Source organism: Bradyrhizobium sp. CCBAU 45389 (assembly GCF_028128625.1).
In the GTDB taxonomy this organism is placed as follows: domain Bacteria; phylum Pseudomonadota; class Alphaproteobacteria; order Rhizobiales; family Xanthobacteraceae; genus Bradyrhizobium; species Bradyrhizobium liaoningense_B.
Genome location: NZ_LBIY01000089.1, coordinates 1 through 113592, shown reverse-complemented (window position 1 = coordinate 113592; position 113592 = coordinate 1). Strand labels below are relative to the sequence as shown.

The 113592-nt window shown below is 64.8% G+C and carries 106 protein-coding genes and 1 pseudogene (1 of these 107 only partly in view); 52 read left to right on the top strand and 55 right to left on the bottom strand.

Annotated elements, in window-relative coordinates; translation table 11 throughout:
- From XH79_RS19455 to XH79_RS19430, 6 genes are all read left to right on the top strand, one after another.
- Positions 1–44: the end of a P27 family phage terminase small subunit gene (locus tag XH79_RS19455; protein WP_271582664.1), read on the top strand. The gene continues 340 nt to the left of window position 1, outside the view; only the last 44 of its 384 coding nucleotides appear in the window; the start codon falls outside the window, past its left edge; its stop codon occupies positions 42–44.
- Entirely contained in the window at positions 41–352 is a 312-nt protein-coding gene (locus XH79_RS19450; RefSeq protein ID WP_271582663.1) for a hypothetical protein, read from the top strand. The genes XH79_RS19455 and XH79_RS19450 overlap by 4 nt, the downstream gene beginning before the upstream one ends.
- Positions 353–535: 183 nt before the next feature.
- The gene (locus XH79_RS19445) at positions 536–784 is read left to right on the top strand and encodes a hypothetical protein (protein ID WP_271582662.1); all 249 of its coding nucleotides are present in this window, start codon (positions 536–538) and stop codon (positions 782–784) included.
- A gap of 9 nt (positions 785–793) precedes the next feature.
- Positions 794–2596 (top strand): ATP-binding protein, encoded by a 1803-nt coding sequence (locus XH79_RS19440; RefSeq protein WP_271582661.1) that lies wholly within the window; start codon positions 794–796, stop codon positions 2594–2596.
- A gap of 111 nt (positions 2597–2707) precedes the next feature.
- Entirely contained in the window at positions 2708–3598 is an 891-nt protein-coding gene (locus XH79_RS19435) for an HAD family hydrolase (RefSeq protein ID WP_271582660.1), read from the top strand.
- Positions 3579–4184 (top strand): hypothetical protein, encoded by a 606-nt coding sequence (locus XH79_RS19430; RefSeq protein ID WP_271582659.1) that lies wholly within the window; start codon positions 3579–3581, stop codon positions 4182–4184. Before XH79_RS19435 ends, XH79_RS19430 begins: the two co-directional genes overlap by 20 nt.
- 153 nt (positions 4185–4337) lie before the next feature.
- Here the strand turns inward: XH79_RS19430 and XH79_RS19425 are convergent, their stop codons facing one another.
- From XH79_RS19425 to XH79_RS19415, 3 genes are all read right to left on the bottom strand, one after another.
- Positions 4338–4574, bottom strand: coding sequence for a helix-turn-helix domain-containing protein (locus XH79_RS19425; RefSeq protein WP_271582658.1), 237 nt, complete (start codon positions 4572–4574; stop codon positions 4338–4340).
- Between the two features lie 88 nt (positions 4575–4662).
- Positions 4663–5391, bottom strand: a complete 729-nt coding sequence (locus XH79_RS19420; RefSeq protein ID WP_271582657.1) for a sulfite exporter TauE/SafE family protein — start codon at positions 5389–5391, stop codon at positions 4663–4665.
- Between the two features lie 88 nt (positions 5392–5479).
- Complete coding sequence (locus XH79_RS19415; RefSeq protein WP_271582656.1) at positions 5480–5668, bottom strand: hypothetical protein; 189 nt, start codon at positions 5666–5668, stop codon at positions 5480–5482.
- Positions 5669–6117: 449 nt separating this feature from the next.
- Here XH79_RS19415 and XH79_RS19410 point away from each other — a divergent pair, with 449 nt between their 5' ends.
- Complete coding sequence (locus XH79_RS19410) at positions 6118–9210, top strand: ATP-binding protein (protein WP_271582655.1); 3093 nt, start codon at positions 6118–6120, stop codon at positions 9208–9210.
- A gap of 1032 nt (positions 9211–10242) precedes the next feature.
- Here XH79_RS19410 and XH79_RS19405 read toward each other — a convergent pair.
- From XH79_RS19405 to nagA, 4 genes are all read right to left on the bottom strand, one after another.
- Complete coding sequence (locus tag XH79_RS19405) at positions 10243–10446, bottom strand: hypothetical protein (RefSeq protein ID WP_271582654.1); 204 nt, start codon at positions 10444–10446, stop codon at positions 10243–10245.
- 122 nt (positions 10447–10568) lie between these two features.
- A complete protein-coding gene (locus tag XH79_RS19400) occupies positions 10569–13016 on the bottom strand; it encodes an arylsulfatase (RefSeq protein ID WP_271582653.1) in 2448 nt (815 codons plus the stop codon).
- A 300-nt stretch (positions 13017–13316) separates the two neighbouring features.
- Positions 13317–14519 carry an aspartate kinase gene (locus XH79_RS19395; protein WP_271582652.1) on the bottom strand — a complete coding sequence of 401 codons (1203 nt, stop codon included), beginning with the start codon at positions 14517–14519 and terminating at the stop codon, positions 13317–13319.
- The gene (gene nagA / locus XH79_RS19390) at positions 14520–15698 is read right to left on the bottom strand and encodes an N-acetylglucosamine-6-phosphate deacetylase (protein WP_442869962.1); all 1179 of its coding nucleotides are present in this window, start codon (positions 15696–15698) and stop codon (positions 14520–14522) included.
- A 118-nt stretch (positions 15699–15816) separates the two neighbouring features.
- On the opposite strand from nagA, the gene XH79_RS19385 reads away from it, so the two are divergent.
- Genes XH79_RS19385 through XH79_RS19375 form a run of 3 tightly spaced genes read left to right on the top strand, consistent with a single transcriptional unit; the run spans position 15817 to position 18726 of the window.
- Complete coding sequence (locus XH79_RS19385; RefSeq protein WP_271582650.1) at positions 15817–16740, top strand: BadF/BadG/BcrA/BcrD ATPase family protein; 924 nt, start codon at positions 15817–15819, stop codon at positions 16738–16740.
- Between the two features lie 19 nt (positions 16741–16759).
- On the top strand, positions 16760–17716 hold the full coding sequence (locus XH79_RS19380; RefSeq protein WP_271582649.1) for an N-acetylmuramic acid 6-phosphate etherase: 957 nt from the start codon (positions 16760–16762) through the stop codon (positions 17714–17716).
- Positions 17716–18726: an SIS domain-containing protein gene (locus tag XH79_RS19375; RefSeq protein WP_271582648.1), complete on the top strand. Its 1011-nt coding sequence runs from the start codon at positions 17716–17718 to the stop codon at positions 18724–18726. The genes XH79_RS19380 and XH79_RS19375 overlap by 1 nt, the downstream gene beginning before the upstream one ends.
- Before the next feature lie 46 nt (positions 18727–18772).
- Here the strand turns inward: XH79_RS19375 and XH79_RS19370 are convergent, their stop codons facing one another.
- Together XH79_RS19370 and XH79_RS19365 are read right to left on the bottom strand one after the other, a co-directional pair.
- On the bottom strand, positions 18773–19570 hold the full coding sequence (locus XH79_RS19370; RefSeq protein WP_271582647.1) for an adenylate/guanylate cyclase domain-containing protein: 798 nt from the start codon (positions 19568–19570) through the stop codon (positions 18773–18775).
- A gap of 110 nt (positions 19571–19680) precedes the next feature.
- Complete coding sequence (locus XH79_RS19365) at positions 19681–20364, bottom strand: TetR/AcrR family transcriptional regulator (RefSeq protein ID WP_271582646.1); 684 nt, start codon at positions 20362–20364, stop codon at positions 19681–19683.
- Positions 20365–20567: 203 nt separating this feature from the next.
- Here XH79_RS19365 and XH79_RS19360 point away from each other — a divergent pair, with 203 nt between their 5' ends.
- Both XH79_RS19360 and XH79_RS19355 read left to right on the top strand, forming a co-directional pair.
- Entirely contained in the window at positions 20568–21401 is an 834-nt protein-coding gene (locus XH79_RS19360) for a sugar phosphate isomerase/epimerase family protein (protein ID WP_271582645.1), read from the top strand.
- 17 nt (positions 21402–21418) lie between these two features.
- Complete coding sequence (locus tag XH79_RS19355; RefSeq protein WP_271582644.1) at positions 21419–22498, top strand: Gfo/Idh/MocA family protein; 1080 nt, start codon at positions 21419–21421, stop codon at positions 22496–22498.
- Here the strand turns inward: XH79_RS19355 and XH79_RS19350 are convergent.
- The 4 genes from XH79_RS19350 to XH79_RS19335 all read right to left on the bottom strand — a co-directional run bounded on the left by XH79_RS19350 (position 22495) and on the right by XH79_RS19335 (position 26656).
- Positions 22495–23679 carry an adenylate/guanylate cyclase domain-containing protein gene (locus tag XH79_RS19350; RefSeq protein ID WP_271582643.1) on the bottom strand — a complete coding sequence of 395 codons (1185 nt, stop codon included), beginning with the start codon at positions 23677–23679 and terminating at the stop codon, positions 22495–22497. The genes XH79_RS19355 and XH79_RS19350 overlap by 4 nt on opposite strands.
- 110 nt (positions 23680–23789) lie before the next feature.
- Entirely contained in the window at positions 23790–24374 is a 585-nt protein-coding gene (locus XH79_RS19345) for a HutD/Ves family protein (RefSeq protein ID WP_271582642.1), read from the bottom strand.
- A gap of 100 nt (positions 24375–24474) precedes the next feature.
- A complete protein-coding gene (locus XH79_RS19340; protein ID WP_271582641.1) occupies positions 24475–25683 on the bottom strand; it encodes an ABC transporter substrate-binding protein in 1209 nt (402 codons plus the stop codon).
- Between the two features lie 25 nt (positions 25684–25708).
- A complete protein-coding gene (locus tag XH79_RS19335; protein ID WP_271582640.1) occupies positions 25709–26656 on the bottom strand; it encodes an alpha/beta fold hydrolase in 948 nt (315 codons plus the stop codon).
- A 94-nt stretch (positions 26657–26750) separates the two neighbouring features.
- Here XH79_RS19335 and XH79_RS19330 point away from each other — a divergent pair, with 94 nt between their 5' ends.
- Entirely contained in the window at positions 26751–27275 is a 525-nt protein-coding gene (locus tag XH79_RS19330; RefSeq protein WP_212346909.1) for a MarR family winged helix-turn-helix transcriptional regulator, read from the top strand.
- Between the two features lie 20 nt (positions 27276–27295).
- On the opposite strand, the gene XH79_RS19325 is transcribed toward XH79_RS19330, so the two are convergent.
- The 4 genes from XH79_RS19325 to XH79_RS19310 all read right to left on the bottom strand — a co-directional run bounded on the left by XH79_RS19325 (position 27296) and on the right by XH79_RS19310 (position 32510).
- Positions 27296–28450 (bottom strand): ABC transporter substrate-binding protein, encoded by a 1155-nt coding sequence (locus XH79_RS19325; RefSeq protein ID WP_271582639.1) that lies wholly within the window; start codon positions 28448–28450, stop codon positions 27296–27298.
- A 28-nt stretch (positions 28451–28478) separates the two neighbouring features.
- Complete coding sequence (locus XH79_RS19320; protein WP_271582638.1) at positions 28479–29327, bottom strand: amidohydrolase family protein; 849 nt, start codon at positions 29325–29327, stop codon at positions 28479–28481.
- Positions 29328–29348: 21 nt separating this feature from the next.
- The gene (locus XH79_RS19315) at positions 29349–30191 is read right to left on the bottom strand and encodes a shikimate dehydrogenase (RefSeq protein WP_271582637.1); all 843 of its coding nucleotides are present in this window, start codon (positions 30189–30191) and stop codon (positions 29349–29351) included.
- A 231-nt stretch (positions 30192–30422) separates the two neighbouring features.
- The gene (locus XH79_RS19310; protein ID WP_271582636.1) at positions 30423–32510 is read right to left on the bottom strand and encodes an adenylate/guanylate cyclase domain-containing protein; all 2088 of its coding nucleotides are present in this window, start codon (positions 32508–32510) and stop codon (positions 30423–30425) included.
- 310 nt (positions 32511–32820) lie between these two features.
- On the opposite strand from XH79_RS19310, the gene XH79_RS19305 reads away from it, so the two are divergent.
- Genes XH79_RS19305 through XH79_RS19290 form a run of 4 tightly spaced genes read left to right on the top strand, consistent with a single transcriptional unit; the run spans position 32821 to position 35363 of the window.
- Positions 32821–33126: a BufA1 family periplasmic bufferin-type metallophore gene (locus tag XH79_RS19305; protein WP_212346918.1), complete on the top strand. Its 306-nt coding sequence runs from the start codon at positions 32821–32823 to the stop codon at positions 33124–33126.
- 50 nt (positions 33127–33176) lie between these two features.
- Entirely contained in the window at positions 33177–34085 is a 909-nt protein-coding gene (gene bufB, locus XH79_RS19300; protein WP_212346920.1) for an MNIO family bufferin maturase, read from the top strand.
- Entirely contained in the window at positions 34075–34857 is a 783-nt protein-coding gene (locus XH79_RS19295; RefSeq protein WP_271582635.1) for an HvfC/BufC N-terminal domain-containing protein, read from the top strand. Before bufB ends, XH79_RS19295 begins: the two co-directional genes overlap by 11 nt.
- The gene (locus XH79_RS19290; RefSeq protein ID WP_271582634.1) at positions 34854–35363 is read left to right on the top strand and encodes a DoxX family protein; all 510 of its coding nucleotides are present in this window, start codon (positions 34854–34856) and stop codon (positions 35361–35363) included. Before XH79_RS19295 ends, XH79_RS19290 begins: the two co-directional genes overlap by 4 nt.
- A gap of 14 nt (positions 35364–35377) precedes the next feature.
- Here the strand turns inward: XH79_RS19290 and XH79_RS19285 are convergent, their stop codons facing one another.
- From XH79_RS19285 to XH79_RS19275, 3 genes are read right to left on the bottom strand one after another with little or no spacing between them, the layout of a single operon-like run.
- Positions 35378–36223 carry an SDR family NAD(P)-dependent oxidoreductase gene (locus XH79_RS19285; protein ID WP_271582633.1) on the bottom strand — a complete coding sequence of 282 codons (846 nt, stop codon included), beginning with the start codon at positions 36221–36223 and terminating at the stop codon, positions 35378–35380.
- 1 nt (position 36224) lies between these two features.
- The gene (locus XH79_RS19280; RefSeq protein WP_271582632.1) at positions 36225–36785 is read right to left on the bottom strand and encodes a carboxymuconolactone decarboxylase family protein; all 561 of its coding nucleotides are present in this window, start codon (positions 36783–36785) and stop codon (positions 36225–36227) included.
- Positions 36763–37461: a TetR/AcrR family transcriptional regulator gene (locus XH79_RS19275; protein WP_271582631.1), complete on the bottom strand. Its 699-nt coding sequence runs from the start codon at positions 37459–37461 to the stop codon at positions 36763–36765. The genes XH79_RS19280 and XH79_RS19275 overlap by 23 nt, the downstream gene beginning before the upstream one ends.
- A 168-nt stretch (positions 37462–37629) precedes the next feature.
- Here XH79_RS19275 and XH79_RS19270 point away from each other — a divergent pair, with 168 nt between their 5' ends.
- From XH79_RS19270 to XH79_RS19250, 5 genes are all read left to right on the top strand, one after another.
- Positions 37630–38841 carry an ABC transporter substrate-binding protein gene (locus XH79_RS19270; protein ID WP_271582630.1) on the top strand — a complete coding sequence of 404 codons (1212 nt, stop codon included), beginning with the start codon at positions 37630–37632 and terminating at the stop codon, positions 38839–38841.
- A 2-nt stretch (positions 38842–38843) separates the two neighbouring features.
- Positions 38844–39737, top strand: coding sequence for an MBL fold metallo-hydrolase (locus XH79_RS19265; RefSeq protein ID WP_271582629.1), 894 nt, complete (start codon positions 38844–38846; stop codon positions 39735–39737).
- Positions 39738–39748: 11 nt separating this feature from the next.
- Positions 39749–40717 (top strand): Bug family tripartite tricarboxylate transporter substrate binding protein, encoded by a 969-nt coding sequence (locus tag XH79_RS19260; RefSeq protein ID WP_271582628.1) that lies wholly within the window; start codon positions 39749–39751, stop codon positions 40715–40717.
- 25 nt (positions 40718–40742) lie between these two features.
- On the top strand, positions 40743–41279 hold the full coding sequence (locus tag XH79_RS19255) for a VOC family protein (protein ID WP_212346942.1): 537 nt from the start codon (positions 40743–40745) through the stop codon (positions 41277–41279).
- A 94-nt stretch (positions 41280–41373) separates the two neighbouring features.
- Positions 41374–42186: a class I SAM-dependent methyltransferase gene (locus XH79_RS19250; RefSeq protein WP_212346945.1), complete on the top strand. Its 813-nt coding sequence runs from the start codon at positions 41374–41376 to the stop codon at positions 42184–42186.
- Between the two features lie 29 nt (positions 42187–42215).
- On the opposite strand, the gene XH79_RS19245 is transcribed toward XH79_RS19250, so the two are convergent.
- Both XH79_RS19245 and XH79_RS19240 read right to left on the bottom strand, forming a co-directional pair.
- Positions 42216–43778: a L,D-transpeptidase gene (locus tag XH79_RS19245; protein ID WP_271582627.1), complete on the bottom strand. Its 1563-nt coding sequence runs from the start codon at positions 43776–43778 to the stop codon at positions 42216–42218.
- A 288-nt stretch (positions 43779–44066) separates the two neighbouring features.
- Positions 44067–45503 (bottom strand): lipopolysaccharide biosynthesis protein, encoded by a 1437-nt coding sequence (locus tag XH79_RS19240; protein ID WP_271582626.1) that lies wholly within the window; start codon positions 45501–45503, stop codon positions 44067–44069.
- A 262-nt stretch (positions 45504–45765) separates the two neighbouring features.
- On the opposite strand from XH79_RS19240, the gene XH79_RS19235 reads away from it, so the two are divergent.
- Together XH79_RS19235 and XH79_RS19230 are read left to right on the top strand one after the other, a co-directional pair.
- A complete protein-coding gene (locus tag XH79_RS19235) occupies positions 45766–46854 on the top strand; it encodes a glycosyltransferase family 1 protein (RefSeq protein ID WP_271582625.1) in 1089 nt (362 codons plus the stop codon).
- Positions 46851–47918, top strand: coding sequence for an endo-1,4-beta-xylanase (locus tag XH79_RS19230; protein ID WP_271582624.1), 1068 nt, complete (start codon positions 46851–46853; stop codon positions 47916–47918). The genes XH79_RS19235 and XH79_RS19230 overlap by 4 nt, the downstream gene beginning before the upstream one ends.
- A 21-nt stretch (positions 47919–47939) precedes the next feature.
- Here the strand turns inward: XH79_RS19230 and XH79_RS19225 are convergent, their stop codons facing one another.
- The 3 genes from XH79_RS19225 to XH79_RS19215 all read right to left on the bottom strand — a co-directional run bounded on the left by XH79_RS19225 (position 47940) and on the right by XH79_RS19215 (position 53243).
- A complete protein-coding gene (locus XH79_RS19225) occupies positions 47940–48890 on the bottom strand; it encodes a DUF6492 family protein (RefSeq protein ID WP_271582623.1) in 951 nt (316 codons plus the stop codon).
- Positions 48891–48984: 94 nt separating this feature from the next.
- Positions 48985–49779, bottom strand: coding sequence for a protein-L-isoaspartate O-methyltransferase family protein (locus XH79_RS19220; RefSeq protein ID WP_271582622.1), 795 nt, complete (start codon positions 49777–49779; stop codon positions 48985–48987).
- Positions 49776–53243: an ATP-binding protein gene (locus XH79_RS19215; protein ID WP_271582621.1), complete on the bottom strand. Its 3468-nt coding sequence runs from the start codon at positions 53241–53243 to the stop codon at positions 49776–49778. Before XH79_RS19215 ends, XH79_RS19220 begins: the two co-directional genes overlap by 4 nt.
- A gap of 136 nt (positions 53244–53379) precedes the next feature.
- On the opposite strand from XH79_RS19215, the gene XH79_RS19210 reads away from it, so the two are divergent.
- The 4 genes from XH79_RS19210 (at position 53380) to XH79_RS19195 (ending at position 62082) form a co-directional block, all read left to right on the top strand.
- Complete coding sequence (locus XH79_RS19210; protein ID WP_271582620.1) at positions 53380–59820, top strand: non-ribosomal peptide synthetase; 6441 nt, start codon at positions 53380–53382, stop codon at positions 59818–59820.
- Between the two features lie 47 nt (positions 59821–59867).
- Positions 59868–60128, top strand: a complete 261-nt coding sequence (locus tag XH79_RS19205) for a hypothetical protein (RefSeq protein ID WP_271582619.1) — start codon at positions 59868–59870, stop codon at positions 60126–60128.
- A gap of 245 nt (positions 60129–60373) precedes the next feature.
- Positions 60374–61105 (top strand): 4'-phosphopantetheinyl transferase family protein, encoded by a 732-nt coding sequence (locus tag XH79_RS19200; RefSeq protein WP_271582618.1) that lies wholly within the window; start codon positions 60374–60376, stop codon positions 61103–61105.
- Positions 61102–62082, top strand: a complete 981-nt coding sequence (locus XH79_RS19195) for an LLM class flavin-dependent oxidoreductase (protein WP_271582617.1) — start codon at positions 61102–61104, stop codon at positions 62080–62082. The genes XH79_RS19200 and XH79_RS19195 overlap by 4 nt, the downstream gene beginning before the upstream one ends.
- Here the strand turns inward: XH79_RS19195 and XH79_RS19190 are convergent.
- Genes XH79_RS19190 through XH79_RS19180 form a run of 3 tightly spaced genes read right to left on the bottom strand, consistent with a single transcriptional unit; the run spans position 62079 to position 65096 of the window.
- Positions 62079–62918 carry an ABC transporter ATP-binding protein gene (locus XH79_RS19190; protein WP_271582616.1) on the bottom strand — a complete coding sequence of 280 codons (840 nt, stop codon included), beginning with the start codon at positions 62916–62918 and terminating at the stop codon, positions 62079–62081. The genes XH79_RS19195 and XH79_RS19190 overlap by 4 nt on opposite strands.
- On the bottom strand, positions 62915–63715 hold the full coding sequence (locus XH79_RS19185; RefSeq protein WP_271582615.1) for an ABC transporter permease: 801 nt from the start codon (positions 63713–63715) through the stop codon (positions 62915–62917). Before XH79_RS19185 ends, XH79_RS19190 begins: the two co-directional genes overlap by 4 nt.
- Before the next feature lie 4 nt (positions 63716–63719).
- On the bottom strand, positions 63720–65096 hold the full coding sequence (locus XH79_RS19180; RefSeq protein ID WP_271582758.1) for an ABC transporter substrate-binding protein: 1377 nt from the start codon (positions 65094–65096) through the stop codon (positions 63720–63722).
- Between the two features lie 351 nt (positions 65097–65447).
- Between XH79_RS19180 and XH79_RS19175 the strand changes: the two genes are divergently transcribed.
- Positions 65448–66287, top strand: a complete 840-nt coding sequence (locus XH79_RS19175; protein WP_442869959.1) for a Crp/Fnr family transcriptional regulator — start codon at positions 65448–65450, stop codon at positions 66285–66287.
- 7 nt (positions 66288–66294) lie between these two features.
- On the opposite strand, the gene XH79_RS19170 is transcribed toward XH79_RS19175, so the two are convergent.
- The 3 genes from XH79_RS19170 to XH79_RS19160 form a co-directional block, all read right to left on the bottom strand.
- Complete coding sequence (locus XH79_RS19170) at positions 66295–67320, bottom strand: histone deacetylase family protein (protein ID WP_271582614.1); 1026 nt, start codon at positions 67318–67320, stop codon at positions 66295–66297.
- 129 nt (positions 67321–67449) lie between these two features.
- The gene (locus XH79_RS19165) at positions 67450–68388 is read right to left on the bottom strand and encodes an SMP-30/gluconolactonase/LRE family protein (RefSeq protein WP_212346976.1); all 939 of its coding nucleotides are present in this window, start codon (positions 68386–68388) and stop codon (positions 67450–67452) included.
- The gene (locus XH79_RS19160; protein ID WP_442869958.1) at positions 68345–70417 is read right to left on the bottom strand and encodes a PQQ-dependent sugar dehydrogenase; all 2073 of its coding nucleotides are present in this window, start codon (positions 70415–70417) and stop codon (positions 68345–68347) included. Before XH79_RS19160 ends, XH79_RS19165 begins: the two co-directional genes overlap by 44 nt.
- A gap of 196 nt (positions 70418–70613) precedes the next feature.
- Between XH79_RS19160 and XH79_RS19155 the strand changes: the two genes are divergently transcribed.
- On the top strand, positions 70614–70847 hold the full coding sequence (locus XH79_RS19155) for a DUF6894 family protein (RefSeq protein WP_211406604.1): 234 nt from the start codon (positions 70614–70616) through the stop codon (positions 70845–70847).
- A gap of 10 nt (positions 70848–70857) precedes the next feature.
- Positions 70858–71034, top strand: coding sequence for a hypothetical protein (locus tag XH79_RS19150; protein WP_212346980.1), 177 nt, complete (start codon positions 70858–70860; stop codon positions 71032–71034).
- A gap of 134 nt (positions 71035–71168) precedes the next feature.
- Here the strand turns inward: XH79_RS19150 and XH79_RS19145 are convergent, their stop codons facing one another.
- Entirely contained in the window at positions 71169–71942 is a 774-nt protein-coding gene (locus XH79_RS19145) for an enoyl-CoA hydratase-related protein (protein ID WP_271582612.1), read from the bottom strand.
- Between the two features lie 131 nt (positions 71943–72073).
- Between XH79_RS19145 and XH79_RS19140 the strand changes: the two genes are divergently transcribed.
- Entirely contained in the window at positions 72074–73663 is a 1590-nt protein-coding gene (locus XH79_RS19140; protein ID WP_271582611.1) for a gamma-glutamyltransferase family protein, read from the top strand.
- Between the two features lie 193 nt (positions 73664–73856).
- A complete protein-coding gene (locus tag XH79_RS19135) occupies positions 73857–74075 on the top strand; it encodes a hypothetical protein (protein WP_271582610.1) in 219 nt (72 codons plus the stop codon).
- A gap of 51 nt (positions 74076–74126) precedes the next feature.
- On the opposite strand, the gene XH79_RS19130 is transcribed toward XH79_RS19135, so the two are convergent.
- The 4 genes from XH79_RS19130 to XH79_RS19115 are packed head-to-tail and all read right to left on the bottom strand — an operon-like array spanning position 74127 to position 77591.
- Positions 74127–75410 (bottom strand): NAD(P)/FAD-dependent oxidoreductase, encoded by a 1284-nt coding sequence (locus tag XH79_RS19130; RefSeq protein ID WP_271582609.1) that lies wholly within the window; start codon positions 75408–75410, stop codon positions 74127–74129.
- 12 nt (positions 75411–75422) lie between these two features.
- Positions 75423–76154 carry an amino acid ABC transporter ATP-binding protein gene (locus XH79_RS19125; protein WP_212346991.1) on the bottom strand — a complete coding sequence of 244 codons (732 nt, stop codon included), beginning with the start codon at positions 76152–76154 and terminating at the stop codon, positions 75423–75425.
- Entirely contained in the window at positions 76151–76804 is a 654-nt protein-coding gene (locus XH79_RS19120) for an amino acid ABC transporter permease (protein ID WP_271582608.1), read from the bottom strand. Before XH79_RS19120 ends, XH79_RS19125 begins: the two co-directional genes overlap by 4 nt.
- Positions 76805–76832: 28 nt before the next feature.
- Complete coding sequence (locus XH79_RS19115; protein WP_271582607.1) at positions 76833–77591, bottom strand: ABC transporter substrate-binding protein; 759 nt, start codon at positions 77589–77591, stop codon at positions 76833–76835.
- 24 nt (positions 77592–77615) lie between these two features.
- Here XH79_RS19115 and XH79_RS19110 point away from each other — a divergent pair, with 24 nt between their 5' ends.
- On the top strand, positions 77616–77753 hold the full coding sequence (locus XH79_RS19110) for a hypothetical protein (RefSeq protein ID WP_271582606.1): 138 nt from the start codon (positions 77616–77618) through the stop codon (positions 77751–77753).
- A gap of 19 nt (positions 77754–77772) precedes the next feature.
- Positions 77773–78417 carry a helix-turn-helix domain-containing protein gene (locus XH79_RS19105; protein ID WP_271582605.1) on the top strand — a complete coding sequence of 215 codons (645 nt, stop codon included), beginning with the start codon at positions 77773–77775 and terminating at the stop codon, positions 78415–78417.
- Positions 78418–78611: 194 nt separating this feature from the next.
- On the opposite strand, the gene XH79_RS19100 is transcribed toward XH79_RS19105, so the two are convergent.
- On the bottom strand, positions 78612–79877 hold the full coding sequence (locus XH79_RS19100) for a D-amino acid dehydrogenase (protein WP_271582604.1): 1266 nt from the start codon (positions 79875–79877) through the stop codon (positions 78612–78614).
- Between the two features lie 70 nt (positions 79878–79947).
- Positions 79948–81276, bottom strand: coding sequence for an aspartate aminotransferase family protein (locus tag XH79_RS19095; protein WP_212347002.1), 1329 nt, complete (start codon positions 81274–81276; stop codon positions 79948–79950).
- 149 nt (positions 81277–81425) lie between these two features.
- Here XH79_RS19095 and XH79_RS19090 point away from each other — a divergent pair, with 149 nt between their 5' ends.
- Both XH79_RS19090 and XH79_RS19085 read left to right on the top strand, forming a co-directional pair.
- Complete coding sequence (locus XH79_RS19090; protein WP_018646206.1) at positions 81426–81974, top strand: cupin domain-containing protein; 549 nt, start codon at positions 81426–81428, stop codon at positions 81972–81974.
- Positions 81975–82161: 187 nt separating this feature from the next.
- On the top strand, positions 82162–82314 hold the full coding sequence (locus XH79_RS19085) for a hypothetical protein (protein ID WP_212347005.1): 153 nt from the start codon (positions 82162–82164) through the stop codon (positions 82312–82314).
- Between the two features lie 44 nt (positions 82315–82358).
- Here the strand turns inward: XH79_RS19085 and XH79_RS19080 are convergent, their stop codons facing one another.
- From XH79_RS19080 to XH79_RS19070, 3 genes are read right to left on the bottom strand one after another with little or no spacing between them, the layout of a single operon-like run.
- Positions 82359–84620 (bottom strand): xanthine dehydrogenase family protein molybdopterin-binding subunit, encoded by a 2262-nt coding sequence (locus XH79_RS19080; protein ID WP_271582603.1) that lies wholly within the window; start codon positions 84618–84620, stop codon positions 82359–82361.
- Positions 84613–85668 (bottom strand): FAD binding domain-containing protein, encoded by a 1056-nt coding sequence (locus XH79_RS19075; RefSeq protein WP_271582602.1) that lies wholly within the window; start codon positions 85666–85668, stop codon positions 84613–84615. The genes XH79_RS19080 and XH79_RS19075 overlap by 8 nt, the downstream gene beginning before the upstream one ends.
- Entirely contained in the window at positions 85665–86162 is a 498-nt protein-coding gene (locus tag XH79_RS19070; protein WP_027562563.1) for a (2Fe-2S)-binding protein, read from the bottom strand. The genes XH79_RS19075 and XH79_RS19070 overlap by 4 nt, the downstream gene beginning before the upstream one ends.
- Before the next feature lie 239 nt (positions 86163–86401).
- Here XH79_RS19070 and XH79_RS19065 point away from each other — a divergent pair, with 239 nt between their 5' ends.
- Entirely contained in the window at positions 86402–87043 is a 642-nt protein-coding gene (locus tag XH79_RS19065; RefSeq protein ID WP_212347102.1) for a TetR/AcrR family transcriptional regulator, read from the top strand.
- A 65-nt stretch (positions 87044–87108) separates the two neighbouring features.
- Positions 87109–87516, top strand: a complete 408-nt coding sequence (locus XH79_RS19060; RefSeq protein WP_212347014.1) for a DUF4864 domain-containing protein — start codon at positions 87109–87111, stop codon at positions 87514–87516.
- On the opposite strand, the gene XH79_RS19055 is transcribed toward XH79_RS19060, so the two are convergent.
- Positions 87513–88778: an MFS transporter gene (locus XH79_RS19055; RefSeq protein ID WP_212347018.1), complete on the bottom strand. Its 1266-nt coding sequence runs from the start codon at positions 88776–88778 to the stop codon at positions 87513–87515. The genes XH79_RS19060 and XH79_RS19055 overlap by 4 nt on opposite strands.
- Positions 88779–88854: 76 nt before the next feature.
- On the opposite strand from XH79_RS19055, the gene XH79_RS19050 reads away from it, so the two are divergent.
- From XH79_RS19050 to XH79_RS19015, 8 genes are all read left to right on the top strand, one after another.
- Positions 88855–89370, top strand: coding sequence for a hypothetical protein (locus XH79_RS19050; protein ID WP_271582601.1), 516 nt, complete (start codon positions 88855–88857; stop codon positions 89368–89370).
- A gap of 73 nt (positions 89371–89443) precedes the next feature.
- Positions 89444–89728 carry a hypothetical protein gene (locus tag XH79_RS19045; RefSeq protein WP_271582600.1) on the top strand — a complete coding sequence of 95 codons (285 nt, stop codon included), beginning with the start codon at positions 89444–89446 and terminating at the stop codon, positions 89726–89728.
- A gap of 9 nt (positions 89729–89737) precedes the next feature.
- Positions 89738–91165, top strand: a complete 1428-nt coding sequence (locus XH79_RS19040; RefSeq protein WP_271582599.1) for a TolC family protein — start codon at positions 89738–89740, stop codon at positions 91163–91165.
- 13 nt (positions 91166–91178) lie between these two features.
- A complete protein-coding gene (locus XH79_RS19035; RefSeq protein ID WP_271582598.1) occupies positions 91179–92516 on the top strand; it encodes a copper oxidase in 1338 nt (445 codons plus the stop codon).
- 32 nt (positions 92517–92548) lie between these two features.
- Entirely contained in the window at positions 92549–93004 is a 456-nt protein-coding gene (locus tag XH79_RS19030) for a cupredoxin domain-containing protein (RefSeq protein WP_212347030.1), read from the top strand.
- Between the two features lie 15 nt (positions 93005–93019).
- Complete coding sequence (locus tag XH79_RS19025) at positions 93020–93322, top strand: copper-binding protein (RefSeq protein WP_271582597.1); 303 nt, start codon at positions 93020–93022, stop codon at positions 93320–93322.
- A 353-nt stretch (positions 93323–93675) separates the two neighbouring features.
- The gene (flhA, locus tag XH79_RS19020; protein WP_212347036.1) at positions 93676–95817 is read left to right on the top strand and encodes a flagellar biosynthesis protein FlhA; all 2142 of its coding nucleotides are present in this window, start codon (positions 93676–93678) and stop codon (positions 95815–95817) included.
- Between the two features lie 295 nt (positions 95818–96112).
- Positions 96113–96313, top strand: coding sequence for a hypothetical protein (locus XH79_RS19015; protein ID WP_212347038.1), 201 nt, complete (start codon positions 96113–96115; stop codon positions 96311–96313).
- A gap of 1073 nt (positions 96314–97386) precedes the next feature.
- Here XH79_RS19015 and XH79_RS19010 read toward each other — a convergent pair.
- The gene (locus tag XH79_RS19010) at positions 97387–98205 is read right to left on the bottom strand and encodes an alpha/beta fold hydrolase (RefSeq protein WP_271582596.1); all 819 of its coding nucleotides are present in this window, start codon (positions 98203–98205) and stop codon (positions 97387–97389) included.
- Positions 98206–98293: 88 nt separating this feature from the next.
- Positions 98294–98383, bottom strand: a pseudogene (locus XH79_RS19005) (alpha/beta hydrolase); the annotation flags it as partial.
- 109 nt (positions 98384–98492) lie between these two features.
- Here XH79_RS19005 and XH79_RS19000 point away from each other — a divergent pair.
- The gene (locus XH79_RS19000; RefSeq protein WP_212347108.1) at positions 98493–99416 is read left to right on the top strand and encodes a LysR substrate-binding domain-containing protein; all 924 of its coding nucleotides are present in this window, start codon (positions 98493–98495) and stop codon (positions 99414–99416) included.
- Positions 99417–99482: 66 nt separating this feature from the next.
- Here XH79_RS19000 and XH79_RS18995 read toward each other — a convergent pair whose 3' ends face one another.
- The 6 genes from XH79_RS18995 to fliI form a co-directional block, all read right to left on the bottom strand.
- Positions 99483–100709, bottom strand: a complete 1227-nt coding sequence (locus XH79_RS18995; protein WP_271582595.1) for an NAD(P)/FAD-dependent oxidoreductase — start codon at positions 100707–100709, stop codon at positions 99483–99485.
- A gap of 119 nt (positions 100710–100828) precedes the next feature.
- A complete protein-coding gene (locus XH79_RS18990) occupies positions 100829–101788 on the bottom strand; it encodes a helix-turn-helix transcriptional regulator (RefSeq protein ID WP_271582594.1) in 960 nt (319 codons plus the stop codon).
- A gap of 247 nt (positions 101789–102035) precedes the next feature.
- Positions 102036–103094: an anti-sigma factor gene (locus XH79_RS18985; RefSeq protein WP_271582593.1), complete on the bottom strand. Its 1059-nt coding sequence runs from the start codon at positions 103092–103094 to the stop codon at positions 102036–102038.
- 37 nt (positions 103095–103131) lie between these two features.
- Positions 103132–103677 (bottom strand): sigma-70 family RNA polymerase sigma factor, encoded by a 546-nt coding sequence (locus XH79_RS18980; protein WP_271582592.1) that lies wholly within the window; start codon positions 103675–103677, stop codon positions 103132–103134.
- Between the two features lie 177 nt (positions 103678–103854).
- Positions 103855–104274 (bottom strand): flagellar export protein FliJ, encoded by a 420-nt coding sequence (gene fliJ / locus XH79_RS18975; RefSeq protein WP_011084990.1) that lies wholly within the window; start codon positions 104272–104274, stop codon positions 103855–103857.
- A gap of 133 nt (positions 104275–104407) precedes the next feature.
- Positions 104408–105733 (bottom strand): flagellar protein export ATPase FliI, encoded by a 1326-nt coding sequence (gene fliI / locus XH79_RS18970; RefSeq protein WP_271582591.1) that lies wholly within the window; start codon positions 105731–105733, stop codon positions 104408–104410.
- Between the two features lie 447 nt (positions 105734–106180).
- On the opposite strand from fliI, the gene ctrA reads away from it, so the two are divergent.
- From ctrA to XH79_RS18950, 4 genes are all read left to right on the top strand, one after another.
- On the top strand, positions 106181–106882 hold the full coding sequence (ctrA, locus tag XH79_RS18965) for a response regulator transcription factor CtrA (RefSeq protein WP_008138878.1): 702 nt from the start codon (positions 106181–106183) through the stop codon (positions 106880–106882).
- Positions 106883–107051: 169 nt separating this feature from the next.
- A complete protein-coding gene (locus XH79_RS18960; RefSeq protein ID WP_130371096.1) occupies positions 107052–107456 on the top strand; it encodes a DUF350 domain-containing protein in 405 nt (134 codons plus the stop codon).
- Between the two features lies 1 nt (position 107457).
- Positions 107458–107853, top strand: a complete 396-nt coding sequence (locus XH79_RS18955; protein ID WP_271582590.1) for a hypothetical protein — start codon at positions 107458–107460, stop codon at positions 107851–107853.
- A 2-nt stretch (positions 107854–107855) separates the two neighbouring features.
- Entirely contained in the window at positions 107856–109016 is a 1161-nt protein-coding gene (locus XH79_RS18950; protein ID WP_271582589.1) for a glutathionylspermidine synthase family protein, read from the top strand.
- Between the two features lie 60 nt (positions 109017–109076).
- On the opposite strand, the gene XH79_RS18945 is transcribed toward XH79_RS18950, so the two are convergent.
- From XH79_RS18945 to XH79_RS18925, 5 genes are all read right to left on the bottom strand, one after another.
- Complete coding sequence (locus tag XH79_RS18945) at positions 109077–109949, bottom strand: CheR family methyltransferase (RefSeq protein WP_212347063.1); 873 nt, start codon at positions 109947–109949, stop codon at positions 109077–109079.
- Positions 109946–111145, bottom strand: coding sequence for a protein-glutamate methylesterase/protein-glutamine glutaminase (locus XH79_RS18940; protein ID WP_271582588.1), 1200 nt, complete (start codon positions 111143–111145; stop codon positions 109946–109948). Before XH79_RS18940 ends, XH79_RS18945 begins: the two co-directional genes overlap by 4 nt.
- Positions 111146–111220: 75 nt before the next feature.
- On the bottom strand, positions 111221–111586 hold the full coding sequence (locus XH79_RS18935) for a response regulator (protein ID WP_007600538.1): 366 nt from the start codon (positions 111584–111586) through the stop codon (positions 111221–111223).
- 72 nt (positions 111587–111658) lie between these two features.
- A complete protein-coding gene (locus tag XH79_RS18930) occupies positions 111659–112129 on the bottom strand; it encodes a chemotaxis protein CheW (protein ID WP_271582587.1) in 471 nt (156 codons plus the stop codon).
- Between the two features lie 27 nt (positions 112130–112156).
- The coding region (locus XH79_RS18925; protein WP_271582586.1) for an ATP-binding response regulator at positions 112157–113592 on the bottom strand (1436 nt) is incomplete at its 5' end.

Below are 113592 nucleotides of genomic sequence, written 5' to 3'. Positions count from 1 at the left end.
ACGAGATTGGGCGCCCGGCAGGAGCCTATCGAGGTGAAGAATGAGCACCATCATCCGCCGTAAGCGCGCCTCGCGCAGTTCACTAGGTCCCTACCGCAGACACGAACTGCTGACGGGTCGCATCCAGTACCCAGTGCAAGGCTACACCGGCTACGGCGACGGCGTCGGCACGGACCTGACGGACTTCATCAGCGACGGGATGCGCGCCGACTGGGAAGCCAACCGCGACGTGCTGATGGCGTTCTGGCGGTCGGGAAAGGCGGAGGCCGACGTCTTCCCGGACGAACTTCCGTGGCTGTACGCGGCACGCAGCGCCGATGGGTTGCCATGGGCGGCACGGCATTTGGCCTAGAGACAATACCTATTAACCTACTGAAATTACGTAATATTATTCCCAGACCTTAATAAAGATCGACTGCGATTTACCCACATATGCGACGAATATTTGTGAAATAATCGGGCCTAGCGTTGACTTGGCACCAACTTTGTCCAATTCTATGGCTCGGTATTTCTACAAATATTCGGAGGATTTTCCATGGATGCGGCTGTGGAGCGCGGCGCTTCGTCCAGTAAGCGCGCAAAATTTCGGGACTTGGCTGAGGCACGAACAAATAAGGCCATCGAAGCCATCCTGCGGATCGGAAACTTGTCGAACCGACAAATCTACGACTTTGAGGACGCTGAGGTGCGCAAGGTCATTCGCGCATTAAAGGAGGCCATCGCAAGCGTCGAAGCCCGATTTGAATCCCCGCGCGGTAAGACCGGCGGCGGCTTCAAGCTCTGAGGAGATGACATGACCACGAGCGCCGTTGCCGCACTTCAAGTTGCTGATGAAGATTTTCTGATCGCCAGCCTGATCGAGCGCTGTCCCAAATCGATGATGATTCGCGAATTGATGATGAACGCGCTCGAAGCTGCGCAGCATGCGGCGGAGGGACAGCGGTTGGTAGAGATCAGCGCCATGGCAATGGACGGCGTTGAAAAGCTCGCGATCTGGAATACGGGCCGTGGAATGGACGACCACGAGCTGCTCAAGATTTGCAACATCGCGTCGTCCCTTGGCAAAGAGAAAAGTCTGACTGGAAATTTCGGCATGGGCGCAAAGGTAGCGTCGCTACCTTCCAATCAGCGTGGGATGCGTTACCGCTCCTGTAAGGATGGTCGCGTGCACGAAGTGATTCTCTGCAAGCGCGAGGGTGTTTATGGTCGCTTGCGCCGCCACGACCCCGAGACAGATACATACGTCGAGGTTGTAGACGTCACCGACATTGCGGAACAGGACGGTCGCACGCTCAGCGAGGATTGGACCGAAGTCGTGCTGTTCGGCAACGGGCCCGAGCAAGACACAGTGCGAGACCCCTATAACGGCGATCCGGAACAGGACGCGCAGTGGTTGGCCACGTACCTCTATCATCGCTTTTACGGGCTGCCGGAGGGGGTCAAGGTCACCCTCTTAAAGGGTACGAATAAGTTGGACGGCAACCGCCAGTTTGAGCCGATTCCGGCGCGGCTAAGACACTTCGAACGATATGAAACAGTGCCACTCCCCAGCGGCATCAAGATTCACTACCTCTATGACGCGCAATACAACGGCACCGGCCACAACAAGTCGATCAGCGGTGCAATCGCATCGGCGGTCAGTACCTGCGCCGTCGTTTACAAGAATGAACTGTACGACCTTTCTAAGGGACGGCAGTGGACGTTTGAAGCGCCAGTGTTCGGCGTTCCCTTCGGGGCGAAGCACATCTCGATTCACATTGAGCTGCCTGATAACTACCCGGTCGTGCCGGAAGCATATCGCCAATTCCTGCAATACACAGGCGGAGAGCAGCTTCGACTTCAGGCCAAGGATTTTGAAGAGTTGGTGCGGGAGAACAGGCCCAAATGGCTCATCGAGCTGATCCATTCATTTGCACCGGATAGCCGAACCAGCGACGAGATACGGGACGAACTGCAGCGGCTGCTGAATCAACTGCGCGTCCGTCGCGTTAGTCCCAAAGTAACGGCACAAGGCGAAACGCGAGTGACACCGGGCGCTGGTCCAGCGAGCGAGCGTGCGCCGGGGGTTGGAAGCGGAGGCGGTGGCGCAGAGTCCGGGCTACGGTCCAAGCCCACCGATCTCTCGGTCATACCCACCGGGGCAAAACGGGCCGAGATGTTTAAGAATCTGGAACGTGCCCCGGAAATCATCCCGCTGCAGACGGATGAAGAGATCGAGGAAAAGGGTCTCAAGGGGCGCGCGGCACGGTATGTCATGGAAGCAGGGCAGTTGTTCGTGAATATGAAATACCCAGCCATAAGCGAAATGGGTGCTCAGTTGGAAGCCGAATACGCAGGTGCGAACGACCCTGAACTCATGCGCTCACTGGTCCAACAGCATGCACAAGACTCAATGATTCTGCGTATCGGGCGCACCGTGGTTTATGCATTGTCGAAGCAGCTCAACAAGGAATGGGACCAGAAAGCACTTGAGGCTGCTTCATCTCCGGAAAGTCTCAGCATGGCGGCAGACAACTTTGGCGACGCGATGCAGAATATTCGCCGCGCCATAGGAAAGGCGCTCCGCACCTCACGGGTTGACGTTGACGCAGCGTAGGTGGGTTACAGCGCCGACTCCACGTCTTTCTGATAAATATAAAAGTCGAATCGCGCCCGCCCTTGGAGACGATCTCCTAGGGGGCCATGGATTGGAAAACGGAACAGTCCTGTGAATGAAGACATCAAACGTGTCGTTATTACCGACCTCGATAACACGCTATTCGACTGGGTTGACCTATGGCACGCGTGTTTTACCGCGATGATGGCGAAGGTCGTCGAAATTAGCGGCGTCAGTCTCGATGACCTGAAACCGGAAATTCGGAAGGTTCACCAGCGGCACGGCACATCCGAGTACTCGTTTCTTCTGGAAGAACTTCCATCGCTTTCCGCCAAGTTGTCCGGCAGGAATGCGGCTGAGGTATTCGAGGCCGCTATCGAAGCGTATCGCCGTCAGAGACGGCAGAAGCTGGTGCTGTATCCGAAAGTCGCCGAGACGCTGCTCAAGATCAAAGGCTCGGGTACAGCAATCGTTGGCTATACCGAATCGATGGGCTTCTATTCGAACTACAGGGTGCGGCGTCTCGGGCTCGATGGCGTTTTCGATTTCATGTTCTCACCAGCGGATCACGATATCCCGGAGTCGATCTCGCGAGAGGAACTGCGAAAGTACCCTGCGGCCCACTATGAATTTCGTTACACCCAAGCAAGGCACACACCGAAGAAATCATTCAAACCAGACGGCCGCGTGTTGAGCCAGATTGTCGAAACGTTGAAGGTAGACAAGTCTGAATGTGTGTACGTAGGAGACAGCCCGACTAAGGACGTGGCCATGGCACAAGACGTCGGCATCTCAGATGTCTACGCCAAGTACGGCAGGGCGCAACACACAGAGGCCTACGATCTCTTGCGTCAAGTTACGCACTGGAGCGATGCCGACGTAGAAAGAGAAAAAAAGATCGGTGAACGGGAGGTGCAACCGAGCACAGTTCTTGATACCGATTTTGGACAAATGCTCGACCATTTTCGTTACGGGGATTGGAATGGACAACGACGAGCGTAAAAACATCATCGAGGTTTGGAAAGCCGTCGTTGGAGTGCAGCAGCACTTCAACGAGATCGAAATGAAGGTTCGCGGCTTATTCATCACGATAGTCGTCGCGATAGCAGCAGCTCAGGGCTTCCTGATCGAGAAAAAGCTGTCTGTTTCGATAGGGCGCATCACTATTCTGTATGCGAATGTCATGCCGTGGCTGGGAATATTGGCCACGTATCTATTCTATTTCGTTGATCGACATTGGTATCACCGCCTTCTTATGGGCTCTATTTTGCACGGCGGCTCTATCGAACAGAAGTACGCTGACGAGATTCCAGAATTGGGCTTGGGTGCTAAGATAAGCGAACAGAGCCCCGTAGAGCTGAAGAACTGGCTGGCCCGGAAGGTCGCTGACTTGGTCGTGTCGGACGAACGATGGGTTAAAAACAGAAGATTGCACTCCGATGCGAAGATTGAGTTCTTTTATAAATCAATCGTGCTCTTGTTTTTCGTTTGGTTCATTGCCACCGTTCTGTTTGCCGGTGTGCTCGTGGACCAACATTCCTTGTTCGAAAAGCTATTGAGATTGCACCCCCAGACAGTTCAGCCGTGATGTCTGCTACGCCTTATCCGGTGGTAATCGCACTTTAAAAAGCGCAATGGCTTCAATGGAGCTTATTGCTTACCACCTAACCGCCAAACGATTGTAAGTGCAGCCAAATTTGTGATCTGCCGGGCCCACCAGCAAATCAACTGTGTAAGTTCGTTATCGCAGCTTGCCAAGCCGCAGCGCGGTGAGCGCCGGGCGATTGCGCACGCCGAACTTGGCGTAGATCGACTTGACGTGGAAGTGCGTGGTGTTCGGACTTTGGTCAATCCTCTGCGCGATCTGCTTTTTCGCGCGCCCGTCGAGCAGTGCGAGCAACACCATGCGTTCAGCAGGTGTCAGGGGTGCATTGGCGATGAGCAGGCCGTGGCTGAGCAGTTGCTGACGGGAAACCATCTCAACCCGCGCATCACGAAGCCCAGACGCTGGCCGTCCTGCGGCGAGAAGCGCGGGGCCTGCGCATCGCGAAATACGAACAGACGCTCTACAACACCAGAAACAGTCCCGAAACCAGCAGGATGCTGAGAATAATTCGCCGGAACAACGCATCATCGACGCACCGAAAAACAAAAATGCCGAGCGCCGTTCCTGCGAGGAGTGCCGGAATGCTGACTGCGAAGTCAACCAGGACCTTTGTCGACAGATCTCCTCGGACCAGCATGAGACCAAGTGCGAATATCTGCATGGCGGCGATGAAGGGTTGAACCATTCCGCGCTGCTCGGTTTTTGGCACGCCGTGGATGTCACACCATATGGTCGGTATTGCACCCGGCATCGCCGTCAACCCGCCGACAAAGCCTCCGCCGAAGCCGATCAATGCATTACGTGCCGCATTCATCTGCAAGCGATGAGAAAGCACCGGCCTGAACAGCGTATAGGCCGCGTAGCAGGCGACGGCGAGACCAAAGCTCTCTCTGAAGATCCGCGCGTCCGCAGCTTGCAGCAGCCACACGGCGATCGGAACGCCAAGCAATCCGCCGACGACCAGTCCCGAGCTCTGTTTCCAGGGGATGCTTTTTCTCAGGGCCCAAAGACCCGCGGCTTGCACGGTGATGCTGCAGGCCATCATCAGCGGGACCGCCTCCACTGGTGGGAGAACGTGAAGGAGAATCGCGCCGGCTACCGCCGAAAAGGCAAAGCCCGCGAGGCCCGAGACGAAAGCCCCGCAAAACACAGCGACACTGAGCAGGCAGAACGACGCAACGTCGCCCATGAGCTAATCCTTTTTTGGTCGGTCGCATCCTGGAATGGCGACTTGGAATGGCGACTTGGAATGATGACTTAGAATGACGACTTGGCGATTAGTCCCCGGACGACAGTCCGGGCGGCTCGGGCGCTGCCACGGCATCGTTCTGGCGGGTCGAAGTCAACATCGCGGCTGCAAGGATGTGCAGAACGAGAAAGCAGATGGCGATCGTTGCCAGCAGCGTAGTCTCGCTCGGTGCCGGAATCCGAAGTTTGCGCTCGGACGACTGTTCACTGAGCGACATTGTCGTGTCCTCCAACATCTGGCGGAGAGGCAAACTGGACCAGCTGACAATACTGTCGAAGAGTGCGCTCTGCCTGTAGCCGTCGCGAATGGTGGAGCGCCTGAAGGAGGCGCCCAGACCAGCCTTCTTTTCGAGAAGACCTCGTGGAGGCGACAAACGAATGCGCTAAAAATGACGCATCGCCTCTGGCTGACACTCTGCGGTTGAATAATGGCGCGGTGGATGCAGCGATCGACTGAAACATCTTGTGAAACAACAACCCATAGAACACGCGAGTGCGACGCCGCGCCTTGTCTTCCAAGCGCATGACACGAACACCTTGTGTGAGTGACTGGATACGGCCGGAAGTATCGAACGGGACGCCGCGCCGCGCTTTAATGCGGGCTTAATTTGTCCTTATCGTTTCCTTCATTTTGAACGCTGTGCTTGATTTCGGGCCGGTGTCCCGGTTGAATATCCGTCTCGCGCGCTCCCCCGAAGGCATTGTTTTGCTGTATCTATTTGACGATTTCGTCCTCGACACCGACCAGCGGGAATTGCGCCGTGACGGACGTACGATTCCGTTGCAGCCTCAGGTTTTCGACCTCCTCGAATATCTGATCCGCCACCGCGCCCGGGTGGTGACCAAGGACGATCTGATCAGCGCGATTTGGGGCGGGCGCATCATCTCGGAGTCGGCGCTCACCACCCGCATCAACGCAGCCCGTACGGGAATAGGCGATTCCGGCGGCGCGCAACGGCTGATCAAGACCTTACCGCGCAAAGGCGTCCGCTTCATCGGCACGGTGCGGGAAGCACAAAGGGAGGTCGAGAACGCGGTCGCACCTCTGACGACTGAAGTCTCCACCCTGGTGGTCGGCCGGACAGCCCCCTTCGCGACGATCGACCAGATGACGCAGCAGGTATTGTCCGGCAAACGGCAGATGGCCTTTGTCACCGGGGAAGCCGGGATCGGCAAGACGGCCTTCATCGCCAGGGCGGTCGAACAGCTGACGGAACAGGGCTTCGATCAGCTCTATGGGCGCTGCACCGAACGATTCGGAACGGACGAAGTCTTTCTGCCACTGATCGATGCACTAGTGAGCCGTTGTCGCGCAAACGGTCCGGAATTGATTTCGGCCATTCGCGCGCACGCACCCACCTGGATACTGCAATTACCAGGCGTCATCGACGCATCGGAGCGCGCGGCTTTCCAGGATGAAGTGTTCGGCGCAACGCGCGAGCGGATGCTGCGCGAATTCTGCGATCTTCTGGAAGCGCTGAGCACCGGCCGCCCCTGGGTCCTTGTTCTCGAAGATCTGCACTGGAGCGACTTCGCGACACTCGACGTGCTGTCTCGCCTCGCGCGCGGGAACGGCAAGGCGCGCGTGCTGGTCCTCTGCTCCTATCGTCCGGCCGACGGTTCCGTCGGCGGGCATCCCATCCCTCGCCTGCACCGGGATCTCGAGATTCATGGATACTGCAGCGAATTGCGCCTCAATCGATTGTCGCCTGCGGAGGTCGAGCGTTACCTGGCCTTGCGCTTCGACGACGAGGGACTTGCCTCCAGCCTGTCAAAGCCCGTATTCGAACGAACGCTGGGGAATCCCTTGTTCGTTGCCTCGCTGCTCAAACACTTGATCGACCAGGGGTCGATCGTCGAAATGGACGGCAGATGGCGCCTGTCCTCGCAGCCGGCATTTACGCAAGATCGCATTCCAGACAGCCTCCTGAACATGATCGGCCACGAGCTCGATCGCCTCACCGATAGCGAGCGGCATCTGCTCGATGTCGCCAGCGTTGCCGGCGAGGACTTTTCTGCGGCCCTCGTTGCGGCCGGCCTATCCGACGATGCGATCGACGTCGAAAGGGACATCGAAGCGTCGATCCGGAAGGATCAAATCCTCGTTCGTTCGGGGGTCTCCGAGTGGCCCGATGGAACATATTCGGGCTCTTACGCCTTCCGTCACATTCTCTATCAGAATATCATTTACCAGACTCTGCCGCCCGGCCACCGCGCACAAACGCACAAGCGCCTGGGCAAGAGGCTGGAGGAAGCCTATGCCGGCCGCACCCATGAAATAGCGCCCGCGCTCGCACTTCACTTTGAGCAGGGTCGCGACTTTCCGAGCGCGTTGCGCTACCTGCGGGAAGCGGCAAACAGCTCGACCAAACGCCTCGGCCATGCGGAGGCCGCCAGCTACCTCACCCGCGCGCTTGGCATACTTGATCGTTTCGATGCCGCCGACAAACTCTCAACCCGCATCGCTCTTCTGCGAGAGCGAAGCTGGGCGCTTCGCTCGTGCGGCGACCTCGCAGGCTCCATTCGTGATCTGCGCGACATGATTGCCTGCGCCGAACAAGCGGGCGAGATCAAGCAGCAGCTCAACGGCCTCACGGCCGTGAGCAGCCTCTGCTTGCGCGTGGATCGCCACGCCTGCCTCGAGGCTGCTGACGATGTACTGTCGCGAAGCCAGGCGCTTGCGGACGACACATTCAAGGCCCTGGTCCAGGGCAGCAGCGCGAGCGTCAACCTGTTCCTCAACGGCTGGCGCATACAGTATGCCACGCTCTGCGACAGGGCGATCGAGCTGAGCGCGAATGCCACGAATTATGGCATCTTGATCAGGCGCAACGGAATATCCGGCATCGTAGATTGCTGGAGGTCGCGGTACCAGGAGTGCCGCCGCGCCGGCACGGAAGGAAAGCGGTTGGCGCGTTTGGCCGGCGACGTCTACACGTTCGTTCTGTTCAACGTGCTCGAATCAATCGCGCTCATTCATCTGGGCGAATGGCGCGAATTACGACGTGAGATCACGGCCGGCCTCGAACTGGCCGTCAGAAACGCGAACGGCCCCAGCAGCGCCCTGTGCCGGTTGACGCTTGCGTGGTTGCACGTCGAAGCGATGGACTTTGATGGAGCCCGGGAGCTCTGCGAGAACGTCGACGATAGTCTGCTGGTCGGAGATCAGTCGACATACTTCCACAAGCGGGCGGTCCTTGCGAAAGCCTATGTCGGCCTGAACGATCCGGCGGGAGCTCGCAGGCAATTTGACGATATTGAGCGCCGCCGGCATGAAGAAGGCATCGACATCGAATTTACCGCCGCGACGCAGGTGTATCATTGCCTCGGCGAATATTACTTGCAGATTGACGACTTTACGCAGGCTCAGAGCTGTGCACGCCAGCTCCACGACTATGTGGCTACGGCGCCAGATCTCAATCACCTGGCCCAGGCCCACGCACTGCTCGCACGTACTGCGCTTGCCCTCGGCGATTCAGCGGAGGCTCAGTTGCACCTGTCCCGCGCGCTGGAGATCGTCGACGGTGCCGACTTCCCGATTGCTTCCTGGCGGGTGTACCGCACGGCCGCCGAGATCTTTGCGAGGTGCGGAGACGTCGACAGGGCAGCGACACATCGCATGCGATTTGCCGAGACCGTCCGAAGGCTCGCGCAAAATTTCGAACCCGAGGATCGGCTGCACAAGAGCTTGCTCGCTGTGTTAGCAACGCGGACAGCGCAACTGGAAGCGATGACCTCGCTGCCTTCGCACCCCGCTTAGCCGACGGGCCCGCCGAAGCCACAATCGATAGGCTGCCAAGCAGAGTGAGACGCACTCTCGAAGCGCGTGGCGGATCACTGTGAATTTCGAGTCCTGCTTGCTCCCCTCAACCGCGTCGCGGTTGAGGGTGACTTCGCCCACCCTGCCATCTGGATACAGGTGAGAAGATCGACATAACTCTGGCTTCCTGCGGCTGTGGCTTCCCCTTCGCAGCTGTCGCGGGCAGGACCGGAAGCGTCGCCCCAAACCGCGGAGAGCTGTTGCCGCGCGGCGGACTCGTCGCGCATGCAGTCCGCAAAGCTCTGAGGAAGGGCAAGCCCCATTGCCTTGTCAACAGCTGTGGTCGCCTTGCACGTCGCCTCTACCTTCAATTCGGGGACGCGATCGGAGACGGGGATTACGAACAATTGCGCTCCGAGAAGTGCCGCAGATAGTGCTGCCATCGACATCTTGACCTCCTTCGCGCTCTATCAAACCAACCACCTTGCAATGCCATTACAGAAATTCGGATCAGAACTGGCCAGGCTGAGCCGGAGGAGCAGGCCAATCGGATCTCAAATTGTTCCTGTTGCCGCGATCAAATAAGTCTTGTCTGCACACAAAGCCGCTTCCGCAGCTCGTTGCTCGAGGCGGAGCCTGGCGAACATCGACGACCGTCACGACTTTTGCGCGCGGCGTCCGGGCAAAAGCGGCTGTCGTCAACACCGCTTCCAGGGCGAAAAGGACTGCAAGCAAGCATATCGTCCTCATGGGATGGCGCCCCTTCGGCTGACGCAGCCCGGGGGGCGGGCTGTCTCGGCAAATGCCGTACGCGCAATCGCCACGGCAGCAAAAGGAGAGGATGAGGACGCGTGATGCAGCAAGAGACATGTCAATCTCCGGCACTCGGAAAACGTCAGGTCTAACGAGACATCACCTTGCGGAACCGGCCTTGATCCAGATCAAGCTGGCTGGCTCCGGCGTTCCTCCACCGCGTGCATCTCGCATCGCAACGGTGCGAAGGTATCCCAGACCGTCACGCGCCGGGTGATGCTACTTCGAGAGCGAATGGCCGCTTGGTGGAGCAGGAAGCTCAAACGAGGGATCGATCCTGTTCGACGCCCGGATTTCTCTGATCAGAAGCCTTGCGAAATAGGCCCTCAACAGGCGGTCGAAAGTCGACTGTGCTTCGCTGACGTCGTCGCAGCCCTGAATGCTTAGGTCTTCGGCAACACCACCCAATACCTGTTGCACCATGACCTGCCTCCTCGAAGCAGATGCCCCCTTTTCCCTTTGTCGCCAGTAGGGAGGAAGCCGAGCCGGATCGGCTTGATCCATCGCAACCGACTTGCGATTTTTTTTGAAACGCGAAGGGATCGTCAGTTCTTGCCTACGGTTTGGCCCTCCGGCTCGAGCTTGAACGTCAGCCTGTTGAGCTTGCCCGTGAACTTGAACGGAGGCTCGTAGCGATATTCCAGCAAGGCGACCCCCGTGCGGGTGTCCTGGCCGACGTCGAAAGTCTCGTCCTCGGGAAAAGTGACAGGCGTGGTGTGCTCCAGCGTGTTGCGTGCCACCTCCTTGCCATCCACCGACAAGATGCCCGTGCCGCCCTTGCCGAGGCCCGTCGCCTCCGGTTTGAACTCGAAGGCGATGGTGTGCTTGCCGGCCTCCAGCTCGGGCCCCTCCCATGTCGTGCGCTTGAGGTCGAGCAGGTTGTAGAGGAACACGACCCTGCCGCGCCCGACGCCAAACTCGCCCTTGCTCAGGAACAGGCCGTAGCCGCCGAAGCGCCCGCCGTGGGTAACGATCATGCCCTCCGCTCCACCTTGGGGAATCACCACCTCGGCGGTGATGGTGTAGCCCTTGTTCAGGATGCTCGGCGCGGCACTTGCCGGCGTGCCGATCAATTCGCCGGAGTACGTGAACTCCCCGCGCCCCGCGGTAAGGCTCGGACGCGGCGTGTTCCAGCGTGCCAATGTCGAGTTGTCGAGCGGCAGCACGTTGTACTTCTTCGCCTCGGCGTAGAAGAGATCCTGCATCTGCTTGAGCTTGTCCGGCATTTTGGCAGCGAGGTCGTCAAACTGGGTCGGATCCTCCTGCACGTTGTAGAGCTCCCAGTTGTAACCGGTGATCACGTCCGGCGGCGTCTTGGTGCTCAACTCCCATGGCAGTGTTGCCGGCGCCGTCGCTGCCACCCAGCCATCCTGATAGATGGCGCGGTTGCCCAGCATCTCGAAATATTGCGTCGTGTGGGTTGAAGGCGCATTCGCAGCCACCGTTTCCCACGTGTACGCCATGCTCACACCCTCGATGGGATCCTGCTCGATGCCATTGACCATGTCGGGCTGCGCGATACCGGCCGCCTCCAGAATCGTCGGCACGATGTCGATGACGTGATGGAATTGACGGCGGATGCCGCCGGGATCTTTGATGTGACCGGGCCATGACATCACCACGCCCTGGGCCGTCCCGCCGAAATGCGACGGCACCTGCTTGACCCATTTGAACGGCGTGTCCATCGCCCATGCCCAGCCCGCGGCGAAATGCGGGAACGTCCGTTCCGATCCCCAGAACGGATACCAGAGAAGCTGGTCCTTCACCGGCACGGGCACGCCGTTGAAGGTCGTAAATTCATTGGGCGTGCCGTTGACCATTCCCTCGGCGCTCGCGCCGTTGTCTCCACCGATGTAGATGATGAGCGTGTTGTCGAGCTGGCCAAGGTCGTCCACGGCCTGGATCACCCGCCCGATCTCGTGATCGGCGTAGGCGAGATACGCGCCGTAGATGTCTGCCTGCTTGATGAAGAGCTTCCTCTCTTCCAGGCCGAGCGAATCCCACTCCGGCAATCCTTTCGGCCACGGCGTCAGCTTGGCATGTTCGGGCATGATGCCGAGCCGCTTCTGGTTGGCGAAGATGGTCTGGCGCACCTTGTTCCAGCCCTCGTCGAAGAGGTGCATGTCGCTGACCTTCTTGATCCACTCAGGCGTGGGATGATGCGGCGCGTGAGTTGCACCAGGCACGTAGTAGATGAGCCAGGGCTTGCCCGGCGCGACCTCCTTGAGCTGCTTCATGTACTGAATGGCTTCATCCGCCATCGCGGTTTCCAGGTTCCAGCCGGGATTGTCGAGGAATGGATAGATCGCCGTTGTGTTGCGGAAGAGGTTCGGTTGCCATTGGCTGGCGTCGCCTCCGACGAAGCCGTAGAAGTATTCGAAGCCCATGCCATTCGGCCATTGATGGAACGGCCCGGCCTGGCTCGATTGATAGGACGGCGTGTTGTGGTCCTTGCCGAACCACGACGTTGCGTAGCCGTTCTCCTTGAGAATTGTGCCGATGGTGCCCTTTTCGATCGGGATGATGGAGTCGTAGCCGGGAAAGCCTGTCGCGATCTCGCCCACGACGCCGTAACCGACCGAGTGATGGTTACGGCCCGTGATCAGCGCCGCCCTTGTCGGTGAGCACAGCGATGTCGAATGGAAATTGGTGTATCGCAACCCGGCCTTGGCAATGCGATCCATTGACGGCGTAGGAATGACGCCGCCGAAAGTGCTGGGTGCACCAAAGCCCTGGTCGTCCGTCATGATGAGCAGCACGTTGGGCGCGCCCTTCGGTGGCACGACGCGTGGCGCCCACCACGGCGTCGACTCCGAGGCCTTCTCCTTGACCACGCCGCCGAATTTCGACGGGGGTGATGGAAGTTGCTTGCCGGTGATGGTGGTGGTGGCGCCCGGCGAGCCTGGAGTGCCTGTCACCTGTTGGGCCGGCAGCGGAGTCGAACCGAAGGTCAAAATGGCTGCGACTGCAAGTGCGCCGCGAGGGATTCCCATGACGAGCACTCCCTTGTGACCGCAAGACACGACAAGTGCTGCCATGGCGGGACAATCAGCTTGATTCAAATCAAAGCCGATGCAACGCAGGATACCGTGGCGAATCCCATTCGGCGGGCAACGCCCCGGAGCAAAACGACAAGTCTTCAAGGAAGGGTTGCGGCCCGGCGCAAATCCTCAATCAACCTCGACAAGTCCGGGTCGTTCGGCGTCAGCTTCGCGAGCCGGCAACAGGACTCCCAATCGACGATCTTGCAAACGGCTCTCGCATCAGTTCACGTTCGCGATGCGTCCCAGATCCTAGGCTTGCTGGACAAGCGTGTGCAACGCTCTGACCGCGGCCTCCCGGTCCTCCACAGGGACAAACAGGCTGACCGAATGCGGTGACAAAACGTACCTGTCGGGGACAATCCCGTGACCCCTGAGGACCTGCAAAGCCCTGAACGGCAATTCCGACGAGATGCCACCGAAGCAGGTGAGACTCACCGAGCTTGAAGCTTGGCGCTGCTTGCGCAGATCCTTGGCGTGCTCCAACGTGCGCAGCAAGGCATCGAGCCACTCCGTATCGCACGCCACGGTCATGCTGGTTTTTCCTGCGGCGAAGTGTGATGCAAGGAGCTGCGGCCACGACAGGCTGTTTTGCTTGAGATGCTGCGCGAGTTTCTCGAAACCGTGATTGAGATCCGTGGAATCGATTTCCACGTGCTCAATGCGGGCGATCGAGTTGACGGCGAGAACCTTCCCGTTTTCCATGCCTGAAACCTCTTTCATCACTTGCGTGCTGTGCCCGGCGCCACCCCACTGCTTGAGGACCAGAGGCACATCCTGACTTTGCGCCAGCTCCACGCTGCGAAAATGCAGGATCTTCGCACCCCAGAAGCACATCTCCGACAGGGATGCGAAGTCCACCTGCCGCAGGGGCCTTGCATCCGGCACGATGCGCGGATCGGCCGAACAAATTCCGTCGACCTCCTTGATGATTTCACAGCGTTCGGCCTTCAGCGCAGCGGCCATCGCGACGGCCGTGGTGTCGCTGCCGCCCCGGCCGAGCGTGGTGATTTCCCTGGTCGCCGGGTTCACGCCCTGGAATCCTGCCAGCACCACAACGCGTCCGCGGTCGAGTTCCTCGAGCACGCGAATGGGACGCACATCCAGAATGCGTGCGGAGGAATGGGAGTCGTCGGTCATCACGCCGGCCTGGCTGCCGGTGAAGCTGATCGCAGGCACGCCGAGATCGGAAAGCGCCATGCTCATCAGGGACATGCTGATGCGCTCGCCGGTCGTCAGCAGCATATCCAGCTCGCGGCGGTTCGGAGTCGGGCTGACCTGATGGGCCATCTCAATCAACTGGTCGGTGGTCGTGCCCATGGCGGAGACGATCGCCACGACACGATGACCGCGGCCGTGCAGGTCGGCGAGACTGCGCGCAACCGCGCGAATCTTCGCCGGTGTTTCCAGGCAGACACCGCCATATTTCTGCACGATGATGGGATGGTTGCGCATCTAACCTCGCCCGGAAGCCTCGCTCGCCTCGCCCATCGAACCGGCACCGCCTATCCATGTGCCGACGACCTCAAAATTCGGATCAAAGGCGACAAGATCCGCGCGGTACCCCGGCGCGATCCGTCCAAGCTCGGACCCAAGGCCCAGAAATGAAGCGGGCGTCCGGGACGCCATGACAAGGGCATCGATCAGGGAGATTCCGATGAGCGCAACGGCGTTGCGTACCGCCTCGATCATGGTGAGGTGAGCGCCCGCGAGTGTGCCATCCGGGCCAGTCAGGCGACCGTCGTGCAACGTGATCTCCCGTCCCTGGAGCGTGAATTGCCGGTCGTTCGTGCCCGCCAATGGCATGGCATCGGTAACCAGCATCAATCGATCACGACCCTTGCAGCGGAAGGCAACACGCAAACCGGCGCGGTCGACATGGATGCCGTCGCAGATGATCCCTGCAAACAACCGGTCATCCCCCAGCGCTGCGCCCACCAGGCCCGGCTCCCGGGCGGTCAACTGCGACATGGCATTGAACAGATGGGTCACCCCCGAGACACCACGATCGACCGCCTGCCCGATTTCGGCTGCGCTGGCGTCGCTGTGGCCGGCCGCGATACGCAATCCGGCGCCGATCAATTCATCGATCATGGACGCCGGCACGCATTCCGGGGCCAAGGTCACAATGGAGCGACCGCGGCGCCCGAAACTCTTGATGGCGGCGAGGTCGCGCCGATCGGGCACGCGGATCTCGGCCTCCGGATGAATGCCCTTGCGGGACCTGTTGAGGGCCGGACCTTCCAGATGAAAGCCGAGCACGCCGGGAATTTCGAGGCACGCCTCGGCCGTTGCAGCCAATCGTTCGATGACCTCGCTTCGATCGGAGATCAGGGTCGGCAAACAGCCCGTGGTCCCGGCCTTGCGGTGCGCCGCGACGATGCGGCGAACGCCGGCCTCGGTTGGCTGGTCGTTGAGAAGCACGCCCCCGCCTCCGTTCACCTGGATGTCGATGAATCCGGGTGCAAGGATCGCATCTCGGGGAAGGCGGATGGACGCCCCCGCGGCCTCCTCGAAGCCGATGCTTTCGATCCGTCCCTGCGAGATCCTGACCGACCCGGGTCCGCGCATGTCGGTCCCATCGAAGATGTGCTGCGCAGCAATCGTGAGAGAGGCAGAACCAGCGTGGCCCATCAGGATCGATCCGGGAATTGCCGTCACGGACTCGTGAGGCGAGTCTCGCACAAGAGTTCATATGTACGCCACGGGGACCTTGTGCGGACCCCAAGCGAAACCTTCGCGTTAACTTTCCATGGGAACAAAAGGTACCACGTATCTCGGCATTGATGGCGGCGGAACCCGCTGCCGCGCCCGGATCGAAGACGAAAACGGCACGGCGCTCGGCGAAGCGAGCTCGGGACCGGCCACGACGCGGATCGGCGTCGACAAGGCCTGGCGGTCCATCATGGAGGCCACCGAAGCGGCGGCCACACAGGCCGGGCTGAGCCGCGAGGATTTCGCCCAAATGCACGCCGGAATTGGCCTTGCCGGTATTGGGCGCCGGGGCGCGAAAGCGGCGCTCGGCGAGATCGCGCATCCCTTTGCGTCCGTCAACTTCATCAGCGACGGCCTCGCCGCCTGTCTTGGCGCCCATAGCGGCGCGGACGGGGCCATCGTCGTGGCCGGCACAGGGTCGGTCGGTGTCGGCCTGGTCGACGGCCGCGAGATCCGTCTCGCCGGGTACGGTTTTCCCGTGTCGGACGAAGGCAGCGGCGCCGACATCGGCCTGCAGGTTGTCCGACTGGCGCTGCGGGCCGCGGATCGCCGCGCCGAGCTGACGCCATTGCTTTCGGAGGTGCTGGGCGCATTCGATCACGATCCCTATCAGGCGGTGGCCTGGTCCGAAGAAGCCAAAGCCACGGACTACGCCGCATTCGCGCCGATCGTGGTGCGACACGCCAATCAAGGCGATCCGGTCGGCCGTCGTATTGTTGAACGCGCAGCCGATGCCATTGGCGATCTGCTCGATCTATTCCTGGCGAGAGGAACCGACCGGCTCTCGCTGGTGGGGGGGCTTGCGGATGCCATTACGTCCTGGCTGACGCCCGACCTGCGCGTCCGCCTGAAGCGTCCTGACGGCGACGCGGCGGCCGGCGCGTTACTGGTGGCGCGAGGGCGGCTTCAGCTACCCAGAATGGAAATCGAGCATGAGCCGGCTTCAAAGTTCCGCGTTTGATGGCGCATGGATCAACGATATGGCCACCGAAGAAGTCGATCCCCGCTTTGCCGATCTTGATGCATGGTCGCTGGCCGTGGCGATGGAAGCGATGTGGGAGGGCCAGCTTGCGGCAGTCGCTGCGATCGGCCGTGCTCTCCCCGCGATCACCGCGGCGACCGAAGCGGCCAAAGTGGCGCTGGGCGATCACGGTCGCCTTGTCTATGTCGGTGCCGGCACCTCGGGGCGCGTGGCGGTCCAGGACGGCGCCGAGCTGACGCCGACCTTCGCCTGGCCCAAAGAGCGCGTCCGCTTCGTCGTCGCCGGCGGAGACAGTGCTTTCGTCACCAGCATCGAGGGCGCGGAGGATGACATTGATGATGCGGTCGCGCAGATCAATGCCGTGCGGCTCACAGCGCATGATGTGGTGATTGCGGTAGCCGCCAGCGGGACAACGCCGTTCACGGTCGCGGCGCTGCAGCAGGCAGGCTCCTGCGGTGCAGTGACGGTCGGTGTCGCCAACAATCCCGGCACCGCACTGCTGGCATCGGCCAAGTTTCCTATCCTGATCGAGACTGGCCGCGAGCTGATCGCCGGCTCCACGCGGATGAAGGCCGGCACTGCGCAGAAGGTCGTGCTCAACCTGATCTCCTCGGGGATCATGCTGCGTCTTGGCCGGGTGTATCGCGGCATGATGGTGAACATGCAGCCAACCAATGCCAAGCTGAAGCGGCGCGCCGAGGCCATGGTGGCGCAAATCGCCGACTGCGATCCGTCGCACGCGGCGCGCTCGCTCGAGCAGGCGGAAGGAGACGTCAAGACGGCGGTCCTTCTGGCGCTGGGCGTTGACAGGGCTGATGCCGAGACCATTCTGAGGGACGGCGGCGGCAATCTCCGGCGCGTGTTTGCCGAGCTCGCCGGGGATCGGGACTCGCATAGTGACCGGCATCGCAAGGCACCGGCCGTACGCAAGCAGGGCGGAGCGGTCGAGCCGTGATGACATCCGCGATGGCGAGTGAAATCCTGGAAAGCGCCGATACCGTCGCGAAAATCGTTCGCAGCCGCCCCGCCACGCGCGACATCGCGCAGCGAATTGAGATGGGCTCGGCCCCCCTGTGCGTCGTGTGTGGTCGGGGAAGCTCCGGGCATGCCGGGGTTTTCCTGAGATATCTTGTCGAGACGCGGCTTCGCCTTCCCGTTTCAGCGAGTGCTCCCTCGGTGATCACGGCATTTCGCACACCCTTGATGCTGCGCGATGCGCTGTTCATCGTGATCTCGCAATCAGGACGCAGTCCGGATCTCGTCGCAGCGACACGGTCGGCGCGGGCTTCGGGCGCCCGCACCATTGCCATCGTCAATACGACCTCGTCGCCGGTGGCCGACGAAGCGGAGTTCGTCGTTCCGATCGAAGCCGGCCAGGAGCACTCCGTAGCGGCGACAAAGACCGTCATTGGCTCGATGGCCGCCAGTGCCGGACTGGTTGCCGAGCTGGCGCAAGATCGTGCGCTGCGCTCAGCTCTCGACCGGCTGCCCGAGCGCCTGCACCGTGCGCTGGCGCTCGACTGGTCCGAGATTGCCGATGATCTCGTCAAGGCGTCGGCTGTGTTCGTGGCAGCTCGAGGCCTGGCCCTGGGTTCGGCGAGGGAGATCGCGCTCAAGCTTTCGGAAATCCTGCGCCTGCCCTCCATCGGCCTGAGCGCCGCCGAGCTGCAGCATGGGCCACGTGCCGCGCTGTCGTCGCGCACGCCCGTCGTCATGATGCGCCTGATGGATGAAACTGCGGCCAGTGTGGACGCACTTGCAGAGGAGTTGCGTGAGCAAAAGGTCGCGCTGCATCTCTGCGGCGGACCGCATGGCTCGCTGCCCTGGCTGGCCGAGGATGACCCTGCCACCGACCCGATCACCATGCTCGTTCCGGCCTATCGGATGATCGAGCAGGCGGCATGCGCCCGCGGATTTGACCCGGATCGCCCCCCTCGCCTGAGCAAGATTACCGAGACGTTTTAACGGCTGACCGATCGCGGGCTGGCGGCCAAAGCCGGAGCGTCGCGTCTCACCCCTCTACCCGATACAGCCGCCAGCGCTCCGGCACGCCCTTGAGCCGGTGCATGCCGTGATCCCTCAGGCTGACCGCGGACTGCGCCTTCAACAGTTCCCTCACCGCGCTGGACACCAGCACTTCGCCGCCGCGCGCCTTGGCGGCGACGCGCGTGCAAATGTGGAAGGCGAGGCCGACCATCTCGCCGCCGCTGATCGTGTACTCGCCGGCGTGCAGGCCCACCCTGATCTCGAGCCCCAGCGTGCGCACGGCCTTCAGGATCGCGGTCGCGCAGGTGATGCCGGCGGCGGGCGCCTTGAATGTCGCCAGCACGCCGTCGCCGGTGGTCACGACCTCCCTGCCGCGCGAGCTCTTCAGCTCCTTGCGCACGGCGGCGTAATAGTGGCCCATCACCTTGGTCCAGCGCGCATCGCCGAGCTTGGCGGCCTTCGCGGTCGAGCCGACGATGTCGACGATCAGGATGGTGGCGAGCGCCTTCTTGAGCTCGGCACTGCGCGCGGCCGATGGACGCCGGTTCGCGATGGCCCCGGTCAGCGGTTCATAGCGGTGGTTGCGTCGCCGCGCGATCGCGGCCTTGGCATAGTCCTCGGCGCGCTGTGCCGTGCGGCAGCGGATCGTCTTCTCCTGCGGCACGCGCGTCCAATAGACGGTTCGCACGGCACCAGCGCCGCTGACCTCCACCGCGCCCCATTTCAGGAAGATCGTCGAGCCGGCACGCCTGATGCACCACGCCTTCGACGTGTACCCGGAGACGTTCGACTGATGGACACCGATGCGAAGAAATTTGGGCATGAACGGGCGGCTGATCGCGGGTCCGTCTGGGCTACCTGAGGCGAAGCGTAGTCGGACATTCCCGCGCTGGCAACAACATCCATCGATGCCTCCACGGCGCTCGCCGCAGCTCAATCCTCGCGCACGCAGCGCCAAAGCAGATCGGCGATCTCGGCGCGGCGCTGGGCTCTCGCCCTGGGCGAGGACATGTCGAAGGCAAATTGCGCCTCGAAGGTGTGACGGTTGGAGACCGCGAAGAAGCTCAGCGCATTCAGCGTCATATGCAGCTCGACCGGATCGATGCCGGGCCGGATCGCGCCGCCGGCCGCGCCGCGATCCAGCACCTTGGCAATCTGGCTGATGCTTGGCTGCGTCATCTCCTTGAGCCTGCGGCTGCTGGCCATGTGCCGTCCGCGATGAATGTTCTCGATGCTGACGAGGCGGACGAATTGCGGATGGGCCTGGTGGAAATCGAAGGTGAATTCGGCAAGCCGGCGGATCGCAGCCTCCGGCTCCAGCGCCTCGAGATGAAGATCCTCCTCGGCCGCGCGCATCTCGGCATAGGCCATCTCCAGCACCGCCGTGAACAGCTCTTCCTTGGAGTTGAAATAGTAGAAGATCAGCCGCTTGGTGACGTTGGCGCGGGCGGCGATGGCATCGGTGTTGCCGCCGGACAGGCCGTTCTCGGCGAATTCCTCGAAAGCGATGTCGAGGATCTCCTGCCGCGTCCGCTCGCGGTCGCGCCGCTTGACCGGCGCAGACTTGACCGGCGCAGACTTGGCGGCACGCGCGGGCTGCTTCTTCACACTTGCCATCTCGCAGTTCAGTCCTTCGCTCCGGCCGCCGGATCGCCTCACCTCCCTCCATAGCGCAATCGAGGCGGCTTGACATCAATTATCCCGTGGATTAATTAGCAATTAACCTGTTGATTAATTAACGGGAGGAGACAGATGCAATCGACCGGCGCCCGCCGCGCCATCTCCTGTTCGCGGGCTTGTCCGCACCGGAGCGTTGAAGCGTGACAAAGCTCGGTCTTGCCCATCTCACCGCATTGGAGCTTGCGCCGGCGCGGCTCGTTACCGAGGCCGCGCGGGCTGGATTTGCCACGGTCGCATTGCGCTTCATCCCCGCGACCGCCGACGGGCCGGCCTATCCGACCCAAACAGGCACCGAGGCCCACCGCGCACTCAAGCGCGTGCTGACGGACGAGGGCGTGCGGGTCAGCGATATCGAGCTGGTCCAGCTCAAGCCGGGCATCGAGATTGCTTCGCTCGCAGGCTGTCTCGAAGCCGCCGCCGATCTCGGCGCGACGGCGCTCATCGCTTCCGGCGACGATCCGGACGGGCCGCGGCTCACCGCCCATTTCGCCGAGCTCTGCCTGCTCGCCGCATCCTTCGGCCTGCGCGTCGATCTCGAATTCATGCTCTGGCGCGCGGTCGGCAACCTCGCCCAGGCCGCGGCGGTCGTGCGCGATGCAGGCCAGAGGAACGGCGCCATCCTGGTCGACGCGCTGCACCTGACGCGTTCGGGCGGCCGGGCCGCCGACCTGATCACCCTTCCCGACCATTGGCTGCGCGCCGCGCAGCTCTGCGATGCCACAGCCGACGCGCCGGCAACGGAAACGGCCATCATCGCCGAGGCGCGCGAGGGACGGCTGCCGCCCGGAGACGGTGCCTTGCCGCTCGGCCCGCTGCTGGAGGCGCTGCCCGGGGATGCTGCGCTCAGCGTCGAGATGCCGATGCCGGCGCTGGACGCAAGCGAGCGGATCGCCACGGCGTTCAATGCAGCCAGGCACGTGATCGAAGGCCGCGACCGCGGCGCCGGTCGACGCGACTGTCACGGCTGGGCTTAACCAACGGAACGCATGACATGACGAAAATCAGGATTGCCGTGATCGGCGCGGGGTTGATCGGACGCAAGCACCTGCGCAAGCTCGCCGAGCATGGCGACTACGAGCTCGTCGGCATTGCCGACGTCAATGCCGCGCAGGTCGCAGCCGAACAGCCCGGCGCGCGCGTCTTCGGGGATTATCGCAAGCTGCTCGACGAGGCGCGGCCCGAGGCGGTGATCATCGCCTCGCCCAACCAGTTGCATGCCGAGAACGGCATCGCCTGCGCGCGAGCCGGAATCCATATCCTGATCGAAAAGCCGGTCACCGATACGCTCGAGACCGCCGCGGGTCTGATCCCCGAGGTCCGCAGAGCCGGCGTCCGCTCGCTGGTCGGTCACCACCGCCGTCACCACAGGCAGGTGAAGGCGCTCAAGACGCTGCTTGGCGAGAACCGCATCGGCGATGTCGTCGGCGTCTCCGCGATCTGGGCCGTCCACAAGCCGGCGGACTATTTCAAGGCCGCGCCCTGGCGGTCGCAGGCCGGCGGCGGCCCGATCCTGATCAATCTGATCCACGAGATCGACTTCCTGCGCTTTACGCTGGGCGAAATCGTCGCCGTGGAGGCCATCGCCGCGAACCGCCAGCGCGGCTTCGCCGTAGAGGATACCGCGGTCGCGCTACTGGCGTTCGAGAGCGGCGCACTCGGCACGTTCTTTCTCAGCGACTGCGCCGTGTCCCCCTGGACCATGGAGCAGGGCCTTGGCGAGGCGCCGGAGTTTCCGTTCAGCGGGCAGAGCAGCTACCGCCTGATGGGCCGCCGTGGCGCGATCGAGTTTCCGAGCCTCGATCAATGGACGCAGGAAGGCGGCGCGCAGGACTGGAACAAGCCGATCCAGGTTCAGGCCAACCATGCGGTCTCGATCGATCCTTACGTCGCCCAGCTCGATCATTTCCGCGATGTGGTCCGGGGCGTGACGCCGTCGCTGCAGCCGGTCGAGGACGGCGCGCGCAGCCTGCTGGTGACGCTCGCCATCGCCGAGGCCGCGACATCCGGACGGCGCATCGACCTGCGCGAGCGCTATGCGGCGCTCGCGGGCGGGCAAGGCTCTTCACTCTAGAACGCAAACAGCTCGATCGGATCGCTGAAGCCGCGCACCTCGTATTCGCCGACGCGCTCCAGCTCGAATTTCGGCTGGACCTGCTCGGCGAAATCGCGCGACAGCAGCACGTTGCGCCCGAGCTGCTTGGTGAGCGCTTCGAGGCGCGAGGCCATGTTGACGGCGGGGCCGATCACGGTGAAGTCGAGCCGGCTCGATGATCCGATATTGCCGTACATGACGTCGCCGACATGGACGCCGATGCCGTAGTTCAGCGGCGCCCGGGCGCTGCTCTTGTTGCGCTCGTTCAGCGCGGCCATGGCCTGGCGGGCTTCGCTCACGGCATGCAGCAGGTTGGCGCAGGCATCGGGCTGGCTCAGGGGGAAGATGGCGAGCAGGCCGTCGCCGATGAATTTCAGGATCTCGCCGCCGTGCCGCGCGATCGGCTCCGACATCGCGTCGAAATAGTCGTTGAGCAGATCGATGACGTCGTCGCGCGGCCAGTTGTCGGAGATTTTCGTGAAATCGCGCAAGTCGCAGATCATGATCGCGGCGCGCACCGTGGTGCCGGTGCCGCGCCTTGTGGCGCCGGCCAGGATCAGCTCGCCGGCATGCGAGCCGACATAGGTCTCCAGCAGCGTACGGGCCAGGCGGTTCTTGATGCGGATCTCGCTGACCAGCGCCAGCACCGGCAGCACGTTCTTCAGGGCCGCGATATGCGCATCTTCGAAACCGCCGGGCCGGTCGGTCGCGAAGGTGACGAAGTGGCGCTTGCCGAGCGTGTGATGGAGCGGCCAGACAACGTAGTCGGTCAGGCCTTTCGCGCGCATCTCGTCATAGAGCGCGTGCTTGCGGCCAAGCGACGGATCGCCTTCGAGCTTCTCGCGGAGCTCGGTCGAGCCGTCCATCATTTCGTTGATAGGACTGCCGATGAACTCGGATCGCTCGATCACGTCGAAGTCGACCCGCGATATCTTCGCCTCGCGCATGCCGTCCGACCACATGAAACCGGCGCCGAGCCATTGCGGATGCTGGATGCGGACGTGCATCGTCGACCGCTTCAGCGGAATGCCCGCCTGCTGGAGACGGATGCACATCTGCGCGAAGATATTGTCGATGAAGCGCTCGTCGCGCGTGCCGTTGGTGAGCCAGTCGACGACGCCGTCGGACAGCGTGGGGGGATTCTGGTGTGGCGCGTTCATATCCGGCCCCTTCGCGGCGGTCTGCATCGACAGCAGATATAGTGCGCCGGCGGGGTCGCGCCAACCTAGCCAGTTGCACGGATCGTGCGCATCGGAAAGGCCGCTGCGGTCTAGCCGACGAGCCGGATCGATCCCAGCACCGCCAGCCCCGCGACCAGTGCCACCCTGGCCGCCCCGGCCAGCTCGACCTTCAGCGTGCTACCGTCGGGAATGACAAGATCCTCACTATTGAGACGAATGCTGCAATCGCCGGAAACCGCGTAGATGAGATGCGTGCCGGCGGACAATACCCGCCCGCCCGGTTCCCGCAGCGCGACGAGCTCGATCTCCGCAGCTCCGCGCCGCGCCATCAGGTTCACGACCTCGACGGGACCGTCCTCGAGCGCGGTGACGATCTCGAGCTCGCCCGTGAAGCGCACCGTCGTAAAAGGTTCACGCTCGTCGAATTCCCGCTCCGGCGATTTCAGCACCAGCCCGCGCCCCTTGACGACCATCTGCAGGCGGTCGATGCCGGGCATGTAGGAGAACGGACCAGGCGCCACGATCGGCGTGGAGGCGAAGCGCCAGAGCAGGCTGTTCCAGTCCTTCACCGGGCTGTCTGCACGATGGGCACCCGCGATATCGGTGAAGATGCCGCCGCCGTTCTTCCAGGGCGAGCGGGTGTAGTCTTCGGATCTGAGCAGCGTGGTTTTCATGTGTTGGGGTCGTCCGGGATCGCAAGAGGGCGAGATATCACACCCGCATCATGCCCGTGGCGAGCTCGCTTTGCCACTCCGTTCGACGGCCGTCCCCGATTCAGCGGCTGGAGGCCTTGACCAGCGGACATTTGCTCTCCGCGAGCGGCCAGACCGTCTCTTCTGGCGGAATCTTGCGTACGATCTCGAAATAGTCCCAGGGGTATTTCGAGTCCGACGGCTTCTTGACGCGGACCAGATACATGGTGCGCGTCACCCGGCCATCCTCGCGAATGCGCGCATCCTCCGAGAAGACGTCCTCGACGGGGAGCGCCTTCATGGCTGCTGCGACCTTGTCGGCGTCGTCGGTGCCGGCGCTGGCGACGGCCTTCAGATAATGGCGCACAGCGCCATAGACGCCGGCATGCAGCATCGACGGCATCATCCCGGTTTTCGCAAAGAACGTCTTCGACCAGGCGCGCGTCGCCTCGTTCATGTCCCAGTAGGACGCCGTGGTCAGGTAAGTGCCCTGCGCGCCCTTGAGACCGAGGGCATGCACGTCCTGAAGGAACAGGATCAGCGCGGCGAGACTCTGGCCACCTTGAGTCAAGCCGAATTCGCCGGCCTGCCGCATCGCGTTGACAGTGTCGTTGCCTGCATTGGCGAGGCCGATCACCTTGGCGCCGGAGGACTGCGCGCTCAGCAGGAATGAAGAGAAGTCCGGCGTGTTGAGCGGATGGCGGGCCACACCCAGCACCTTGCCGCCCGAGGCGGTGATCACGCTGGTCGCGTCCTGCTGAAGCTGATGACCGAAAGCATAGTCGGAGGCCAGAATGAACCAGCTGCTGCCGCCGGCCTTGACCACGGCAGACGCGGTGCCGTGGGAGACGGCATAGGTGTCGTAGGTCCAGTGGAAGCCATAGGGCGAGCATTGCTCATTGGTAAGCGCGGTCGTGCCGGGACCGGAATAGAGGACGATCCGCTTCTTTTCCCGGGCCAGGCCCTGGACCGCGAGCGCAACGCCCGAATTCGGCACATCGACGATCGCATCGACATCCTCGACGTCGAACCAGCGGCGGGCGATCGCCGAGCCGACATCGGCCTTGTGCTGGTGGTCGGCGGAAATGATCTGGATCGGCTTGCCCAGAACCTTGCCGCCGATTTCATCGGCCGCCATTTCTGCAGCGACCAGCGAGCCCTTGCCGGTGATGTCCGCGGTGACGCCGGCCATGTCGGTGAGCACACCGAGCTTGACGACGTCGCCACTGACTTGCGCCTGTGCGGCGACGGGAAGCGCAAACAGCAGCAGAGCGCGCGCAATCCAATTCATCTGTCGTCCCCCTCGATGCGATATCTCAGCATTTGACGGCGTCGAGCCAGGCCAGGATCATGGCGGCCAGATCGTCGCTGTTGTCCTCGATCATCATCATGTGACCGTTGCCCTCGATGCCGCGATCCGGAAGCCAGACAAATTCTGCGCCGAGATAGCCGGCCGTCGCCGCATCAACCTCGCGCGGATGGCGCGGATCGCGGTCCCCGGTCACGATCATAATCGGCGTTGATCGCAGGCGCATGGGATCGCCGATCCTGAGCCCGCGGCCGGCGATGTTGAAGCGCTCGTTCAGGATGCGCGCGCTCTCCGGCGCGAATGAGCGACAGTAGTTTTCGAACGCGCCCTGCGGAAAGCGCGGCGTATTGGCCCAATAGGCCGCAGCAAACTCCGCCGTCAGCCGCACCGGCATGGTTTCATCCGAATAGACCGGGTGACCGGCGCTGGCATCGTCACGCAAGGCGAGGATCGATGCGGGATCGTCGGGCAGATCGCGCAGCAGATTGGCCGGCGGCCCCGGCGCGATGCCGATCACGGCGCGGACGAGATCGGGACGCCGCTCCGCCATCCACCATGCCATCGGTCCGCTCGCCGAATGTACCAGCAGCACGGCAGGGCCGATCTGCTCGACCAGCGCCAGCAGCGAGGTGGCGACGTCGGCGGTGCCCAGCCGTGGAAAATCCGCCGGTTGCGGCGAGCGGCCGTGGCCGGGCCAGTCCGGCACCAACACATCCCGGCCAGCCGCGGCGAACCGCACCGCCCAACCCGGCCGTCCATCCGGCGTCGCCAGATAGCACGTCCCGGTGTGACCGGCGCCGTGAACCATGACGACGGGCGCCCTGCCCGTGGCCGCGCGCGGCGATGCCACATGATCGACATAGACCGGATGCGCCGGCGTTCCCGCATAGAAACACCGAACCTCGCGCTCGCACGACGGGTCTTTAGCGCTCCGCCTGGCCGGCGTCGCCTCCATCCGTTCCTCCACAACTATCGACGACGGCCGTTCTTGCGGACCGCGCGGCGATGTTAAAATCATGCCGGATCGAAAAGCAACCAGAAAGTCTCATATGAGACCATCTCGAAAATCATCGAACGGCACGACCAAGGGCCTCCAGGCGGAGCGGGAGCCGCTCGCGGCGGTGATCGGGGGGACCGAGCTCCAGATCGCGTACCGGATGGGTTACGTGCTGAACTTCTACCGCGAGCCGTCGTTCCGGCGGATCGAGATGGAGCTCGGTCTGACGCGACCGGAGATCGTCACCCTGATCTTCCTGAACTTCCGCGAAGGCGTGACGGCTAGCGAGATCTGCGAATTCTCCGGCCATCTCAAGGCCAATATCAGTCGCGGCATCATCGCGCTGGAGAAGAAGAAGCTGATACGGCGCGCCGCCGACAAGACCGACAGCCGCCGTCAGCAATTGTTCATGACGGCAGCCGGCCGCGCGCTCTATGCGCGATACATCCCTGCCCTGCGCGAGCGGGAGCGCGCCATGCTCGCGTGCCTCACGCGGGCCGAGCGCAACGAATTCGAGCGCCTGCTCGACAAGCTCGCCGCGCACGTGCCGCAATGGGCCGCGCTCGACGAGCTCTGAGTCTGGCGCGGGCGGGGCCGCTACTCGCCCTTGCCGCCCTTCAGCTTTGGCAGCGTCTCGACGATCTTCTGCTTGCCGTCGATGATCTCGGCAAGGAAGCTGGCGCGGTCGATGTCGCCGTTCTGATCCCAGCTGGCTTCCATCAGCATGCCAGGGGCCTTGTCGGGCGTCAGGGTCAGGCCTTTCATCGCCGCGCCAAAGGCCTTGCTGTCGAACTTGCCGATCTTCTCGGTGACGTATTTGACGAGATAGACGGCGGTATAGCCCTTGATGCCGTTGTGATCGGGCCGGTACTTGTAGCGCCCGCTGAACTTCTTCGTGAAGTCCTCGATCGCCGGCACCGGCGCGTCGGCGGACAGGCCGACATGGCCGCGCACGCCGTTGGCGGCGGGACCGGCGAGCTCGACCACCTTCTGGCTGAGCAGCGTGGTCTCGCCGAACAGCGGCGTTGCCACGCCCTGCCGCTTCGCTTCGATGAGGAAGCGGGCACTCTCCTCCTCGTTGGTGTAGACGAAGATCGCATCGGCCTTGGCGCCCTTGAGCTTGATGACGTCGGAGCCGAAATCGACCTGGCCCTGCTCGGTCGAGATATCGGCCGCGATCTCGATATTGCGCGCCTTCATCTCCTTGACGAAATTGTCGCGGCCGCCCTTGCCGAAATCATTGTTGACCCAGACCACCGCGACCGCCTTCACCTTGAGCTTGTCGTGCAGGTAGTTGGCGATCTTCGGCATCGAGAATTGCTGGCCGAAGGCGGTGCGGAAGACCCAGGGATTGCCTTGCGTGGTGATGTCGGCGGCCTCGGCGCCGACGATCTGCGGGATCTCCGCGGCCTGCGTCAGTGCCATGTTCACCTTGACCGAACCCGAATAGATCGGCCCGAGCACGACATAGGGGTCCTTGTCGAGGACCTTCTGCACCTGGGCGCGCGAGATGCCGGGGTTGCTCTGGGTGTCCAGGTGCTCGGTCTGGATCTTGCGACCCAGAATGCCGCCGGCATTGTTGATCTCGTCGACAGCGAGCGCAACGCCGTCGCGCCAATTGGTGCCGGAGACGGCGCCGGGCCCGGACAGCTCGATGACGTCGGGGATGTACACGGTGCTTTGCGCGCAAGCCGCGCTTGCCCACAGCGATGCCGCAATCGCGATTCCAATCGGCCCTGCAAAGTGCCTCATGACGTCCTCCCTCCCATTTGCTCTGTTGTTATCTCGTTTGATCCGTCCCTCCGTCGAAGCCGAGCAGCCTTGCCGGCGTTCGCCACAACAGGCGATGCTGATCGCCCGGATCCGGAAACAATTGTGTCAGCACTGCGAGCAGCGGCCCGTAGTCGAGCCGTTCGGCTGCGCGCAGGAACGGATAGTCCGAGCCCCAGACACAGCGGTCGAGGGTGAAGGCCTCGACCAGCGCGGCGATGAACGGCCAGGTGTCCTCATACGGATGGGACAGCTCGGAGAACTTGTAATAGCCGGATAGCTTGATGTGCGCGTCGCGTTCGCGGCCGATTGCGAGCAGCGCCTGGAACGCCTTGCCTTGCAGGCCCTGCGCGACCGAGGGCCGGCCGCAATGGTCGAACACCAGGCGCACATCGGATTTTTCGATCAGCGGCAGTAGGTCGAGCAACTGGTCCTGCTCGACCTGGATCTGCAGGAAAAGTTCGAGGCTCTTCAGCTTCTCCAGCAGCGGCGCGGCCTTAAGATAATAGGCGGCGCCATGGAACGGCACGTTGAAGGCGACGCCGATCACGCCGGCGGCTTTCAGCCGCTCGAGCTCCCTGATGTCGACATCATTCTCGACGACGGCGACGCCCCGAAAGCGGCCGCCGCCCTGCTTCAACGTGTCGAGCAGGATACGGCTGTCGCTGCCATAGCCGGTGTTGGTGGCGACGACGAGCGCGTGCCTGACATCGAAGGCATCGAACACGCGCAGCAACTGGGCCGCGGGCGCGATCTCCTGCCCGCTTGGCCGGTATGGCGTGTCGTCAGCGTAGGGAAAGCGGACGGGATCGATGGCGTGGATATGGCAATCGATCCTGGGAGACACCGGCAGCGTCATGGCGCAAAGCTCCCCGGCGGTTCAGAACGTCGCCTCGATGGCCTTGATCAGCTCGGGCGTGACGTCAGGCATGACACCGAACCAGGCTTTGAAGGCGAGCCGGGCCTGGTTCAGCAGCAGGCCGAGCCCGTTGACGGTGACGCAGCCGCGTGCGCGGGCTTCTGCGAGGAACGGCGTCTCGAGCGGCGTGTAGATCAGATCGGCGGTGAGCGTTTCCGGCCGCAGGCGCGACAGGTCGATCTCCAGCGCAGCCTTGCCGACCATGCCGCGATCGGTGCAATTGACGAGCAGGGCGACGTCGCCAAGCGCCGCGCCGCGGTCCTCCCACGCAACCGTGCTGACCGCGGAGCCGAATTCCCTGGCGATCGCCTGGGCCTTCTCGGCCGTGCGGTTGGTGATGCGGATCTCGCGTGCGCCGTTCTCGAGCAATGCGACCACCACCGCCCGCGAGGCGCCGCCGGCGCCGAGCAGCAGGATCGGCCCGGCATCGCCACGCCAATCAGCCCTGGCGTCGCGCAGGCTCTGCACAAAGCCGTTGCCGTCATTGTTGAAGCCGGAGAGCGTGCCGTCCTGTTCGACGACGATGGTGTTGACGGCGCCGATGCGCTTGGCGGTTTCATTGACGCGGTCGAGCAGCGGCATCGCCGTCTGCTTGTGCGGCATTGTGACGTTACAGCCGCGGAAGCCGAGCGCGACGAGTCCGCGGAGCGCATCCTCAAGCCGCTCCGGCTTGACCGCGAGCGGCACATAGCTGCCGCGGATGCCGTGCGCCTTCAGCCAATAATTATGAATGACCGGCGAGCGCGAATGCGCCACGGGCATGCCGATGACACCCGCCAAACCAAAACCATCCGCCTGCGACATGCTGCGCTTCCCGTTCCCCTGAGGCCGCCGGCGCATGTCGCGCGGGGCAGCTGTTCCTCCATGGCCGCGGCTTTCGGCCGCCCGACCATGCTATTTGGTCATTTGTCCAATTCTATTAGGAGGAATGGTCAGCTCGCGCAATCTGAATCTCGCGGGGCGCGCGGCATGCCGGGGACCGGTGCCGGAATCGACCAATATCGATCCCGGCGCGACAATGCCGGCATCAGCGCGTCATTTCGACGTCAGTGCCGCTATCGGACGCCAAGCGTCATCAGGCGCGGCCGCGATGAATTGCCGGCATCGGTCACGCATCAGCGCGGCGGGACGGTCGTGGGCGCGTTGCTCCAGCACGGCCTCGAAATCGGCGAGCGCGACGGCAAACCGGCGCGCCCGATAGTTGGCGAGGCCGCGCTCGTAATCCGCGATCCAGTCGGCTTCGGTCACACCTTCACCCACGATTCCGATCAGTTCGTGAACGGAGAGCCCCTCCTCCCGCCCGTAAACCGCGATGCTCTCGATCTCACGCGTGACGATGGCGCCGCGCGCCAGGCGTTCGGTCGCCTCGCCGATCAGGATGCGCGTTCCATAGGATTTGTTGGCGCCTTCGAGCCGGCTGGCGACGTTCACGGCATCGCCGATCACGGTGTAATTCAGTCGCAGCTCCGAGCCGATATTGCCGACCAGCATGCGGCCCGAATTGATGCCGATGCGGATCTGAAGCGGCTGGTCGAGATCGTCGACAAGGCCGGACTCGTCCATCGCCCTGCGGCAGGCCAGCGCCGCGCGACAGCAGCGCAGGGCATGATCTCCTTGCGGCTGCGGCGCGCCCCAGAATGCCATCACGGCATCGCCGATGAATTTGTCGATGGTGCCGGCATTGGCGACGATGATTTCCGAAGTGAGGTCGAGATAGCGCGACAGCAGCGGCACCACGCGATCGCCCATTCGCTCGGACAGGCCGGTGAAGCCGGCGATATCGATGAACATCACACTGAGCTCCTGGATGCTGCCGCCGGGCCTTGCCTCGACGCCCTGACGCAGCAGGGCACGGACGAGATCGGCGGGGATGAACTTGCGGAAAGCGGAAAGGCCGGCGGCCATCTCGGCGATGGCACCCGACAGGCTCGCAATTTCATTGAGCCGCGACGGATGCCGGCGGACCTGCTCCAGCGCGAACGCTTCGACATGGCGAAGCTCGCCGACGACGCGCGACAGCGGCGCCGCAATGACGGAACGCGCCAGCACCGCCGAAGCCAGCGCCGCGAGCACGGCGCCGACGGCAAGGCCGAGGATCAGACGGCGAAGCGTCGTCTCGACGGGTCCAAGAAATTCGGCCTCCGGGATCACGGTTGCGAGCGACCAGCCGGGAAACGGCAGCGGCGTCAGCGCGACCTCGTAGGCCGCGCCACGTGATGTCAGCCGGCTCCGCCGGGCCTCCTTGCGGCCGGCTTCGCCCGCCTTTTCGAGCGCTGCGCGCGCCAGCGGCAGCAGCGTGATGTCGCCGCGCGCAGGGTGCAGCTCGTCGGCCTCCTTGTCCGGGGCTGCGACGAGCTCACCGCTATCATCGACGATGAAGGCGGTTCCCGTACGCCCGACCTCGAGCTGCGACAGGAAGCGCGCGAGCCTCGTATATTCGATCACGACAGCCAGAACGCCTTGCCGCTCCTGGTAGACGTCGATCGGTCCCGCAAAGGCAATCGACGGCCGCTCGCCGGTCGGATGGTCCATCACCCTGAACCATTGCGGATCGTCCGCGGTGAGCCCGGCCTTGAACCAGGCCTGATCGGCCACACGGAACTCGGACGGCTCGAAACGGCGGCTCGCGAATTCGATATCGCCGGGCACAACGTCATATTCATCGACGCGGCGCTGACCCGGATGATCGGTCAGCGAGATCTCCATCATTTCCAGCCGGCGATCGCCGAGCTTGTGCGCAGCAAAGAACGAGCCGTCGGGCCAGCCGAAGGCGACCCAGGAGATTGTCGCCTGCGACTGCAACTGCGACAGGAAAACGAACTCGCGCTTGTCGGCCTCGCGGGTGTCGAGCACGTTCTGGAGGAACAGCGTGCGGATCGCGGTATGCGCGGCGCGCGCCTCGTCGACGATGGCCGAGACCTCCTTGCGCACCGCCGCCACGATCTGCTCGTTGATGGTGGAAGCGAGCTGGCGGCTAGTTGCCTCCGCGGTGCGCCACCACAGCAGGCTGGAAAGCGCGGCCGTGAGCAGGATCGCGGCCAGGACCAGGGCGGACACTGCGAGGCGAATGCTGACCGTCAGCTTTGCAACCGCCTGAAGCCTCCGTCCGGGATCAACATTCATCGCCGTTTTCGCCTTCGCGGATCCGCCCACCCTCTGACATCGCTCTACGGCGCCGACCGCCCTTCGTTACGTCTGGCAGGTGCGGGCCATCCGCACCAATGCCCCGCGGCTAACGTCTCGATAGAGCCAAGGCATTGGATTTACGCCGGCGCTTGCCCGTTAATCCCGGCCCAAGCGCACCAACCGGGCGCCCCGACCAATCGGTCTCACGGACTCGTGAGCATCCCGGCAGTAACGCCGGCTGCGCGCGAAACGAAGAAGACCATGCGCCTTCGCCTGCCAGGCGATGCATCTGAAAAGGAGAACTTCGATGTCTGCCAAACACGTCGTCACCACGCTTGCTCTCGCCGGCGCCATGTCGACCGCGCTCGCGACCCTCGCCGCCGCCGGTCCGCTGACCAAGGCCGAGGCCGATGCCGCCATCGCCGCCAAGAAGGAAAAGTGCTTCGGCGTCGCGCTGAAGGGCCAGAATGATTGCGCCGCCGGACCGGGCACGACCTGCCAGGGCACCTCGACCGTCGACTTCCAGGGCAACGCCTGGAAATTCGTCCAGGGCGGCACCTGCACCAGCATCGAGCTGCCCGGCGGCAAGAAGGGCTCGCTGAAGCCGGTCTGACGCGGCCCGGCCAATCCATCACGCCAACACGAAGGAAGCGGAGACGCACCATGATCACGGCCACCAAGCCCGCCACCGTGCCGCTCCGCTTTTCACTTCCGCTCGGCGGCGTCGCCGGAACCAGCTTCAAGCCCGAGCACCTTCCGGCGATTCTCGAAGCCGGCCCGCAAGCCGGCTTCTTCGAGGTGCATGCCGAGAACTACATGGGCGCGGGCGGAGCGCCGCATCGCGCGCTGGAAGCCATCCGCCGCGACCATCCGCTGTCCCTGCACGGCGTCTGCATGTCGATCGGCGGGCCGCAGCCGCTCGACAAGACCCATCTGGCGCGCTTTCGCAGCCTCGTCGCGCGCTATCAGCCGGCGCTGGTCTCCGAGCATCTGGCCTGGTCGACGCATGAAACCAGCTTCTTCAACGACCTCCTGCCGCTGCCCTATACCGAGGCGACATTAGCCAGCGTCTGCGATCACATCGACGAGGTGCAGGAAGCGATCCACCGTCCGCTGCTGCTGGAGAACCCGTCGACTTACGTCACCTTCCGCCAGTCCACGATGAGCGAGACCGATTTCATTCGCGCCATCACCGCGCGCACCGGCTGCGGCCTGCTGCTCGACATCAACAACGTGTTCGTGTCCGCGACCAATCACGGATACTCAGCGCTCGACTATCTCGCCGATTTTCCGCTTGCTCGCGTCGGGGAGATTCATCTCGCCGGCCACGCGGAGCAGACCGACGATGACGGCAACCTCCTCCTCATCGACAGCCATGACGGCCCGGTCGCGGATGCCGTGTGGAAGCTGTACGAGATCATCATCGCGCGGCGCGGCCCCGTGCCGACGCTGATCGAATGGGACAGCAAGATCCCGGAATGGCCGATCCTGCGCGCCGAGGCCGCCGCGGCGCAGGCGATCCTCGATCGCTGCCAGACGGCCGCAGAGACGGAGGATCGCCGTGCGGCCTGAAGCTGACCTCGGATTTGCCGCGGCCTTCGCGCCGCCGCTGCTCGACCCCGCGCGTGACGAGCCGACGACCGTGGTCGGCCGAAACGGCAAGCCGGCAGGCCGACGCTATGACGTCTACCGCAACAACGTCACGGTCAGCCTGATCGATGCGCTGGCTGCGATCTATCCGGCGGTGCAGCGCATCACCGGCACGGATTTCTTCCGCGCCATGGCGCGCTTCCACGTCCGCAATAGCCCGCCGACCTCGCCGCTGCTGTTCGACTATGGCCGCGACTTCCCGGACTTCGTCGCGAATTACGCCCATGCGCAGGATATGCCCTGGCTGGCCGATGTCGCGCGCATCGAGCGCGCCTGGCTCGATGCCTATCACGCCGCCGACGCATCACCGCTGTCGCCTGCGCTTCTGTCCGCCATCGCGCCGGAACGGCTTGGCGATCTCGTCTTCACGCCGCATCCGGCCACACGGATCGTACGCTCACATTATGCGGCCGTGACGATCTTTGCCGCCAACCGCGACAGCGCGCCTGTGGTGCGCATCGATGCGTCGACGCCGGAAGACGCCCTGATCACCCGGCCCGAATGCGACGTCGCGGTGCGCCACCTTCCGCCCGGCGGCGCCGTCTTTGCCGCCAGCCTGATGTCCGGCGAGCCGCTCGGCGCGGCCGCAATGGCGGCATTCGACGCATCAGCCGACTTCGACATCGCCGCGAACGTCGCCGGCCTGATCGAAGCCGGCGCGCTCATCTCATTTGCCTTTGGAGATCCAGCATGATTACGGACCAGCGCATGCCCGCAAGCGGCAGCCTTCCACCCCTCGGGCTGCTCATCGACAAGGCCAATCAACTGGTGCAGACGCTTGCCGCCCCGTCGCTGGTCCAACTCGTGCTGCGCGTCGCGCTCGCCGTGCCGTTCTGGCGCTCGGGCATGCTCAAATGGGCCGGCTTCCTCCGGCTCAACGACACCGCCGTGGCGCTGTTCAGCGATGAGTTCATGCTGCACCTGCCGGGCGGACCATATCATTTTCCGGCACCAACGGTGATGGCCTTCCTGTCCGGCTCGGGCGAGATCCTGTTCCCGATCCTGCTGGTGCTCGGACTGGGCACGCGGTTTGCAGCGCTCGGATTGTTGTTCATGACGGTGATCGTCGAGCTCACGGTACCCGACGGCTGGCCGATCCATCTCACCTGGGCGGCCATGGCGCTCGGCATCATGGCTTACGGGCCGGGGAACCTCTCGGTCGACCATCTCATCTGTCGCGCACGATCGCACGGGCGATGAACGCGCAACAGGGCCTACATCCCGCTCAAACCGCTATCCACCGCGAGCGTCTGCGCGGTGACGTAGACGCTCTCGTCCGACAGGAAGAACAGCACGGCATAGGCGATCTCCCAGGCCGTCGCCTGGCGGCCGAACGGGATGTGGCCCTTGCCGCGGTTGGGGCGGCCGGCGCCGGCTTCGCGGCCGTTGGGGGTGTCGACGAGGCCGGGATAGACGAGGTTGGCGCGGATGCCGCGGCGCGATCCGAGATGGGCGATGTTGCGCATCAGGCCGCCGAGCGCGGCTTTCGAGGAATCATACACCGCCATCTGCGATCCCGCCTTCAGCGCGGCGATCGAGGAGATGAAGACGATGGCGCCGCCATTGTCGAACTTCGGCATCGCGGCGCGGCAGCACAGCATGGGGCCGCGGACGTTGACGTCGTAGATCTTGTTCCATTCGTCCGGGCTGACGGCGTCGAGCCCGGTCTTGCCGAAGGTGCCGATGTTCAGCACCATGCCGTCGAGGCCGCCCATGGCGCGATGCGCTTCCTCGATCATGCTGATAACGTCGGCTTCGCGCGTGACATCGGCCGCAATCGCATGACCGTCGCCGGCTTCGTCGGTGATGTGCTTGACGGTCTGTTCGGCGGAGCTGCGATTGAGATCGGCGACCGCGACCTTCGCGCCCTCGCGTGCGCATAGAATGCTCATGGCGCGGCCGTTGCCGATCGGGTCGGTTGCGGCGTCGAACACGCGCTGGCCGCCGCCGACGATCAGGATGCGGCGGCCCTTCAGGCGCCCCCTGCCCGGCGCCTCGCCAAGCGACGCTGCGCTGGGCGGACGGACGTAGCGCTCCGGCTTGGTCTCGGCTTCAGTCATTTCAGCCGCCCTGCTTCTTGCCGCCGTCATAGACCTTCATGCCGGCCGCGGGATCGAGATCGGTCTCGGTCGCCTCGGTGAGGCGGGCCATCATCATGTAGAAGCCGAGCGCGACGATGGATTCGACGATCTCCTGGTCGCTGAAATGCGCGCGAGCAGCCGCGAAGGTGGCTTCGCCGACGCGGACGTTCTCGACCACCTCGCGGCCGAACTTCAGCAGCGCGCGCTCGGCTTCGCTTAAGCCGGCGGCATCGTAATCGGAACGCTCGACGGCATCGACCTGCGCCTGCGTGCAGCCGACGCCGAGCGCGATCGGCACGTGCTGGCGCCATTCATAGGCGCCGCCTTCGAGCTGGGCCGCCTGCAAAATCAAAAGCTCGCGGTAGACGGAAGAGAGCTTCTGCTTGTGCAGGATCGAATTGCCGAGCCGCATCGCCGGGATCATGTTGGCCTCGGCGTGAGCCATCATGCGGAAGATGTTGAGCTTGACCGGCATGCGGTCGAACGAGGCGCGGATGTCGCCGCTCGTCGTCTCCGGATCAATCAGGGGCAGCCTTGCCACGCGTTTCTCCCTTGAGCTTTCGTTTCTTGTTGTCGGTGTCATTGCCTGCCGCGATCAGCGACAGGAAGAAGGCGAGATAGCGGTCGATCGCCTCGATCACCTTCGGCCGCGGCGACGGCGCCGCGCCCATCACGTAATGCTCGAGGCGGATATAGATGAGACCGGCCGCGAACAGCCGCGCGGTCTCGCGCGGATCCGGCGTCGCGATCAGGCCGGCAAGCGCGAAGCCGCGAAAATAGTCCGTCATCGTGCTCTGCTCGCGCGCGTAGAAATGGTCGGCGAACTTGGCGCGGATCCCGGGGACACGGTTACGCTCGGCGGTAATGACCTTCTGAAACTGGTGCTCGCGCGGATCGGACCATTGCTCAACGAGGTCGAGCGCGAATTGGCGGCAGAACGCGGCAGGCTGCCGCGCGAGCTGCTTATAGCGCACTTCTTCGAGCCGGCTCGCGGAGCTTGCGGGGCCGTGCTCGCTCACGATCGCTTCGAGGATCGCGGCCTTGCCGGAGAAATGGTTGTAGAGGCTGCTCTCGCGGATGCCGACGCGGCGGGCGAGTTCGCGCATCGAGGCGCCGCCATAGCCGCTCTGCGCGAACAGGTTGAGCGCCTCGGTGAGGATGCGCTCGCGCGTCGTGGGCGCAGCCGCTTCCGCCGCGCTGGAGGTGTGGACAGCCATGTGACTTGACTAACGAACGATCGTTCGCTAGTCAACCGTACGAACGATCGTTCGTTTCGCCAATCTGGCGGCAACGGGCGCGGTCCGCAAGCCTGCTTGCTGGCACTGTTCTCGCGTTTCAACTCCGCACCAACGAGAGGCGGAGAGCAATTTTGGGGAGACGACCTCATGGCGCGCTTTGCCCGCCTTCGCTTAGCCGCGGCCTGCATCCTGTTGCCGCTGCTCGCGAGCAACACCGCCTCCGCCCAATCCGCCAAATACGATCCCGGCGCCGACGACAAGACCATCAAGATCGGCACCACGGCGCCGCTGAGCGGACCGGTGTCGGCGTTCGCGCAGATCGCGAAAGCGGCGGAGGCCTATTTCCGCAAGGTGAACGACGAGGGCGGCGTCAACGGACGGCGCATCCAGATGATCATCGCCGATGATGCCTATAGCCCGCCGAAGACGGTGGAGCAGACGCGCAAGCTGGTCGAGAGCGAGGAGGTTCTTTTGATCTTCGGCGGCGTCGGCACGCCGACCAACAGCGCCGTGCACAAATATCTCAACGACCGCAAGGTGCCGCAGCTCTTCCTCGGCTCTGGCGCGGCGAAGTGGGACGACCCGAAGAACTTTCCGTGGACCGTCGGCTGGCAGCCGACCTATCGCGACGAGGCGATCGCCTACGCCAGATACATCAAGGCGAGCCACGCCAATGCCAAGATCGGCGTGCTCTACCAGAACGACGATCTCGGCAAGGACTATCTGAAGGCGCTGGAGGAAGGGCTCGGCAGCGGCGAAGCGATCGTCGCGCGCGCCGCTTACGAGACTTCCGCGCCCACGGTCGACACGCAGATCCTGCAACTGAAGACCGCGGGTGCCGAAATCGTGCTGGTGGCGGCGACGCCGAAATTCGCAGCGCAGGCGATCCGCAAGATCGGCGAGATCGGCTGGAAGCCCGTGACGATCATCTCCAACGTCTCGGCATCGATCAGCGGCGTGCTGGAGCCGGCCGGCAAGGACAATTCCACCGGCGTCATCTCCAGCCAGTACCTGAAGGATGCGACCGACCCCGCCAACAAGGACGATGCCGGCACCAAGGAATGGGCCGCCTTCATGGACAAGTACCTGCCAGACGCCAACAAGAGCGACTGGCTCAACGTCTACGGCTACACCATCGCGCAGACGCTGGTGACGGTGCTGAAGGCATCAGGCAACGATCTCACCCGCGCCAATGTGATGAAGCAGGCGACCAGCCTGAAGGACGTGCGCCTGCCGATGCTGATCAACGGCACGGCGGTGAACAACTCGCCCGAGCGCTACACGCCGATGACGAGCCTGCAGTTGATCCGCTTTGACGGCACGCGCTGGGTGCCGTTCGGCGACCTCCTCAAGAACTGAGCATGCGGCAGGTGAGGATCGGCAGCATGCGGGTGGATCTCGTCAGCGAGATCCCCGCGCTCGCCTTTGAGAAGACCTGGCTGTTCGCCAACGTCACCGACGCTGACGTCGCGGCGAACCGCAGCTGGCTCGATCACCGCTATATCGAGCCCGAGACCGGCCGCTTCATCCTCAGCCACCACTCCTATCTCATCCGCACGCCGCGCTGGACTGCCATCGTCGACACTTGCTGCGGCAACCACAAGCATCGGCCGCGCGTGCCGGCGTGGAACAACCTGAACCAGCCTTATCTCGAAAACTTGCAGGCGCTGGGCGTTGCCCCTGAACAGGTCGACTTCGTGATGTGCACGCATCTGCATGTCGATCACGTCGGCTGGAACACGCGTCTCCTCGGCGGCCGCTGGGTGCCGACCTTTCCCAATGCGCGCTATCTGATGGGCCGCGAGGAGTACCGGCATTTCGAGGCCGCGCACAATGCGGCGCCGAAGAGCCCGGTGAACCACGGCTCGTTCGAGGATTCCGTGCTGCCGGTGGTCGCTGCGGGCCTCGCGGAGCTTGTCGAAACTGATTACCGCCTGTTCAGCGATCGTGACGCGAGCCTACGCTTTGCGCCCGCGCCCGGGCACACCGCCGGCAACATGCAGATCCATCTCAACGGTGGCCACGATCACGCGGTGATGTCGGGCGACGTGATCCATCATCCGATCCAGTGCGCGGCACCGTGGCTGTCGAATGCCGCCGATGTCGATCCGGCCGCGGCGGTCGCAACGCGGATGGCGCTGCTGGAGGAGCTCGCGGATACGCCGAGCTATCTGCTCACCGGCCATTTTCCGGCACCGACCGCAGGCCGCGTTGTCAGGCACGGCGAGGCCTATCGATTTCGTTTCGAAGATTAGGGAATGCCATCATGATGCTGCGCACCGTCACGCTTTCGTTTCTCGCATTGCTATTGGCCGCACTGCCGGCGCGAGCGGAAGACCCCGCCGCTTACCCCACCCACAAGATCAAGATGCTGCTGCCCTATGCGGCCGGCGGCGGCGGCGACGTGGTCGGCCGGCTGCTCGCCGACAGGATGGGCAAGTCGCTCGGACAGAGCATCTATATCGAGAACCACACGGGAGCTGCCGGCACGCTCGGCACGCAGATGGTGGCGACGTCACAGAATGACGGCTACACCATCACCGTCGGCGGCATGACCACGCATGTGCTGGCGCCGGCGATCTATCCAAAACTGCCCTACGATTCGATCAAGGATTTTACGACGATCGGGCGCGTCGGCGTCTCCTCGATCATCCTGGTGGCGACCAAGGATTTTGCCGCCAATGACATCAAGGGCCTGATTGCACTGGCGAAGAAGGGCGAGCCGATCCAGTACGGCAGCTGGGGCATCGGCTCGACCGGACAGTTCTGTGCGGAGATCCTGATGCAGCAGACCGGCATCAAGATGGAGCACGTGCCGTTCAACGGCATCGCCAAGCTCGCCGGCGACCTGCTCGGCGGCCACATCTCGCTGGCGACGCTGGACGTTGCGACCGCGACGCCGTTGGTGAAGGACGGCTCGATCAAGGCGCTGGCCGCCTGCGGCGAACGCTCGCCGAGCCTGCCCGATGTCGCCAGCTACAAGGAGCAGGGCGTGCCGTTCGACCGCAGCCTGTCCTGGGCGATGTATGCGCCCGCGGGCCTTGCTCCGCCGATCGCGCAAAAGCTGTCGGCGGCGCTCAAGGACGCGCTCGGCGATGCCGAGGTCAAGGAGAAGCTGTTGAAGCTCGGCATCACGCCGCAATTCGTCCCGGGCGAGGAGCAGCGCGACATCAACGCCCGCGACATCGCGGCCTGGAAACAGGTTGCCAAGGACGCCGGCATCGAGGTCAAGTGAGCAGGCTGACAAGGGGAGCGCGGGCATGAGCCGCATCTTCGGCGCGGTGCGCCAGAACGGATATGTGGTGCGGGACATCCAGGCCGCGATGAAGCACTGGATCGAGGTGATGGGCGTCGGTCCCTGGTATTACATGGACCGCGTCAAGACCGATTGGTTCCGCCATCGCGGCCAGGACTCATCGGTCGAGATGAGCATTGCGCTCGCCAACTCCGGCGATCTGCAGATCGAGCTGATCCAGCAGCGCAACGACGCGCCCTCGCTGTACAAGGAGTTTCTGGACGCCGGCCACGAAGGCCTCCAGCACATGTCGTACTGGAGCCACGACTATCAGGCGCTCTACGACGAGGCGATCGGGCTGGGCTACAGGATCGGCCATGAGGGCCAGATCGGCGGCGACAAGGGACGCTTTGCCTATTTCGACACGCAGGCGCATCCGGGAACGGTGATCGAGATCTCCGACATCAGCGGCACCAAGGGTCCGTTCTTCGAGAAGGTGCGGCAGGCGGCCTTGAGCTGGGACGGCACGCGTCCGATCCGCGAGGTCGTCGCCAAATCGTAGGCGCTTTTCGCCGGTGGGGGTCACCTCGCTGCTGGTGCGGTGGCCGGCAACCTGTGTAACATGCGCCTCGCGTCCAACCTTCAGCGAGGCAAGCATGTCCAACACTGACAAGGTTTTCGCCGGCTCGATTCCGAAAATCTACGACGAGTATCTCGTCCCGCTGATCTTTGCCCACTACGCTGCCGACATCGCAAAGCGTGTCGCGGCTCTCTCCCCGTCCACAATATTGGAAACCGCCGCAGGCACCGGCGCCGTCACGCGGGCCGTGACTGCAGCGCTACCGCCCGGCATCCGCTACGTCGCAACCGATCTCAACGAACCGATGCTCGCGGTTGCGGCGCAGCGCCAGGGTGAGGATCCGCGCATGACCTGGCGCCAGGCGGATGCCACCGCCCTGCCGTTCGACGACGCCACATTCGACCTGGTCTGCTGCCAGTTCGGCGCCATGTTCTTTCCGGATCGTGTTAAGGGCTATTCGGAGACCAAGCGGGTGTTGCGGCCGAACGGCACGTTCGTGTTCAACGTCTGGGACCGTATCGAGGAGAACGTGTTCGCCGATGATGCGACGCGCGTGCTCGGAAAGGTCTTTCCCGATGATCCGCCCCGTTTCATGGCGCGGACGCCGCACGGCTATCACGACAAGGCCGTCATCAAGGCAGAGCTGGAGCAAGCCGGCTTCCGCGACATTTCGATCGAAACGCTTGCCGCGATGAGCCGCGCGCCCACGCCCGAATATGTGGCGTTCGCCTATTGCCAGGGGACGCCGCTGCGCAACGAGATCGACGCGAGGGATGCGAGCAAGCTGCAGGCAGCGACGGACGCCCTTGCCGAGGAGATCCGGGCCTGCCACGGCCCCGGCCCCGTTGAAGCGAAGATTCAGGCGCTGGTGATCACCGCGCGGCCGTAATCGAAGCGTTGTCGCCCGAGACCGCTCGCTTACCACCAGCTCCGCTGCATCGGCTGCGTCGATTGATAATACGGATACTGGCCGCGCTGCCGGCGCGGATTGACCGGTTGCGCGTACGGATCGCGCTGCTGGAAGAAGAAGCCGAAATTGTTGCCGCCATTGTCCCAGCCGTCGTCGCTGGCAATGTCCATCGATGGCGCGGTCGGCTTGCGCGTGATGAAACCGCCCTGGGGATGATTGCTCAGCACCGCGACGAACTCGGTGCGGTAATTGGTCTCGGCGCTCAACGGCTCGTCCGAGATGATGATCGAGGAGCGCGGCAGCGCCGTCGGCCCGATGCGATCCCACACCTCCTGCGGGATGGTGATGCGGTCGAGCGCTGTCTTGGCGTCGTCGCCGCTTTCGATCGTGACCACGCTCCAGCGCAGGCCCGCGTCGGTCTTCGCCATCGCCGTGAAGATGTGCGTGCCGAGCGGCTGGTCGGGATTGCGGATCGTGACGGGGACCTCGATGCTGGTGTCGAACACCTCGCCGCCGCCGTCCGGCGCCGGCTTGTGCGTGTTCCGCCGCACATAGAGCTTCTGCGTCGAGCGGCTGATATAGACCGAGACCGGCTCGAGCGCGAGCTTGGCGTCGGTCGCCGCTTTCACCGCGTCGGCCTTCTTCGTCGCAGCCACCTTCGCAGCCTCCTTCGTAGCCGCGACGGCGTCACGCTTCGGCTGCGCGGCGGCCTTGGCGGCATCGAGCTGCGTCGTTGCATCCGCGGCCTTGGCGGCCGCCTTCTGCTTCAGCTCCTCGGCCTTGGCGCGGGTCTGATCGATCTTTGCATTCGCAAGCGTCTTGTCGGCGAAGGCGAGTTCGGCGTCGGCGCGGGCCTTCTGCTGCTCCAGCTTGCGCAGCGATTGCGGGAGCGAGGCCGCCTCTTTGGCGGCCGCGGCAGCGGCCTTCTTGGTCTCGTCGGCGGCCCGTGTGGCTTCCTCGGCTTCGGCCGAGAGCTTGTCGATACGGCCCGGCGCCGCCGCAATGGCCTCCCGCTTCGGCACGAACAGCGAGGGATGGGTGAAATCGACCGGCGCCGCGTCGTTCGGCGAGATGATCACGCGCATGCCGATATTGGTCTTGTCGAACAGGTTCTCGGCAAAGCCGAACGGCATGCGCACGCAGCCATGCGAGGCGGCATAGCCCGGCAGCGGCCCGCCATGCAGCGCGATGCCGTTCCAGGTGATGCGCTGCATGTTCGGCATCCAGGCATCGTCATACATGGTCGAGCGGTGGTCCTTGTCCTTCTCGACGATGGCGAAGATGCCGGCCGGCGTCTCGCGCCCGGTGGTGCCGGTCGAGACCGGAGCGCGCATGATCCAGCCGTCGGCGTCGTAAAAGGTGACCTGCTGGCTCTTGATCGACACGATCGCCATGATCGGCTCGCCGGCCTCGCGCTGCGCCACCGCCTCGGCCGCCTGGCGCGCCTGCTTGGCTGCGGACGCCGGGCCCAGCGTCGCGAATGCGACCATCGCCGCCAGCGTCACAATCCCGGGAGTCCGCCAACGCCGCATCGCCACGGTGGATTGCGCCGTTGTCATCAGGTTTTTCATGCCATCCTCGGTCGAACTGCCAGTCCGCGCGTGCCGGTCAAATGTCAGTTTGCGATCTCTGAATTAAGAAATCACAGCCGCCATACGTTCCGTCTGTGGCGATATTCGGCACGCTCCGGCGGTAAATCTCTCATATACGACGGCCCGAACGGGCGGAAGGGTGCTTGCGGCCGGGGCTGGTCCGGAGCTGGCGGTCCACGGCTGCGGCAGAATGTCCGGGGCCCGCCGGTGGTTGCAGCCGGCCCGGCCTGACGTCAGGGCGGCGAGGCCCCGCCGGACAGGGGCGCGCTACACGCCCAGCGCCTTCCGGTTGAAGGTCCTGAGGACACGGAGCGAGAGCGTGCGCACGTTGGCGACGTTGAGCAGCCAGGCCGCTGCCGCATAAGCGAACCCGCCGGCAAGGCTCACGATGATCAGCGCGACGAGGCCGGTGCCATTGGCCTGCGAGCGCGCGACCAGGATCGCAGCCGCCATCACTGCTGCGGAGACGGCCACGCCGGCGAGGCGGCTCGCGTCGAACGGCACGGGATGGGCGCGGTGCATCAGGACGACCGCAACGACGAAGCCGATCACCTCGGTCGCGAGCGTCGCCAGCGCGGCGCCATAGATCCCGTAGCCCGAAACCAGCGCGAACATCAGCACGACGCTCACCGCCAGCGTGAGGAAGGACTGCGCCGCCAGCATGAAGGGACGCTCGGCGAGCTGAAAACTGATCTGGACGTAGAACTGGTTGGCGATGCCGAAGAAACGGGCGAGCACCAGGGTCGGCAGCAGCGCCGACACGCCGGCGCGGAAATCGACGCCCACGAGCGTGCCCGCAACCTGGTCGGTGGCGAGCGCCAGCCAGATCGCGACGGGTGCGACGACGACGAGCAGCAGCTCGAGGCTCTCGGTCAGCCGCTCGCGCGTGACTTCATTGTTGTTCTCCGACAGCGACCGGAACACCAGGGGCACGGTCGCAGCGGCAACGCTGGAGGCGATCATCACCATGAACTGGCGTGGCAGGTCGGCGGCAACGCCGAAGATGCCGGCGGCGTCCTTGCCGAGGAGATAGGCGACGATGAGACGGTCGCAGCTCGAGTACAACGCGACCGAAAGGCCGGCCAGCGTCAGCGGCAGGCCGTAGCGCGCGAGCTGCATGAACTGGCTGCGCTGGAAGCGCGCGATCCTGGTGCGGTCACCGACGAGATTGAGGATGATGCCGGTGAGTGATCCCAGGCCAAACGCCGCCAGCAGGCCAATGCCGCCCCAGCCGAGCCAGATGCCGACGAGGCCCAAGCCGACGCTCGCGACGCTGCGCACGATCGAGATCGCGGCGAACCGATAGGGACGCAGCTTGGCGCGCTCGAACTCCTGGCCGACATCGACCGCATTGGCCGTGATCGCGACGAACATGCTGGCGAGCAGCAGCTCGACGCTAACATCGCTGCGGAACAGGAACACGAGCGGCGTGGTGGCACAAAGCACTGCGACCGTGAGCCCAAAGGCGACCATCGCCGTGCCGCGAAAATCCACCTCCGCCGACATCGCCTGATAGCGCGACACCGACAGCTTGATCCAGGCAAAGAAAATCGCGCCGAGAATGCCGGCAAGGCTGATGCCGACGACATAGACGCCGTATTCCGCCGGGTTCAGGAGCCGCGTGTAGGCGGTAACCGCGAAGAAGCCCACCGCCGCCGGCAGGATGTAGGCCACGAGGTAAATGGAGAAATGGCGATTCAGCATGCGAACACGGGACCGGCGGCGCCTTGAGGATTAACGGAGCGTTAAAACAGTTGGCCTTTGCTGCGGCCATCGCATTGCGCCGCCAGCGCCGGTCAAGATAGTCGCATAAGCCTGCAAATCGGATCGCGAATGAAACGTGTCAGCGGTTATCGCGCGTTAGCGTTAAATTTGCCCTGTCCTTGTAGGAACCGGCGGGATCACTGAAAAGAAGCAATGATATCAAAAGGTCGCCCGACCCATCCGATGCGTGGAAGTGACTGACATGGACGTTGCCGAACGAATGCGGGCGCACCCGACCTCCCGGCCGCATGGCGGCACCGACGCGCCGCTCGTTCCGGCGGATTTCGGCATGCAAAAGCGCGACAGGATGGTCCTCAATCTTTTCTTTGAAGAGCGGGACGACCGCTGGTTTCCCGGAGACCGCCACGTCCGGCCGCTGCTGCGGCGCCTGGTCAAGGGCGAGTCCTTCATCAGCGGACAGCGGCGCGTCCTCCTCAATCTGTGCGCGGGTCTCGATCGGCTCGGCATCCGCTACCGCGTCAACGACTATCGCTACATCCAGAAGCACCCCGAGGAGCTCGCCTGCGTCATCGGACGACCGTTCGTGCTCGACTGGTTCAAGTGGAAGAACCCGCTCCTGCTCGGGGTCGCCATGTATGACCACCCGGTCGATGCACCGGAGCGCCTGAACGACCTGCAGGTGAAGCGCGTCCTGGTGCCCTGTAAATGGTACGCCGACATGTTCCGCCCGCACTGGCCCCATGTCGACGCCTGGCCCGTCGGCATCGACACCGACCTGTGGACGCCGACGCCGGCCGACCGCAAGAGCGTGGACGTGCTGCTCTATGACAAGGTCCGCTGGGATTACGAGCGATACGAGCCCGAACTGATCGAACCGATCCGCAGGCATCTCGAGGCCAGCGGCCGCACGGTCGAGGTGATCCGCTACGGTCACTACAAGGAAGACGACTACAAGGCGGCGCTGGCGCGTTGCCGCAGCATGATCTTCCTGTGCGAGCATGAGAGCCAGGGCATCGCATGCCAGCAGGCGCTGTCGAGCGGTGTTCCCGTCTTTGCGTGGGATCGCGGCGGACCGTGGCAGGATCCGAAGTATTTTCCGCACAAGGTGAGGTACGAAGGCGGCGTCTCGTCCGTGCCTTATTTCGACGCACGCTGCGGCATGACCTTCACCGATGCGGCCGGCTTCACCTCCGGCTGGAGCGAGTTCTGGTCGCATGTGAGCGCCGGCGACTTCGCGCCGCGCGACTATGTGACCGAAAATCTGACGCTCGAGAAGGGCGCGCTTCACTATTACGAGATCGCCGAAGCCGTAATGCAGAACCACGCGTGACCAAGCTCGACAGACGCCAATTTCTCCTCGGCAGCGCTGCGACTCTCGCGGCGGGCGCCTCCGCATCAGCATTACCAGCCTCGAAGCTCGCCCAGCGTCGTCCGGGCTTTGGTGCGGCGGCCACGCTTTGGGACCTGCAAGCCGATCCCAGGCTCGGCGAGGCCATCAGCACCTATTGCACACAGGTGGTGCCGGTGCTCGAGCTGAAATGGCCGATGCTGCGGCCGGACGCGCACACCTTTGCCTTCGAGCGCGCCGATGCCATCCTCGATTTCGCGCGAGCGAACGATCTGACGATGCGCGGACACGCGCTCGCCTGGTATCACGACATTCCGGACTGGACCAAGCAGATCAAGGATGCCAAGGGCGTCGAGCGCGCCTATCTCGACCACATCGGCACCGTCGTGTCCTACTACAGGGACAAGCTGACATCGTGGGACGTCGTCAACGAGCCGATCCCGGACAATCCCAAGGGGATCACCGACCGGCGCGATACGTTCTGGACGCAGCATCTCGGCAAGAACTGGATTCCGCTGGCGTTCCGCACGGCGGCCGCGGCCGATCCATACGTGAAGCTCGCGATCAACGAATACGACATCGAGTCGGCGAAGGACTCCTTCATTGCCAAGCGCGCGGCCTATCGCAACCTCATCATGGAGCTGCTCGACCAGGGCGTTCCGCTGCATGCCGTGGGACTGCAATCGCATCTGCATGCCGAGCTCGAGATCGACACGCATGGGCTCGCCGAATTCGTCACCGAGCTGCGCTCCTGGGGCCTCGAGGTGCTCGTCACCGAGCTCGACGTCGACGACCAGAAGCTGGCGGGTGGTCCGGCTGAGCGCGACGCCATCGTCGCCAAGCGCGTCGACGACCTGCTGACGGCCGTCTCGGCCAGCGGACCGGTGCGCTCGATCCTGACCTGGGGCCTCTCGGATCGCTACAGCTGGATCAACGGCACCTTCGCCCGCAAGGACAAGCAGCCGAACCGTCCGCTGCCGCTCGACGGCGAATTCAAGCCAAAACCGTTCATGGACGTCATCAGCAAGTTCACGAAGAACGCCTGAAGCCTAGTATGTCCTGAAAGGCTAGCGTGTCCTGGGCGTCTCGAAGGCGAGCGTGTCTCCGATCTGATCGGGAGCCAGGCTCGGACTGCGCCTGTCAGCCGAGTTCAGCCTGAAGACGTCGCGGATGTCCTCGATCGAGGTCGAGGAATAGGACTGGATGCAGAGCGCGACCTGCTCGGGGGAAGCTGCGCGCATCATCGCTTCGATCGCCGGGCGGTCGAGGCGGGTGTCGTCCCAGTGCGACACCGCGATGCTGTCTTCCGTCACCCGGTGCGCCGCGAGATGCTCCGGCGAACTGGCGACGAAGTTGCCGTAAAGCAGATACTCCGAAAACTTCTTCTTCCGGCACAGCGCCAGGGCCCAGCTCAGGCCCGTTGCCGACTTTATGGCGTCCGTCATCGCACGCGCAGTGTCCTTGTCCCAGACCAGCGCGTTGCCGACATAATCGTCCGCCGGGAACGCGCGCTCCTTGACGCCGAGAAGCTGATCCACGGTGCGCAGCCACAGCACGTGCAAGGGGTGGTCGGCGTCGATCCCCTTGCGCGTGACGAAGAGCGGCGTCTTCTCGCCGCCGGCATACCGGCCGACGTCGAATTCGCGGAAGAACAGATTGTCCGAATCCAGGATGCAGACGCGCTGCTCGGGCGCGTTGAGGACGCCGGCGATCTTCAGGATCTGCTGGATGTGCCAGCCGTGCACGGGCGACGATAGCAGCGACAGCCAGACGCGCCGCTTGCTGATGAACTGCAGCGCCGGCGGCAGCGCGAACAGCCATTTCGGCAGGTAACGCGAGGCCGGAACGATGACGCGCTTGTCGGACGCAAAGCGCTCGAACAGCGGCACGTCCTCATCGTTAACGAGAACATAATGCCGCGTGTATCCCGTCAGCCACGTGTCGATGCTCTCGCTGAGCAGCGAAAAGCGTTCGATATCCTTGGCATAGCTCGCAGTCAGCAGGGCAACGGAATGCATGGGCGCGCTCGGATGGCGGTCAGGCCGCACTCATAGCCGCACTGCGAGATGCTGGAAACTCACAAACGGAATCAAGGTAAAATGAAACGAAGAATTAGCCATCCGACGGCAGCCCCTGCTCGAGCCCGCGAAAGCGCAGCGGTGCCAGGGCGGCGGCGCGCTGCCACCAGTCGGCGACGCGGTCGTCGAGCGCGGTCACACCGCGGCCCTGGCCGGGAAATATCCTGATCTGCTGCACCGCCTCGGCCTCGAAGCCCTTCGCCCTCCGCGTGATCTTGATCACCGCGCCTTCGCGATCGCGCTGGGTCAGCGGCACCAGGAGGCGGCCGCGCGGGCGGAGCGATTGCAGCCAGAGCGGATGCGGGTGCGGAAAGCCGGCGTGGACGATGATTACGTCGGCGACTTCACCGATCAGATCACGTCCATCACCAGGGACCACCTCGACGTTGGCATAGGCGTGAAGGAAACTCGCCGCGCGGGATGCCAGCCGCTCGTCGCATTCGATCGCATGCACGCGGCCCTTCGGGCCGACCAGCTTCGACAGCACCGCCGAGAAATAGCCGAGCCCGCAGCCGATCTGGACCACGCGGTCCCTCTCCTTGATGTCGAGCACGTCGATCAGATGCGCCCACAGGCTCGGCAGTCCGGTGTCGAGCTTGCGGCGCGCGTCGATCGCGACCAGCACATTGTCGTAGAGGTGAACGGGATCGGCATCCGGCGTCAGCCGGTAGCTGCGTGCCGCCTCGCTCTTGATGCGCCAAGGGCCTCTGGCCAGAAAATCCTCGCGCGGAACGGTGGCGAGCGCGTCGATCAGACGCGTGGAGGAAATCCGCTCGCGCCTGGCGATCAACTCCACATAGCGCGCACGCGCGGCGGCAAGATCGCTCATTTCGCCGCGTCAGCCTGTTCACGAACAGGCGCGTCCGCATCGAGCTCATTGACCAGCTGCATCGCCTGCTTGAGGTCCGGCGTGTAAAAACCTTCGCTGAACCTGGCCACGATCGGCACGAGCAGGAGACGCGCGTGCTCACGCTTGCCGGCTTGATGCGACAGCCGTGCCAGGCTGACGGCGGTGCGCAGCTCCCAGGACAGCGCGCCCTGCTTGCGCGCGGTCTCCAGCGACAGGCCGAACAAATCCTCGGCCTCCTGCACCGATGCCGGATCGCCGTCCGACAGCGTGATCTCGCCCTGCAGGCGATAGACTTCGGCAAGATAGGAATGATCACCGGTCCGCCGCGCGGTCGCGAGCGCGCCGTCCAGCGCGCGCAAGGCCGCATCGCGCATCCCGACCTTGGCATAGGCTTCGGCCAGCAGGCAGCGGAACCAGCAGCCGGCGAGCCAGGAATCCATCGCCTCGTATTCGTCGAGGCCGAAGCGCATCTGGCTGAGACCCTCGTCGGCCTCGCCGAGCTGCGTCAGCGCCCAGCCGCGCAGGATCGCGGCCTGCTGCTTCCAGTGCAGGAAATTGTGCTCGGTGGCGATGATCATGGCGCGGTTGGCGTAGTCGCGCGTGCCCTCGACGTCGCGCAGATGCTGGCAGAGATAGGCGCCGAACACGAGCGCGAAGGCGAGCGTGAAAGGATGGCGGATCTTCTCGGCATTGGCGATCGCCTGCTCGCTGTGCTGGCGCGCCGCATCGGGCCGGCCGAGGAACCAGAGCAGATAGCCGAGATAAGACAGCGAGACGACGCCGGGATCGGTGCCGTGCCGCACCATCAGATCGGAATGCAGATCGGGGCTGTAGAGATTGATGCAGCGATGCAGATGGTGCTGCGAGGCAGCAAAGCGGCCGCGATAGAGCATGGTCATCGCGATCGAACGGTGCGCCTCGATCAGATAGCCGGTCTGCTGCGCCGGCTGCGACCGCTCGTTCAGCCGCTCGCGCTTGGCGAATTTCAGGAGCTCCACGCTGAGATCGTGCGCGCGGGTGAGATCGGCACGGATGAAGTGACACACCCACAGGCCGCGGGTCGCGGCGAAGGCCTTCTCGTCGTCGTCGAGCTGCTGGCCGAGCTCGAGCGCGCGCATGTAGTTCTCCTCGACCTCCTGCACCGCATAGCCCTTGGCCGCGATCAGCACGTTGCCGAGCGCGATGCGCAGCTCGAGCTCCATCTCGTCGGCGCCCTGCATGCGCGCATTGGCCTGCACGACGCTCAAGCCGCGGCGCAGATGGCCGATCGCCTCCAGATTGGCGCCGCTCCTGGCCGCCTGCTTGCCGGCCTTGAGCCAGAAGCTCGCGGCGCCCTCGCTCTGGCCGGACTCGGTGAGGTGATGGGCCAGCAGCTCCGGCTCGCGATCGGTCTTCTCCGGATACATCTCGCTGAGCACCTGCGCGATGCGCGCATGCAGCTTGCGGCGCTCGCTGTGCAGGAGGCTCGCATGCGCGGCGTTCTGGATCATCACGTGCTTGAACGAGTAGAGTGCATCCGGCGGATGGCCACGCCGCATGACCAGCCCGGCCCCCTCCAGATGGTTGAGCGCGGCCTCGATCTGCTCCGCCGGCGTGTTGGCGACGGCCTGGAGCGTCTCGTAGGAGAACTCGCGGCCGATGGTGGCGCCGATCTGCGCGATCCGCTTGAACGGGCCCATCCGGTCGAGCCGCGCCATCAGCGAGTCCGTCAGCGTTGCCGGGATCGCCAGCTGCCGCCACGGGCCCGACAGCACGTAACGTCCGTGCCGCTCGGTCAGGAGATTGGATTCCAGAACGGTCTTGGTGAGCTCTTCCAGGAACAGCGGCACGCCGTCGGTCTTGACGATGATCTCCTCGACGACCTCCTTCGGCAGCTCCCGTCCGGCAACGCGCTCGACCAGCGTCGTGCGCAGCTGCCGGCTCAGGCGGTTCAGAACCAGCGTGGTGATGTGCGAATGCGCGTTCCAGCTCGGCTGGAATTCGGAGCGCGCGGTGATGATGACCAGGATCGGCCGGTTCTGCACCCGGTCGACCAGAAGGTCGATCACTTCACGCGAGGTCGGGTCGATCCAGTGCAGATCCTCGAACGCGATCACCAGGGGCATCTCGCGCGCAAGGCCGAGGAAGTGGCCGACCAGCGCCGCGACGGTCGCATCCTTCTGCTGCTGCGGCGACAGGTCGAGCGGCGGATAGCGATCGCCGGTCGGAATCGACAGCAGCGCGGCGAACAGCGGCGTGACCTGCTCGATGTCGCCATGGGCGGCGGCGATCGCAGTCTCCAGGCTCGCCAGCGACAACGCGGAGGCATCCTCGCGGTCGAGGCCGAGGGAAAATTTGAGCTGCTCGGCGAACGGATAGAACGCGGTGGAGGTGTAGTAGGGCGAGCACTGGAACGAGACCTGCGCATGGCGGTCGCCCGATATCCGCTCGAAGATTTCCTGGATGATGCGCGACTTGCCGATGCCCGGCTCGCCGAACTTGACCACGACCTGGCCGTCGCCGCTCTTGGCCTGCTGCCAGCGGCCCATCAGCAGCGCAATCTCCTCCTCGCGGTTGACGAGCGGCGTCAGCCGCGCGCCCATCGCGGCGGCGAAGCGGGTCTCCACCCGCGAGGCGCGCACCACGTGCCAGGCTTGCGCCTTCTCCGAGATACCCTTCAGCGCATGGACACCGAGATTGCGATAGTCGAACTTCCCCTTCAGCAGCGACTGCGTCGAGGCGGAGATCACGACGCCGTTGGGCGGCGCCAGGGCTTGCAGCCGCGCGGCGAGATTGACGGTTTCACCGACCGCGGAGTCGCGCTCTTCGGTGCCCTGCCCGACGAGGTCGCCGACCACGACGAGGCCGGTCGCGATCCCGATGCGGACGGCGGGCGAATGGCTGAGCGCACCGCGCGGCTCGATCGCGCGCGCGGTCGACAGCACCCGCACGATCTCGAGCCCCGCACGCACCGCGCGCTCGGCGTCGTCCTCATGTGCGGTCGGATAGCCGAAATAGACGAGGATGCCGTCGCCGACGAAACGGGCGGCAAAGCCCTCGTAGTGCTTGACCACGCGGACGCAGGTCTCGCGGAAGCTCGCGATCATGTCGCGCACGTCTTCCGGATCGAACTGCACCGAGAGCGAGGTGGAATCGACCATGTCGCAGAACATGGTGGTGAGCTGGCGCCGTTCGGCTCCGACCTCCGCCCGAGTCTGCGGGCCTGCCGCGGCCGGCGGCTCCGCCGTTTCAGCCTGGAATAGCGCCGCCATCGCCCGTTGGAGCCGCTTGCGATCGCCAAGCGGCAATCCGAGCTCGACCAGATCGGATTCGGTGAGATCGCCCAGGACGTCGAGATCGAGGCGGTGCTGTGCGAACAGATCGGAGTAGTGACCGAGGCCGACACCTTCGAGCCAGCGCTTCAGCCCGCCTTCCGTTGCCGTGCCCGGCTCATTCTCCAGCATGGTGATTCTGCCCGACCTTCACTCCGTCGAAGGGCTTTGGGGCCCCTCAACCACAGATTTCGGGGCCCGAACTTCACCTCAGACTGGACGCGTTCCCTAACTCTTGGGAAGAATAGCCCAATCAGATCAAAAGGGAATGGCATTGTCGGACATTGCATCCGCAGCGGGATTGGTCGGCGCGAGCCTGGAAACGAAGACCTTTTCTCATATCGGCGGCCTTCTCGACTTCTACGCCCGCAGGAGTCCTGCGGCGCCCGCCCTACTCGCCCCTGGCCGGCCGGCTCTCACCTATGGCGCGCTTGGCGAGCGGACACAGAATCTCGTGCGTACGCTGCGCGGGCTCGGCATTGCGTCCGCCGACAGGATCGCCGTTGCGCTGCCGCGCGGGGCCGACAGCGCGGTGGCGCTGATCGCGGTCGCTTCAAGCTGCCCCTGCATCCCCGTCAATCCCGACCTGACGGCGGACGAGCTGCAACGTTATTTCAGCGAATTGAAGCTGACGGCGCTCGTCACCCGCGCCGACCGGAACTCACCGAGCCGTGATGTCGCCAAGGCGCTCGGTATCGCGGTGATCGATTTCGTGCCGGGACCGAAAGACGATCTCGGCGGCTGCACGTTCATGGGCCCGGCCGTCGGGCCGGCGAGCACGAGCGGCGCCTCGCGCGGCGACGACGATGCCTTCATCCTGTTGACGTCGGGCACGGCGGCGCGGCCGAAAATGGTGCCGCTGACGCATCGCAACGTGTGCCTCTCTGCCTATAATGCCGGCCGCGTGCTGTCGCTCACGTCGCATGATCGCCTGCTCAACGTCCTGCCGCTGTTTCATGCCCATGGCTTGATCTCCGGCCTTCTGACCGCGCTCGCCGCGGGCTCCAGCGTGATCTGCACCGACGGCTTCGACGCCTTGTCCTTCTTCGGCTGGATGCGGGAGCTGCAGCCGACCTGGTACACGGCGGTGCCGACCATTCATCGCGCGCTGCTGACGGCGGCGGAATCCGACCCGGCCCGCGTCCGGGCCTCGTCGCTGCGCGTGATCCGCTCAGCCTCGGCCTCGCTTGCGCCCGCTATCCTTGCCGGACTGGAAGCGACGTTCGGCGTTCCCGTGCTCGAGACCTACGGCATGACGGAGGCGGCCTCGCAGATCGCGGCCAATCCGTTCGAGCTGCGCAAGGTCGGATCGGTCGGCCGCGCCGCGGGCCCCGAGATCGCGATCATGGACGAGACGGGCCGTGCGCTCGCGAATGGCGAGCACGGCGAAATCGTGCTGCGCGGCGCCAACATGACGCGTGGCTACTATAATGACGAGGCGGCGACAGAGGCCGCGTTCCGCAACGGCTGGTTCCGGACCGGCGATCTCGGCTATCTCGACACCGACGGCTATCTCTTCATCGTCGGCCGCATCAAGGACGTCATCAACCGCGGTGGGCAGAAGGTCTCGCCGCTCGAGGTGGAGGACGTGCTGCTCGGCCATCCCGCGGTGCTGGAGGCCGGCGTGTTCGCCGTCCCGCACGCCAAGCTCGGCGAGAACGTCGCCGCCGTCGTGGTGCTGCGACCGAATTCCGAGGCGAGCTCGGACCAGCTACGCCAGTTCGCGCGAAAGCGCCTTGCCGCGTACAAGGTGCCGAGCCTGATCCGCAGCGTGGCCGCGCTGCCGAAGGGCGCCAGCGGCAAGGTCAAGCGCAACGCGCTGGCCGGGTTGATCGCGGAGACGTCGGATGCCGGCGAGACGCGCCTGCCGCGCAATGCGCTGGAGACTCAGCTCGCGGAGATTTGGGCCGGCTTGCTGGAGCTGCCGCAGGTCGGCATCGATCAGGACGTCTTCGCGCTCGGCGCGGACTCGCTCGCGGTGACGCAGATGCGCTCGCGCCTGCGCGAACGCTTCAGCGTCGACTTCTCGTTCGAGGACATTTTCGATTGCGCCACGGTCGCCGCGCTTGCGGCCCGGCTGGAGACTGCAGCAACCCGTCGCGACGCGCTACCCGCCTGGCGCCAGGCCGCAGCGGCGACAGCGGATGCGCCGCTGTCGTTCCAGCAGCAGCGGATGTATCTGCTCTCGCGACTCGACCCCACCCGTTACAATTACAATGTCGTCGAAGTCGCGTTGCTCAAAGGCCCGGTCGACGTCGCCGCGCTTTCTGCGGGCCTCACCGCGATCTGCGCGCGCCACGAGGCGCTGCGCTCGGTGTTCGTCGAACGGCAGGGCGAGCCGGCGCAGCGCGTGCTGCAATCCCCGCCTCGGTTCGAGCGGATCAAGCTCAAGCCCTGCCCCGCGGACAAGCGGGCGGCAATCATCCGGCGAGAGGCGTTCAAGCTCGCGCAATACACGTTCGATCTGGCACACGAGCCGCCGCTGAAGGTCACATTGCTGTCGTTCGACAGATCCAGCCACGCGCTCGTCGTCAACGTGCATCACCTCGTCACCGACGGCTGGTCGCAGCGGTTGTTCTGGGAGGAGCTCGCCGCCCATTATGCCGCGGCACACAAGAAGGACGTGGCGGCGCTGCCCTCGCCCGCCTTCCAGTATCGCGACTTCGCGCTCTGGCAGCAGGGCTGGGCGCAGACGCCGGCGGCGAAGGAGCAGCTCGATTACTGGCGGGCGCAGCTCGACGGCGTCACCACGCTGCCGCTGCGGACCGACCGGTCGCGGCCGGAGGTCTGGAGCGGTCATGGCGCCCGTCACTATTTCGAGTTCTCCAAAATCCTCTCGGGCAGCGTCCGCGCGCTGAGCCAGGCCCAGGGCGTCACGCCCTTCATGACCCTGCTCGCGGCGTTCCAGTGCCTGCTGTTCCGGCACACTGGTCACGAGGATGTAGCGACCGGATCGCTGATCGCCAACCGCAACCAGATCGAGAGCGAGCGCCTGATCGGGCTGTTCGCCAACACCCTGATCCTGCGCAACGATTTTGGCGGCGATCCGAGCTTCGGCGAGATGTTGCGGCGGGTGCGTCAGGTGACGCTCGATGCCTATCGCAACCAGGATCTTGCGATCGAGGAGGTGCTGCGCGCGCTGCAGGTCGCGCGAAGGACGGACGGCAATCCTCTGTTCCGGATCATGTTCATCCTGCAGAACGCCTCGATCGAGGCGGCACGCTTCCCCGGCCTGTCGACCCGGCGGCTGGAGGTGGACCCGAAAGTGGCGCGCTTCGACATCACGCTCGAGCTGGTCGAGGCCGACGGGCGCTTCACCGGCTTCTTCGAATACGCCACCGATCTGTTCGACGCGGCAACGATCGAAGGCATGGCCGCGCAGTTCAAGACGCTGCTCAAGGCCGTCATCGCCGATCCGGAACAACGCATCTCGCGCCTTCCGCTGCTGACCGAGGCCGGACGCCGGCAGCTGCTGGCGAAAGGCCACGGCGTTCCCGCCAACTTCGCCACGCGCGGCAATCTCTGCGAACGCTTCGAGCGCCAGGCGAAGAAGACGCCGAACGCGATCGCAGTGTCGGACGGTGGCGCATCCCTGAGCTATCGCGAGCTGGCGCGCCGCAGCCAGGCGATCGCGCGCTGGCTCCTGCGCGAGGGTGTCGGGCCCGAGACGGTGGTCGCCCTGCTCGCCGAGCGCGGCCCCGATCTGCTTGCCGCCATGATCGCGGTGCAGCGCGTGGGCGCGGCCTTCCTGAATCTCGATCCGGACCAACCGACTGCGCGGCTCGCGACCATCCTCGGATCGAGCTGCGCCCGCGTGCTGCTGACCGGACGCGCCCAATCGACCATGGTCGAGGCGCTGCTCGAGCCCTTGGTCGAGCGCATCCAGGTGGCCGAAATCGACGACACCATCGCGCCAGGGGCGACCAAACCGGCCCGCGCCGCGCGACGCGCGGCATCGAGCCTTGCCTATCTCATCTATACGTCGGGTTCCTCCGGCGCGCCGAAGGGCGTCATGATCGAGCAGCGCGGCCTGTCGAACCATCTGGCGTCGCTGATTGCCGAGCTGAAGCTGTCGCCTAGGGACGTGATCGCGCAGACCGCGCCGCAGAGTTTTGTCATTTCTGTCTGGCAGTTCCTCGCAGGCCCCATGGTCGGCGCGCGCGTCCATGTCTGCGGCACCGCGACCGTGCAGGACCCGATCCTGCTCGCGCGGGAAATCGAGCGCGAAGACATCACGGTGCTGGAAATCGTGCCCTCGCTGGTCCGTGTGATCCTCGACCACATGGACGAGGCACAGGTCCGGCGCGCCTTCGCGAAGTTGCGGCTCCTGATCTCGACCGGCGAGCCGCTGCCGGTCGATCTCTGCCGCGCCTGGTTCGCCCGCTGCCCGAAAGTGCCGCTGATCAATGCCTATGGCGCCTCGGAATGTTCCGACGACGTCTCGCTGCATCGTCTGACCAGGGCGCCGGCGATCGCGACGGGCAACGTTCCGGTCGGCGCGCCGCTGCCGAACACCCAGCTCTACGTGCTCGACGCCAACCTCCAGCCGCAGCCGGTCGGCGTGACCGGCGAGCTCTGCATCGGCGGCGCCGGCGTCGGCCGCTTCTATGTCAACGATCCCGCGCAGAGCCGGCAGCGTTTCCTGCCCGATCCGTTTTCGCGCCAGGCCGGCGGCCGGCTGTACCGCACCGGCGACCTCGCCCGCCGCCGCGCCGATGGCACGATCGAATGCCTCGGCCGCGCCGACCATCAGGTCAAGGTCCGCGGCTACCGCATCGAGCTCAAGGAGATCGAGACTACGCTTGCCGACCATCCTGACGTGCGCGCCGGCATCGTCGAACCGCGCCGCGAGGCCGGTGGCGATGTCAGGCTGATCGCCCATATCGTCGCCACGCCCGACAGCCGGGTCAGCGCCAGTGAACTGCGCGAATTTTTGAAGAGCCGGCTGCCCGGCCATGCCATTCCGTCCGCCTTCCTGTTCCTGGACCGGATGCCGCTCAATGCCCATGGCAAGATCGATCGCTCCGCGCTGCTGGCGCCCGCGTTGCCGGAAACGACCGATCCGGATGCCGCCGTGCCGGCGCGGCGTTTCACCGAAAAGGTGCTTTCCGACATCTGGAGCGACCTGCTGAAGGTCGAGAGCCTTGGAGTGACAGACAATTTCTTCGATCTCGGCGGCCATTCGCTGCTGGCCGGCCAGGCGATGGCACGCGTCGCCCGTGCGCTCGGTGTGTCGCTGCCGATCAAGACCATTTTCGAGGCGCCGACGGTCGAAGAGCTTGCCCGTCGGGTCGACGAGGCCGTGGCAGCGAAATCGCACAAGCCTGCCGCAAGCGTGTCGCGGCTGGTCGAAAGCGGGCCGCCAACGCTCTCGATCGCGCAGGACCAGATGATTCGCATCGAGCAGAACCTGCCGGGGCTGCCGCTGTTCAACCTGCCCTTTGCCTTCCGGCTCGCTGGCCCGCTCGATCCGGCCATCCTCGGGCAAGCATTCGGCGACATCGTACGTCGCCACGAATCGCTGCGGACCGGTTTCGGCTGGAACGGCGAAGAGCCCGTCAGCCGCATTGCCACACCCAGCGAGCTCGGGCCCGTCCTCACCGTCGAGCTCATCGGCGACGGGCGGGTGCACAACAACAAGCGGCGCAAGGCGCTCGAGCTCAGGAAGATCGATCTCCTGATCGAGCAGGAAACCTATACCCCGTTCGACATCGCGCGACCGCCGCTGCTGCGGGCGCGGCTGTTGCGGCTCCATGCCGACGACCACGTGCTGCTGCTGACGATGCATCATGCCATTGCCGATGGCTGGTCGATCGGCGTGCTGTTCGAGGAATTGTCGAGCCGCTATGCGGCGTTGGCCGGGCACCCCGCGGCGCCGCTACTGAGGCCGCCGCCGGCCTTTTCGGACGTCGCACGCTGGCAGCGCTGGTGGTGCGGCACCGACGCCGCCCGCCGCCAGGCCGCCGACTGGACGGAGAAGCTGCGCGGCGCCGCTCCGATCTTCCAGGGCGAAGCGAGTTCCGGCGTGTCCACCGGACGCCATCCGCTCGGGCTCGAGCCCGATCTGATCGCACGACTCACCGCATTCGCCGGTCAGCACAACGGCACACTGTTCATGTGCCTGCTGACCGGCCTGAAGGCCCTGCTGCTGGCGCGGACCGGCCGCACCGACATCTCGGTCGCCACCGCCATGGCCAATCGCGCCCAGCCGGACACCGACCGGATCGTCGGCCCGTTCGAGAACACGGTGATCGTCCGCACGACAATCACGCCGGATCTGTCGTTCGCGCAGGCGCTGAGCCGGGTGCGCCAGAGCGTGCTCGATGCGCATGCGCGGCAGGAACTGCCGTTCAACATGCTGGCCGACCATCTGGAGCGGGAGGGGATCGACCCGGCCGCGCTGCTCCAGGTCTATTTCACGCTGCAGAATCCGCTGCTCCAGCCGTTCGATCTGCCGGAGATTGCGGTGCAATCGATCGGAAACGTCGCGCGCGAGGGCCAGCCGGTGCTGCCGATCGACCAGACCTGGCTGTCGCTGATGCTGAAGGAGCGCCCGACCGGAATCACCGGTTCATGCAATTACAAGCGCGATCTGCTCGACGGCGGCACCGTCCGCACATGGATGGCGAATCTCGTCGCGCTGCTTGAGGCGGCCGTCGACCAACCCGGCACACCACTCGGCCAATTGCTCGCGCGCAAGGCGGCATGACCGGCCGTACACGAGGGCGAATACAGGTTCACTCGTCAAAGCTGTGCATGATCAAGTTGCATCTTGATTATTTGACGCTGCCGCGCAAGATTATTCCCGCCTTTTTGATTTGGACGATTATTTTCAACCGGGGGAGTGTTATGGGTTTCATCAAATTTACCAAGGGCACCCAGCTGAGCGACAAGGACCGCAAGGCGCTGCAAAAGCTGCTGACCGCCGAGAAGAAGAAGCTCCAGTCCGCGCTGAAGGACGTCGACGCCAGCCTTTCGATGCTGAGCGGGTCGAAGAAGGCCAAGAAGAAAAAGTAAGACTAGTCGGCAGGGACGCCGCACGAATCTTCAGGCTTCATTTTCCGGCCTCCGGTTTTGAAATTGAGCCGCTCGCTCGTCGAGTTGGGGTCTCGCACAAGCTTGCGCCTGTAAACCGGCCTGCAAATCGACAAGAATTTGCCTGGGTGGACCGCTAACACCGGTCCACTGGTTGATTCTTGCTCAGTTGATTCTTCCGTCAGAGCCGGGGATTTGGCCTCTGCCTGACGCCAAAGGCCCAATTGATGGCAGACGACAGAATTGAACTGTTTGTCGGACTGATCGCGACCATTGACGCGCCGGGGGCGGCCGACGCGTGCCGACGGCTGCTCTCGGTCGACGAACGGATCCGCGCCGACCGCTTCATGTTCGAGCGGCATCGGCGGCAATATATTTTCGCGCACGCCATGCTGCGCCTGGCGCTGTCGCAGGTCGCGCCGAATGTTGCTCCCACCGACTGGTCGTTTGGGGCCGGCCGCTATGGGCGGCCGTTTGTCGCATCGCCCAAAACCTCGACCGCGCTGCACTTCAGCCTGTCGCATGCCGACGGCTGCGTCGCCTGCGTCGTATCGGGGCACGAGGCTGTCGGCGTCGACGTCGAAACCGTGTCACGGCGTGTCGCCCCGCTTTCCACCGCGAATCGCTTCTTTGCGCCGGAAGAGGTCGAAACGCTGCGCAGGCTGCCGGAGCCGGCGGCGATCGAGCGCTTTTTCGACTATTGGACGCTCAAGGAGGCCTATCTGAAGGCCAGAGGCTTCGGGCTCAACCTGCCGCTCGACGCCTTCGCGATGCAGGTGTCGCGCGAGGCCATCGAGATCAGCTTCAAGCCCGACATCGCCGACGATCCCTCGGGATGGCGCTTCTCGCTGTGCTCGCCCTCCCCCTCGCATCGCCTCGCGATCGCCGACGGCTCCCGGGCGCATGGCGGCCTTCCCATCAGCCGCAATGCCTGGCCGCTCCAGGAAGCGGCTGAATGACGACCTCGCGGCTGCGCGTCTTCCCTGCGATCTCGCGCAACCGCGATCCCAAGCAATATGTCGGCGAGCTGATGCGGGTGGCGGAGTTCGCCGACCGCAACGGCTTCGAAGGCATTCTGCTGTTCGAAGGCAACGACGTGTTCGTCGAGCCCTGGGCCATGGCCCAGCACATCATGGCGGAGACGACCCGAAGCTCGCCGCTGATCGCGGTCAACCCGGTCTACATGCACCCGTTCACGGCGGCGAAATTCGTCTCGTCTTTTGCGCAGCTCTACGGCCGCAAGGTCTATCTCAACATGATCACGGGGACCGCGGTCAGCGACTTGCAGGGCCTCGGCGACGAGCAGACCCATGCCGACCGCTATATCAGACTCGGCGAGTTCGTCGCGCTGATGCGCCAGCTGCTCTCGAGCCCGCGGCCCGCGACGACCGAGGGCCGGTTCTACCGCGCGAGCAACCTGCAGCTTCGCCCGCGCCTGCCGGCGGAGCTGATGCCGGAATTCCTGATCGCCGGCCAGTCGGAAGCAGCGCAGCGCGTGGCGAAAGAGACGGGCTGCATCAAGATGCAGATGCTGCCGCCCGATCTCGATCATGGCCCCGCGGCACCCGGCATGAACTTCGGCATCTTCGCACGCGAGAGAAGCGACGAGGCACGGCAGGCGGCAAAGGCACGCTTTCGCGACAACCCCGACGATCGCGAGCTGCTCGCGCTCACCGTGGAGAACAGCGACTCCGTATGGAAGCGGCGGCTGTATGAAGGGCGGAGCGGCGAGCTTCAGGATAATGGCTACTGGCTGCTGCCGTTCCTGACCTTCCAGGCGGACTGCCCCTATCTCGTCGGCAGCTACGAGGAGATCGGCGCCAAGCTGAGGGCGTTTGCGGCGAAGGGCCTGACCACGATCATGCTCGACATGGTCGCGGACGAGACCGAGATGCAACACGTCTGCAAGGCGCTGACGGCAAGCGGGATGTTTTAGGACGGCACGCCGAGCGGGCTGAGCCGCGCCAGCGGCTCGGAACCTTCCGGCCGCCGCAGAAGCTGCATGACATGCCGCTTCAGGCGCACGAATTCGGGTTCAGTCACGAGCTCGTGGTCTCGCGGTCGTGCGAAGGGCAACGCGATATCCTCGATCACCCGACCGGGCCTCGCGCTCATCACGACGATGCGGTCCGCGAGGAATAGCGCCTCGTCGATGTCGTGGGTCACGAAGACCGTGGTGGTTGGAATTTTACTCCAGATGTCGAGCAGGACCTCCTGCATCATGCCGCGCGTCTGCGCATCGAGCGCGCTGAAGGGCTCGTCCATCAGCAGCACCCGCGGCTGATTGATCAGAACCCGCGCGATCTCGACGCGCTGCTGCATCCCGCCCGAGAGTTGCGCAGGATAGAACGCCTCGAATCCGGACAGGCCGACCAGCTTCAGGATCGCGTCGGCAGCGCGGTCGCGCTCTCTTCTCGCAAGGCCGCGCATCTTCGGGCCGAAGGCGACATTGTCGCGAACACGCTTCCAGGGGAACAGCGTATGCTGCTGAAACACCATGCCGCGATCGGGGCTCGGACCCTGGATCTTCTGCCCGTCGACCGTGAGCCGGCCAGCCGTGACCGGCAGGTGCCCGGCCAGCGCACCTAGCAGCGTCGACTTTCCGCAGCCGGAGGGACCAAGGATGCAGACGAACTCACCCGGCGCGATCGCGAACCCGAGACCTCTCACCGCCTCGAACGCATGGTCTCCCTCGCCAAGAGAAATCGCGACATCAGCAATGTCGATACGTCCGACGCTGCTCGCGCCGATATCCGCGACCCGGATATTCATCGCGCCACCTTCGGGCTGCGCCAGGGCATCAGAAGCCGGCCGGCCGTCGTCAGCAGCCAGCTCGATCCCATGCCGAGCAGGCCGATGATCAGCATGCCGACGATGATGTCGGCATAATTCTGGAGCGTGTAGGCTTCCCAGGTGTAGTAGCCGATGCCGAACTGGCCCGAGATCATCTCGGCGGTGACGAGGCAGAACCACGAGGTGCCCATGCCGATCGCCAGGCCCGTGACGATGCTGGGCGCGGCATCCGGCAGCACCACCTCCGTCAAGATCGCCAACTCGCCCGCACCCAGGCTGCGGGCCGAGGCGACCAGCCGGCGGTCGACATTTGCAACGCCGTGGACCGTGTTCAGCACGATCGGAAACAGCGCACCGATGAAGGTGATGTAGATCATCGAGAGTTCGGACGACGGGAAGATCAGGATCGACAGCGGTATCCACGCCACCGCCGGAATCGGCCGCAGCAATTCGAGCGGCGGTAGCAGCAGGTCGCTCGCGGATCGCGACCGGCCGATCGCAAAACCGAGGATCACGCCGATCACCACCGCCGCACCGTAGCCAGCGAACACGCGCCAGAGGCTGCTGGTGATATGCGCCGCCAGTTTCGGCGACCGGAATAGGGCCAGGGCGGATTGAACGACCTCGACAGGCGGCGGCACATTGCGGAAGGTGACGACCCCGAGATTGATATGAGTCGTCGCAGCGACCTGCCATACGGCGATGCAGGCGAGGATCGAAAGGCCGCGGATCGCCCATCGGACGTTCGCGTGCCGGGCCCGAACAGTCGTCGCCATGGCCTCACCGGCTCACGACAAGGGACTCGCGCGCGGCCGCGAAGTCGAGCACGGTCCCGCCATACTGCTTCGACCAGCGCTCGGCCGCCTCCTTGAGCAGGAATGCGTTCAACTCGCCCTTAGGCGACCGCACGAACCAGGCCTGGTTTGCGAACAGCTTGATGCCGCTTTCGCGATCCTGGGCATAGACCACGCGGATAGCCTTGCCGTCCTTCTCGAGGCCGGCGAGCGCCTTCAACGCGTTCTCGGGCGAGGCGTAGTGGCGCACATGGGGCTCGTCCCTGACCCAGACCTGCGCGACGCGACTGAAGTCGCTGATCTCGGCCCCCGTGGCGGCGTCCTTGGCCCTAAGCGGGAGCTGCGCATAGTTCTTCAGCTGCGCGTCATAGTCGCGCCCGGCCTGCGCGGCCGCAATCCGAATGAATTTATCGGTGACGAACTGATTGATATCGAGATCGCTGTCCGCGCGCTTGAGCAGCTTCAGCGTCTTGATCGAGGTTGCGACCGCCTGCCGGTATTCCGGCTTCCAGGTCACGTCGCGGGTCTGAAGACCGAGCGGGCCATGGAAGAGATAGTCAACCTCGGCCTCGATGCCGGTCACCTTGGCGATCAGTTCGCTGTATTTCTCGGGCTCCTCGGCAATAAGCCGATCGGCCTCGAGCGCGGCGCGAAGGTAGGCGACGACGATCTCCGGATATTTTTCGGCGTACTCCGCATCAACCAGGCCGCCGTGGAACGTCGGGGCATTCGCCTGTGCGCCGTCAAAAATCTTGCGCGCGAAGCCGCGCCACGGAAACAGCTCCGCGAACGGAACGAAATCGGCATGCGCCTCGATCTTGCCCGCCTGCAAGGCCGGCCCCGCAACCTCCGGGGCCTGCGTGATGATGTTGACGTCGGTCTCGGGATTCCAGCCCTTGGCTTCGATGGCGCGAAGCAGCATGCCGTGCGAGGTCGAGGCAAAGGGAACGGAGATCGTCTTGCCCTTGAGCTCGTCGAGCGACTGCACCGGCGAATTCGAGGGCACCACGATGCCGTTGCCGCTGCCCTTGGTGCTGCCGGACAATACGCTGATGAAAAGGCTGCGGCGTCCTGCCTTCTGGAACGCAACGCCGTTCAGCGAACCCGGAAAATCCGCCATCGCGCCGAAATCGAGCTTGCCCGCGACCATCTCGTTGGTCAGCGGCGCACCGCTCGTGAAATTCTTCCACTGGATGTCGTAGGTGACGTCCTTGTACTTGCCGTCACGAGGCAGGAACTTCTCCAGCAGCTTGAGCTCGCGAATGAGCAGTCCGCCGGTCGCGCAGTTGATTGTCGTATCCTGCGTCCCGACTGCCACACGGATCGTCTCCGCCCGCGCCGGCTCGAGCATCGCAACGGTCATGGCGATAACGGCGACACTTATTCTCAAAAAGCTGAATTCGATCATCGAACTGTCCTCGGCAAGCCGGGCCCGTGCCGGCAACAAACGCTGGCCGGCAATATCGAAGGCGCGTCGCAATGCTTGAAGCAATTATTTGCATGGCATGGCGAAACGCTCGCGTCGTAATTTCGACGCGCAACGCCGCAAAGGATTTTCTCAGGACGAAGCCCCCGGCAGAGGAATCGTTTCGCGACCGCTCGCCGCACACATCAAGCTTTGCTAAGTGATCGGGAACGATCGCAAAGAGATGGACATCGCGCCATCGCCGCTCTTACCTATTCGCAAAGATTCCGGAAAAGCTGACGGATTGCGATGACCATACTCAAGGAAGCTGCCGCGACCGAGCCTGCCGCTTTCACAGAGCGGCCTCTTGCCGGCGCCCAGTTCGACTGGCCCGCCCTCGAGAAGGCGCGCCACGCCCGCAGCACACGCGCAAGGCCCGCGAGCTCGGCCCTGTTCATGAGCGAGACGATCGACGGACTGAATGCCGGCGCGCATTTCCTCGATCGTTTGCCGGCACCGGAACAGGCGCGTGTGCACGCGGCCGCCCGTACGATCACCGTGCCACAGGGCGAGATGGTGTTCAGCCAGGGCGATGGACACGACGGCATCTTCATCATCCGTCGCGGGCAGGTGCGGGTCTACTACACCGCGCCGTCAGGCCGCGAGATCACGCTCGCCTATTGGACGCCGGGACATTTCATCGGTGGCCCCGAGATCTCCGGCGGCGGCATACACATGTGGTCGGGCATCGCCATCGAGACCTGCGAGATCGCGGCGCTATCCGGCCCGGCGCTGGAGAAGCTCCTGACCGGCATGCCCAGCTTCGCGCTGGCGCTGATCGACGGCCTCGTCGCCAAAGGTAAATGCTACTCGTCGATGGCGCAGATTCTCGGCACGCGGTCGGTGATCGAACGGCTGGCGCAATTTCTGCTCACCTTGTCGGAGCTGCACGGCACGGCCGACGGCGATACCATCGTCATCAACCGCAAGATCACCCACGATCAGATCGCGGCCATGGTCGGCTCGACCCGTCAATGGGTGACGATGATGCTGAAACGTTTCCAGAACCGCCGCATCATTTCCATCGACGGCAGCATCATCCGGATCAGGCGGATCGACCTGCTGGAGCAGATTTTGTTCAAGGAGTGAGGCGAAGTCAGCGCGCCTCTTCGAACCCCGCCAGCACCGAAGTCAGGTTCGCGCCCAAAATATCCGAGAGATAGCCGCCCTCCTGCACGAACACGGTCGGCAGGCCCATCTTGGCGATGGCCTGGCCGATGCGGCGGAAGCCCGGCGTGGTGACGGCAAGGCCCTTCAGCGGATCGTGCTCGGAGGCATCGAGCCCGAGCGCGATGACGAGGGCACCGGGGGCAAAGGATTCGATCGCCTTGCGCGCGACGTCCATCGCCTGGATGTAACCGTCATCGCCGGTGCCGATGGCGAGGGGAATGTTGAGATTGGTGCCGAGGCCCGGGCCTTCGCCGCGCTCATGCGCGTAGCCCCACACGAAGGGATAGTACGCGACGGGATCGGCGTGGATCGAGATCGTGTAGACGTCCGGCTGGGCGTAGAAGATGCCTTGCGTACCGTTGCCGTGATGGACGTCGACGTCGAGGATCACGACGCGCTCGTGCTTGAGGCGCAGATGCGCCGCCGCGATCGCGCTGTTGTTGAGGAAGCAGAAGCCGCCGGCCATGTCGCGATAGGCGTGATGGCCGGGCGGACGGCAGAGCGCATAGGTCGCATCCTCGCCGTCCATCACCATCTGCGCCGCCGTGACCGCAACGTCCGTCGCGGCGCAGGCCGCGGCCCAGGTGCCGGGGCCGATCGGCGCCGCGGTGTCGGCGGTGTGCCAGCCGAGCTTGCCGACGATGTGGGTCGGATAGGTCGCGGCGTGGCGCACGGGATGGATGTTGCCGATCATCTCCGGACCGGAATCGCCAAGCGCGGTCCAGGCATCCCAGGCTTCGCTCAGGAACGTCAGGTACTCCGGACTGTGAATGCGCGCACGCGGCCCCTGCCCGAAGCTGGTCGGCTCGACCAGTTGATGCTTGCCGTCCTTCAGGCCCTTGAGCAGGCGGTCGGCGCGCTCCGGCTGCTCGGTGGTGCGCTTGACGACGCCGCGGACCAGGAAGAATTGCGGATCGTGGCTGCGGTGCAGTTCGGTATGGACGGCTTTCACTCAAACACTCCGTGGTCGCTGAGGACGATGCCACAGATGTCTTGATGCCTGCGGCGGCCAGATGCAAGCAAGAAGAATGCCGCCTCTGCCGCACTGCCCTGCACAGGAAGCAGACCGCCTTTGAAGTGCTCAGCAGCGCCCGCGCTGGAGGCAGTGCTCGCGGCCTTGCTGGTCGGTGCGGAAGGCCTCGATGAAGCCGCCCTGGCGCTGGGTGACGAAGACGGTCTTGCCGTCGCTGCCGCCGAAGGCCAGGTTGGTCGGCTCCTTGGCCTTCAGCGGGATCTCGCGCTCGACCGCGCCGGTCGGCTTCATCAGCGCGATGGTGCCCTTGAGAATGCGCGCGACGTAGAGGCGGCCGGCAACGTCCGTGCGCAGGCCGTCGATGGTGTCGGGCTGAAATGCCTTGACCAGTTTTGCCGCGGTGAGCTCGTTGCCGTTGATCGCATAGGACCAGATCTGGCCGCTGCTGGATTCGCCGACATAGAGCGTCTTGCCGTCAGGACTGAGATCGATGCCGTTGGTGGTACCCATCGCGCGCGGCGCCGACATCACCTGCCCCTGCACCGATCCGTCCGCGGCTTTCGCAATGCGCCAGATGTGGCCTTCGCGCCCCTTCCAGTTCGGATCGCTCGCATAGATCGTGCCGTCGCGTGCGATTGTGATGTCGTTGGGCTGGTTCATCTCGTCGGAGTGAAACCAGACGGCGGGCCCGGTTGCGCCTTTCGCGATCGCGAAGATGTTGTGCTTCTTGTAGTCGGCGATGAACATGGTGCCGCTGCGATCGAAACGGATCGCGTTGCCGACGCTGCCTTCGGGGAGGGTCGCGAACAGCTCCGAAGCGGCGCCGCCTGCAGGCAATTTGCCGATGGTGCCGGGCTTGCCGAAATTGACGACGAACAGATTGCCGTCGAGATCGGCGGCGGGCCCTTCGATGCCGAAGGTGTATTCGCTGGCGGGCGTCACCTGCACGCTGTCGAACAGTTTTGTTTCGGCAGCGGCCGGCGGCGTCGCGACAAGCAGGATGCTACTGCACAGGCACCAGAAAGTCCTGCCGGATGTAATAGCCATCGTCGTCGGTGCACTCGCCATTCAGATAGGGATCGGCCGGCCGGAAGAATCGGCTGAAGCCGGGTCTGTCTACAGCGCTCCTTTGTGTCACGACGACGACCTTTCCGGCCGGTATTTCGCCGCATTCCTTGTTGGTTTTGCTGAAAAACTTCCGCTGCGGCGGGCCGGGCTTGATGCGCATCCGCATGCCCGGAACCATTTTGGCGACGAGCAGGTCCGCGGTATCGAGCAGGCGCGTGTAACCGGGCTCGGACTTGGGCAGGCTCTCGCCGCCCGGCGGCATCAGCTTCTCGGCTCCGAGACCGCGCAGGCGCGTGCGCAGCCTGCCGGCGTCGGGATCGCTAGGATAGATCCAGCCGTCCTGGGACAGCATGAAGCGGAGCACCGTCCTGTCCTTCTCCGCATCCGATTGCCCCGCGTTCAGGCCGAAATCCGAATGGCAACCGACGCAATGCTTCTCGACGAGGCCCTTGCGCAACGTTGTGAGGCGAACGCTGTTCTGTGCATCCCTGGCGACGAAGGCCGCGAGCTGGTCGATCATCGCCTGGCTGCGCGTATCGCAGGGCAGCGGCTGAGGTAGCTCGCCGGTGGCGCGATCGATCCGGATCACGGTCTGGTTCTTGTCCTCGACCAGCCAGATCGCGCCATCCTCCGCGACCGTCATGCCGACGGGGGCGCCTTGCGGCCGCGCGCCGTTGACGCGGTGCCAGCCTGTGATCAGCTCGTCGAACGGCGCGGCGGCGACCTCGCCGGCATCGGTCTGGAAACTGCGCGTGGGATCGGCCGCGCAACTGACGTGATATCGCACCGGCGGAGCGCTCGGCCTGGGAAAGCCGTGATCGTCGACGTCGTAGACGAGAACGCGGCTGCCGGTCGGACGATAGCCGTGCAGGCCGACCAGCAGCTTGCCTTGCAGCTCCGGAAATTTGGCGCCGTGATAGTAGAGCATCGCGAGCGGCGCGCCATGCGGCGGCATCAGCGTGAGCGGTGGCTTGTAGAGCGCATTGGCCGAGCAGAGCGATTTGTAGGTCCCTGACTGCAGCACGAGCCTGAATTCGGGACTCGGCGTCGACAGGTCGTAGCAATAGGGCCAACCGTAGTGCTTGCCCTGCTCGACCGCGTTGATCTCCTCATTCGGCTTGAAGATGTCGGGCAGGTCGCGGGCGTTCTCGCCTTGCAGGAAGGCGTAGCCGGCATCCGGAAAATTCGGGTGCAGCGCCAGCGCCATCGAGTTGCGCAAGCCGCGCGCATAGACGCTGTGCGGCGGATCGGGATCGCCAGGCTTCAATGCCGGGAACACGCCGCCCGCGGGCGGCGTGAACAGCCAGATCGAAGCCATCGCGGCGCCGCCTTCGGCCGCGGCGCAGGGCTTCGTGATCGGCGCCGGCGTGATGCAGTCGTCGCTGTGCGAGCCGATATTGACGAACAGGCGTCCGGACTTGTCGAAGACGAACTGCTTGAGCGGGTGCGCGCTCTCGTCGAGCTTCGTGCCGTCAGGCAACGTAATCCTGCGCCCCGGCATGCGACGAATGATGGTCTCTACCGTGCTCCGCGGATTGTCGGCGAGCGGATCGAACCGGAAGATCGCCTCCGCGGTCGAAGCATAGAGCTTCTTGTCCGAGCCGAGCACGAGACCGAACGGGTATTCGAGCCCCGTCAGCAGCTCCTTGAACCGCTGGCCCTGGGGCGCATGCGGATCGAGCAGCAGCAGCCGCCCGTCGGTATGGCCCCAGCCGCCCATGTCGGCCACCACGAACAGGTCGCGGCCGGGCACCTGGATGATCGAACGCGGGAATTTGAGGCGGTCCTCTTCGCTGGCGACGAGGCCGGCGCAAAATCCCGCCTTCATGTCGATCTGGATCCTGGGAAAGGCGAGGCCGCCGCTGCCGCAAACGTCCGTGCCGATCGCGTAGCCGCTTTTCCTGACCGGCTCGGACGAAGCCGGCGAGAGACCGAGCAGCGCGGCAGCCAGGACTGCCCCCAGCAAGCTCAGATGTCGCCGTTCGCTCCCGAATGTGAACTGGTTCACGGTGCCCCCCGACTTCCCGCGGACGTTGTTCCATGGCGCCCGAGCGCCGTCCAGTGATCACTCGCCTGTGATTAAACCTGTAACGACTTTGGTGCCGACCAATCTCCGTAAATTCCCTTACCGGGCTCGACCCGAATGTTTCGCGAATGCTTGGGGTGGTATCGATTTGCCGTCCCGCTTTCTACAGGAGGCGCTTATGGTCCAGGTCTATTTTCACTGCTCCAACACCGAGGGCACGCTGATCGACCGCTACGGCGCCGCCGTCGCCAATCTGACCGAGGCGCGCGACCGCGCCGCCCAGATCATGCACTCGATGATCCAGACGCCCGGTGCCGAAGACTGGCGCGACTGGGTGATCCACGTCAGCGATGACGACGGCGAGGAGATCTTCGATCTCCCCTTCACCGCCATGCTCGGCAAGCCGCACTGAGGTCGATGCCATGATATTCGCTTCACTGAGCCTGCTCCGCCAGCCCCTGAGCTTCGTCGCCAGCAAATGGCAGACGCTGGTGAGAATCGCCGGCAACCCCTACCGGCCCGAGCTTCACTACATGCGCGGGCCCGGTCCGAAATGGCGCGCCAAATATCAGACCAGCCGGCTCGACCGCTCGCTCTGAGCTCCGCGGCTCCCGCGCTTTCAAGCTGATTTCCGCTTCCTCATCATGGCCGGGCTAGTCCCGCCTGCGCGGCCGAAGCCGCTTCGGCGAGGCGAAGGCCCGGCCATGATGCGTTTGGGGGAGGACAGCGCCCTTCACCTCCCCGTAAACTTCGCCTTGCGCTTCTCGACGAAGGCATTGCGGCCTTCGATGGCGTCCGCGCTCTTGCGGATCGTCGCCTGCAGCTCGATCTCGCGGCGGAACTGCGCTTCATAGGTCGCGTGCTCGCTCTCCTCGACCAGGGTGCGGGTTGCGACCAAAGCGCGCGTCGGGCCCTCCGCCAGGCGGCGCGCCAGCACCAGCGCCTCCCCCATCAGCTGCCCATCGTCGACGACCTGCCGCACCAGGCCGATCTCCTGGGCGCGTTCGGCCGTCAGCGGCTCGTTGAGCAGCATCAGCTCGAGCGCCCGCTGCCGGCCGACCAGGCGCGGCAGCAGCCAGGTCGAGCCGAGGTCGGGCACCAGCGCGATACGACTGAACACCTGGATGAAGCTCGCCGAGCGCGCCGCGACGATGATGTCGCCGGCCATCGCAAGGCTGAAGCCGCCGCCAGCCGCCACCCCGTTGACGGCGACGACGACGGGCACGCGGCATTCGCGCAGCGCCTTGAAGGCCGGCCAGTAGAAGCGCATGACGCCGGCCGCGAGATCCTCGCCCAGCGCTCCGGCTGCTTTCAAATTCTGTCCTGAGCAAAATCCACGCCCCGCACCGGTCAGGACCAGCGCGCGGACCTCCTCGTCCCCAGTCGTCTCGGCGACCGCGGCAGCGAGCGCGCCGAGCAGGTCCGGCGTCATCGCGTTCAGGCTCGCGGGCTCGTCGAGGGTCAGAATCCCGACCGCGCCATCCCGCGCCTGTTTCACACCTGCCATGTCGCGTCTCCCTTTGGATGTTCTCGTTGGCGGCAATGTGCCATTGTCCGCGCGCTCCGCCAATGCGAAGCCTCGACGTCGACGCAACGAAGCCAAGACATAGACAACAAGACACAGATCAAGACGACACCATGCCTCACCAGTTCAGCCTCGCCCAGACCGTCCGCAAACCCGCCGTCAAGTCCAAGGGCGGCATCGTCGCTGCGCAGTCGCGGCGGGCGGCCGAAGTGGGCGCCGAGGTGCTGGCGGCGGGCGGCGACTGCGTGGACGCGATCGTGGCAACCACCATGGCGCTGAACGTGCTGGAGCCCTGGAACAGCGGCATCGGCGGCGGCGGCGCGATGGTGCTCTACCGCGCCAAGGAAAATCGCTACGAGGTGATCGACTACGGCATGTGTGCGCCGCAGAGCCTGCGCGCCGCCGATTATCCCATCACCGGAGACCGCGTCGCTTCGGACCTGTTTCCGTGGCCGCGGGTGAAGGACGATCGCAACGTTCACGGTCCTGCCGCGATCGCCGTGCCTGGTGTGGTCGCCGGCATGGAAGAGGCGCACCGTCGCCATGCCAGGATGCCTTGGAAAGACCTGGTTGCGCCCGCCGTCGCACTCGCCGGCGAGGGCCTGCTGGTCGACTGGTGGACCACACAGACGATCGCGGGTTCGGCCGCCGATCTCAGGCGCTATCCTGCGAGCGCGGCCATGTTCTTGAAGGATGGCCTGCCCCCGAGCCCGCCCTGGAGCATCGACGCCGAGACACGGCTGCCGCAGGACAATTTGAAGGCGACGCTGTTGCACCTCGCCGAGGCCGGACCTCGCGACTTTTATCAGGGTGATCTCGCCAAAAGCATCGCGTCCGACATCAAGGCCGATGGCGGCTCGCTGTCGGTGGAGGATCTCGCAGCATTCCGCAGCCATCTGCGCGAGCCCCTGGCGATCCCCTATCGCGGCGGCAGGGTGCTTGCGACGCCGGAACTCACGGCCGGGCCGACCATGGCGCATGCGCTGCGCCTGTTGCAGGAAAACCTGAAACCGTCAGGCACGCCCGACGCTGCCGCCTACGCCGAATATGCCGCCGCGCTGCAAGCCGCCTATCGCGAGCGGCTCAAGGATATGGGCGATGCCGACGGCAAGCGCTCGCTCGGCGCGGAATATCTGGCGCCGGCCTGCACCACGCATTTCTCCGTGGTCGACCGTGAAGGCAACATCGCCGCGGTGACGCAGACGCTGCTCTCATCCTTCGGCTCGAAATATGTGACGCCGCACACCGGCATTCCCATGAACAACGGCATCATGTGGTTCGATCCGACGCCGGGCACCACCAACTCGATGGCCCCCGGCAAGCGCTGTCTCACCAACTACACGCCCGTCATCGCCGAGACCAAGGGCGGCAAGCGGCTCGCGGTCGGCGCCTCCGGCGGCCGCCGCATCCTGCCTTCGGTGATGCAACTCGTGTCCTTTGCGATGGATTTCGGCATGGACCTCGATGCCGCCATCCACCAGCCGCGCATCGATTGCAGTGAAGGCGCGATCGTGCTCGGCGACACGCGACTGCCTGCGGATGCACGCAAGGCTCTCGCGGCGCGCTTCGATTACAAGGAGGCGCCGGTGCAGACCCTGCCGCAGAAGTTCGCCTGTCCGAGCGCGGTGATGCGCGACGGCGACGTCAACTCCGGCGCCGTCGAGATCTTCCAGCCCTGGGCCGATGCGGTGGCGGAAGCCTGAGTCTGCTGACGAGAGAGCGCGCCAGCGGCGAGCCGCGGGCACGTCGCAAGCGAGAATGTGCCAGCACGTGTTGAGCTGATGCGCGATTGCGCATCTCTGCGAGCGTCACGACTCCTCCACATTTGCAAGGAACTTAGCTGCACGCCGTCGGTTCATTGAACGGACAAGTGCGCTCGCCCCACTGGAGGACACGATGAAGAAACTTGCGCTCGCAGCGTCGCTGATCGTTGCAGCCGGATTTGCGTTTGCCAACCCTGCACTTGCAAAGGGTGGACACGGTCATGGACACGGACACGGTCATGGGATGGGCCATCATCACCATGGCACGCCACCCGGCTGGTACCATGGGCGCAAGGTCGGCTGGCGTGGCATGGGCTGCCCGCCCGGCCTGTGGAAGCAGGGCCGCTGCTGACGCGAGCAGCAACTTTAACGCGGCGCCGCCCCTAACAAGGCGGCGCCTTCTTCATATGCCGAGCCGGTCTCGCACGCGGCCCGCAATCACGGCGGTCGTCACGCCGACCGGCCAGAACGCGTGCATCGGGATCGGCTTGATACCCGTGACAGGCATGTCGAGCTCGGCCCTGGTGCCGCCGATCAGTCGGCGGGCAAGCTGCGCGCCCATCGCGGTCGAGAGCGCCACGCCGCGGCCGTTGCAGCCGAGCGAGATCAGGATGCTCTCCGCGGGCTCGTGCACGTGCGGATAGTGATCTTTGGTGATCGCGAGCCGGCTGTTCCAGCCATGGGTCCAGGCGACGCCCTTGAGCTGGGGCCACAGCCGCTCCGCATAACGCATGAGATAGGCGACGTCGTGCGGTGAGTTGATCCAGCGCATCGGGCCGCGGCCGCCCATCAGAAGGCGGTTCTGCTGGTCGATGCGATAATAGACGGTGATGTGGCCACTCTCGTAGAGCACGGGGCGCGTCGGCATGATCGAACGGGCAACCGCGTCGGAGAGCGGCGCGGTGGCGGCGATCGAGGAAAACACCGGCACGATGGTGCGGCGGAGCGCCGGCCAGAGATCGTCGGTGAAGCCGTTGGTCGCAAGCAGCACTTTGTCCGCATGCACCACCGCACGCGGCGTCTCGATGCGCCAGCGCGTACCCTCGCGGCGCAATGACAGCGCCGGCGTCTCGCCATGGACTTTCGCGCCCGCAGAGATCGCGGCGCGCGCAAGGCCACGGGCATAGCTGAGGGGATGCAGATCGCCGCCGCGGGTATCAAGCATGGCGCCGATGTAGCGGTCGGTGCCCGTCATCTCGCGCAGCTGCTCGCGGTTCAGGTACGACACCGGCATGTCGCGGCGGATGCATTGCTGCGCGGTCTTTTCGATCGCGGCGGCGCTGGCTTCGTTGTAGGCCGCGCGCAGCGTGCCGTTCTGCCGTGCTTCGCACGGGATCTGGTAGCGACGGATCAGATCATGCGTGAAGTCCGGCGTGCCGTAGGAGAACTCGATCATGCGGCGGCCGAGCTCAGCGCCGAAATCGGCCTCGATCTGATCGGGGTCGTGCTTCAGGCCGGGATTGGTGTGGCCGCCATTGTTGCCGGATGCGCCCCAGCCCGGCTCCTGAGCCTCCAGCACGAGCGCCTCGACGCCCTGCTCGGCCAGATGCAGCGCCGTGGACAGGCCGGTATAGCCGCCGCCAATGATGGCGACCGACACGGTCTTTTCGATGTCGAGCGGCGGCGTTGCGACCGGCGCGACGGCGGTGTCGGCATAGAGCGAGGGCGGCAGAGGCAGGCGCGTCATGGCGAAGTCCGGTCAGAGCGGATGCAGCACGCGGCGCAAGAAGTCCTGCGTGCGCGCGTGCTGCGGTTGATTGAGCACCGATTTCGCCGGCCCCTGCTCGACGATGACGCCGCCGTCGATGAACAGCACGCGATCGGCGACGTCGCGGGCAAAGCCCATCTCGTGGGTGACGACGACCATGGTCATGCCGTCGTCGGCGAGCTTGCGCATCACGCCGAGGACGTCGCCGACGAGCTCGGGATCGAGCGCCGAGGTCGGCTCGTCGAACAGGATGGCCTTGGGCTGCATCGCCAGCGCCCGCGCGATCGCGACGCGCTGCTGCTGGCCGCCGGAGAGCTGCGGCGGATGGGCGTCGGCCTTCTCGGCGAGGCCGACCTGGGCAAGCAGCGCGCGGCCGCGCTCGAGCACCTGGGCACGCGGCTCCTTCTTCACGAAGAGCGGACCTTCGACGACGTTCTCCAGCGCGGTGCGGTGGGGGAACAGGTTGAAGCGCTGGAACACCATCGACACCTGGGTGCGGATGTTCACGATCGACGGCGCATCGCGGTCGACCTTCAATCCCTCGACGCTGATCTCGCCGCGGTCGTAGCTCTCGAGACCGTTGATGCAGCGCAGGATGGTCGACTTGCCGGAGCCCGAGGGCCCGATGATGCAGACCACCTCACCCTTCTCGACGGAAGCCGTGATGCCCTTGAGCACCTCGTTCTGGCCAAAGCTCTTGTGGACGTCGCTCAGCTCGATCATCGCTTGCCGGCCTGCTTTTCGAAGTGACGGACCAGCAGGATCAAAGGAATGCTCATGGTGAGATACATCAGCGCAACCAGCGTGAACACGCTGGTGTTCTTGAAGGTCGAGGACGCGATCAGCTTGCCCTGCAGCGCGAGCTCGGCGACCGTGATGGTCGAGGCCTGCGAGGAGTCCTTCAGCATCATGATCATGACGTTGCCGTAGGGCGGCAGCACGATGCGCACCGCCTGCGGCAGCACCACGCGGCGCATGGTGAGCCACCAGCCCATGCCGATCGACTGCGCCGCCTCGATCTGTCCCTTGTCGATCGCCTCGATGCCGGCGCGGAAATTTTCGGCCTGATATGCCGAGTAGGCGATGCCGAGCCCGAGGATGGCGGCCTGCAAGGCCGACAGCGTGACGCCGAGATCCGGCATCACGAAGTAGAGATAGAACAAGAGGACGATGATCGGGATACCGCGGATCACGTTGATCAGGCTGGCACTGAGCATCGACAGCGCCTTGATGCCGGAGACCCGCATCATCGCCCAGATCAGGCCAAGTACCGTCGAGAGCAGCAGCGAGCCGATGGTGACGACGATCGTCAGTGCGACGCCGTTCATCAGGATCGGGAAGAACTCGGCGGCGTCGTGCCAGAAGCCTTTCATCGGGCAGCCTTCGATCGATCAGGTCCAATCAACCTTGCGCCTTCTGTCCCCACTTCTCGAGGATCTTGTCGATCGTGCCGTTGGCCTTCAGCTTCGCCAGCGAGGCATTGATCTTGCCGAGCAGCGCGGTCTCGCCCTTGCGCACGCCGATACCGACCGAGCCGACGGTGACGGGCTTGTAGCCGTCGACGAGACGCACCTCGGGGAAGCCACCCTGCTTCAGATTGTAGGCAAGGATCGGATAGTCGGCATAGCCGGCCTTGAGGCGGCCGGTGTTCACGTCGCGCAGGATGTCGGGGATGGTGTCGTAGGCTTTCACGTCGGCAAACAGGCCGGTCTTCTTCAGCGCGTCGACGAAGGCGGTGCCGACTTGCGCGCCGACCGTCTCGCCCTTCAGGTCTTCCTGCGTGGTGTAGGCCTTGGTGTCGCTCTTCGGCACCACGAGGCCCTCGCCATAGGTGTAGATCGGATCGGAGAAGTCGACGACCTCCTTGCGCGGCGCGGTGATGAACATCGCGGCGGCGATGATGTCGATCTTGCCCGAGGTCAGTGACGGGATCAGCGCCGAGAACGCCATCGGCTCGATCTGCACGTTGAGGCCGGCGTCCTTGCCGATCTCGGTGACGAGATCGACCATGATGCCCTGGATGGTGTTGGTCTTGGTGTCGAGGAAGGTAAAGGGAATGCCTGTCGGCGTCGAGCCGACCTTCAGCACCTGCTGCGCCGAGCCGGGCGCGGCGGCAAACAGCGCGAGTGCCGCAACTGCGGCCTGAACGAAACGCTTCATCACATCCCCCTTTGGGTCCGGCCCATGGCGGCGCTCGCGGATGTCTTGTTCGCAGACGTTGCGGGCCAAGCCGTTTCGGCCTATTTTCACCAATATGAAAATTTGGCCACACTTTCGCAGGTGATGCAAGCGGTTTTCATGCACATGAAGGAAGCGGTTTGACGTGAGCGGTGGCAAAAGAATGCGCAAACCGGCCGCCGCAAAGCCGGCCAGGAAGGTGAAAGCCAAGGCCGTCGCCAGGCCGGCCGAGCCCGCGATGGACGTCGCGGTCGGTCGCCGCATCCGCGACCTCAGGCGCGTCAGGCAGTTCTCGCTGGAGACGGTCGCCGCGCGCACGGATTTATCGATCGGCTTTCTCAGCCAGATTGAGCGCGGCCTGTCGTCGCCATCGCTGCGGGTGCTGGCAACCCTTGCCGACGTGCTCGGCGTCGGCATCGCCGCGCTGTTCGGCGCGAGCCCGAGCGCCGACGGCGCCTCCGACCAGGTGGTGACGCGCGGCCTGCAGCGACCCGAGCTGAAGCTCTGGCGCACTGGTGTCTCAAAACAATTGCTGAGCCCGGCGAGCGCCGACAACCGGCTCAACCTGTTCCTGGTGCATCTGGAGCCCGGCGGCTCCACCGGCGATGAGCTCTACACCCATGATGGCGAAGAAGCCGGCCTCGTGCTCGAAGGCGAGATGATGCTGACGGTGGACAGCGAGACGTGGTCGCTGAAGACGGGCGACAGCTTTCGGTTCGCAAGCCGAAGGCCGCACCGGTTTTCCAACCCGGCGCAGGATGCGAAGGCTGTGGTGCTGTGGGTGAATTGCGTGACGGGGGCGGGGTAAGCTTCTCTTCGCTCCGCAGCTACGCTTTCAATCCCATCATCCTGAGGTGCGAGGCTTGCGATGCGATCGCATCGCAAGGCGAGCCTCGAAGGATGTACGGCCTCGATGCAGCCGGGCCGTCGCCCTTCGAGGGCCGCTGAAGAAGCGGCCACCTCAGGGTGACGGTGATGGATTTGGACTCGCGGGGAAACCGCTCACCCAAACCGATGCTTGTACCGCTCCACCGACAGCGCACTGACTTCGACGTCCGGCTTCTTGCCCGACAGCATGTCCGCGAGCACGCGCCCCGAGCCGCAGGACATGGTCCAGCCGAGCGTGCCGTGGCCGGTGTTGAGGTGGAGGTTGGCGTATTGGGTCGGGCCGATCACGGGCGGGCCGTCCGGCGTCATCGGGCGCAGGCCGCTCCAGAACGTCGCCTTGGAAAGATCGCCGCCGCGCGGGAACAGGTCGGTCAGGGAATGATCGAGCGTGGCGCGGCGCGCGTCGTACAGCTTGCTCGAATAGCCGGAAATTTCGGCGGTGCCGCCGACGCGGATGCGATGGCCGAGGCGGGTGATCGCGACCTTGTAGCTCTCGTCCATCACGGTGGATTCCGGCGCGCCGGAGGCGTCCTTGATCGGCACCGTGATCGAATAGCCCTTCACCGGATAGACCGGCAGCGAGATGCCGAGCGGCGCGACCATCTGCGACGAATAGCTTCCGAGCGCGAGCACGTAACTATCTGCCTGCAACAGGCCGGCACTGGTCGCAACGCCGCTGACGCGCGCGCCCTCGGTGACGATGCGGTCAATGCCGGTGTTGAACATGAAGCGCACGCCGAGCGCCTGGGCATGCTTGGCCAGCGCCTGCGTGAACATGTGGCAGTCGCCGGTCTCGTCCTGCGGCAGACGAAGCCCGCCGACGAACTTCTCCTTCACGCCGGCGAGCGCCGGCTCGACCGCGATGCAGCCCTCTCGGCTCAGCACCTCGAAGGGCACGCCGTATTGCTTGAGCACGGCGATGTCTTCGCCCGTGCCGTCGAGCTGGGACTGGTGGCGGAACAGCTGCAGCGTACCCTGCGAGCGCTCGTCATACTGGATGCCGATGTCGCGGCGCAAATCGCGCAAGGAATCGCGGCTGTATTCCGCGATCGGAATCATCCGGCTCTTGTTGACCGCGTAGCGCGCGCTGGTGCAGTTGCGCAGCATCTTGAGCAGCCAGACCCACATGACGGGATCGAGCTTCGGCCGGATCACCAGCGGGCCGTGCTTCATCAAGAGCCACTTGACCGCCTTCACCGGCACGCCGGGACCGGCCCAGGGCGATGAATAGCCGGGCGACACCTCGCCGGCATTGGCGAAAGAGGTCTCCAGTGCCGGCTCCGGCTGACGGTCGACGACCGTCACGTCATGGCCGGCACGTGCGAGGTAGTAGGCAGAGGTGACACCGATGACACCGCTGCCGAGGATCAGAACTTTCACGCTTCGTCAAACTCCCGCGGCATCACGCTCGCCGCTGCAAGGAAACAACTCGCAACGGCGAGAGCAATTATCAGGCCACCTTCTTGATGGCGTCGCCGAGGATCGAGACCATCTGGTCGATGTGGCTCTTCTCGACGATGAGCGGAGGCGACATCGCGAAGCTGTCGCCGCTCATGCGCAGATAGAGGCCGGTGTTGAAGCAGTCGACCATGACGTCGTAGCCGCGCGCACCGACGACGCCGTCGCGCGGCGCCAGCTCGACCGCGCCCATCAGGCCGCAATTGCGGATGTCGACGACGTTCGGCAGGCCCTTGAGCGAATGCAGCGCATCGCGCCAGTATTCGGCGATCGACGCACCACGCGTGAGCAGGCCCTCGTCCTTGTAGATGTCGAGCGTCGCGATGCCGGCGGCGCAGGCAGTCGGATGCGCGGAATAGGTGTAGCCGTGGAACAGCTCCATCTGGTTCTCCGGGCCGACCATCATGCCGTCATGCACCTTGCGGCTCGCGAACACGGCGCCGCAGGGAATGGTGCCGTTGGTGATGCCCTTGGCCGTCGTCATCAGGTCCGGCGTGACGCCGAAGAAGTTGGCGGCGAACGGCGTGCCGAGGCGGCCGAAGCCGGTGATGACCTCGTCGAAAATCAGGAGGATGCCGTGCTTGTCGCAGATCTCGCGCAGGCGCTGCAGATAGCCCTTCGGCGGCGGCAGCACCGCGGTCGAGCCCGGCACCGGCTCGACGATGACGGCGGCGATGGTCTCGGCGCCGTGCAGGGCCACCAGACGCTCGAGATCGTCGGCGAGCTCGACGCCATGCTCGGGCTGGTCCTTGGCGAAGGCGTTGCGGCTGAGATCGTGGGTGTGGCGGATATGGTCGACGCCCGGCAGCAGGGTCGCAAACGCACGACGGTTGGCGACCATGCCGCCGACCGAGGTGCCGCCGAAGCCGACGCCGTGATAGCCGCGCTCACGGCCGATCAGGCGGGTGCGGCTCGACTGGCCGTTGGCGCGATGATAGGCGAGCGCGATCTTCAGCGCGGTGTCGACCGACTCGGAGCCGGAGTTGGTGAAGAAGACGCGATCGAGGCCCTTCGGCGCGATCTCGGCGAGGCGCTCGGCGAAGTCGAAGGCCAGCGGATGGCCCATCTGGAAGGTCGGCGCGAAATCCAGCGTCATCAGCTGGCGCTCGACCGCGGCAGCGATCTGCTTGCGGCCGTGGCCGGCATTGACGCACCAGAGGCCGGCGGAGCCGTCGATCACCTTGCGGCCGTCGACCGTGGTGTAGTGCATGCCCTCGGCCGAGGAGAACAGGCGGGGCGCCTTCTTGAACTGCCGGTTGGCCGTGAACGGCATCCAGAACGAGTCGGTCTTGATAGTGTTCGGAATCTGATGAAGGGTCACGGCCGCGCTCCTTTGCTGACCCGCTAGCAGAGCCACGGCTTGAAAAGCGCAACAAGTCCTTTTCTGATGACCTGCAAGCCATTGATTTCGCTGGGGCAGCCGGTCCATATTTGCGCGATCCGCAACACCTGCAACACGGGACCTGGGCTATGAGCGTCGACATCGGTGGACGGCTGCGATTCATCCGGGCACGCCACAAGCTGTCGCAGCGTGAACTCGCCAAGCGCGCCGGCGTCACCAATTCGACGATTTCGCTGATCGAATCCAACCAGATGAACCCCTCGGTCGGCGCGCTCAAGCGCATCCTCGACGGCATCCCGATGGGGCTCGCCGAGTTCTTCGCGCTGGAGCCGGAGTCGAGGCGCAAGATCTTCTACCGCGCCGAGGAGCTGACGGAGGTCGGCAAGAAGCCGATCTCGTATCGGCAAGTCGGCGACAATCTGTTCGGCCGCAGCCTGCAGATTCTGAAAGAGCGCTACGAGCCCGGCAGCGACACCGGACGCGTGCATCTCGTCCATGACGGCGAGGAAGGCGGCATCGTGATATCAGGCAAGCTCGAAGTCACCGTCGAGGACGAGCGCCGCATTCTCAATCCCGGCGATGCCTATTATTTCGAGAGCCGCCGCCCACACCGCTTCCGCTGCGTCGGCGGCAAGCCGTGCGAAGTGATCTCGGCCTGCACGCCGCCGACGTTCTGACGCGCGATCGGCGCATCCGGGATCTTACGGAGCTACCGGTTTCTTACGGAGCTTGAGCCATCTCAATTTCTGCGGCCCACACCGTTATATATTCGAACCGTAGCCGAGCAGCCTGGCTTTAGAGGTGCTGAGGTTATGGCCCCGGACTCCTAGGCACTCCGGGGCCGCTTCGTAACAGGGCTCGCAGATGAAGATCACGCTCGCCAATGCAGAAGCCGCGCTCGACGAAGTCCAGCGCGATGCCGACAAGCTCCATTCGCGCGAGCTGCGCAAGGCCATCGCCGCCTACATCGAGATGCAGCGCGAGGCGCTCAAGGCGGTCCGCAAGAAGCTGCATTAGCGAGACGCGGCGGAGCGAGATGATCTCGCCCCGCCTCTTCCCTCTCAGGGCTGCGTCAGCAACTCCTCGATCCTGATCGGGAAGCGACGCACGCGCACGCCGGTCGCGTGCCAGATCGCGTTGGCGACCGCACCGGCACTGCCGGTGATGCCGATCTCACCGACGCCCTTGATACCGAGCGCGTTGACATGCGGATCGTGCTCCTCGACCGTGATCACGTCGAGCGGCGGCACGTCGGCATTCACGGGAATGTGGTACTCACCGAGATTGGCATTCATGATGCGGCCGCTGCGGCGATCGGTGATGGCCTCCTCGTGCAGCGCGAAGGACAGGCCCCAGATCATGCCGCCGAACAGCTGGCTCTTCACCAGATGCGGATTGACGATCCGTCCCGCGGCGAAGGCGCCGACCATGCGGGTGACGCGGACCTGGCCGAGCTCGGGATCGACCTTCACCTCCGCGAACACCGCGCCATGGGCGTGCATCGCATACTCTTCCATCGCCGCAGGATTTGGCGCGCCGGTGCCGCGGGCCTCGACCTCGGCAACGCCGGCGCGCGCCAGGATCTCGGCATAGCTCTCGCTGCGGCTCTCGTCATCACGACGGATCAGCCTGCCGTCCCGCGCGATGACACCGGCATTGCCGGCGCCGAACAACGGCGAGCGTTCGTCTTTGGTGGCGAGATCGGCAAGCTTTGCGATCACGGCCGCGCCGGCGCTGTGGATCGCAGCACCCGCGGTTGCCGTGTGCGCCGAGCCTCCGGCAATGCCGGCATCGGGCAGGTCGGACGTGCCGGCCTTGAATTCGACGCGGTCGACATCGAGGCCGACGGCGTCCGCTGCGATCTGGGCGAGGGCCGTCCAGGCGCCCTGCCCCATGTCGTGCGCGCCGATCTCCATCACGCCAGAGCCATCGCGGCGGATCGCTGCGCGGGCTTCGGCCTGGAACATCAGGGCGGGGAAGGTCGCGGTGCCCATGCCCCAGCCGACCAGCAGGCCGGCATCATCGCGCATCTGCCGCGGCTGCAGCGGACGCTTTGCCCAGCCGAACCGCGCCGCGCCCTGCTCGTAGCAGGCCCGCAATGCCTTCGAGGAGAAGGGCCGTCCCGTCATCGGCTCGACCTCGGCGTAGTTCTTGAGGCGGAAAGCGAGCGGGTCGATGCCGCAGGCCCAGGCCATCTCGTCGATCGCGCTCTCGAGCGCGATCGAGCCGGTCGCCTCGCCGGGCGCGCGCATGAACAGCGGCGTGCCGGTGTTGACGCGCACGGCATCGTGCGAGGTGCGGATCGCAGGCGCCGCATAGAGCGTGTGCGAGGCGTCGGCCGCGGGCTCGTAGAAATCGTCGAACGTGCTCGAGACCGTTCGCGCGTGATGATCGAGCGCGGTCAGGCGTCCTTCGCCGTCGGCGCCGATGCGCAAGCGCTGCCGCGTCGGCGCGCGATGGCCGACCGGTCCGTACATCTGCTCGCGGCGCAGCACCAGCTTCACAGGCCTGCCGACAAGCTTGGCGGCCATGATGCCGAGGGTCGGCGGCCCGGCCATCAAACCCTTGGAGCCGAAGCCGCCGCCGAGGAACGGGCTGCGGATGTGGATCTTGTCGTGCGCGATGCCGAACAGCTCGGCGATGCGCGCCAGCGACAGCATCAGGCCCTGCGTAGGCATGTCGATCTGCAGTCGGTCGCCGTCCCAGGAGGCAACGATCGCATGCGGCTCCATCGCGTTGTGATATTGCGGCGGCGTCTCGTAAATCGCGTCGATCTGCTTCTCGGCCGAGGCGAGGCCCGCCTCGACATCGCCGCGGTGAAGCTCCGTGGGATTGCCGACACCGACGACCGGCGGCACGAAGCTTTCGCCGGCATCGAGCCCGACGAGCGCGGGCAACGGTTCGTAACGCGGCGCCAGCAGCGCCGCACCTTCCGTCGCCGCCTCCAGCGTCTCGGCGATCACGACGGCGATCGGCTGGTTGGCGTAGCGGACCTCGTTGCTTTGCAACACCTCCATCCGGAACACGAACGGGTTGGTCTTGATCTCGGGGTCGATCGCGAGCGCTGGCTTATGGTCCGGCGTCATGACGTCGACCACGCCGGGATGACGTTTTGCGGCAGCGACATCGAGCGAGGTCACGCGGCCGTGTGCGATGCCGGACACCGCCATCACCGCAAACAGCATGCCGGGCGGGTGATTGTCGGCGGCGTAAGTCGCCTGTCCCTTGACCTTGAGGATGCCGTCGCGGCGGGTCAGCGGCTGGCCGATGTTCGAGCCGTGGCGCAGATGAGCGGGTGCGCTGGTGAGATTCAGCTCAGGCATGAATGGCTCCGGAGGTCGAGGCAAAGGGAGAGGCCGGCAGCGCGGGGATGCGCGCGGGCGTGCCGGCAGCGGCAAGGGTCAGCGCGCGCACGACGATGCGGCGCGCCAGCTCGATCTTGAAGGCGTTGTCGCCGGACGGCTTTGCGTCGGTGAGCGCGCGCCAGGCCGCTTCCTGGAAGGCGTCGGCCGTTGGCGCGACGCCCCTGAGCACATCCTCCGCGGCGCGGGCACGCCACGGCTTTGCGGCGACGCCACCCAGCGCAAGCCGCGCCTCCGCGATCCTGCCGTTCTCGATGCGCAGCGCGGCCGCAGCCGAGACGACGGCGAAGGCATAGGAGGTGCGCTCGCGGACCTTGAGGTAACGCGCATGCGCGGAAAATCCACGCGCTGCGGGCGGCAGGCGTACCGCGACGATGAGGTCGCCGGGCTCGAGCGCCGATTCACGCTCGGGCGTGTTGCCGGGCAGGCGATGCAGCGCGTCGAGCTCGATCTCGCGCCGGCCATTCCTGCCCTCGATCTCGACGACGGCATCGAGCGCGACGAGCGGCACGCAGAAGTCGGACGGATGGGTGGCGATGCAGCTCTCGCTCCAGCCGAGCACGGCATGGCCGCGGTTCTCGCCGTCGCGGGCATCGCAGCCGCTGCCTGCCTCGCGTTTATTGCAGCGGCTGACGGAATCGTAGAAATACGCGCAGCGAGTCCGCTGCAGCAGATTGCCGCCGACGGTCGCGGCGTTGCGCAATTGCGCGGACGCACCGGAGAGCAGCGCTTCCGCCACCGCAGGATACGACCGCGCGAACTCCGCATCATGCGCGAGATCGGCATTGCTCACCAGCGCCCCAATGCGCAACGACCCGTCGGCGAGCGTTTCGATTGCATCGAGTCCGTCGAGATGCGTGACATCGACCAAGCGATCCGGCCGGCTCACGCCGCCTTTCATCAGATCGAGCAGATTGGTGCCGGCGGCAAGATAAACGGCGCCCGGCTGCGCGGCGGCGGCAACGGCCTCCGTGACCGTGGCCGGCCTGACATAATCGAACGGTTTCATGCGGAACGCCTCTGGTTGGTTTCGTCCATCCCGGCCTGCGCCTCCAGCACGGCATCGACGATGCCGGCGTAGGCGCCGCAGCGGCAGAGATTGCCGCTCATGCATTCGCGGATGCGCTCGGGATCGTTGCCGGCCTGGGCCTCTTGCATCATGCCGATCGCGCTCATGATCTGACCGGGCGTGCAGAAGCCGCACTGGAAGCCGTCATGGGCGATGAAGGCGGCCTGCACCGGATGAAGCTGATCGCCGCGCGCAACGCCCTCGATGGTGAGGATGTCGGCGCCGTCATGGCTGATGGCGAGTGCGAGGCAGGAGTTGATACGCTTGCCGTCGACGAGAATGGTGCAGGCGCCGCACTGGCCGCGGTCGCATCCCTTCTTGGTTCCGGTCAGATGGAGGCGCTCACGCAAGAGATCGAGCAGCGTGACGCGCGGATCGTCGAGGACGAAATCGCGCCGCGCACCGTTCACGGTGAGGCTGATGGAGTGGTTCATACAAGGCTCCGATCAGATATGGACATGAGTCATCGGCCAGCGCGCCACCTCCGTGACCGCCGTCGATATGCGCCAGCCAGGCGGAACCCGGCCGACATCTCGATGAAGATACGGAGGCACCCTCCGCTTAACAAGGGCCACCCGGAAATATTTGGAATTCGTCAAAGCCCGTGCGCGTACAACGCGATGCAGCCAGCCAAGGGTTCAATCTAACCAATTCGTGATCTACATTGCCTGACATGGACGACCACACCGACCAGATACGGAAGCCCCGTGCCGATGCCGTGCGCAATCGCGAGCGCGTGCTCGAGGCGGCGAAGGCCGTGTTCAACGCCGGTGGCCCCGAGGCGAGCCTGGAGGCCGTGGCGAAACGCGCCGGCGTCGGCATCGGCACGCTCTATCGGCACTTTCCAACGCGGGAGGATCTGTTCGAGGCGGTGTACCGGCGCGAGGTCGAGCAGCTCAGCGAACTTGCCGAACAATTGAAGACTACGAAGGACCCGGTCGATGCGCTCAGGCGCTGGCTGAATTCTGCTGTCGAATTCGTTGCCACGAAAAAAGGCATGTCGGCCGCGCTGGCGCTGACGTTCCAGAGCACATCCGAACTCGCCGCCTTCTCGATGGACCGGCTGACCAAGGCGATCGGCTCGCTGCTCGATCGCGCGGTCGCGGCCGGCCAGATGCGCGCCGATATCAGCCCGGAGGATCTGCTCAGGGCCTTGATCGGCATGTGCTACATGCACGACCAGCCCGGCTGGCAGTCGTCGGTATTGCGGATGCTCGACGTGTTCGTCGACGGCCTGCGCGTGCAGCCGGCCGTCAAGACAAAGGCGCGCCCCGCGGCCAAGCCTGCAAAACCGGCGGTGAAACGGAAGCGGTAGCGAGCCCGTATTTCCCGTGGGCGTGCTAGGATCGGCACCGCCGGGATTTCAACGCGGAGCCTGCCATGCGCATTGCCGCCTTGTTCGTCGCCCTCTGTGTCGCCTTCAGCGCCCCTTCAGCACGCGCAGACGATGTCGCGACGGCCCAAAGCGTCATCCGCGCCCAGGAGCAGGCGTTCGTCCGCGACGACGCGAGCGCCGCCTATTCCTATGCCGCACCGGCGATCAAGGAAATCTTCCCCGCCCCCGACATCTTCATGTCGATGGTGCAGAACGGCTACGCCCCTGTCTATCGTCACAAAAGCTTCGAATTTGGCGAGAGCAAGAGTGAGGGCAGCTGGATCGCCCAGCGCGTCCATATCATCGATGCCAATGGCGAGGCCTGGGAGGCGCTCTACACGCTCGAGCAGCAGGCGGACGGCAGCTACAAGATCACCGGCTGCTCGCTCCTGAAGGCGGGGCAGGCGGTTTAAGTCGCAAAGCCCGGACCGGTCTTCACCGAGCCCATCCGCGAGCGGATCAGCAGCAGCACGACGATGCCGATATTGAGCGCGTTCCAGGCGACGCCGTTGGCGAAGGCCGCGCCGTAGGAGCCGGTGGCATCGAAGATGACACCCGATACCCAGCCGCCGAACGACATTCCGAACACGGAGGCGAAGATCACGATGCCGACGCGGGTCGCCGCCTCGCTCGCCGGCATCGCTTCGCGCACGATGATGGCGTAGCTCGGCACGATGCCGCCCTGGAACAGGCCGAACATCGCCGAGATCAGATAGAGCGAGGCCAGGCTGTCGAAGAACAGGTAGAACACAAGCGCAAAGCCCTGCGCGAGCGATCCGATCAGCAGCGTACGGATGCCGCCGATCTTGTCGGCGAGATAGCCCGAGCCGATGCGGCTGACGATGCCGCAGGCCATCATCAGCGACAGCATCTCGGCGCCGCGCGCGACGCCATAGCCGAGATCGCCGCAATAGGCGACGATATGGACCTGCGGCATCGCCATGGCGACGCAGCAGGAGATGCTGGCGATCGAGAGCAGCACCGTCAGCGTGTTGGTCGAGAGCTTGAGATCCACCCGCGGCGGCGGAGCATTGGCATGATCGCGGGTCTGGTCGTCGCCCATCTGTGCGCGCAGGACAAGGACCAGAAGCGCCATCGTGCTCGCGCAGACGATGCCGATGCCGATGTGGGTGTAGCGCCAGCCGGCGGTCTGCGTGCCCCAGCTCACGATCGGCGGCCACATCGTGCCGGCGACGTAATTGCCGCTGGCAACGATGGTCACGGCAAGCCCGCGGTAGCGCTCGAACCAATGCGAGGCTTCCGCCATCAGCGGCGCGAAGGTCGCGGAGGTGCCGAGGCCGATCAGGAAATACGCCGCGACGAACTGCCAGAGCTGAGTTGACAGGCCGGCAAGCACATTGGCGACGGCGAGAAAAGCAATGCTGATCGCCATGGCGGACACGATGCCGAACCGGTCGGTGATCTTGCCGGCGATCACGCCGCCCAGCCCGAATCCGAACATCATCAGCGTGAAGGCCAGCGACACCGCGCCGCGCGTGGCACCGAATTCCGCCTGCACCACTGGAATCACGACCACGACCGCCCACATGCCGACGGCGCCGATCGAGCCGATCACCAGCGCAATGACGAGCCGCATCCAGGCCTGACGGGAATCAGGGCTGAACGAATCAGGCGCGTGTCCTGGATGAATGGGTGCGTGCACGGGCCGGACCATGGCCCGCGGATCGCCACACGGTCAAGCAACGTGGCGATATATTGGGCATGCGCGGTGCACTGCGGTAAGAAGGAGCTTGGCGAAGACGCGTTTTGACATTAGTTTGCAATCAGCGTGTGCAACCTTGCCGCGCGAGGAGCATATCGGCGGAATGTTGTTGCGGTTGACGCGATCGATGCGGATCAAGGTGGGGCGGATCATCGCCCTCGCCTATATGTTCTGCGTGCTCGCGCCGGCGGCAAGCCTCGCCTTGGGTACTGGTCCCGCACCATGCCTCGACGACGCGCTCCTCGCAGATCCCGTGCCGGTGCATCACCAGATGGCGAACCATCAGCATGGCGATGCCTCGCACGAACATGCGGGAACCCACGCCCATCACCAGACCGCCGCGAAGGATGCCCCCGCGCCGCATCAACATGGCGGCAAGGGAACCGTGGGCCCGTGCTGCGCGATGATGTGCGTGAGTGCGCTGCCGGCCGATCTGCCGATCGTCGCGACACCGGTCCAGCCGACATCGACCTGCACGCCCGAGATCGTGGCCAGCCTGCACAGCACGGCGCCGCCCCAGCACTACCGCCCCCCCATCGCCTGATCTGACGCAACGACGTCGGTCCGCGCACGCTTTTGCGCGCGCGAACCTGTGGTCTCCAGATCAGGAACAAGACATGCTTGCGCTTTCCGGGGCGAAGTCTGCCGCCGCATCTGCGATGGATGGACGACACTTTCGATTCAATTGGCTGCTGCCGGCCTTCGCCGCGCTGGCGCTGTCCGGCTGCATGCCGGCAACGACGCACATCGCCAGTGCCGACCCCGCCGATCCCGCGGCGAAGGTGGCGCGCGTCGGCTATCGCTCGACCATTGCGCCCTATACCAGCCTGCGGCCTGCGACGCCGGCGCCGTGGCGGGACCGCAACGACGCCGTCACGCCGCAACCGAAGCAAGACCGGTAGGAGCGCGCCATGGCACATCTTCTTGCGCGAGGCCTGCTCGTCCTCAGTGCGCTCGGCCTTTCCGGCTGCGCCGCATTTTCGCCGGACAGCGGGATGACGGCCGTCTCGGACCTGGCGAGCCAGACCATCAGCAAGGACGTCGCCTTCGTGCGAACGGCCGAAGGCGCCGCCGCGGTCGACGCGCGCGTTCGCCAGTTGCTGGCACGAACGCTCAGCGCAGACGCGGCCGTGCAGATCGCGCTGCTCAACAACAAGGGGCTGCAAGCCGCCTATAACGAGCTGGCGCTGGCCGAAACCGATCTGGTGGAGCAGAGCCTGCCGCCCAATCCGGTGTTCTCGATCTCGCGGATCTCGGGCAATGGCGCGAGCGAGATCGAGCGCCAGGTCGTCGGCGACATCCTTGCGCTCGCCACCCTGCCGTTCCGCTCCGACATCGCCCGCGAACGTTTCCGCGGGGCGCAGTTGCGCGCTGCGCTGGCGACCCTGCGGCTCGCCGCCGACGTGCGCCGCGCCTATGTCCACACCGTTGCCGGCAACGAGACGGTGGTGCTGCTCACCGACGCGAAAGCGACGGCGGAATCCACCGCGCAGCTTGCGGTCAAGCTCGGCGAGACCGGCTCGCTCAACAAGCTCGATCAGGCCCGCGAGCAGGTGTTTTATGCCGAAACCACCGCCGATCTCGCCACCGCGCGGCAGGCGGCGACGAGCGCACGCGAAAGGCTGGCGCGCCTGATGGGGCTGTGGGACGACGGCCTGGATTTCCGTCTGCCCAACCAGTTGCCGCCATTGCCGCGCCGGCCGCAGGCCCTGCCCTCGATCGAGGTCGATGCGGTGGCGCATCGCATCGATCTGCAGATCGCACGGCTGGAGCTGGCCGCGCTGGCGAAGGCCCTGAACCTCACCGAGGCGACGCGCTTCGTGACGTTGCTCGATCTCGCCGGCATCTCCCGCCGCACCCAGGATCCGGAAGGGCCGCCGTTCCGCGAACGCGGCTTCGACGTGCAGTTCCAGATCCCGATCTTCGACGGCGGAGAGGTGCGGGTGCGGCAGGCGGCGGAGACCTACAATCTCGCTTTCAACCGCCTGACCGAGCGCGCGGTCAACGTCCGTTCGGAAGCGCGCGATGCTTATCGTGCCTATCGCTCCACCTACGACATCGCCAGTCACTACCAGCGCGAGATCATCCCCTTGCGCAAGATCATCACCGAGGAGATGCAGCTGCGCTTCTCCAGCATGCAGGTCGACATCTTCGCACTGCTCACCGAAGCGCGGCAGCGCCTCGCGTCGCTGCGCGGCGCCATCGACGCCAGACAAAGATTCTTCCTCGCCCAGGCCGACCTGCAGACCGCCGTCAATGGCGGCGGCGCGGCTGCCGCCGGCGGCGAGACGTCAACCACCATCGCCGCGGCAGCACCTGCCGATGGCGGCAGCCACTGAGACGGAGGCCAGCATGTTTTCCCGCCGAGGATTTTTGGGCAGCGCCGCGCTTGCCGGCGCGTCGGCCGTCAGCGGCCGCGTCCAGGCCGCATCCATTCCGGAAGCACCCACCATGGACAAGGTGGTGATGCAGCCGCCGCTGCACCCGATCAGCGGCCCCGACTATCGCCCCGTGGTCACGCTGAACGGCTGGTCGCTGCCGTTCCGGATGAACGGCGACTGGAAGGAATTCCATCTCGTCGCCGAACCCGTGGTGCGCGAGTTCGCCGAGGGCATGAAGGTGAATTTGTGGGGGTATAACGGCCAGTCGCCGGGCCCGACCATCGAGGCGGTCGAGGGCGACAAGGTCCGCATCTTCGTCACCAACCGCTTGCCCGAATACACCACCGTGCACTGGCACGGCATGATCATTCCGAGCGGCATGGACGGCGTCGGCGGATTGAACCAGCCGCACATCGAACCGGGCAAGACCTTCGTCTACGAGTTCGAGATGAAGAAGAGCGGGACCTTCATGTACCACCCGCATTCCGACGAGATGGTGCAGATGGCGATGGGCATGATGGGCATGGTCGTCGTGCATCCGCGCGATCAAAACTTCCGGCCCGTCGACCGCGACTTCGTGTTCGTGATGAGCACCTACCGCGTCGACCCCGGCACCTATCTGCCGCATGTCAACGAGATGACCGACTTCAACATGTGGACCTGGAATGCGCGGGTATTTCCCGGCATCGATCCGCTGCCCGTCAGGCTCGGCGACAAGGTGCGCGTGCGCATCGGCAATCTCAGCATGACCAACCATCCGATCCATCTGCACGGCCACAGCTTTGCGGTGACCTGCACCGACGGCGGCTGGGTTCCGGAAAGCGCACAATATCCGGAGACAACCACCGACGTGCCGGTCGGCGCTGTCAGGGTGTTCGACGTGCTCGCCGACAATCCCGGCGACTGGGCATTCCATTGCCACAAGTCGCACCACACCATGAACGCGATGGGGCACGACGTGCGCAACCTCATCGGCGTGTCGCGCAAGGATCTCGCCAAGGCCGTCGGCAAGCTCGCGCCTGACGGCATGGCCATGGGCTCGACCGGCATGGCGATGGGCAACATGGAGATGCCCGCGCCCGACAACACGCTGCCGATGATGACCGGCACCGGTCAGTTCGGGCCGATCGAGATGGGCGGCATGTTCACGGTGATGAAGATCCGCGAGGACCTCGCGCGCGACGATTACCGCGATCCCGGTCCGTACAAATTCCCGCAAGGCACCGTCGCCTACGAGGTCACGGCGCCGGCCGCAGAGCCGGCGCGGCAGAAACCAGGCAGTCCGCCGATGAAGAACATGAAGATGTGAGCGTTTCGATGAACCACCAACTGGAGACTACAATGAAGAAGACCGTCACATTCGTCCTCGCGCTGGCAGCGCTCTCGATCTCGTCCGCCGGCGCGCACGAAAATCACGGCCATGCGTCCTTTTCAGCGGGCGAGCCCGGCGATCCCAAGAAGCCGGCGCGCACCATCGAGATCGCGCTGAGCGAGATGTCGTACGAGCCGTCGAAGATCAGCGTGAAGCGCGGCGAGCAGATCCGCTTCGTGCTGCGCAATGTCGGCAAGGAGGACCACGAGTTCCTGCTGGCGACCACCAAGGAGAATCTCGCGCATGCCGAGGTGATGAAGAAGCATCCGCACATGGAGCACGACGAGCCCAACGGCGTGCGGCTTGCGCCCAACAAGACGGCCGAGGTCGTCTGGAAATTCACCAAGGCCGGAACGTTCGAGTTCTCCTGCCTGATCCCCGACCATCGCGAGTACGGCATGGTCGGCCAAGTCACCGTCAAGTAGAGAGTGGAGATTTCCATGAACCGCATCATCCGCATCGCTGCAGCGCTGGCGCTGACCGTGAGCCTTGCTGCCGGAGCCATCGCGGCCGAAGGCGCTTCGATTGGCGGCGAGGTCAAGAAGATCGACGAGAGCGCGGGCAAGATCACGCTCAAGCACGGGCCGGCCAAGAGCCTCGGCATGGATGAGCCCATGACCATGATCTACCGCGTCAAGGACCCCGCCATGCTCAAGCAGGTGAAGGTCGGCGACAAGGTGACCTTCGAGGCCGAGGAGGCGACCTCGGGGTACACGGTGACGAAGATGCAGAAGGCGAAGTAGGGGCGCCTCCCCTCGACTGTCATTCCGGGGCGCGCCCCTTGGCGCGAACCCGGAATCCCTACCTCCACAATGCCTGCGGCACGATGGATTCCGGGCTCGCGCTCCGCGCGCCCCGGAATGACGACCCGGCCGGAAACGCCCCTCCCAGCAGTCTTGCCGGCCCCTCCGTTAACCCTTTGCTAACCATACACCCGGCAAGAATTGCCGAGTGAAGTCGAGTGTCGTCAGCCGCGTAGAACGGGAGAGCCCCCGTGGACGCCAGTGCGGTGCCTCACTTTCGGAACGGCGGCCCATCGGCCGCCGCGCAGACGTTTGGGGCGCGCGGCCGGCAGTCGCGCGGGGAGGCAGCTACGATGGTCGACGTCACCGCGGGACAGGGCGTAGGCGGCACCAAGCCCGGCGTCCCCTCCCTCAACGAGATCGTCAACATCCTCAAGCGCGGCGACATCGCGCTGGCGCTCGGCATCCTCACCATCCTGGTGGTGCTGATCCTTCCCCTGCCCGCGATCGTGCTGGACCTGTTCCTGGCGATCTCGATCACGCTCTCGATCCTGATCCTGATGACGTCGCTGTTCATCCAGGCGCCGCTGGAATTCTCGGCCTTCCCGACCATCCTGCTGATCTCGACCATGCTGCGCCTGTCGCTCAACATGGCCTCGACCCGCCTGATCCTGTCGCACGGCCACGAGGGCACGGACGCCGCCGGTCACGTCATCGAAGCCTTCGGCAGCTTCGTGATGGGCGGCAATTTCGTCATCGGCATCATCGTCTTCGCCATCCTGATCATCGTCAACTTCGTCGTCATCACCAAGGGTTCGGGCCGTATCGCCGAAGTCGCCGCGCGCTTCCACCTCGACGCCATGCCCGGCAAGCAGATGGCGATCGATGCCGACCTCTCCGCCGGCCTGATCGACGAGAAGGTCGCCAAGCAGCGCCGCAAGGAGCTGGAGGACGAGAGCGGCTTCTTCGGCGCCATGGACGGTGCCTCCAAATTCGTCCGCGGCGACGCCATCGCCGGCCTTCTGATCGTCTTCATCAACGTCGTCGGCGGTATGATCATCGGCGTGGCGCAGCAGGGCATGTCTTTCGCCGACGCCGGACGCAGCTACACTCTGCTAACGGTGGGTGACGGCCTCGTTACCCAGGTGCCGGCACTAATCGTCTCGACCGCCGCCGGCCTCCTCGTCTCCAAGGCCGGCGTGTCCGGCGCCGCCGACAAGGCTCTGATGAAGCAGTTCTCCGGCTATCCGCAGGCGCTGGCGATGTCCTCGGCGGTGATGCTGGTGCTGGCGGCCCTGCCGGGTATTCCGACCATCCCCTTCCTGGCGCTCGGCGCCGGCGCCGGCGCGCTCGCCTGGCACGCCCGCAACCACAAGCGTACCGCCGTGAAGGCCGAGGAAGCTGCAAACGCCGCGCCTGCCGCCGGTGCACCGGGTGCAGCCGGCGCGGCCGCGGCGGAAGAGCCGATCTCGGCGGCGCTGAAGATAGACGACCTCAAGATCGAGCTCGGCTATGCCCTGCTGCCGCTCGTCAACGGGCCCGACGGCACCGACCGCCTGACCGAGCAGATCAAGGCGCTGCGCCGCTCGCTCGCGATCGAGATGGGTTTCGTGATGCCGGCGGTGCGTATCCTCGACAATGTTCAGCTCGAGGCCAACACCTACATCATCAAGATCAAGGAGGTCGACGCCGGCACCGGCAAGATCTGGCCGAACCAGTTCATGGTCATGGACCCCGGCGGCAGCCAGGTTCAGGTGCCCGGCATCCACACCACCGAGCCGACCTTCGGCCTGCCCGCGACCTGGGTCGATGCCAGCCTCAAGGAGGAGGCCTCACTCAAGGGCTACACCGTCGTCGACGCCGCGACCGTGCTCTCGACCCATCTCACCGAGCTGCTCAAGGCCAACATGTCGGACCTGCTCTCCTATGGCGAGGTGCAGAAGCTGCTCAAGGAGCTGCCGAAGGAGCAGAGCGAGCTGGTCAAGGACATCGTCCCCGGACAGGTCACGGTCTCCGGCATCCAGCGCGTGCTGCAGCTTCTGCTCGCCGAGCGCATCTCGATCCGCGATCTCTCGACCATCCTCGAGGGCATCGCGGACTCGCTCGCCTTCTCGCGCAATCCCTCCACCATGGTCGAGCACGTCCGTGCCCGCCTCGCCCGCCAGATCTGCGCGCAGAACACCTCCTATAACGGCTATCTGCCGCTGATCGCGCTGTCGGCGCGGTGGGAGCAGGCCTTCGCCGAATCCATCATCGGCCAGGGCGAAGAGCGCAGCCTCGCCATGCAGCCCTCGAAGCTGTCGGAGTTCATGACCGCCGTGCGCGAGGCGTTCGAGCGCGCCGCGCGCGAAGGCGAGGCGCCGGTGCTGGTCACCTCCGCGGCAATTCGTCCCTTTGTGCGCTCCCTGGTCGAGCGGTTCCGGGCTCAGACGACTGTGTTGTCACAAGCTGAAATCCACCCCAGGGCGAGGTTGAAAACGGTCGGAAGCATCTGATTTGCCTTAAGAAGCCGTGTGTTTTTCGGCCACAGGCAAATGGTTTTTGAGTTCCTGGCGCCTTGTGGACCAACGACCGAAAAGGCGCCCGGCAGGCACATTACAGCTTTGAAATAATTATATAAAAGAACGATCAAGAGCCTCTTCTTGATCGCGATCTTTCACGTCCTGTCACGCTCTTGTGATCGCCTCTTGGGAACGAATCCGCCCAATACTACGTTGTTGGGCACCGGAAGCATGAACCTGCCTCGAACGGCCGGCGACTACTTCGGGTAGGTGGCGGCAGGAGGCTTCCATGAACCACTCGATCTACAGCGCCGATCGCGCGACCCATTTGAAGATTGTGGTCGTCGCCCTCGTTGCGGGGATCGCGGTGGCAGGCTTCGGCATCACGGCACGCTCGGGTTCGGATGAAGGCCTGACCCAGACGGCCCGCGTCATCAAGGCCGGCAAGCCGGTCGCTATCACCAGCTCGAACGCGTCCCTCGTTCGCTAAGGAGATTTGACGAGTTTTGTGAATTCACGCGGCTCTTTACCAGCCCCCCAAAGTCGCCACGTGGATATGTAGACGACCCCAACCCCAAGTCGACTACGGAAAGCGCCCGCCCCCCACGGGCGCTTTCTCACGTCTGGGGTGTGTCGCGTCGCTCTCTGCTCTCGTTTCCCGGACGCGCTGTGAGGGCACAATTGCATCATCCTCGTCATTGCGAGCCAACGGGTCCGTGCGAGGCGCGGCCCCGTTGACTCGCAATGACGGAGTACGCGGGTAGCGACGTCGTCCCCTTAATTCGTAGGATGGGTAGAGCGAAGCGAAACCCATCAACACTCCTTCCGCGCTGAAGCGCGATGGGTTTCGCTTCGCTCTACCCATCCTACAGCCCCGCAGACACACCTTCGCATCCTCGCGGCATCTTTCGCCCGAGCTATGCTTCGTCGCCTCACGCTCGATTGAAAGAGGGCGCAGGGAAGACCGGGTGCCGGCCGGGCACCCACGGTCCACTGTGCGAAAGGTGGCAAACAAGAATCTGCACAGCGGCATACAGGTGGAGCCGAGCAACCGGCCTTCCCTGCGCAGCGGGCTTACGGCTTATGTCGTGCTCTCCCCGGGGAGCGTTGCACTATTGCCCCCGTCGCCTTGCAGATGACCGACGCGAGGACCCGGTTGGGCCGCACGCATCACCACAAGACTTGGCGCACAGACCCCGGGCGCCAGGACCACACGATTTTGCCGTACGCAGATCGCACCGGTCGTGTGCGCGACGTTTTTGCTCACGGTCGCCCGCCCTGCAAAAACCTTCGCGCCGATGTGACCCACGTCCACCGCCGCCCGGCCCGCGTTCGTGACGATCGCGATACGCCCCTCTTCCTTGGGCCGGGTTGCCGCAATGGATACGCCGTCTCCGAATTTCGGTAAAGTAGAATATTTTTGCCGGCGGGAGTTGCCCCACGGTTAGCGTGTTTTGCCCGTCGGGCACCGCGAGGGCTTGTGGCTGGGCCGACCCGACGAAACCCGAACCCTCCTCAATCTACATCCCCAAACTCCTAGGCGATAATGGATGAGAGATGTCGTCACGACCTGATGAACGAGAGCAGGTCGGGGTTGAGGACATCCGCATGCGTGGTGAGCATGCCGTGGGGATAGCCGGGATAAGTCTTCAATGACCCGCTCTTCAGCAGGTCGACCGCGCGCGGCACTGAACTTGCGAACGGGACGACTTGATCAGCCTCGCCATGCATTACCAGCACCGGCACGGTGATCTTCTTGAGGTCTGCGGTGTAATCTTCAAGCCAGGAGTCGACGGTTGCGTAATGAGCGAGGGCACCGCCGGCCATGCCCTGGCGCCACCAGTTGGCAATGATCGCCTCCGAAGGCTTCGCCCCATCCAGGTTGTAGCCGTAGAACGGATTCTCAGGGACGAAACGGTAGAACTCCGACCGGTTGCCCAGCACGCCTGCCCGGATCGCTTCGAACCACTCCGGCGGTTGACCGGACGGGTTGTCCTCGCTCCGGTACATGTTCGGCGTCAGTGAAGCGACCAGCGCCGCCTTCGCGACGCGCTCCTGGTGGCGAGCGACATAGCGAGCCACCTCACCGCCACCTGTGGAGTGGCCGATGTGGATCGCGTCGCGCAGGTTGAGATGCTCGGTCAGGGCCGCGAGGTCGGCAACCCAGTGGTCCATGTCGTTGCCGGTGCCGGGCTGGTCGGATCGGCCGTGGCCGCGCCGGTCGTGGGCGATCACCCGGTAGCCGTGGCGAAGGAAGAAGGTCATCTGGGCGTCCCAGTCGTCCGCTGTCAGCGGCCAACCGTGGCTGAAAACGATTGGCTGACCTGATCCCCAATCCTTGTAGAAGATTTTTACGCCGTCTGTCGTCGTGATCGTGGGCATCGAGTCGCTCCATCTGCGCTGTTAGACATTCATCGAAAAGTTTGTGGCCGGAGTTTTAGAGTCAAAGGCACCAGCGAGCCCTTTCCTTGGCCTCGAGCGCGGGGATCACTTTGCTGAAGCAGGAGCCATCGGCCCAAAGGCCATGGCAGAAGACGATGCTGGGCTTCGGAGTCGACATTGTTCTTTGTCCTTTTTTGGTTGCAGACTGCGAAACGGTAAATCTCTCTTTGGCCGCTGACCAAGACCTTGTACGCTTCGAGCTATGCCTGGAAGATATACGAGGGGTCATGGAACTCCGGCACCTGCGCTATTTCGTTGCCGTCGCTGAAGAAGGCAGCCTGCTCACTGCCGCCCAGCGGCGACTGAACACCTCTCAGCCGTCGCTGAGCCGGCAGATCCGCGATCTGGAAGCCGAAGTCGGCGTACAGTTATTGGAGCGCCAGGCGCGCGGCGTGACGCTGACCGCTGCCGGACGAGTGTTTCTTGATCATGCGCGGCTGGCGCTGCTGCAGGTTGAGGCGGCAACGGAGGGGGCCCGGCAGACGGCGCAACCGCAAAGGCCCGTCCTCTCGATGGGTTTTCTCGTCGGGTTGGAGGTGATGTGGCTCCCCCAGCTTCTGCGCATCCTCCGCGAGGAAGCACCCGATGTTGAAGTCACGCTCAGCACGCAATCTTCACCAGAACTCGCGCTCGCATTGATGCGGGGAAAGTTGGACATAGCCTTCCTTCGTCCCGAGAAAGACAACGAGGGCGTCGTCTTCAAGATGTTGGCGAAGGAGCCCTTGATAGCCGTGTTGCCGGCCGAACATCGTCTGGCATCGCGCAAGAAGATCCGTCCCCAGGATCTCGCGCGCGAGATCTATGTCAGTTCGGCAAGAACGTCGCCCGTCTTGCAGGAGGTCATCCAGAACTACGCATCTCGGGTCGGTATTACTCTGAAGGCGAAGTACGAAGGCGAAAACATATCATCGGCCATGTCGCTCGTGGCCTCCACGGGCGGAATTAGCCTCGTCCCTCTCTATGCGCAGAACATGCTGGCACCGAACGTCGTCGCCAGAGCGCTCGAGGGCGGCACGCCAACGGTCGATTTGGCCCTGGGATACAATCGGGCCAATCCGTCGCCCCTGCTCCGTCGTCTCTTGTCCCGCGCGGATGAATTGGTGGCGAACGTCCAGAACCAGAGCATCATACGCTACGTTGAAGCTCAATAGCTGGCGGCGTTGGACGTCTGCTTCGGGTTATTTGCCGACGATTGGCCGATGGACGCATGACCCGGCTCAACGGCGCGGCGCCCCGTAGGTCGGCGGCGGCGCCTGCACGATCGGCGCCGCTGCCGCGAACAGCTCATCCTTGCTGCCGTTGAGCGGCGGATAGATGCGCTTGCGGTTGATGGTCTGCTTGGTCGCCTTCGCGGCCGCGCCGGTGGCGCGGACCTCGCGATCCCACCCCTCCGTATAGAGCGCGCCCCAGCCGCCGAGATCGAGCACAGTGACGTACCAGTCGATCCGCAGCGGCAGCATCGGCTCACCGACAAGATCGGCCACCACGTTGTGGCCGGCGAAGCGTCCCATGGGCCGGGCGAACTGGCAGGACATCACGGTCGGATGCAGTCCGTCGACCACGCTGGAGGCGACGTCGCCGGCCGCGAACACGCCAGGCAGATCCGCAACGCGCATGAAGGGATCGACCAGCAGGCGCCCGAGGCGATCGCGCGCGCCCGGAAAGCTCGCGGCCAGCCGGCTCGCACGCATGCCCGCGCACCAGATCACCGTCTGGGTCGGGATGAACTCGCCCGAGCTCAGGCGAATGCCGGCGGCTTCGATCGAGACGACGCGCGCGCCGAGCCGCGTCTCGACATCGAGCGAGGTGAGCGCCGTCGCGATCACGGGACGCGCCTGCGCACCGATGGTGGCACCCACGGCCGGATTGGGATCGACCAGGATGATGCGGCGGCTGCCGGTGATGCCGGCGCGCGCCAGCTTGTCCGGCATTTCGGCCGCAACCTCGATGCCGGTAAAGCCGGCGCCGACCACCACGACCGTCGAACGCCCCGGCGACGGCGCGCTGCGCCCAAGCGAGGCGAGATGATCCTCGAGGCGAAGCGCCGCGGCATAGGTATCGACGTCGAACGCATGATCGGCAAGGCCCGGAATGTCGGGACGCATCACCTCGCTGCCGAGCGCGAGCACGAGCCGGTCATAGCTCAGCGTCTCCTCGCCGCCGCTGGTGACGAGCGATATCTGACGATGCGCCGGATCGATGGACTCGACCTCACCGAGGCCGTGCGTGACGCCGATCGGATCGAGCAATTGCGCAAGCGGAAGCGCAACATCGCTGAGGTCGGTCTCGTAATTGCGCACGCGGATGTTGTGATAGGGATTGCGGTCGATGACGCGGATCTCGATGTCATCGCCCGCTGCGCCGATCTCGTCGCGTTTGCGCGCGGCGCCGATGGCCGCCCACAGACCTGCAAACCCGGCGCCGAGCACGACGATACGCGCCATGTCCGCCTACTCGCACTTTCCAAAGAGATCCTGCGGCCTGCCCGCGCGAGCAGATATAGCGCATTCGTCGCGATCGACCAACTGCGGCGGCGCAAGGCTGCTGCACGAAATCGCGAGCCTTACGCCTCGCGCAGTTCCGACGGCGTCGCGCCAAAACGCTTGCGGAAGGCGCGGTTGAAATAGGACAGGTCGGAGAAGCCCGAGGAATGCGCGATGTCGCTGATCTTGCGCGCCCTCGCCCGGGGATCGCCGAGCTGCTTTCGCGCCAGCAAGAGGCGCTGCTCCAGCACGAATTCGGTGAAGGTGGTGCCGGCCTGCTCGAACAGGCGCTGCGCCTGGCGCGGGCTTAAGCCGGAGCGCGTCGCGACTTCGGCCAGGCACAGATCGTTGCGGCCGAGCGCGGCCATTACGTCGGCCTGCATCAGGTCGAGGCGGGCCGCCGCGTGCCCGCGGCCGCGCGCGAGACTTGCGTGCTCGGCATCGGTGCCGAGCAGGAGACCGACGAGATCGACCATGTGCTGCGCGGTCAGGCGCTGGCCGACGGCGTCGAGATGCGGCGCGTGATTGGCGGCGAGCGAATGATAGCGGAAAATGGTCTCGGCGACCGCGCCGTCGGAGAGCACTTGCGAGAGCTTGTCCTCGGCGCGCGGATTGATGTCGAGCAGCGCGCGGCGCGGCATGCGGATGCTCGTGAAACGATCCTCAATGTTGTGGCCGACGGTGCCGGTGATGCCCATGTCGACGAGCACCATCTGCGCGGGCGCGAGCTCCACGGTATGGCCGTTCTGCCCGACGCGGACGAGGCCCGCATGTGCCGCGATCAGCACGAGATCGTCGCTGCCGTCGGCAAGATGGCTCTGGGTGCGCGAATATTGCGCGGAGGCGCCTTCGGGAATGGCCAGCACGATATTGTCGACCACGCTGATCTGGAGCCGGCAATCGATGCTGTCGCCCTGGCTCGGCCCGATGTCGAGGCCGCAGGCGCCGAAGACCCTGTCGCGCCAATGCTCGAAGGCCGCACCAATCGGCAGGCCTGCATATTGGTGAATGAAGATGCCCGGCGTTCTCGCTGCATCCATCTGATTTCTCGCCCCTCTTCGGCACAATGATCGGCCGCGCCGACTGCAAATTCCGGGGATTTGACGCGGCGAATTGCGGGGAGGTTCAAACCGGGATGGGATTTGGCCGGGATTGTCGAAATGCGACGGCGGGATGGACGGGAGCGACACCTTGTAGCCCGGATGGAGCGCAGCGAAATCCGGGGCGGTCTCTCCGTATTGCAAGGCCCCGGATTACGCTTGCGCTCCATCCGGGCTACGGCAGCGATTACTTCTTCGCGGGCACCTGCGGCTGCGCCGGCGGCACGGTCTCGATCAGCTTGCCGGAAAACACCGGCGCCGAGGTCGGCTGGCCGCTCGGCGAGCCGCCGGCCTGCTCGACGGTGACGGCGTAGGTCGCGCCGTTGACGAGGTCGGAATCGTAGCCGGCGAGCAGCGGACGCGCGGTGAACTCGCCTTGGCCGATCACGCCGAGCGAGCGGGGGCGCGGCAGCTTGTCGGAGATCAGCCAGAGCTCGAAACTCTTGCCGGGCTCCGGCGTCGCGCCGACCTTGCGCACGGTGAAATTCCGCGTCGCGCCGTCGATGGTGAGGATGAAGGCCGGGCCTCCGCCCGGGCCCTGCAGCAGCGCGACATATTGCGCGGACGCAGCGAGCGGAGCCGGTGCCTTGACCTCGACCGTCTGGATGCGCGGTGCGGGGCGCAACGCGCCCGGCAGCGCATCGGGCTGGAAGATCTGGAGCGACAGCGTCACCAGCAGCGCAGCCGCGAGCGCACTGAGGACGGATGCGATGGTGCGCCAGCGCTTCACGCGGCCCTCGAGCCGGATCACGTTGGAGTTGTCGGCGACGGTTGGCGGCGGCGCATGCACCACGCCCGGATCGGGCGCATGGACCTGCGGCATGAAGATCGGAGCGACGTCGGAGAGCGTATCGGAAGCCGGCCGCGCCGCTTCCGGCGGCTCCGCTGCGGATGGCTGCGGCTCGGCCGGCGGCGCGCTGTCCGAAGGAGGCGGCAACACAGCGTCAAACGGGGACGATTCCAGCGCTGGCGCGGGAGGCGGCGTGGCTTCGGCCTGCACGGGTGACTCCTGTGCAAAGTCCGTCCGCGCGAGCTCGGCCCTGATGTTCTCCCACACGATCGGACGCGGCTCGATCGTGCCGACCATCTGGTTGAGGACGCCGAGCCGATAGGACCAGGCCTGCACGATTTCGGCGAACGCTGCGTCCACCGCCATCATGGTCTCGACCTGCGCGCGCTCGTCGGCGTCGAGGGTGCCGAGCGCATATTCCGCGGCGAGCGCGATATGGTCCTCCGTGTAGGCCATCAATTGCAGTCCAGAACCTTCCTCGTCGTCCGAGCCATCACAATCCGAGGCACTCCCGGATATCCAGCATGCTGCGCCGCAGCCACGTCTTCACCGTGTTGACGGGCGCCGAAAACTTCTCCGCCAATTGCTCGCGGCTCCAGCCGTTGTAATAGGCGAGCAGCACGAGCTTCTGACGGTCCGGCTCGAGCCGGCCGATGCATTCCAGGAGCCGCTTCAGCTCCTCGGTCATCTCCCGGCGCGCCAGCGGATCGGGACTGTCGGCGGCAACCTCCATCGCCTGAGGCTCTTCCTCGATGGAGACTTCCGACTTCTTGCGGACGATGTCGATCGCACGGTTGCGCGCGATCGACGCCATCCACGTGATCGGCGACGAGAGCGCCGGATTGAACTGGCCGGCGCCGTTCCAGATCTTGACGTAGGCCTCCTGAATGACCTCCTCTGCGAGATCCTGCCGACGCAAGATACGGAGCACGACGCCATAAAGTTTCGCGCGGGTGGCGACGTAGAGGCGCTCAAACGCGGCCTGATCGCCCCTGGCGACCGCCTCGATCAGCCCGACCAGCTCTGCTGGCGTCAGCATTCAGCCCCCCAACACGTGGGCCGTCGCGTTCCGCGCAGGCCCCGGCACTTCGCTACCATAGCGCGCGGCAAAGCCGACCACCAAGGGGCGTGGCACGGCGCTGTGGACAGCCCATGCGAAAACCCGGACCTTGCGGGTCCGGGTTTGGCGAATTCTCGGCAGTTTGTGGCTAGCGCGTCAGGCGACGGCGCCGATGCGGGCGCGCATCAGGCCGATGCTGTCGAGGTCGGCCTGTTCGCGGGCGTTCTCCTCGGCGCGTTCGCGGGCCTGGTCGCGCTCGTCGAGGAGCTCGACCTTCTTCAGCTCCTCGAAGGCCTCGGCCAAAGCGGCCTTGGCTTCGTCGAGCTGGCCCTTGAGCTCGTCGGCCGAGCGGGTCAGGTTCTCGCGGCGCTGGATCGCGGCCTTGGCGTAGGTCGGATAGGCGAAGTGCGAGGGATCGTTGATCCCGGCACGCTCCTGCTCGGTCTGGATCTCGCGTTCGAGATCGACCGACATCCGCTGGAAATCGGCGATCATGGTCTCGATCTGGGTGACCCGGCGGCGCTTCTCGTCGACCTGGAACTTCTTCAGGCGGATGAGGGTATCACGTGACTTCATCGACTCGTACTCCCCAGAAGTCCCCTAGCTGCAAGACATACACACATTGGGACGGCACCGGTCTCCCCACAGGCCCAATTGGGGCCAAGACCGGCTCTGCTACTCTGTGGGATCGGATGATGAACTGACAAAGTTAGCGTTCCGTTTCCAAATTGCCGAGGATTTGCGCCAACTGCCGATAGCCGTCCGCCAGTGAGGCATTTTCGTCCTTGCGCTGCCGCAGGAACGCCTCCAGCGGCTCGTGCAGCCGGATCGCCTCGTCGACCTCGGGGCTGGAGCCGGCCCGGTAGGCGCCGAGCCGGATCAACTCCTCCATGTCGGCATAGGTCGCCATCACCGCCCGCGCCTTCTGGATGGTCGGCCAGAACTGCGGGTCGGCCGATTTCGGCATGGTTCGGGAGACGGATTTGAGGATGTTGATGGCGGGGTAGCGGCCGCGCTCGGCGATCGAGCGCTGCATCACGATATGGCCGTCGAGGATGCCGCGGACGGCGTCCGCGATCGGCTCGTTGTGGTCGTCGCCGTCGACCAGCACCGTGAAGATCGCGGTGATTGCGCCCTCGCCGAGGCCAGGCCCGGCCCGCTCCAGGAGCTTCGGCAGCTCGGTGAAGACGGTCGGCGTATAGCCCTTGGCGGTCGGCGGCTCGCCGGCGGACAGGCCGATCTCGCGCTGGGCCATGGCAAAGCGCGTCACCGAGTCCATCAGGCAGAGCACGTCCTGGTCCTCGTCGCGGAAATATTCGGCGACCGCGAGCGTCAAATACGCCGCCTGACGGCGCATCAGTGCCGGCTCGTCGGAGGTTGCGACCACGACGACGGAACGCGCGAGCCCCTCCTCGCCGAGATCGTCCTGCAGGAATTCCTGCACCTCGCGGCCGCGTTCGCCGATCAGCCCGATGACGCTGACGGCGGCATCGACGTTGCGCGCGAGCATCGACAGCAGCACCGATTTGCCGACGCCGGAGCCCGCGAAAATGCCCATGCGCTGGCCGCGGCAGCAGGTGAGAAAGGTGTTCATCGCGCGTACGCCGAGATCGAGCGGCGCGCCGACACGCTTGCGCGAATGCGCCGGCGGCGGCGTATTGCGGAACGGCATCGGCGAGGAGCCCTGCGGCAGCGGCCCCTTGCCGTCGATCGGCTCGCCCAGCGCATTGACGACGCGGCCAAGCCAGGCCGCACAGGGCCGCACCTGGTTGGCCGCATTGGCGATGACCGCCTTGCAGCCGCGGCGCACGCCATCGAGCCCGGCGAACGGCATCACGACGGCGTTGTTGCCGGAGAAGCCGATCACCTCGCAGGGGATGGAACGGTTGGCGCCGGTTTCGATCACGAGCCGCGCGCCGACCGACATCGCATGGATGGGTCCTGCCACCTCGACCATCAGGCCGCGCACGCCGACCACGCGGCCATAGATGTTGACGCCGTCGATGTCGCCGATCTGTTCGGCAAGAGCCTTCATACAAGAGCCTTCATAAGGGGGCCGCCTTCATAAGAGGGCTTTCATGAGGGTGATTGCCGTCGTGCTCCGGGCCTTCACGGTGAAACTCTTAAGTTTCGCCATATTTCTGAACGGCGCTTAACTTCGTGTTTACCCGCATCATTAATCATTGCGTCACTGTCTTTGTGACTGAGCGCGCCTCCCCTTCAGAAGAAGGCTGAGTCGCGGGAGTCGGTTAGGCCCGTCTCTTAAAGTGGAGCTTGAACGGATCGGGGTAACGAAAGCTGCTTCCAGCGCAAGACCTTAGGGCGATTCGACAAAAATTGCACCGGGGGGACTTGCGTTCCAGAATCAGAGTTTGTTAACCATCTGTTGTCAGGATCCGAATCAGTTGTTCAAAGGCGTTTTGTTGAGTGCCGCGAATGCGGCCGACCTGACGCCCAGGAGCGGCGACTATGGGGAACTGGCATGCGCGTTTTGCTGATTGAAGATGACAGCGCCGTCGCGCAGTCGATCGAGCTGATGCTGAAGTCTGAGAGCTTCAACGTCTACACGACCGATTTGGGGGAAGAAGGCGTCGATCTCGGTAAACTTTACGATTACGACATTATTCTCCTCGACCTCAACCTGCCCGACATGTCCGGCTACGACGTGCTCAAGCAGCTCCGGGTCTCCAAGATCAAGACACCGATTCTGATCCTCTCCGGCCTCGCCGGCATCGAGGACAAGGTCAAGGGTCTCGGCGTCGGCGCCGACGACTACATGACCAAGCCCTTCCACAAGGACGAGCTGGTGGCCCGCATCCACGCGATCGTGCGCCGCTCCAAGGGCCATGCCCAGTCGGTCATCCAGACCGGCGACCTCGTCGTCAACCTCGACACCAAGACGGTGGAAGTCGGCGGCCAGCGCGTGCATCTGACCGGCAAGGAATACCAGATGCTGGAGCTGCTCTCGCTCCGCAAGGGCACGACCCTCACCAAGGAAATGTTCCTGAACCACCTCTATGGCGGCATGGACGAGCCGGAGCTGAAGATCATCGACGTCTTCATCTGCAAGCTCCGCAAGAAGCTCGCCAACGCCTCCGAAGGCCGCAACTTCATCGAGACCGTGTGGGGCCGCGGCTACGTGCTGCGCGAGCCGCACGAGCACGAAGAGCGCATTCCCGCCTGATCTCAGGGTTACGTCGCAAGCCCCCGGGCTTGCTCCTCCCAGCCTGGACCCCGCCGCAAATGGCGGGGTTTTCGTTTTTTAAGGACACCTACGCGGCCTCATCGCGGTCCTGCCGTTGAACCGCTATGCTTCTCCCGCCGACGAATGGTCGCTGCACGATGGGGGAACGATGATCCTGCAATCACTCGCCGGCCTGCCCGCCTTCCTGGTCTATTTCTGCACCGGCCTGATCGCGATCGTGGCGTATCTGTTCGTCTATACCCGCATCACCCCCTACAACGAGTTCCAGCTGATCCGCGACGACGAGCCGGCCGCCGCGATCGCGCTCGGCCTCAGCCTGCTCGGCTTCGTCGCACCGCTGGTGAGCGCGATCGCCCATTCGGCCAATGTGCTGGACTGCCTGATCTGGGCGACGATCGCGCTGGTCGTGCAGGTCATCGTGTTCTTCCTCGTCAAGGTGCCGGTGCCGAACCTGTCGGCGCGGATCGCCGCCGGCGAGCTTGCGCCCGCCATCTGGCTCGGCCTGTCCTCGCTCGCCGCCGGCCTCCTCAACGCAGCCTGCATGATCTACTGAGATGGCCGACAAACCCTCCAGCAAGCAGTTCGGCAAGCGCCGGCCACCTCCCGAGCCGCCGCCTTCCCGACCGCCGGTGAAGCGCTCCGGTCACGTCGCTCTCCTCGTGATGGGCACGATCGCGGTCGGCACCACCGCCTACACGCTGATGCCGCGGCAGAGCTGCGAGCCCCCTCCTCCCGGGACGGATCCAGCGGTGCAGACGAGCACCGCGTGCACCAGCAGGAGCAGTTCCTCAGGCGGCAGCGGCGGCTCGGGCTCATCGTCGCGATCGAGCTTCTTCAGCAGCGATTCCTCCAGCCATTCCTCGTCGAGCACGTCATCCGATTCCGGCCACAGCAGCGTGAGCCGCGGCGGCTTCGGCGCGTTCGGGCACGGCTTCTCGGGCGGCGGTTGACCATGCAGCGCATCACCTGTCTCGAGCGCGACGACTGGCGGGAGACCGCAGCGCAATGCGGCTTCGTCTTCCACACCAATGGCGGCGACCGCTATTGGGACGAGCGCGCCTATTACGGCTTCACGCTCGACGAGATCGAGCGCGGCATCGAGACGCCGACCGGCGAGATCGACGCGATGTGCCTGGAGCTTGCCGGCCGCGTGATCGGCGACGAGCGGCATCTGCGACGGCTGAAGATTCCGGAAGCGTTCTGGAGCCTGATCGCCAAAAGCTGGGAGCGGGACGACCGCAGCCTCTATGGCCGGCTCGACCTGATGTTCGACGGCAAGTCGCCGGCAAAGCTGCTCGAATACAACGCGGATACGCCGACCTCGATCTTCGAGGCCGCCGTGTTCCAATGGACCTGGCTCGAACAGGCGATCGAACGCCGCATCATTCCGTCGCGCGCCGATCAGTTCAACTCGATCCACGAGCGCCTGATCGAGGCATGGAAGACGATCGCCGCCGGCCGTCACCTGCATCTCGCCGGCACCACCGGCAATGACGAGGACGCCGGCACGCTCGCCTATCTCGAAGACACGGCGCGCCAGGCCGGACTCTCGACCACGCTGCTCGACATCGAACAAGTCGGCTGGCGCGACGAGGACGGCGGCTTCGTCGATCTCGACGAGGCCGACATCGCGCTCGCCTTCAAGCTCTATCCCTGGGAATGGATGTTCCAGGACGCCTTCGGCACAAGGCTGAAAGAGGCCCCGACGCGCTGGATCGAGCCGCCATGGAAGGCTGTGCTCTCCAACAAGGGCATTCTGCCGCTGCTCTGGGAGATGTTTCCGAACCATCCCAACCTGCTGCCGGCCTTCTTCGAGGATGACGCGCGGGCGGCGGAGCTCGGAACGTCGTATGTACGCAAGCCGCTGCTGTCGCGCGAAGGCGCCAATGTCACGCTGGTGTCGGGCGGCATGCCGCTCGACGAGCAGGCCGGCCCCTACGGCGCTGAAGGTTTTGTGCGGCAGGCGCTGTCACCGCTGCCTAACTTTTCCGGCTTCTATCCGGTGATCGGAAGCTGGCTCGTGAACCACGAGCCGTGCGGCCTGTCGATCCGCGAGGACGAGAGCCCGATCACGGGTAACGGCTCGCGGTTTCTGCCGCATGCGATTTTGTGAGATCTTCTCCTCATTCCGGGGCGCTCGCGAAGCGAGCGAGCCCGGAATGACAGAGAGAATTCACCTCGCCGCGGCGACCTTCAGCGGCTGCGGCATCAGTCCGCCCATCGCCCGGCCGGAGCGCGCGGGATTGAGCTGATAGAGGCCGCGCCGCTCGGTGATCGGACGGAACACGTCGGTGATGCCGACGACGGATTCGGCAGCCCCGAGCAGCAGGGTGCCGTCGGCCTCCATCGCCTTCGCCATGCGCTCGAAGATCACCGCCTTGGTGTCCTGATCGAAATAGATCAGCACGTTGCGGCAGAAGATCACGTCGAACGTGCCGAGATGGGAGAAGTCCTGCAACAGGTTGAGCTGGCGGAACTGCACCATGGCGCGAATGTCGGCGTTGAGCTGCCAGAGCTCGCCGACTTGCGTGAAGTATTTCATCAAATGCTGGATCGGCAGGCCGCGCTGCACCTCGAACTGGCTGTAGATGCCGGCCTTGGATTTTTCCAGCACCTCCTGCGACAGATCGGTGGCGACGATCTCGATGCGCCAGCCGGCGAGAGCCGAGCCCATCTCCTTCACGCACATCGCGATCGAATAGGGCTCCTGCCCGGTCGACGAGGCCGCCGACCAGATGCGCAAGCTCTTGCGCGCCGCGCGTGCCCGGATCAGGCCCGGCAGGATGGTGTCGCGTAAATGGTCGAACGGGATCTTGTCGCGATAGAAGAAGGTCTCGTTGGTGGTCATGGCTTCGACCACGTCGGTCGCAAGCCGGCCGTCGCCGTTCCTGATCTTCAGCACCAGGTCGGGAATGCCCGGAAGACTCGCCTTGCGGGCGAGCGGCAGCAGCCGGCTCTCGACCAGATATTGCTTATCGGGCGAGAGATCGAGGCCGGAGCGCTCCTTCAGGAACTTGCGCAGATAATCGTAGTCCGTCGGCGTCACGAGCGGTCTCCCGCGAACAGGCGGTTGACCTTCGCGCCGATCTGGTTGAGCGGCAGGATCGCCGCGCAGATGCCGGCATTGGCGGCCGCGCCCGGCATGCCCCAGACCACGCTGGAGGCTTCGTCCTGCGCGATCACGCTGCCGCCGGCCGCAACGATATCCTTGCCGCCGCGCATGCCGTCCGAGCCCATGCCAGTCAGGATCACCGAGAGGATGGCGCCATGCCAGATGTCGATGGCGGAGGTGAAGAGCGGATCGACCGCAGGCTTGCAGAAATTGACGGCGGGGCCGTCGTCGAGCGCTATCACCGTGTCTACGCCGCTGCGCGCGAGGCGCATGTGCTTGCCGCCGGGCGCAAGATAGATGCGTCCCGGCTTCACCGGCTCGCCGTCGACCGCCTCGGCGGCCGGGCGGCGGCTCGAACGCGCCAGATGCTCGGCAAGAATGGTGGTGAAGGTCGGCGGCATGTGCTGGGTGATCAGCACCGGGAAGCGGTCGATGATAGGTCCGAGCTCGGTGACGAGCGCCATCAGCGCCTGCGGGCCGCCGGTCGAGGAGCCGATCAGCAGCACCTTCGGTGCCTGGGTCGAGAACGGACGCGTCGACAGCGCGCCCGACGACGGGGCATGCAAGGCCGGAGCCGGTGCGGGCGCAGCCGGCCGCGCGATGGCTGGTGCACGTACGGTCGGGGCCGGGCTCGCCGGCGCGAGCGGCGGGCTCGCAACGGCGGGCTTGCGGCGCAGCCGCGCACCGAGATGGCGGATCTTCTGGATCAGGTCGTGATGGAAGGTGTCGGCGGCGGACGCCTCGCGCGTCGATTCCGGCTTCGGAATGTAGTCGGCCGCGCCGAGCGACAGCGCCTTGAAGCTGATCTCCGCGTTGCGGCGGGTCAGGGTCGAGGCCATGATGATGACGAGGTCGCGCTTCTTCGCCAGCAATTTCGGCAGCGCCGAGATGCCGTCGAGCTCGGGCATTTCGATGTCGAGCACGGCGACATCGGGATTGATGCGTTCGAGCTGGTTGACCGCCTCGAGCCCGGTGCGCAAGGAAGCAGCGACCTCCATGTCGTGCTCGGCGCCGATCCAGCGCGAGATCAGACCGCGGATGACGACGGAGTCGTCAACGATCATCACCCGCAGCGGCCCGGCTTCGCGCGACGTGCCCGTGGTCGAATTACCTGCGAACGCAACACTCATTACTCACCAACTCAGACTGAAACGGTTCAGTTGAAAACAATCGCCGAAGGATCCGTTCAGCCTCCGGGCGTTCGCTCAGATAAGTCCGACTTCCTGGAACTTCGCCGTCACGATGTCCTTGTCGAACGGCTTCATGATGTACTCGTTGGCACCGGCATGCAGCGCGCGTGCGATGTGCGCGACGTCGTTCTCGGTGGTGCAGAACACCACCTTGGGCTGGTCGCCGCCGGGCATGCGGCGGAGATGGCCGAGGAACTCGTAGCCGTCCATGACCGGCATGTTCCAGTCGAGCAGCACCGCGTCAGGCAGGCCGCGCTTGCAGGCCTCCAGCGCCTTCTCACCGTCCTCGGCTTCGAGGATCTGGAAGTCGAGGCCCTCCAGGATCCGGCGCGCAACCTTGCGGATGACGCTGGAATCATCAACGACGAGACAAGTTCGCATGTGAACCTCTGCTTCCTGTCCCCTTACGGGGACACTTCCAATTACTGGCACGTCGGCGGCAATGCCGCCGTATCAAGCCGCCATCATCTCCGGCGCGAGCTCGAGGACGCGATCGACGTCGAGCACGACCATGAGCTGGCCGTCGAGGCGGTGGACACCGCCGGCGAGCTTGGCCATGCGGGGATCGAGGTTGACGGGGTTCTCTTCCATGCCGGCCTCGGGCAGGCGCAGCACCTCGCCGATCTGGTCGATCAGCAGGCCATAGGATTCACCGCGCAAATCGACACCGACCGCCATCGGGGTCTTGCCGTCCTCGGCCCTGGGCAGGCCGAGACGGGCGCGCATGTCGACCACGGTGACGATGCGGCCGCGCAGGTTCAAAACACCCGCGATCTCGCGGGAAGACAGCGGCACGCGGGTGACGCGCTCGGGCATGAACACGTCCTGGACGCGGGAGATCGGCAGGCCGAACAGCTGGCCGCCGATCATCGCGGTGACGTACTCGACCATGGCGCCTTCGCTGGACTGGGTCTTCTTGGTCATAAGCGTATCTCCTGATCCCTGTCCTGCTTACGCCGCCGCCCGGCTCAGCTCGGAAGCGCTGGCGGCGCCCGCGGTCTGCTCCTTCAGCGCCGCGATCAGACCGGGACGGTCGAACTTGGCGACATAATCGTGGAAGCCGGCCTGACGGCCGCGCTCGATCGCCGCCGGCGACACCAGCGCCGAGAGGCCGATGATCGGCGTCGCGGCGAGGTTGTTGTCGGAGCGGATGGTCTCGGCGAACTCGAACCCGTTCATGTCGGGCATCTCGATGTCGGTCAGGATCACGTCGAAGCTCTGGGCGCGCAGCGCAGCTAAGCCCTCCTGCGCGGTCGGCGCGGTGCGGACGCGGTAGCCGGCCGCCTTCAGCACCGGCGCCAGCATGTTGCGGAAGAACGCGCTGTCGTCGACCAGCAGCACCGACTGCGAGTGCATCGACGGCTTCATCTCCTTGCGGGTGAACCAGTCGGCGAACGCCATCGGCAGGAAGTGGCCGACGTCGATCACCTCGGTGGCCTGGCCCTTGATCACGGCCGAGCCCAGGATGCCCTGGCTGGAGCCGCCGACCTCGATGTTGAGGCGCTCCTCGACGATGTCGATGATCTCGTCGACGACGAGGCCCATGGAGCGGCCGTCATCGGCGAACACCAGGATCGGCTGGGCGCCTTGGCCGGCAATGGTGACGCCTTCCATGGCCACCAGCGGCATCAGCTGCTCGCGGTACTGCACCATGTAGCGGCCGTTCGAGAACTCGATCTTGTCGGCGGGCAGCTCTTCCAGGCGCGTGACGAGGCCAAGCGGGACCGCCTTGGGCTGCGACGAGCCGGCGCGGAACACCAGCAGCGAGGTGGTCTGCTCGCCCGAGCCGATGTGGTGCGCGCCATTCTCGTCGCCCATGTCATGGGCCGAGGAGCCGGCGGCGCCGAGCGCCTTGGCAATGCCGTTGGGGTCGATGATCATGATCACGGCGCCATCGCCCAAAATGGTGTTGCCGGAGAACATGTCGATGTGACGCAGTTTGGTCGACATCGGCTTCACGACGATCTCTTCCGTATGGAACACGCCGTCGACGACGATGCCGAAGGTCTGGCTGCCGACCTGGGTCACCACGATGAAGCCGTTCTCGGGATCGGAGGCGGCGCCATCGTCGATCTTCAAGAGCTTCTTCAGGTGGATCAGCGGCAGCAGCTTGTTGCGCAGGCGCAGAACCGCGGTGTCCTTGATGCGCTCGATGCGGTGCTCGCTGTTGGCGCGGGCGCGGACCAGCTCGACCACCGAGAGCTGCGGAATCGCAAAGCGGTCGCCGGCGGCCTCCACGATCAGGGCGGAGACGATGGCCAGCGTCAGCGGGATCTTGATGGTGACCGAGGAGCCTTCACCGGCGACGCTCTTGATGTCGATGGTGCCGCCGATCTGGTCGATATTGGTGCGCACCACGTCCATGCCGACGCCGCGGCCCGAGACCG

Excerpts from the sequence above, each read along its gene's own strand:
- XH79_RS19255 (WP_212346942.1), top strand. The coding sequence starts at position 40,743 with ATGAGCCGCATCTTCGGCGCGGTGCGCCAGAACGGATATGTGGTGCGG.
- XH79_RS19370 (WP_271582647.1), bottom strand. The coding sequence starts at position 19,570 with ATGCCCAAATTTCTTCGCATCGGTGTCCATCAGTCGAACGTCTCCGGG.
- XH79_RS19200 (WP_271582618.1), top strand. The coding sequence starts at position 60,374 with ATGGCAGACGACAGAATTGAACTGTTTGTCGGACTGATCGCGACCATT.
- XH79_RS19220 (WP_271582622.1), bottom strand. The coding sequence starts at position 49,779 with ATGAGCGATCTTGCCGCCGCGCGTGCGCGCTATGTGGAGTTGATCGCC.
- XH79_RS19265 (WP_271582629.1), top strand. The coding sequence starts at position 38,844 with ATGCGGCAGGTGAGGATCGGCAGCATGCGGGTGGATCTCGTCAGCGAG.
- XH79_RS19195 (WP_271582617.1), top strand. The coding sequence starts at position 61,102 with ATGACGACCTCGCGGCTGCGCGTCTTCCCTGCGATCTCGCGCAACCGC.
- XH79_RS19290 (WP_271582634.1), top strand. The coding sequence starts at position 34,854 with ATGATTACGGACCAGCGCATGCCCGCAAGCGGCAGCCTTCCACCCCTC.
- XH79_RS19415 (WP_271582656.1), bottom strand. The coding sequence starts at position 5,668 with ATGTCGCTCAGTGAACAGTCGTCCGAGCGCAAACTTCGGATTCCGGCA.
- XH79_RS18995 (WP_271582595.1), bottom strand. The coding sequence starts at position 100,709 with ATGGCGCGTATCGTCGTGCTCGGCGCCGGGTTTGCAGGTCTGTGGGCG.
- XH79_RS18955 (WP_271582590.1), top strand. The coding sequence starts at position 107,458 with ATGGCCGACAAACCCTCCAGCAAGCAGTTCGGCAAGCGCCGGCCACCT.
- XH79_RS19150 (WP_212346980.1), top strand. The coding sequence starts at position 70,858 with ATGATATTCGCTTCACTGAGCCTGCTCCGCCAGCCCCTGAGCTTCGTC.
- XH79_RS19040 (WP_271582599.1), top strand. The coding sequence starts at position 89,738 with ATGGCACATCTTCTTGCGCGAGGCCTGCTCGTCCTCAGTGCGCTCGGC.
- XH79_RS19105 (WP_271582605.1), top strand. The coding sequence starts at position 77,773 with ATGCGCAAACCGGCCGCCGCAAAGCCGGCCAGGAAGGTGAAAGCCAAG.
- XH79_RS19165 (WP_212346976.1), bottom strand. The coding sequence starts at position 68,388 with ATGGCTATTACATCCGGCAGGACTTTCTGGTGCCTGTGCAGTAGCATC.
- nagA (WP_442869962.1), bottom strand. The coding sequence starts at position 15,698 with ATGGGCCACGCTGGTTCTGCCTCTCTCACGATTGCTGCGCAGCACATC.
- XH79_RS19175 (WP_442869959.1), top strand. The coding sequence starts at position 65,448 with ATGACCATACTCAAGGAAGCTGCCGCGACCGAGCCTGCCGCTTTCACA.
- XH79_RS19405 (WP_271582654.1), bottom strand. The coding sequence starts at position 10,446 with ATGGTGCAACAGGTATTGGGTGGTGTTGCCGAAGACCTAAGCATTCAG.
- XH79_RS19155 (WP_211406604.1), top strand. The coding sequence starts at position 70,614 with ATGGTCCAGGTCTATTTTCACTGCTCCAACACCGAGGGCACGCTGATC.
- XH79_RS19375 (WP_271582648.1), top strand. The coding sequence starts at position 17,716 with ATGACATCCGCGATGGCGAGTGAAATCCTGGAAAGCGCCGATACCGTC.
- XH79_RS18990 (WP_271582594.1), bottom strand. The coding sequence starts at position 101,788 with ATGGATGCAGCGAGAACGCCGGGCATCTTCATTCACCAATATGCAGGC.
- XH79_RS18960 (WP_130371096.1), top strand. The coding sequence starts at position 107,052 with ATGATCCTGCAATCACTCGCCGGCCTGCCCGCCTTCCTGGTCTATTTC.
- XH79_RS19135 (WP_271582610.1), top strand. The coding sequence starts at position 73,857 with ATGAAGAAACTTGCGCTCGCAGCGTCGCTGATCGTTGCAGCCGGATTT.
- XH79_RS19330 (WP_212346909.1), top strand. The coding sequence starts at position 26,751 with ATGAGACCATCTCGAAAATCATCGAACGGCACGACCAAGGGCCTCCAG.
- XH79_RS19190 (WP_271582616.1), bottom strand. The coding sequence starts at position 62,918 with ATGAATATCCGGGTCGCGGATATCGGCGCGAGCAGCGTCGGACGTATC.
- XH79_RS19065 (WP_212347102.1), top strand. The coding sequence starts at position 86,402 with ATGGACGACCACACCGACCAGATACGGAAGCCCCGTGCCGATGCCGTG.
- fliI (WP_271582591.1), bottom strand. The coding sequence starts at position 105,733 with ATGAAGGCTCTTGCCGAACAGATCGGCGACATCGACGGCGTCAACATC.
- XH79_RS19125 (WP_212346991.1), bottom strand. The coding sequence starts at position 76,154 with ATGATCGAGCTGAGCGACGTCCACAAGAGCTTTGGCCAGAACGAGGTG.
- XH79_RS19240 (WP_271582626.1), bottom strand. The coding sequence starts at position 45,503 with ATGCTGAATCGCCATTTCTCCATTTACCTCGTGGCCTACATCCTGCCG.
- XH79_RS19275 (WP_271582631.1), bottom strand. The coding sequence starts at position 37,461 with ATGGCTGTCCACACCTCCAGCGCGGCGGAAGCGGCTGCGCCCACGACG.
- XH79_RS19085 (WP_212347005.1), top strand. The coding sequence starts at position 82,162 with ATGAAGATCACGCTCGCCAATGCAGAAGCCGCGCTCGACGAAGTCCAG.
- XH79_RS19335 (WP_271582640.1), bottom strand. The coding sequence starts at position 26,656 with ATGGAGGCGACGCCGGCCAGGCGGAGCGCTAAAGACCCGTCGTGCGAG.
- XH79_RS19365 (WP_271582646.1), bottom strand. The coding sequence starts at position 20,364 with ATGGCAAGTGTGAAGAAGCAGCCCGCGCGTGCCGCCAAGTCTGCGCCG.
- XH79_RS19015 (WP_212347038.1), top strand. The coding sequence starts at position 96,113 with ATGAACCACTCGATCTACAGCGCCGATCGCGCGACCCATTTGAAGATT.
- XH79_RS19080 (WP_271582603.1), bottom strand. The coding sequence starts at position 84,620 with ATGCCTGAGCTGAATCTCACCAGCGCACCCGCTCATCTGCGCCACGGC.
- XH79_RS19025 (WP_271582597.1), top strand. The coding sequence starts at position 93,020 with ATGAACCGCATCATCCGCATCGCTGCAGCGCTGGCGCTGACCGTGAGC.
- ctrA (WP_008138878.1), top strand. The coding sequence starts at position 106,181 with ATGCGCGTTTTGCTGATTGAAGATGACAGCGCCGTCGCGCAGTCGATC.
- XH79_RS19215 (WP_271582621.1), bottom strand. The coding sequence starts at position 53,243 with ATGCTGGAGAATGAGCCGGGCACGGCAACGGAAGGCGGGCTGAAGCGC.
- XH79_RS19420 (WP_271582657.1), bottom strand. The coding sequence starts at position 5,391 with ATGGGCGACGTTGCGTCGTTCTGCCTGCTCAGTGTCGCTGTGTTTTGC.
- XH79_RS19110 (WP_271582606.1), top strand. The coding sequence starts at position 77,616 with ATGGCGGCGCTCGCGGATGTCTTGTTCGCAGACGTTGCGGGCCAAGCC.
- XH79_RS19450 (WP_271582663.1), top strand. The coding sequence starts at position 41 with ATGAGCACCATCATCCGCCGTAAGCGCGCCTCGCGCAGTTCACTAGGT.
- XH79_RS19070 (WP_027562563.1), bottom strand. The coding sequence starts at position 86,162 with ATGAACCACTCCATCAGCCTCACCGTGAACGGTGCGCGGCGCGATTTC.
- XH79_RS19425 (WP_271582658.1), bottom strand. The coding sequence starts at position 4,574 with ATGGTTTCCCGTCAGCAACTGCTCAGCCACGGCCTGCTCATCGCCAAT.
- XH79_RS19350 (WP_271582643.1), bottom strand. The coding sequence starts at position 23,679 with ATGAACGCGCCACACCAGAATCCCCCCACGCTGTCCGACGGCGTCGTC.
- XH79_RS19140 (WP_271582611.1), top strand. The coding sequence starts at position 72,074 with ATGCCTCACCAGTTCAGCCTCGCCCAGACCGTCCGCAAACCCGCCGTC.
- XH79_RS19075 (WP_271582602.1), bottom strand. The coding sequence starts at position 85,668 with ATGAAACCGTTCGATTATGTCAGGCCGGCCACGGTCACGGAGGCCGTT.
- XH79_RS19130 (WP_271582609.1), bottom strand. The coding sequence starts at position 75,410 with ATGACGCGCCTGCCTCTGCCGCCCTCGCTCTATGCCGACACCGCCGTC.
- XH79_RS19145 (WP_271582612.1), bottom strand. The coding sequence starts at position 71,942 with ATGGCAGGTGTGAAACAGGCGCGGGATGGCGCGGTCGGGATTCTGACC.
- XH79_RS19120 (WP_271582608.1), bottom strand. The coding sequence starts at position 76,804 with ATGAAAGGCTTCTGGCACGACGCCGCCGAGTTCTTCCCGATCCTGATG.
- fliJ (WP_011084990.1), bottom strand. The coding sequence starts at position 104,274 with ATGAAGTCACGTGATACCCTCATCCGCCTGAAGAAGTTCCAGGTCGAC.
- XH79_RS18980 (WP_271582592.1), bottom strand. The coding sequence starts at position 103,677 with ATGCTGACGCCAGCAGAGCTGGTCGGGCTGATCGAGGCGGTCGCCAGG.
- XH79_RS19205 (WP_271582619.1), top strand. The coding sequence starts at position 59,868 with ATGATCAAGTTGCATCTTGATTATTTGACGCTGCCGCGCAAGATTATT.
- XH79_RS19440 (WP_271582661.1), top strand. The coding sequence starts at position 794 with ATGACCACGAGCGCCGTTGCCGCACTTCAAGTTGCTGATGAAGATTTT.
- XH79_RS19210 (WP_271582620.1), top strand. The coding sequence starts at position 53,380 with ATGGCATTGTCGGACATTGCATCCGCAGCGGGATTGGTCGGCGCGAGC.
- XH79_RS19010 (WP_271582596.1), bottom strand. The coding sequence starts at position 98,205 with ATGCCCACGATCACGACGACAGACGGCGTAAAAATCTTCTACAAGGAT.
- XH79_RS19310 (WP_271582636.1), bottom strand. The coding sequence starts at position 32,510 with ATGAATGTTGATCCCGGACGGAGGCTTCAGGCGGTTGCAAAGCTGACG.
- XH79_RS19060 (WP_212347014.1), top strand. The coding sequence starts at position 87,109 with ATGCGCATTGCCGCCTTGTTCGTCGCCCTCTGTGTCGCCTTCAGCGCC.
- XH79_RS19030 (WP_212347030.1), top strand. The coding sequence starts at position 92,549 with ATGAAGAAGACCGTCACATTCGTCCTCGCGCTGGCAGCGCTCTCGATC.
- XH79_RS18950 (WP_271582589.1), top strand. The coding sequence starts at position 107,856 with ATGCAGCGCATCACCTGTCTCGAGCGCGACGACTGGCGGGAGACCGCA.
- XH79_RS18985 (WP_271582593.1), bottom strand. The coding sequence starts at position 103,094 with ATGGCCTACACGGAGGACCATATCGCGCTCGCCGCGGAATATGCGCTC.
- XH79_RS19035 (WP_271582598.1), top strand. The coding sequence starts at position 91,179 with ATGTTTTCCCGCCGAGGATTTTTGGGCAGCGCCGCGCTTGCCGGCGCG.
- XH79_RS19355 (WP_271582644.1), top strand. The coding sequence starts at position 21,419 with ATGACGAAAATCAGGATTGCCGTGATCGGCGCGGGGTTGATCGGACGC.
- XH79_RS19225 (WP_271582623.1), bottom strand. The coding sequence starts at position 48,890 with ATGCATTCCGTTGCCCTGCTGACTGCGAGCTATGCCAAGGATATCGAA.
- XH79_RS19000 (WP_212347108.1), top strand. The coding sequence starts at position 98,493 with ATGGAACTCCGGCACCTGCGCTATTTCGTTGCCGTCGCTGAAGAAGGC.
- XH79_RS19045 (WP_271582600.1), top strand. The coding sequence starts at position 89,444 with ATGCTTGCGCTTTCCGGGGCGAAGTCTGCCGCCGCATCTGCGATGGAT.
- XH79_RS19320 (WP_271582638.1), bottom strand. The coding sequence starts at position 29,327 with ATGACGCTGCCGGTGTCTCCCAGGATCGATTGCCATATCCACGCCATC.
- XH79_RS19250 (WP_212346945.1), top strand. The coding sequence starts at position 41,374 with ATGTCCAACACTGACAAGGTTTTCGCCGGCTCGATTCCGAAAATCTAC.
- XH79_RS19180 (WP_271582758.1), bottom strand. The coding sequence starts at position 65,096 with ATGACCGTTGCGATGCTCGAGCCGGCGCGGGCGGAGACGATCCGTGTG.
- XH79_RS19385 (WP_271582650.1), top strand. The coding sequence starts at position 15,817 with ATGGGAACAAAAGGTACCACGTATCTCGGCATTGATGGCGGCGGAACC.
- XH79_RS19285 (WP_271582633.1), bottom strand. The coding sequence starts at position 36,223 with ATGACTGAAGCCGAGACCAAGCCGGAGCGCTACGTCCGTCCGCCCAGC.
- XH79_RS19115 (WP_271582607.1), bottom strand. The coding sequence starts at position 77,591 with ATGAAGCGTTTCGTTCAGGCCGCAGTTGCGGCACTCGCGCTGTTTGCC.
- XH79_RS19260 (WP_271582628.1), top strand. The coding sequence starts at position 39,749 with ATGATGCTGCGCACCGTCACGCTTTCGTTTCTCGCATTGCTATTGGCC.
- XH79_RS18935 (WP_007600538.1), bottom strand. The coding sequence starts at position 111,586 with ATGCGAACTTGTCTCGTCGTTGATGATTCCAGCGTCATCCGCAAGGTT.
- XH79_RS19315 (WP_271582637.1), bottom strand. The coding sequence starts at position 30,191 with ATGTCGCAGGCGGATGGTTTTGGTTTGGCGGGTGTCATCGGCATGCCC.
- XH79_RS19325 (WP_271582639.1), bottom strand. The coding sequence starts at position 28,450 with ATGAGGCACTTTGCAGGGCCGATTGGAATCGCGATTGCGGCATCGCTG.
- XH79_RS18930 (WP_271582587.1), bottom strand. The coding sequence starts at position 112,129 with ATGACCAAGAAGACCCAGTCCAGCGAAGGCGCCATGGTCGAGTACGTC.
- XH79_RS19235 (WP_271582625.1), top strand. The coding sequence starts at position 45,766 with ATGGACGTTGCCGAACGAATGCGGGCGCACCCGACCTCCCGGCCGCAT.
- bufB (WP_212346920.1), top strand. The coding sequence starts at position 33,177 with ATGATCACGGCCACCAAGCCCGCCACCGTGCCGCTCCGCTTTTCACTT.
- XH79_RS19380 (WP_271582649.1), top strand. The coding sequence starts at position 16,760 with ATGGCCACCGAAGAAGTCGATCCCCGCTTTGCCGATCTTGATGCATGG.
- XH79_RS19245 (WP_271582627.1), bottom strand. The coding sequence starts at position 43,778 with ATGAAAAACCTGATGACAACGGCGCAATCCACCGTGGCGATGCGGCGT.
- XH79_RS19345 (WP_271582642.1), bottom strand. The coding sequence starts at position 24,374 with ATGAAAACCACGCTGCTCAGATCCGAAGACTACACCCGCTCGCCCTGG.
- XH79_RS18940 (WP_271582588.1), bottom strand. The coding sequence starts at position 111,145 with ATGAGTGTTGCGTTCGCAGGTAATTCGACCACGGGCACGTCGCGCGAA.
- flhA (WP_212347036.1), top strand. The coding sequence starts at position 93,676 with ATGGTCGACGTCACCGCGGGACAGGGCGTAGGCGGCACCAAGCCCGGC.
- XH79_RS19090 (WP_018646206.1), top strand. The coding sequence starts at position 81,426 with ATGAGCGTCGACATCGGTGGACGGCTGCGATTCATCCGGGCACGCCAC.
- XH79_RS19270 (WP_271582630.1), top strand. The coding sequence starts at position 37,630 with ATGGCGCGCTTTGCCCGCCTTCGCTTAGCCGCGGCCTGCATCCTGTTG.
- XH79_RS19430 (WP_271582659.1), top strand. The coding sequence starts at position 3,579 with ATGGACAACGACGAGCGTAAAAACATCATCGAGGTTTGGAAAGCCGTC.
- XH79_RS19185 (WP_271582615.1), bottom strand. The coding sequence starts at position 63,715 with ATGGCGACGACTGTTCGGGCCCGGCACGCGAACGTCCGATGGGCGATC.
- XH79_RS19305 (WP_212346918.1), top strand. The coding sequence starts at position 32,821 with ATGTCTGCCAAACACGTCGTCACCACGCTTGCTCTCGCCGGCGCCATG.
- XH79_RS19445 (WP_271582662.1), top strand. The coding sequence starts at position 536 with ATGGATGCGGCTGTGGAGCGCGGCGCTTCGTCCAGTAAGCGCGCAAAA.
- XH79_RS19395 (WP_271582652.1), bottom strand. The coding sequence starts at position 14,519 with ATGCGCAACCATCCCATCATCGTGCAGAAATATGGCGGTGTCTGCCTG.
- XH79_RS19055 (WP_212347018.1), bottom strand. The coding sequence starts at position 88,778 with ATGGTCCGGCCCGTGCACGCACCCATTCATCCAGGACACGCGCCTGAT.
- XH79_RS19340 (WP_271582641.1), bottom strand. The coding sequence starts at position 25,683 with ATGAATTGGATTGCGCGCGCTCTGCTGCTGTTTGCGCTTCCCGTCGCC.
- XH79_RS19400 (WP_271582653.1), bottom strand. The coding sequence starts at position 13,016 with ATGGGAATCCCTCGCGGCGCACTTGCAGTCGCAGCCATTTTGACCTTC.